Here is a 111,184-nt window from a genome sequence, read left to right as displayed (position 1 = left end):
AAAAAACTAAGCAGTTATCGATGCTCAAACGACGGAAAAGTCATATTTTTCAGCGAGTACAAAGCGGTTAAAACCGTCTCATCTCTTTTCACCCGCATCTGTCCACTTTCGGTTGACGACGTACAGTCGGTAATAGTGAGCCGGGCCAGAATGGTTTCGGGGGCATCGGTCAGCAGCCCTTCGTGTTCCAACTGGTGTAGAAACCCAAGAATGCGCTCCCTAGCTTCATCGGCGGTATCAATTTCTTTGATCAGCGACGTAACCGCATGACCGGCCGCCAGAATGCAGGTAGCGATACTGCTGCCCATCAAGCCGAGTCCTACGGTGCCGATGCGTAGTTGAGATGTCATAGATTATCGGGTTAATCCTTTTTGGGCGTGATACGGGCAATGGCGTCAATCTCGATCTTGATCCCATCCGACAATACCGACTGAACCGTGGTTCGGGCCGGGCGAATGCCGGTGAAGAATGACCCATAGGCGGCATCGTAGCGGTCGAATTCATTGATGGCTTCCAGATGGACGGTACATTTCACAATGTCGTCGATGCTGCCACCTGCCGCTTCCACAATCTTTTGAATGTGCGAGAGAGTTAATAAGGTTTCTTCTTCGATGGTCCCGTGTTGAACTTCGCCCGTGGCCAGATCCAGCGGACCTTGTCCGCTAATAAACAGCAGATCACCCGCCAGCACCCCCGCCGAATAGGCACCTGTGTTGACGGCTTTGTCGGGGTGTTTAATTTCCAGTTTACTCATGGTTTTGTTGCTAGTTATCGTTTTAGCTTCTCTCCTGTTTTCAGGGTTGGGGTGGAGTTAGATTCTCCGATAACGGCCAGGTCTTGAACGACTCCAGAAAGCTAATCAAGGCGCTTAGCGTCTGGTCAACTAAATGCTTTCCTTTTGCGGATGTGCCTAACTGGGGCTCACCGCTGCTGCCGTTGCTCGAAATAAATTCGGTTTGTTTGAATACCGTTACGCCCCGATATGGCTCGTCATCTTCCCAGGCAATATAGCCGTTTCGGTCAGGGCGCTGTGCCCGTTCCACACGATCCATCCAGACTTTTTCGGGAAAAAGGTGGAGCATCAAACTCGTTTCATATTCGCAGGCATGGCTCAGCGCGGGGCATTCCATGGGTGCCTCTCCAGCAAACACGCTACCAGCTAATTCCCAATAGGTGGCCAGCGCAATGGTAGACTGATGACTTGCATCAAAGCGTTTGCTCAACACGGCCAGCGCCTGTTTCACTGGGGTAATATTGCCGCCATGTCCGTTGAGCAACACAATACGCTGGTGTCCGCTGAGCACCAGCGACTGAACCAGGTCGATAATCACCTGTGTGTATAGCTCCGGGGCCAGACTCATCGTACCGCCAAAGGACAGATGATGATGGCTCGACCCGTATGGCAGGGTCGGGCAGAGCAACACCGTATCGGGCAGGGATTTTTCGGCCTGTAGCGCAAGCTGAGTAACAATATCCGTATCGGTCGATACCGCAAGATGAGGTCCATGCTGCTCGATAGCTCCTAACGGGAGCAATACCACACGATCCTTACCTGTCTGCCTGATGTCGCTATAAGTCGATGCGTAAAACAGCATAGTCAGTTGTTGAATGATTTAGGTTCTGTAGATTCTATTGTTCTTGATAGCCAACAAGTTAATATTAATCGGCTCAATAGAATCCACAGAATCTAACTCTGGTTTAATAACCCGGATTTTGTTTGAGCACCGGTGCGCCACCCGTTACACTTAAATCAATCTGGGCCTGCGGAATCGGGTAGAGTTCGTTTTTGCCTTTCGTGAAGGTTGCGCCTTTCATATACGTAAAGTCATACCCTGGAATCGACGTTTCATGCTTCACGTAGTTGTTCAGGGTTGTGGCCATATAACCGGTACCATTATCCCAGCGACGCAGATCGAAGAAACGGTGACCTTCCATGGCGAACTCCAGTTTTCGCTCGAAACGAACTGCTTCACGGGCAAAATCTTTCCCATTCGCCGTGAATTCATTCGTGTATAAACCGACCTTATAGTTCGCTGCCGGTTCAGCGGTAAAGCCTTTCAGCGGGGCACTGTTGTCGACGTATTTCTTCACCCATCCATTCGGATTTGCGGCTCGTGCCCGAACCTGATTGACATAGGTTTGCGCCTGTGCCAATGAGCCAATTTCAACTTCGACCTCAGCCGCCCACAACAGCACATCGGCAAAACGGATCATGGTGTAATTGTTTGACGTCCAGCGCGAGAACAAAGAGGTGGTTGCCTGAGCAGCCTGGTAATAAATCGTTTTGATCGGGCTGTAGGGACCGGCTACTGCCTGCACGCGAATCCAGGCTTTACCAGGGTGAACACCCCAGTCCAGGTACGGAATCCCCCGGCGACCCACCGTGTAATCCAGACGGGCATCGAGCGTGCCTGTATAGGGCGTAAAGGGCGCGCTGCTTTCAAGGCCCTGGTCATTGGTGATGTCGGAATCGTTGAATGTTGTCAGCAACGGCAGACCGGTATTGGGATCGGTTTTGTAGGAATTGACCAGACTAAACGAGGGTTGATACGCACCACAGCAGGTCGCTGGTCCGCCCATTGGGAAGTTCAGTGCATCGCCATAGTTGCCATTCTGGTAGGTTTGGTCGATGGACATCTGCACGGCAAAGACCGACTCCGCACTGTTCTTTTTCGAGGGGTTAAAATTATCGGAGAAATTGACCAGCGCGTATTTTAAGCCAGAAGCCGTTACCCCATTCGCAATCACATCGGCCAAAACGGGCTTTGCTTCGGCGTATTTATCCTGGAACATGTACACCTTGGCCAGAAATGCTTTCGCTGCCCAGCTATTGGCCCGGCCCGGATCTGACTTGGTAGCGCTCAAGTTATCGGCAGCAAATTTGAAATCCGCTTCCAGTTTAGACCAGACCGAGGCTGTATTGCCTATATTGTAATTCGCGTTGGCATAACTTACCGTTTCGTCGAGATAGGGTACGTTCTCCCATAATTTAGCTGCTTCGAAATGATAAACCGCCCGTAGGAACGTAGCTTCGGCCTTGATCTGCTTGATTTCTTCGGCCGTCATCGAATTGTCGGTTACTTTCGACAGCAGCCGTAGCACATCATTTGCCCGTTGTACACCGGCATATAACACAATCCACTTGTTATTGAACGGGGCCATGGTCGCGTCATATTTGTAACTCTCGACCGATTCCATTGGCGGCAGGGCCGATGCCTGGGTGCCGGTGTGGGCGTCGTCGGAGGTTACGCCCCCGTAAATCCAGTTGCTGACCCCAATGAAATAATAGGTCGTATTGGGTACACCCCAGCCATCGAGCAGGGAGTATGCGCCAACCAGCAGGCCATTCACACCGGCTTTGTTGGCTAAGGTTGTTTCGCTGGTGGCGCCGATGGCACCAACTTCGAGGTATTCTTTTGTGCAGGAATTGGTTGCGGTTAAAAATACCAGGCAACACGATAAGCCGACAACAAACTTGGTATAGTTCATGATTGATAACGGTTTATGGTATTTTAGAAAGAGACGTTAAGGCCGAAGATGAAATTTTTCTGATTGCTGGGGTAGTTGCCGTAATCGACACCAAAGGCCGAGCTAAGTCCGCTTACTTCGGGGTCCAGGCCACTGTATTTCGTAATCGTGAAGAGGTTAGCGCCCTGGGCATATACCCGTAACTTATTCAGGCCGTACTTCCGTAACAGCAGCGGGCTTACCGTATACCCAATCACCAGCGAGCGCATTTTCAGAAACGAGCCGTTTTCGACATAGAAGGAGTTAGGCACACCCGATGAACTAAATGATCCTGTCGATTCAATTTTCGGGATGTTCGAATTCGGATTTTCGGGTGTTCAGGCGTTTAACAGATCGTTGCTTTTGGCCCCCACATACGTACTGAAGAAGTGCGTGAACGATTTCACGGTATTGAAAATCTCGTTACCCTGCGAGCCATAAAGCGTTGTTGAGAAGTCGAATCGCTTGTAGGTCAGGCCCAGGTTCAGACCATACGTAAAGTCGGGGTTTGGGCTGCCGAGGAACGTACGGTCGCTGGCGTCAATTTTGCCGTCGCCGTTCACATCCTGGTATTTAAAGCGGCCTGGAGCGGCTCCGCTTTGCGTAGGTGAAGCGCTTACCTCAGCATCACTTCTGAACAAACCAATGACGTTGTAGCCGAAGAACGAACTAACTTCCTGACCAACCTGGTTCCGAACTACGTTGCCCAGATTCTGGGTATTGGCGGTTTCGAAATAGGTGGGTGAGGGGATATTGATCACCTTGTTGTTGTAGGTAGTAATGTTAGCACCAACGCTGAATTGAAGATCGTTGCTAACGGTTCCTCTATACGTTATGCCAATATCAACCCCTTTGTTTTGAATATCCCCGACGTTTACCGTAGGGGCTGTAGCGCCACCAACCGTTGCTGGTAAGGTTTGAGCAAACAGAAGCCCTTTGATTGACTTCTTATAGTATTCGACCGGCAGGTCCAGCTTGTTGAACAGTGTAGCGTCGAGGCCAACGTTGGTCACTACGTTTTCTTCCCAGCCGGTATTGGGGTTTCCAATGTTCGTCTGTGCAAAACCCTGCGCCAGTTTCCCGCCACCACTAATGTCGTAATAGGCATCGAAGAACGAGCCGCCGAACAAGGTGAAGGCATTCTGAGGACTAACGTTATTCTGGGAACCCAGAACACCATAGCTACCACGCAGTTTCAGATCGTTGAGCCAGGTCACGTTTTTCATAAATTCCTCACCCGTTATGCGCCAGCCCGCCGATACCGATGGGAAGGTTCCATAGCGACGTTCTGACCCGAATCGCGACGATCCATCACGACGAACCGTTACGCCTAACAGGTACTTTTCATTGAAGGAGTAATCCAGTCGGCCAAAGAGCGAGAATAAGGTATTTTCGTAGGCACTGCTGGTATTGGTTACATTAGAGGTACCGTTGTTGAGTGTCAGGTAATCGTAGTTAGTGGAAAAGAAACCACTGCTGGAGGCCGTTACCGCCCGACCATAATTCCGAATGGCTTCCGAACCGGCAATCACTTTCACGTTATGCTTCCCGAATGCATTGGTATACGTCAGGGTATTCGTCCACATGGTATTGGTGTTGAACAACGCAGACTCAGCGAATGAATTGGGGTTTGTATTTCCTTCAGAGTTGTTATAAGGGGTAAAGGTGAAGTTTGTAGCGTATTGATTATCAATGCTTCCACCAAAGCTGGTACGGGCTGTAAAGTGCTTCAGGAAATCGACTTCGGCAAATACGTTACCAACCACATCCTAGGTATTCATCTTGTTATTGGACGTATTCATCTGAACGGCAACCGGGTTCGATGAGCTACCCAATTCAGGCCCCGCAAACGTTCCGCCGTAGTTTCCTTTGATGTCGTAGACCGGAATGATGGGCATGGCCCGGTAGGTCCAGGCAATCGGGTTACCGCTACTCAGGTTATCGAAACCAGGGTTTTGCTTGTAGAAGAAATACGCATTCTCGCCAATTCGGATGTTGTTTTTTACTTTAAACTGCGTATTCACGCGCCCTGAATACCGTTTAAGGTATGTTTTCAGCATGGTGCCCTGTTGATTGAAGTAATTGAGCGAAACCATGTAGTTTGACTTATCGGTACCGCCACTGGCCGTCAGGTTATGGCTGGTCATTGGCGCATTTTTAAACAGTTCGTGAAACCAGTCGGTACCCGTTTTGTTGACCGCTTGAATCAGGTAATTCCTGGCCGGATTGGTAGCATCGAAGTTATATTTGGTGGGATCAACAGCCGCATCTCCTGTATTGCCAATGCCTGTTGCGCCCGGTCCCCGGAAGGTATAATCGGGTAAGCCATTCTGAAACAGCCCCGTAGTTGGATAGGCCACTTTGGTCAGGCGGGCGAAGTCCGAGGAGTTCATTAGGTTAAAGACATTACCTTGTAAGGGTTGTTGTGAGCCATAATAGGCATCATAGGCAATGGTTGGCTGGCCCGACCGCCCTTTTTTGGTGGTTACGATGATTACCCCATTCGAGCCCCTAACGCCATAAATAGCAGCAGCGCCCGCATCTTTCAGTACCTGAACCGACTCAATATCGGTGGCGCTTACGTCGTTTAGTTCCGCCTGAATACCGTCGATCAGCACCAGCGGTTGGGTATTGCCAAACGAGCTGATCCCCCGAATGAAGATATTACTCGGACTTCCCGGCGCACCTGAATTAAGAATGGTTACCCCTGGTACCTGCCCTTGTAATGCCTGTACAGCCGATCCGGAAGGGATTGACTTTAAGGCTTTTATGTCGACAATGGATACAGAGCCGGTTATGTCTTTCTTCTTTTCGGATGAGTAACCCGTTACCACCACTTCACTCAGTGACGTAATGGATGGGGCTAACACAATCGAGAAGTTTGTTTGTGAACCAACGGTAACCTCCTGAGCCTGATAGCCGATATAGGAAACAATCAGGCTGGTATTTGTTGGAACGGAGAGCGTAAAGCCCCCATCGGCACCGGTGAACGTGCCACTCGTTGTCGATCCTTTTACTAATACATTGGCTCCCGCGATAGGTTGCTGATCCTCAGCACTGGTAACTTTTCCTGAAATTAGTGTTTGCGCGTTTGCCCAAACCGTTGCCAGCATGCAGAAGAGCAGCATGCACACAGTTTCTTTTCTAAGACGTAGTGAGTCATTCATAATCTGTAAAAAAAAGAGTTATGCGTTTGAAGAGTGTTGCCATTAGGTACTCCATCGTAGTCACTTACGATCCCTTCGAAAAGAGCCGTTTACCATTTCGTCGAGCTAATCAATCAAAAGAAAATTTATAAATGGGGTGCCGTACAACCACCATTAACGAACCTGTATTTATCTGAATCGGCAGGGCCCTGCCTGTTTAGATACTACCTGTAACCCGTCGGCTTGATCAGGGCGCAACTGTTTTTACTTACTCTATTCTGTGAAGTGCTACACAGGGTTGCCTTCTGTATTTGATTACAAATAAAGCATAATTTTGTAAACAAAAAAAATTCAGAATAATTTTTAAGTTAGTTGGCGAAGTCCAGCCAGGAAATAGGGGATATAAGGCTAATTAGTATAGAAATGATCGTTTCAGGCCAGAAAAGGCGAATAGAAACTACTGGCAACCGTTTGGTACGCCTGAACATGCGGGCCAATGTAAGATTGAGAAAGGGGGGTAGCTACCTGTGCCTACAGGCGGTTTTTCAAAACCTAACCTGCCAAGTTCTGAAGCTAACGTCACTGAAAGGTAAGAAATGGGCCGATTAGAGCCTGCGGAGGAATAAAGACAGGCGGGTATTGGTGTCTATTCGATCTCTATTGGTGTCTATTCGATCTCTAAGGAAGCGTTTTCGCCCCGGAGTAGATGCTTGGTGAGAGCTTCCTGAGCGAGGGGTAAGTCTTTTTCTTTTAGGCCTTTTAGGATCTGTCGGTGCTCCTGATCGGTAAGTTCATAGTCGTCCATATGGATCTGCGTCTTCCCGATTTTTTGGTGAAATAGGGGAATATTGCTGATTTGATATATATCCATTAGTTTGGAATTGCCAGCGCAGTCGATCAAGGTTTCGTGAAATTTGACATCGGCTTCCAGCGCACCACTCAAATAACCTCGCTCTACCATGGATGAAAAGTCGTTGCAAATTCCCTCCAGCTTAGCAAGTTGTTGATCATCAATTTTTTGGATAGCTAGCCGGAGGGCTCCTAATTCCAGTAATTCACGGATTTCGCGAATTTCCCGGATGTCGCTGGCGGTCATGGATTTCACAAAATAGCCTCCTTTTTCGCCAAAGACAATCAATTGCTCACCTTGAAGCCGAGTAAGTGCTTCGCGAACCGCCATTCGATTTACGTCTATCTTTTTAGCCCATAAATCTTCTTTTAAGCGAGTGCCCGCCACCAACTGATTGGATAAAATTTTCCGCCTGATTTCAATATAGGCTTTATTGGCAAGCGAATCGACTTTCATATTTTGTAAACAAAAATATAGCTTTTTATAGAACAAATATAGGTTATTTTGAATCACTGCAACCTACTTTAATCAAATATGAACCTTTCAAAACAAAGTGACTAGCTAAAGAATAACACGTTCTTTATCATTTTTGAAAACAGAGACAAAAAGTAAAAGCTCCTCTGGGTTTACCAACTTAAGCTCGTGTATACTCTAAATGGTAGACCTTGAAACCATAGAAAATGCTCATAAATGGGACGAGGGGACATACAAATATCTGTATCCTAAACGGGGGGCATTTTATGAGAACCTTTACATGATGGCAAGTTTTGTTCTGCTGTCGTTAGCCATGCACAATTTGCCGCTGGGTACTGCCTATACTATATGGACAGGTATTGGTCGTGTTGGTGCGTTTCTTGTTGGTCTTTTCGTTCTGGGTGAACAGGTTTCCATGGCACGAATAATTGCCGCTATTTTAATCGTAGCTGGTTTGATCCTCATAAAGCTCGACTCGAGCCGCTAATCTCGTTTAGACGTCAAAAATGTTCCCAAGATAACGCTCTGCAAAGTGAAACAAAGGAATATTCATGTATTTGCGACAGTAAATGGGCGGGTCCGTTTCGTAAGAAATTTCATAATACTCAAAGTGCCATAAACGGAGAACTTAAGTGTGGGCTGTTTTCGGCACCGTCAATTTCTACGCGGTCGGGCTAGGTAGGGTTCAATAATTTTAACGCCTGCTGCCTGTATAAATTACCGATTGGTATCGAGTGAGTGCCAATTGTGATCTGATCGATGGTAAACGAATCAATCTTGTCCAGTGAGACGAGGAAAGACCGGTGTACCCTCAGAAACGAGGGGCCGGGTAGCATAGCTTCTAAGGCCGTGATGGCGTATTTAGTGATAATAGAGCCTTTTGTTGTGTGAAGCTGGACATAATCTTTGAGGCTCTCTACGTAAAGAATATCACGCAGAAAAACCTTAACCATTTTCCTGTCCGCCCGGAAGTAGAGAAAGGCATCAGTAGCCGTTTCGGTTTGGTGGGCCATGAGTGATTGGCTGATCGGTGGAAGCTTGTGGTCGGGCAAGGCTTTACTAACCGACTTTAAAAACCGTTCGAAACGTATAGGCTTAAGGAGATAATCGGTGACGTCCAGTTCAAAGGCTTGTAGGGCATATTGCTCAAAGGCCGTTGTCAGTACAATTTTGGGCCGTTGGGTTAATGTTCTGATCAACTCGATACCCGTTATTGGCGGCATTTGAATATCAAGAAACAGCAGATCGATCGGCTGCTGTTTTAATGCTGTAAGTGCCTGAATCGCGTTGGTACATTCGCCAGCTAGGGTAAGTATGGGCACCTGATTAATATACCGACGCAGTACTTCCCGGGCGGGGGGCTCATCGTCGACGATCAGGCAGGTATAGTTATTGCGCGACTCCATTATAAACTGATTTGAGAGACTCAGGATAGGCTTGTGTTAAGGCAAGCGTCAAGTTAACAATATACATCTCTTCCTCATTATGGATCGCTAGTTCGTGTTGGTTAGGGTAAATTAATTCCAGCCGCTTACGAACGTTTGCGATGCCTATACCGGGTAAGGGATGCTCCTGGCCAGCTGGCTTGCCATTAATTAGTTTCATCACCAGTTTATCGTCATGTAGGCTTACCGTTAAACTGATCCAGGGGCTTTCTGTCATACGACTGGCTCCATGCTTGAATGCATTTTCGACAAAGGGTAAAAGCATGAGTGGGGCAATGAGATGAGTAGTTGTTTTGGGCAAGTGCACCGTCATATCAAGCCCTTGATCGTACCTCGCCTTTTCTAAATGTAAATAATCGCTGATCATGGTTAATTCCTTTTCGAGGGGGACCAAGGGATGATTACAATCATACAAGATATAACGAAGCAAGTGCGAAAGCCCCAGGATCATCCCGGATGCGTTCTCTGATACGTCTTGTGTAAATGAATAAATCGTATTGAGCGTATTGAATAAGAAGTGCGGGTGCAACTGTGCTTTCAACATCTGAAGCTCGGCATTTGCCTTCTCTTTTTCCAGTAGAAGAGCAACCTGTTGCTTTTCATGAAAGCATTTCAACAGTTTTATGGCCGCAGCTACCCCGCCTACGGTAATGCTTCCTCGTAACCCGGCCAGCATGGCTACGCCGAACTGGACATAGAAAGCGGGGTGCGGCTCCTGGGCAACAACAGGTGACAGCTGATCGGCAAGTTGGTGGCGGAGATGATCAATAATAGTCATCGACAAGATAGCCGATAAAGCCGCGGTTAATAAGGCCAATACCACGGCACTAAGCGTAGCCAGGGCGTACTTACCGGGAATGACTTGCCTGGGTATAACCAGATACATGAGCGAATAAGCCAGAAATAAGCTGGGTATCAGGTAAATCAGCGTTTCCGGTAAGGTAATAAACAATCGATGCAGAAAGGGCTGCCGTTGCAAGGCTGGTGAAGGCGAAAAGGCATACAGGAGCAGTTGGAACAAAAACCAAAGCAGCCAGAACGTCAGATGCCGCCCTAAACGCCAGGCTGTAGTTTTTGAATAAATAAAAGGGAGCTGCTCCATGCTGGGTAGGGGTCTGCGCCTAAGATACGGATCGGTAATTAGATAACCCGAAGATCAAGTACTTATTCGATCAAGGTCAATAAGCTGTCTAATAAGATCAGTTGGTCGTCGACTAAATGAGCTTATTGCCAAAAAAACACTGTATGTTTTCAGGGCCGAATGGTTAGGCTATTTTCTGGCTAAAAAAGTAAGGCCTTGCCTACTTTTGAGAAAAACAAACCCTATGAAAATTGGTGTCATCCTGCTTATAGTAAGCCTAGCAATCACCCGTGTGTTCGCACAGGTAGATACGATCAGCTATCCGAAAGAACGACAAGCGATTAGCGAATTACTACGCCACCAACAACCCACTACCCTAATCGATTGCCCTGATTTTATTGCGGTTGGTCCCAAAGGCGATATTTCTTTTTCACACCAACAATGGGTCGAGGTGCAGAAAAAAGAAAAGCTGGTCTTTAAATCGGTGCAACCCGTGGCCGGCCATCAATTCATCCGAATTTATGACGGCTCTATGGCCGTGGTTAATTCACTGATTGATGTAAAGCTGGTGGTTGACGGGCAAGATCAGCACATTAAAGTACGTCGCTTGGAAGTGTACCATAAAACAGCCACTGGCTGGTGCCGCGTAGCTGGTCAGGGAACGCAGGTGGATGAAACACTATTTCCCGTTGTTGGCAAATAACCTACTTATCCTTATTAGGAGATTGCTTTATCGCCTAATCAGCACAAGTATGTGCCAAGTTGAAACGTAATGGACTAGGTTAAGCCAATACCAAACGCTGGCTTAAGGTGAGGTGGCTTGTTGTCGTTAGCTCTAGGGTTCGGACTGGCGTCGGTCTATCGCGAACGAACACGATCTGGCTACAATTCAGCCGGGTTGCTGTTCTCGTATGTAAGCTCAAGCTCTATGCACAAGCACGCTTATGAAAAAACTACTTATTTTTTGTCTGCTAGTGGCTACCCGTGGTTGCCCACTGAAGGCTCAAACCGCCAATAAAAATCTATTAACGGGGGTAGGCAACGATAACACCCATGGCCAATACAACACCGGTTTAGGCTTGTATCTTTCAACTTAATAAGCAACCTTTATCCCTGTAATCGCTTTAGCTATGTCTGCCTCTCTTCGTAACACAATTGCTTGGATTCTACAAGTAGTACTAGGGTTATTCTTCATCTTTGCCGGCTTCAACAAACTACGCGACATATCGTCCACGGTCGCTATGTTTGGTAACCTGGGACTACCTGGTGTATTGGCTTATGTGGTGGGGGGAGCTGAATTGCTGGGCGGCATTGGCCTGTTAGTGCCGCGCTTAACCCGATATGCCGCTATGGGTTTGCTGATCATCATGATTGGAGCGGTATTTATGCATGCCACCAAGATTCCGAGTGGTCTGGCTGGTGGCCTACCGGCCCTAGTCTCCTTAATCCTGTTAGGCTTACTGGTCTGGCTGCGGCAACCCATAACACCGACTACAACCTAAACAAAAGGGAGTAAAAATAAGCGTCTCCGTAAAGGCTACTTAAGTGGAACAGATTGATAGACAATCACCGACTTATCATTCGGCTGTTTTCTCAAGCGGGATCGTTTGACCAGTCGGTAAACAAGCCATAAGATGCCTAATCCTGCCAGTATACTAAAGATCGTCGTTTCGGAAGGATGAAGCTTTTCATAGACCTGTTGGAGTCCGTTGGTCAAATTGCTCCCTAAAAGAGCCACACTAACGGCCCAGACCAAAGACCCTAGCGTATTATAGATCGTAAACCGAGTGGAGGAAAAGCCCGCCAAGCCGAAAGCGGCCGGTATAGCTCCCCGTAAGCCATACACCGCCCGAAAACCAATCACCAGCCCTGTGCCATAGCGATCCATTAATCCTTTTATTCGCTGGTAACGCAGTTGCCAACGCGGTCGTGAGCGAATAAAGGCCGGGCCAAAGCGATTACCTAGCCTAAAACAAAGCTGGGTGATACAAAACGAAGAAAACGCAGCCACACCAATCACGGCCGGTAGAGAAAAATACCCTTGTTGAGCTAAATAAACCCCGATTAATAAAAACGCTTCACTTTCCAGCAGAACGCCGAGAAACAGCATTGGATAGCCATATGTGAGCATGAGTTCCTGAAAGTCCATGATCCATGTGATAACGTTGAGTTTAGGTAAAACTCATTTAAGGTCAAATGGTTGCTGGCGCTTACATCAATTCCTGCAGGAGTTTATCCATTTTGATTGAAGATAGAATAATCGTATGCGACTGATTAGATTGGACAGCTGGTAAAATCAGCGTCTTCCAAAACCCTCCCGCGTGAGACGATGCAGATTTACCTGTCCGTAAAACGGGCATTTTAAGAAACGCTTAATGAGGACGATGCTGATTGCTCATTGGTGAAGAGTGGTTCCAATACATCACGATGGACCTCACCCCATTGCGCGGTCAGTTCAATCACAGGTATCAAGGTTTCACCCAAGGTAGTGAGTTGATATTCTACCTTCAGAGGCTTTTGATCAAAACTAGTTTTGGATAAGATACCATGCGCTACTAGCTGATTTAATTGGCTATCTAATAAGCGACGGGACGCACGGGAAAGTTTACGATGCAATTCGCCGGGCCGTCGAATGCCACAATGAATGCTCCAGATGAGGTTTAGCTTCCACTTTCCATTCATCACTTCCATAAACAGGTGCAGACCACAGTTTAGCTCGAGGGGTAATTTTCGCTCATACATCCCACAAAGATAAACCCTCAGTGACGGAATTAGATACGGCTGAATTCAGCCCTACTTGACTCGACTTGTCTTAGGGCTGTCCTTTGTCGGATGAACTACAAATTATTTGGAACCCAAACGGGATTACCAGCTAGTGAGCTAATTCTGGGAGGCTCCCAGTTGGGTGACCGCCGAGGATACGGCACGGCTGTCCAAGATGCCCTTGGAATCCTCACGGCTTATGCTGATGCCGGTGGAAATTTTATCGACGTGTCGGATCAATATCAGTTTGGCGAAGCGGAAGAAACGGTTGGTCGATTTACGGAGCATATTAGACACGATTTCATTATCTGTACTAAGTATACCCGAAGCAGCCAAGCGAATCCCTCTCTGGTCAATGCGGGTAATCACCGTAAGGCGATGCATCAAGCCGTAGAGGGCAGCTTGAGACGCCTGAAGACGGAGTATATCGACCTGTACATGCCCCATTTTGATGATGGGGTTACCCCCTTAGAGGAAACGGTTCGAGGGCTGGACGATCTAGTAAGGGCGGGCAAAATTTTGTACGTGGGTTTGGCCAATTTCCCGGCCTGGAAAGCAGCGATCATGGCGGCTTCTATACCCCTGACGGCTATCCAGTACGAATACAACCTGTTGCAACGCACACCGGAACGGGAGTTGACGCCAATGGCGGAGTACTTCGGTTTGGCAATGATGTGTTATTCTCCTTTGGCGGGAGGCTTACTGACGGGGAAATACCGACAGGGCTCCTCTGGAAGACTAACTCTTTCCAAAGCCGACAGTTATCAGGAAGACGAGCGAACAAAGTCCATACTCGATCAACTGGAGTTGATGGCCAACGAACTCGACGCCACTCTGGGGCAGATTGCGCTAGCTTGGGCGTTGAGTAAGGGCGTTTTCCCGATCATTGGCGCGCGAACACTCGCCCATCTTGAGACAAGTTTAAGGGCGGTTGCTATTGATTTACAGGCTGATCAGGTAAAGCTTCTCGATGAAATCAGCGCCATTGCATTGGGTTATCCGCACGAACTGTTGGCAACCGTTCAGAAAAAATAGTTAGCCATCAGACAGGCTTATCTAATTTGATGGATTAGAGGGGAAACGTGTATTTCACCCTCTGATTTTTTAAAATTATAGTCTCACGAGACGATCCTCTTTGAGACGAAGCGGTTTCTTATCCTATTTAATGGGAATTTGATGAAACTAGCCGTGGCCCTTGCCCCAACATGAAAACCATCTAAGAAGGAGTGCGATTTTGGCGTAGCGAACCGCACTCCTTCTTAGGTGGTTGATTTCCCTCATCTCCTGTCAATTACCAGCATAAATGGAGTAAGATAGCCTATGGAGGCACGGATTAGTTCGTGCCATAAGCTTGGTGTAGAAATTGTTGCACGCTCGTCGGTTTTCGGCCCAACATCTTCGAAAGGGTTGGGTCATACACATCCAGGGTAGCTTGTGACAAGGCCATAGCCCACATGGTAAACATACCGATGTACTGATCGGGTACACCTCCGCTTTTCAACCTTGCTTCAAATTCGTTAACCGGTGGCGATTGGTAGGTGACCTCTTTCCCCAGCACTCGGGCTAATTCTCGGGCAATCTCGTAAAAGGAAATCGAAGTCGTGTTGGTCAGTTGGTAGACCTGGTTGAGGTGACCATCGGTCGTCAGTACATGAGCAGCCGCTTCGGCTAATTCCTCCCGTAGGACGTAGCTGGCCTGACCATCCCCGGCCGGAAAGAAAATGAGGCCCGTCTGACCAACCTGTTGGCCAGCAAAAACAGGGATCATTTCCTGATACATCCCGTTTTGCAGAATAGTATAGGCAACCCCGCTGTTTTTGAGAAAGGTTTCCGATTCAACATGCGATTGTTGAAAGGCCGCGATAGTCGAATGCGCAAAGTCTGCTTTTCTGATGAACGAGGTGTACGTAATGTGCTTCACCTGGGCTGCTTGAGCCGCTTTAATGGCATTAATATGTTGAGTGGTTCGGTTCTCAATTGGCCCTCGATCGCTACTGGAGACAAGTAACAGCTTGTCCACTCCCTGAAAGGCGTGAGCTAATGAGTCCACGTCTGTGTAGTCGCCTACTCGTACTTGAATCCCTTTGTCAAGTAGGCTTTTTGCCTTTTCCCTGTCACGAACCATGGCTATAATCTGGGTAGGGTTGACCTCTTTACGGATTAGATGCTCAATGGCTTTGCTACCAAATTGCCCCGTTGCGCCTGTAACTAAAATCATATTCTATTTATTTAATGATGGGCAAAAGTACAGGAGCAGTTATACTAATTATACTTTGTTCTTAAAAAGTAGTGGTATACTTTTGTATAGTCGCACAGCTAATCTACTATTTATGAGCAAGTTCAATGAATTTATTGGGTCGCAGGCAGGGCCGCAATGTCCACGCAGCTACATTCTGGCTTTAACCGACACGCTTAATGTGATTCATGGGAAATGGAAGTTACCCATCATTGCCTCGTTGTTGCGGGGCGTGAATCGATTTAAGGGTTTGTTGGAGAGTACCGAAAAGATCACACCCCGAATGCTATCCAAAGAGCTTAAAGAGCTTGAACTGAACGGCATTGTGCAACGGCATGTGTATAATCAGACCCCGGTTTTGATCGAGTATGAGCTAACCGAATCGGGTCGAGGGATAGCGACGGTGATCGATTCGATGATTGATTGGGGGATGCTCCACCGATCCCAAGAGATTACACCTGGAGCGCAATAGAAGCAAGGGGTTTGTTGAACATACTAGTTACTAAGCATAAAGTTACCCAAAGACGCATTGTCAGTTTTCTGCCTTTAAGGTAAAGAGGAATTTACTGTCCGTAAATAAGGTATTTGAAGCGACACAACTCGATGGAACAGCTCGTTCTTCTCCCGTGTTAGGCGGGCTTAAGCAAATACGAACAAACGTGGTAGAAACAAAGGGATTACTTAATCAAATCAAACACCATGATCGCTTGCCGATCACGGTCAATCAAAATTGTGCCATCCCGCTGCCCGATACGGTATGGCCTAAACTGCTGCAACCCCACAGGCTCGCCTACTATTATCTGGTCTTTGTCGATCAAGGCCGAGAGACCTTTCAACTAGACGGGCAACATATTGCCATTGCTGATAGCCAAGCGGTCTTCGGTAGACCCAACCAAATATTTGCCCATCCTGCCCCCAATAAAGAGACACAACAATATAAAATCGGATTTGATGAACATACCCTGGCGCTGCTTCCCCAAGCATTCCCCTTTCTAGTCAATCCCTTAAACACGACGACCATTCGCTTCGAGCCCGATGCCAAGTTACGGGTGAAGGCCGTGCTATCAATGTTGTTTAATCTGCTCCACTCGCCGGGCAAGCTAAGCAAAGTTGACATCATTCTGGCCCATATGAACGCCTTGTTAACCGAGTTGAACAGCGCTTACTTCGTGACGCATCAGCAGCCGACCCCTGCCAACCCCAAGTTATCAAAATATGTAGCCTTCACGCTGGCAGTGGAAGCCCAGCTCACCCAGCAGCCTGATGTGGCTACGATTGCTCAGCAACTGGCCATGACGCCCAATAGCCTCTATGGGGTGGTCAAAGCGTTTTCCGGTGTTTCTCCCAAAGACTGGATCACTAACCGCCTTATTGAAGAAGCCCAACGCAAGCTCTACTACTCGGCTTCGTCAGTGAAGGAACTAGCCTATGAACTCGGCTTTACTGACCCGGCTTATTTCTCCCGCTTGTTTAAAAAAAGGACAGGTAAGAATATCAGCGAGTATCTAGCCGAGCAACATGGTTTGTCCACGAATTGAGGTGATTTGTCCAAGTGAGTTGGTTGAGCGAGAGCGAACTTTGCCCTGTACTAAAAACAACTAATTAAGATGAGATCAGCCTTAGTAACGGGAGCTAACAAGGGCATTGGTTTGGAGGTTGTCAGGCAACTGGCCCAAAACGGTTTTTTTGTTTATTTGGGTAGCCGTAACCTGGCCAACGGCTTGTCCGCAGTGGAAAAGCTTCGTACGGACGGTCTGGCCAACGTTGAAGCCATTCAATTGGATGTTAAGGATGACAAATCGGTCCAGGCCGCCCGAGTACTTATTGGCGACAAGACGCCGGTACTCGACGTTCTGGTTAATAATGCCGGTATTTCAGGCGTAGTGCCGCAATCAGCCTTGGGCACATCCATTGATCACTTCAAAGAGGTTTATGAGACGAACCTGTTCGGGGTGGTACGCGTCACCCAAGCGTTTACTGACCTGCTCAAAGGGTCGCTTGAGCCACGCATTGTCAATGTGTCGACAGCCATGGCTTCGTTAAGCTTAGCCGCTGACTCGACGGGCATCAGTTATCATACTAAGCTAGCCGTTTATCAATCCAGCAAAGCTGCTCTCAACATGTACACCATCAATTTGGCGTACGAGCTACGGGACACTGCCTTCAAAGTCAATGCGGTTTGCCCCGGCTGGACGCAGACCGATTTTACGGGGTATCAAGGCACCAGCACCGCTCAGCAGGCTGGCCAGCTGATCACCAAGTATGCGCTGCTTGACCAAGCTGGCCCTAGCGGCCAATTTTTTAGTGAAGAGTACTTCCCCTCTCCAACCACTTGCCCCTGGTAAGACAAACAAATCAGGCGTGTATGGATCGGAGAGTTCCTACCTATTTTCTTCAAGCACCCTGATTTGCCGACTCGGCAATGCTACATAGATGGGGATGTTAATGACCCCATCAAAATGTCCGATTTATCCAATTTGTAAGAATGTCCAAAGATCAACTTTGTCGCATCATTTACGGATAAATCACATGAAACTCAATCATATCAACATCGTCGTCACGGACATTCCAGCGGCAATCAGCTTGTTCGAAAAGCACCTAGGGTTTAACTGCATTCAGAATCGAAAAGATGCCATTGCGGTCTTAACCAACACCGATGAATTTGCCCTGGTGCTTTGGTCTTCAAAACTTAACAAGGAGGCTAGCGTGCACTATCCTGAAAATTTCCACATTGGCTTTTATCAGCCCGATAATGAAGCGGTTATTGCTATTTATGAACGGCTAAAGACCGAAAATGTCGTTTTTGAGAGCGAGCCCAAAAACATACGAAAGACGTTTGGTTTTTATTTCCACTTCGACAGTTTACTCATCGAAATTAGTGTCATTCCTGCCTCATTTGAGTAGTTAGCCAACTTACTCCTCGGTGTACTGGCCTAATTGAACAAATCGAACAGCACGCTGCTGATAGAGTTGTTTAGGCGTACTGCCGGTATGCTTTTTACTCTGCCGTATAAAATGAGATTGATCGTAGTAATACGCTTGAGGGTAAAAATCCCCCTGACTAATCTGCGGTAAGGATGAGAAAAAAAGCAGTTGTTCCAAATACTCCTTAAGCGGTAAGCCAAACGTTGCGTTAAAATACCGATTGATTTGTCGAGCGGCCCAACCAGTTTCCAGGGCTAAGGTATGGACTGAAATAGCTCCCTTCGAGCTATATACGTCGTTTAGAAGTTTTCGTTTTCTTGGGTCAACAGTCATCGAATTGATCTGTTGATGTAGATGTGTGCTAATTGAATCGATAAAACTAGCCAGTGGGGTTTCAACTTGTAGTTCAACGCCTTTAAACGTCGTTGGTAGTTCTCGAAAAGAATTGGTTGGCAGTGTGGTCTGCAGGAGGTACTCAACGGCTAAAAGTTTGAATCGAATGCCGAATAAAACGGCCCCGGCAGGTATTGATATATCTAAACTATGAGTGGAAAGACCAAACAGATCGGTTCGGATTGGTTTATCCGGCAGGATGGAAATAATCAGTTCGATACCTGCATCGGGCACAACCGTGTAGTGGCACTTGGTACCGGTATTATTCTGTGTCTTCCAAAAATTAAAGATGAAGTCTCTAAGCGTATCGCTGGGTTGTTGCTCGTAATAGTTGATAGTCATCGATAGTTCGGTCGCTACGTTTCCACCTCCGCTGCTCTTTTATTATAAAAACATATTGAGGAGTAATAAACAACGGAAGTACCAGATCTGCAACAGGTGTTCCCAACGTATAGACTTGTCGTAATCTCATCTCAAATAAGGCTCATTTGCGAGCCGAAGCGGCTTCTATCCCTCGTATAATGTTATTTTTGTCTTATACAAAAACAGTTTCTGCCTATCTAACTACAACATTTACGGATCTGACTACTTTTTGCCAAGACCGGATTGGGACCTTTGCATCAAACAAAATCAAGGGTATGCCAAATCAAGTTTCGAATAAAGTAATTGCCATTACGGGTGCAGGTAGCGGCATTGGCAAGGCCATCGCTGTAGAATTGGCCAGGTACGGAGCCAAAGTGGTGTTAGGCTCCCGCACGGAAGCGGCATTGATCGACGTGGCCCAACAAATAAAAGAAGCGGGTGGTGAAGCAGTGTATGTGGTGACCGATGTAAAGAAGAAAGAAGACTTGCTCCAATTGGTTACTACCGCTGTAGACACCTATGGCAGACTGGATGTTATGGTCAATAACGCGGGTGTCGCACACATAAGCCGTTTCGATGAGCTGGATGTGAACGAATGGGACGATATGATTGATAGTAACTTGAAAGGCGTATTGTATGGCATGGCAGCAGTCATTCCTGTTTTCAACAAACAGCAGTCCGGTCACATCATCAATATCATTTCAACCTCGGGCCTAAAGATTGTGCCAACGCAGGGGGTATATGCTGCGACTAAAAACGCCGTGCGAACCCTAACAGAAGCATTCCGGCAGGAGTCGGATGGAACCATTCGCATCACCGGTATATCGCCGGGTTATGTAAAAACAAACCTGGTCAATACGGTGAAAGATGAAAAGAAACGGCAACAGGTGCTACAGGCAATGGAGCGATTGGGGTTACCTCCGGTCGCGGTGGCGAATGCCGTTATCTATGCGATCAGCCAACCCGAGAATGTAGAAGTAGGTGACATTGTCATCCGGCCTGCGGCACAGGACTAAGTTTAGACCGATTGTGTTATCACTCACATGAAAGAACGTGGGATTACATACCATTTTAACAGTATCTCTCAATTGATGAAACATGCGGGGCATCCTCCGCCATTGCATCCATTGATAGCGCTGATTGATTATAACAAAACTCATTTTGACGTCTTGAATAAGGGCGAAAAGGTCACCCTTGATTTTTACAAAATCTCCTTCAAGAAGTGCTTTACAGGAAGGGTAAGATATGGGCAACGTTATTACGATTTTGATGAGGGAGGACTCGCTTTTTTAAAGCCGAATCAGGTTGTTTTTGCTCCCGACGATAGTCGCCATTACGAAGGATATGCGTTATATTTTCATCCTGATTTCATTAGGAATTACCCCTTGAGCAATGCCATTAACCGCTATGGTTTTTTCTCCTATGCCGTTGATGAAGCCCTTTTCCTATCTGCCAAGGAAAAAGATATCATCAGCCACCTGTTCGATGCCATACAGAGCGAACTAGAAACCAATATAGATGCATTCAGTCAGGATGTATTGGTGTCGCAGATAAAAGTGTTGCTCAACTACAGCCACCGTTTTTATAATCGCCAGTTTCTAACCCGTAAAGCGGTAAACCACGATATCCTCTCGTCAATGGATAACGTCTTGAATCAGTACTTTGAGGATAACAAAAGTCATCAATCCGGTCTGCCTTCTGTGCAGTACATTAGCTTACAGCTCAATGTATCCGCTCGTTATCTGAGCGACATGCTCCGTTCGCTCACGGGTCAGACTACGCAGCAGTATATACAACAGGCAGTTATTGAACGGTCGAAAGATTTATTGAGTGCTACTTCTCTTTCAATTGCCGAAATCGCTTACCAGCTTGGCTTTGAGCATCCGCAGTCGTTCAGTAAATTATTTAAAAGCAAGACCAGCCTATCCCCCTTAGCATTCAGAGCAACTTTCAATTAATGCACCTTTACATTGCCTTATCTGACGGTAGCTATTCTTTGTGGGACGTAGGTCATGTATCTGGTTCTTAAAGGGAGCCATTTTAGGGACGCATTTTTTTAATACCTGTCCAATGTGATCCGTAGTATGCGGCTTGAAAATGAGTCTTAAAGTCGACGAGATTTGCCGGACCGCCGGGCGGTCGTACGTGGGTAAGAAGAAACAACCTCGCTGGCGGTGACGGTCGGCCGCTGCCGTGGGTTGAGGATGCCGTGACAGGCGAAATCATTGCCTTTGTTTTTGGACCGGTCCGCCGGTGCGGCCGTACCAACCAAACATTTCGTCCCTTACTGCATCTATTGGAGGAGGCCAAGATTTAGGTAATCAGGTGGATAACGGACTCCTGGTGCCGGGCCGCCGTCGCGGGCTTACTTTGATTGCTTAGATCAAGGCTTACGCTTAGTTCGTAAGCGGCATTACAAGGGCTTGAACGTAAGCACCTAACCCTTCGAACGCGTTTAAAGCGACCGCTCCGGCGGCCCGGTGACCCGCCGAACTATTTGCTTCTCAAACCGGGCCGTCGGGGCGGTCAGTGGCGGTCCACGATACCACAATCGGCCTATTTATTAATTAGTTCTTCTTCGCCGATAAACGCATTTATGCCACTACCCGATAAAATTCATCAATTATTATTTGTGGGAAAATTAATGATAGGTCATTCAGGTTACTTAATTCTGCGATTATGCCCAAAATCTTCTTATCAGAGCGCGGACACTAGGCCATCTTGAAACAAGTTTAAGGGCATTTGCTATTCATTTACAGGCTGGTCAGGTAAAGCTACTTGATGAAATTAGGGCCATTTCAATAGGTTATCTTCATGAACTACTGGCAACCGTGCAGAAAATGAGCCATCAAGCAGACTCGCCTAAATTAATTGCGTGAAGGACGAGATATACGTTTCACCAAACGTATACTTTACAAAACCCTCAAAATCGAGACGAAGAATATAGGAAAAGGAGTGCTGTAATAATGGCCTGAATTGCTCGGAAACAGATTAGTCAGGAAGCAGTAAGTTGACTCCTTAAGGCTACATAGTCTTACAGATTTTGCTCATTCGTTTAATCATATACGCCCAATATATAAACCTCTTTGTTTACTTAACCTCCATTAGTATTAAGTGTATATCATTATATTTTAACTATTAAAAAGGTATTTTTACGGTATTTTATATAAATTAACTTATATAGGTTTGTGTAGTAACCTAGCAGTTCCAGGTTTTAAATGGAGCTGAATTCTATTTAAGGAAAATGGGGCGGAACCCGAAAAGCCTAAAGAGTAGGGTAACACAAATCAACTTTTTTCTATCATGGAAGACTATAGTTTCAGTGAAGAAGCAGTCACAGATGCGATTAAATCTGCACAAGCGACGCACAGCGATGCTACAGCAAGTACCAAAGGAATTGCCTTTGATATGTCTAAAGGTGGAAGTATGCAAGATGGACCATTGAGCATTGCGGCTCAATGCATAAGTGTTACAACGGCCAATCACAAGATTTGTATTAATCTACCACTTGGGATTGGTAAGCGTTGTTTTACTTTACCCGTCAACGTTCCTAATGGCACCGTAGGTAAAGCTTGCTTATCTATTTGTACCACATTTGGCATTCCAACCGGAGTCAGAGTAACGGTGGTAATAGGAGGAGTGACTGTAATTAGTCAATCATTCGGGAAATGCTAATCCCCAAAATACATTAGATACGAATCCGTCACTTAACTGATGTAGCGAGACAGGCCAGCATGGTCGTTTGAGGTCCGAAAAGTAACGCCATTTAGGTGACGGATTGCGTACAAGATGGCAAAGCGACCCGCATTCAATATACCGTATGAAGCTATTCGTGCTTTAAATAATCGATTTGCAGTTGCTGCATAATTTGGTTGTACACCTATCTCGCTAGAGAACAACGCCCGGCCATTTTATTACAAAGACCGGGCGTTGTTCATTAGCGAGATGGTTGTATAACCAGACTTATCATACGTTTAAACTGATTTGAGGTAGTCTGCTCTGCATAAACTTCACTGACGTTAAGGAATAATTCTCATCCCTTAATCCTATACTAAAATGGCAAAGCAAGCATCATTAAAAAAGGCAACCACGAAGGAGACAGCAGCTACTGCAGCAGAAGTGTCGATCTCCGTATGGGAGCAAGATCCTGGATCTGGTAGTCAACCTGACGGTGGAATTCTTATTCGGCGCCCAGAGCCTAAGTTAAATAAAGCACCATTTCGAACTGTCATTCAGAATCCATCGCCTGCCCCGATCGCCAAAGTTTATTCACCTGGAACAGCCGAATTCAGGTACTGGACTGCTGCTGATGCTCTGCGCCGGGGATCAGATTTTTGGGGGAAGTTGTTACCAGGCATGGCCTGGCAAGTAGGTAATCAACTGCCCATTGATTTAGATCATGGCGTTGACTTAAACGCTTTTTACGACCGAATTGGCTTACGGTTTTTTCATGCAACCGTCAGTAATCGAACGGTGTTTTCCTGTGAGAGCCCGGATGTCGTATGCCATGAGCTTGGGCATGCCATACTCGACTCGTTCAAACCTCAGCTATGGGATGCTGCCAGCATAGAAGTAGGTGCTTTCCACGAATCGTTTGGAGATATCAGCGCAATTCTATGCGCCTTGCAACTACAGACTCTCCGGCAGACCCTATTAGCAGAAACAGGCGGAGTATTGTTTCGTTCGTCTCGCCTTTCTCGTCTGGCAGAACAATTGGGCTGGGCTATTCGCCAACGTAATTCAATGGTCGTTGAGCAAGATTGTCTTCGAAATGCGGTAAATTCTTTTTTCTATCGCAATCCGGATACGATTCCATCGATTGGTCCCGCTACAACGTTGTCATCAGAACCACACTCATTTTCACGCGTATTCACCAGCGCTTTTTTTGAGGGGCTTGCCGGCATGTTTAAGTTACGTACGACTCAAGACGAGCTGAATCTATTACAAGTCAGCCAAGATATTGGCCAGATTCTAGTTAGAGGTGTCCGAACTGCTGCTGTCGTACCCACCTTTTTTAGTCAGGTAGCGGCCAACATGATCAATATTGCTAACGCTAATTTTACCAATATACCTTATGGACAGGCTTTAAGAAGTGCATTTGTGAAACATGGTATCATTTCACCCGCTACTTCCATTGCTTTTTCTCAACCAACAGGCGCAATGGAAATTATGGAAGCACAAATTGAAGAAGAACCAATTGAATTGCCCAAACTACGCGTGTCATGTGCAGAATACAACTTAGGATCAGATGCCATTGTCGTACACTCGGCTTCTGAACCCAAACGCTATGATGTAGCTGGAGCAGCACTAGCCATTGGCTCTGTAGTTCCGCCGGCGCAAGATGAAGCGGCTAAAGCCTTTATTGAAGACTTATTGCGGAGAGGCCATTTAAACAATGAGTCAATTAATGCTGACAAAAATAGAGGTATAGCGATGACAACTCGCTCAAACGAGCCAACAACACATAAGACATACACACATGAGCTACGGCGTGAAGGTAACGATGTCGTGCTTCGACGGGTACGAATTGATTGTGGTTTCCATGCTGAAGACTAAACTCATTTCTTGATATAGCATGCTGATGAAAAATCAATTATAATCGATTATTGTATTATATTTCAGTAGACTATATCAAGCTATGAATCCTAAAACAGCGATAAACGAAATCTTGCTTCGTCAGGAATTAGCGAAGCAAGATTTTGAGCTTATAAAAGCATTACCCCAACAGCCCAATCATAAGCTCGAAGTACAGGCTAATAAATATGAGCCTGTATCTGTCGATAACATCGCCCCGATCTACATGCCCTTGCCAGTAACCTTGCAAGTGACATTGGATGCTGATAACAAGATTGATAAAATTGACGGAGGGCAGCCTTCTGGCGAAGCAGTTGCCGATGCTAAACAGTTTTTGCAAATGTTGATGGCAAACAACCAACTAGATGGTTTATCTGAAAAGCCTCAACCAAACGCAACTCATCAAATTGCACTGAATGAAAAAGGTCAACGAGTAATAAAGCGCCGGCGATTCTCTGCCTATTAATTAGTTCGCTTGTAACGTGGCTGGCTTTCCGAGTATTTACTGGCAGCAAAGGTGCTGGTACACAGTAGGAGTCCAAAAGATTTGACTATCAATAGCCTGGAATCGTCGCTTGAATCGTTGGTGAGTGGACATGAGTCGCTCTGGGGCTCATGGAGTGGAAGAAGGTTATGTTAGTTGATTAAAATAACAACTCTGCTGATGCACAGGAATGGAAGGTTACTCGACTACTTTAACCGGTTATATCGTCGCTTGCTTAAGCGTTATTGCTAAATTATTGTACTGCAAAAGACCCTGCCACTTTCCTTTCAAGGGGTAACGTTGACCTGTCGTTGTGTTTTCTAAAAGGCATTCAAAAGAACAATTAAGTTGATAGGCATCAATCTGACGGCTAACGTCAATTTTTGATTTCGGAGGAACGACGATGGTTGTTTTGGACTCCTGATTAGAAGTGTATGGCTTTTGTTGTTGAATAGAACTTATCGGATAGGTGTCAATTGATAGGACAAGAGAGCTATTGCCATACCACTGCTGAGGTACATGTACCTCAAACTTGCTCAAATCAATCTCTTTCGGTAACTGAATTGTTGGATCTATAATGAACCGAGACGTTTTAACTAGTTCACTAAGGTCTTCTGTTATGTGTTGAGTTGACGAGGTACTACTAGGATTTTGTACACTCGTCCCCTTTAGTTGCCATGTTGTGGTGTCAATTCTGTCACCAGTGCTGAAAAAATACCGAATGTCCTTAAGTTGGTAGTTAGCTGGGCGAACAGCGTCCAGCTCAACAGGCTCAGGCTTGGAGCAAGAACTGATTATGAGCGTAACAACCAGTAAAAGGAGCGTCGAGGCAAGAAATGAATGCTTTCTAACTAGTTGAGTGTGCATGTTTGTTCATCGAGTTGAGTGAATTTATGTTTGTTGTTTTAGTGGTACTAAGCTAGCCTAATAGAATGAAGACAGGATGTATTCGATTCATACAGTGCTTTATTGATGTAATCGACGACGTTGCCAAATAGATAATAAGACGAAAAAGTCAGCTGGGAGAGAGAATACATAAGTACCCGTCACAGCAATTAGAACGACACATATGAAGCTAAGGGCAAGAAGACCAAGAGGATTAATTCTCATGATTGAAAGCGATTTAGACGTTATATAATCATAAATAGGTTAACCCAGGCGAAAACTCAACGACAATAAACAGTTGTAATAAAGTTAATAAAGCGATTCCAGGGGATTTTATCCCCTACAAAAGAAGGCATTTCTTTACGGTATGAATTTGGCTGTGCACTGTTTCAATTCCTCTTTAGCTTTTCTCTGGTAGGCAAACCTGAACATAGTTGTCAGCGGAGCCATTGCTAGCTACAGCTTCAACACTTATCCCTTGGCCACTCTAAATCAATGAGCCGCCAGAATGTCCTTCCATACAGCGAGAACGGCAATTCAATCATCGATCAGGACGGCGGAATGTTTGGCCCGGCCGGTGATATTCATATTGATTTGGCCGATATGATACGTTATTGGCAGACGCAAATCGAGGAGAAAGATGTTGCTTTTGGCAATGATGCAATAACATACCATACCTTTTGGGTACAGTGTGAAAGAAAAGCTACTCTGTCAGTCTAGATAGACTGACACCTGCCTGAGTGTTCAAGTCATTTATTGCCGGACTTCTCCGGAACGTACGAGAAGCCGTCTCTTTAATTGCCCTATTTAAGAAGTAGATCCCAGAAAGCCACTCGTATCGCAAATGAGGTTTCGTGGCCATAAGATAGGCCAGATTCAGGTGCGTTCGACCTGTACAACTTTGCCTACGTGGGCTGCAAAGCTTCCTGCCAGGGCGAGTGTCCTGTTGCAGGAAACAACTCCAGGCGGAGCCGATAACAACCGGTGAGTGCCGCTAGCCGCTCAGCGGTGCGGCACTCACCGGTTTACGGCTTGTCGATGGTGTGAATAGTTGAACGCTGTCTGCCGACACACATACTACTGCCGATTTAACGGCCTATCCTGACGATTGAACGTTTAGTTTCACTTTGCCAAACTGATGTTGAGGGCAATGTATTTCTTTACTTTTGGTGCGATAAAGTGGCCAATAACTCGTCCAGGTTTTTTAGTGTCATAGCCGTTCCTTCCTTGAAGCCCATTTCAAGCATCTTCTCTAAGCGGACAAGCGATTCATTATAAATGCGGATATGTACGGTTGTCTTCCTGTTTTGCTCGCTGAACGTCAAATCCCACTCAGAACCGGGCAATTCTGGGTTTTCATCTTTGTCGGAAAAAGCATTCCACAATTTGAAATTGGTTTTCGGACTAATGGACGTGTATTTTTGAATGGACCAATGTTCTTCTCCTTCCGGGCTTACCATCGCATAAAACCGTCGGCCACCCACTGCAAAATCCATAAATTTTGTTTTTGAGGTCCAGGGTTTGGGTGCCCACCATTGATCAAGAATTTCCTGCTTGGTGTAAGCATCCCATACCAACGAAAGGTCGGCATCAAATTCTCGAGAGAATGTTACCGTTTTTGTTGTTTTGTCAACTGCGAAATCATTCATTTTTATTGTTTTTTGAGGGTTGATAATACGTCGTCGAGTTGATTAAAACGCGTTTCCCAAATTTTCCTGAATTGATCTACCCACTGATCGACTTCTTTTATTTTTTCAACTTCCAGGGAGTAGTAGATTTCCCTGCCTTGCTGTTGCTGTTTCACTAGTTCGCATTCTGTAAGAATGCGCAGGTGTTTGGAAACAGCTTGTCGGGTCGTGTTGAACTGGTCCGCAATGGCGTTGGGTGTCATTGCCTGCAAAGCAATCAGAGCGATGATTGCCCGCCTTGTGGGATCGGCTATTGCCTGAAAAATATCTCGTCTCATCTTGGTAAGATTTTAATTTGCGAAACCGAATGGTTGCAAATATATGAGCAACCATTCGGTTTCGCAAATTTTTTGTTTGAAATATAATCAGTTGGACTTGTCGGCTTGGTGGGGCATCCTAAAATGGCTACTGACTCGCCGATTGCCTCACTAAACGGTACCAGCGTCAGACGCATAATCTGCCTCACTGAGCCGGTTATGGAAATAAATAACCTCCTGGCGTATAGTCTAAGAATACACCAGGAGGCTGCCGTTTATCGAAGAAATGACTTTATAAAATCTGCGCTTGTTGTCCAGGTGAGCTTTTCATACCGTCCGTTGGTCAGGTTAGTATGATGAGTAGTAAACATCGAGTACATATACTGCCCCTGCTGCCACTTGGCATAAAGTTCGTTTTCTCCAGCGGGGTAAGCGGCTCTTTGCTGTTTTATAAACTGAGCAAAATCGGCCAGGCTTGCTAGCTGATGAAGCCTGAAATCCTGACCCGTTGCCGCTTTCACCTCCTGCCACAGCATTCTGGGGCTAACCTGAAAACTGGCAATCTGCAAATTTCTGGGAGACTCTTCATCTAAAGCCACTTCGGCCGTGAAGGCCGCCGTATCGTCCATCGTGGTGAAATCCAGCGGCCAGTCTGCCTTGTCGCCCCAGTAACCGATGCTCTTTTCTTTCAGATTTAAAACCGGTGTATTGTACTGAAGAATATCGGCAAAAGCACCGTTGAAAATAGACGAGGCTTGTATGGCCGTCGTGTCGAGATAGTCCCGAAAGGCTCTTCGCAAATCAAAATTCCTATTTTCGCCCGGCACCAAATCCGTGTAATCGGTGCAGAAGTCAGAGGGAATAAAGCGGGGCACACCGGCCTGGATGGCCCCGTCCAGCACGCGTTTCTGTAAATCAACGATCACATCGGCCAAACCTGCCAAGGCAGACACCACGCAGCCAGCATCCCTACTCGCTTTGGCCAGCGCATCGACGCTGTCAAGATCTGCCTCCTCAACAATGGCCCCCATTTGTTCCAGCGTGGTTATTTTTTCGGGATCGGTGGTCGGTCGCACGACAGCCCGTACAGTCGCCCCTCTTTTTAACAGTTCGCGGACAATCCTGTTTCCTAAATTGCCGGTAGCTCCAAACACTACAATTATTTTTTTCATATCGACTTCGTTCAATTGGTTTATGTATTAATCCGCTAGAAAAGGCAAAACTGCCTCAAGCACCTGGGCAGGCTGCTCTTCAAACAGATAGTGGCCACTCTCTAAAATGCCCACCATTTGTAAGTTTTTGGCTACGTAGGGCAAACCCATCTTCATGTAATTGTAACTGATGTAGCTTCCGATTCCCAACACCGGTATTGTCAGAGGCTGATAGGTCCTGGCATCGTCTATGTCCTGCAGAAACGTTTGATACCAGGCATTAGCCGCCCGAATGCTCTCGGTGTCATTATACGAACCCGCATACACGGCTCTTTCCAGGGCAGACATCTTGCTATCGTCAATCATGACATAGTGAAAAAGCCAGTCCAGTAGATACTGGAAGCGCCCGGCCAGTATCTTTTCCGGCAATTCCTTTACCTGATTGAATCCCATCCACCAAGCGTAGGGTCTGTCGGCATCCATTTTCTCGGTAAACGTACCCGGAGAAGGAAGCAGACTCATCTGCATCATGCCCTCGTTGGGGTGCGAGCCATCCAGGACAATCAGCTTTTGGGTGAGTTGGGGGTAGTTAAACGCAAAGCTCATGGCTACCATCCCGCCGATGTCGTGGCCCATAATATGAACTTTCGTCAAGCCCAGCTGTTGCACCAGGGCGGCAATATCGGCAGCCATTGTTTTCTTATTGTAGCCGGATGGGGGTTTGTCCGAACTCCCCATTCCTCGTATGTCAACGATAAGGACACGGTATGTTTTGGCCAGTTCCAGCGCAACAGGCTGGTAAGAATACCAGGTTTGCGGCCAGCCCGGCAAACATATCAAAGGTGTGCCTGTTCCACCTTCGACATAATGCAGCCGCACCCCGTTCACGGTTGCGTACTGATTTGTAAAGCCAGGAAGGTGTTTAATTAAATCGTCGTCAGCATACAAATTCTGCGGCACCACTGGGTTCTCGTTGTCTTGAGTCATCGCTTCTTGTTTTGGTGACTCAAAACTACCAGAGGTATCGCCTGACGAAACTACCAAATGGTAGCGAATGACGATCAGCGGATTTTTTTTCGGATTCGGCTTAAGGCATTGGGGGTAATACCCAACACAGCGGCTACCTGTTTGACAGACGCTTTTTGGATCAGTTCAGAATTCTCCAGGAAGCTCAGATACCGCTCCTCGGCCGATAATGTCTGAAAGTTCATGATCTGATCGATCATTCTGATGGTCGTGGACTCCCATATTTTTCGGCCAAACTCTTCCCAGGCTGGCACCTGGCCGTATAAAAAATCCATATCCTTTTTATCGATCACGATCAACTTGGTTTCTTCAATGGCTTCAATGTTGAACCGCGATGGCTTCTGGGGATGGAGACTTGAGATTTCCGTAAAAAACTCATTGTCAAACATCACCCAGGTGGTATATTCCTGGTCATGGGCTTCGTAGAAAAAACGGACGCCCCCTGATACAATGAAAAAGTATTGACTGGCAATTTGCCCCTTTCTCAAAATCAGTCTGTTTTTGCCAATCTGTCTTTCACGGCATCGGGCCAGCACCAGTTGTAAATCCAACTCATCGATCCAGATAATTCCCTTTATAAAGTTGACAAATTCTTCCATAGCCGTGATTATCGATGACTTGACGTCAAAAGTAAAGGTTTATGCCCGGAAGCATCCGGCTAATTGACTTTACGATCAACGGTGATCAATGAATAGGAGCCACGCTTATTCAAGCGGAACTTCAATCAATTCGACCATTCTACACATACGGCTTTAAATACAACCCGGTGCGGCTGGCAGGGTGTTGCGCCACCTCCAGCGGAGGCCCCTGCACCACTACCTGACCGCCTTCATCTCCAGCACCCGGGCCCATGTCGATGACCCAATCGCTGGCCATAACGACCCGCATGTTATGCTCGACTACAATGACCGTGTTGCCGCCAGCCACTAGATTGCGAAGCTGACTCAGCAGCTTGTCCACGTCAGCCGGATGCAGACCGGTGGTGGGTTCATCAAGGATGTAAAGCGTGGCGCCGTTGTTAGTGCGTTGCAATTCGGTAGCCAGCTTGATCCTTTGGGCTTCTCCGCCGGATAACTCGGTGGCGGGCTGTCCCAAGCGCAGATACCCCAGTCCCACTTCGCCCAGCGCCGTTAGGGAACGCAGAACCGTCGGTTCTTCCTTAAAAAAGGAGCGTGCTTCGTCGACCGTGAGGGCCAGAACGTCGGCGATCGTTTTGTTCCGGTATCGGACCGCCAGGGTCTGGTCGTTGTAGCGGGCACCGTGGCAAACCGGGCAGGGTTTATAAACGCTGGGCAGAAAGAGAAGCTCGACCATCACAAAGCCTTCCCCCTGACAGTGCGGACATCGGCCTTTGGCCACGTTGAACGAGAACTGGCCGGCATCGTAGCCCCGCTCGTGGGCCATTGGCGTGGCGGCAAACAGTTTCCGGACGGCGTCAAAAAGGCCCGTGTAGGTCGCCATGTTGGAGCGGGGAGTACGGCCAATGGGCTTTTGATCGACCCGGACCAGGCGCTTGATTCGCTCCAGGCCGCTGGTGATGGTACCGCCCGTAGTAACCGGTCTTTCCTCCATCGAATCGCCTTCGTCCTCATCGATTAATGATTGCCCCAGATGAGCCGCCACGAGTTCGACCAGCACCTGACTAATCAGGCTGGACTTGCCCGAACCCGACACGCCGGTCACCGCCGTCAGCACACCCAGGGGGATGGCTACATCCAGCGCCTGTACGTTATTTCGGCTTACGTTGACCAGTTGAAGCCAGTTCGAAGGGGAAAGGGTTGGGGCCAGGGAGCTTTTTTGCGCGGCAAACAAATAGGGTCGGGTCTGCGATGCGTTGATGGTAGCCAAACCTGCCGGTGGCCCGCTGTACAGAATTTGCCCCCCTTGCTCACCAGCCCCCGGCCCGACATCGACCAGCCAATCGGCCTGCCGGATTACGTCCAGATTATGCTCGACAACGAACAGGGAATTACCGGCCTGTTTTAAGCCCGCGAGGGCTGAAAGCAACGCTTCGGTGTCTGACGGGTGCAAGCCTGCTGAGGGTTCATCCAGCACATACACCACTCCAAATAGATTCGAGTAAAGCTGCGTGGCCAGTCGCAGCCGTTGCAGTTCACCCGGCGAGAGCGTCGGCGTGCTCCGTTCCAGGGACAAATAGCCCAAACCCAGTTGAAGTAACACCTGAAGGCGAGCTACCAGATCGGCGGTGATCCGGCGAATCACTTCCGCCCGCTCCGGCTGTGCCTCTTTCGGGTTATCGATATAGGGTTGGAGAAGCGTCGTCAGGCGCTTGAGAGGTAGTTCGGACAGGTCCGTGATAGCCAGCCCCGCAAAGGTGACGCTCAGCGATTCTGGCCGTAACCGTTTCCCGTGGCAGGTTGGGCAGTGGGTTTGGAGCATAAAGGCCGATACCCGTTTTTTCATCAACTGACTTTGGGTATTGGCGAAAGTATGCAGCACGTGCCGACGGGCGCTGCTGAAGGTGCCCATGTAATCGGGAGGCTCCTTTCGTTCAACAGCCCGGCGGGTTTGCTCAGGGGTATACCCGGGATACACCGGAACAATGGGCTGCTCCTCGGTGAATAGAATCCAATCGCGTTGCTGGCGGGGAAGCGCCTGCCAGGGCTTGTCGACGTCGTAGCCCAGCGACACCAGAATGTCGCGCAGGTTCTGACCGCCCCAGGCCTGTGGCCAGGCCGCTATCGCCCGCTGCCGAATGGTTAAGGAGGGGTCAGGGACCATCGATGCCTCGGTAACCTCGTAGACGCTGCCCAGTCCATGACAGGTCGGGCAGGCTCCCTCGGCTGTATTCGCTGAAAACGATTCCGCGTACAGAATGCCCTGACCTGGAGGATAGTCGCCGGCCCGGGAATACAGCATCCGAACCAGGTTACTAAGCGTAGTGACGCTGCCTACCGACGAGCGGGTGGTTGGCGTACCGCGCTGCTGTTGCAGGGCTACGGCCGGAGGTAAGCCTTCGATGGCGTCGACTTCGGGGACTGCCATCTGGTTGAAGAGTCGCCGGGTGTAGGGGGAGACAGACTCTAAATACCGGCGTTGCGCTTCGGCATACAGGGTACCGAAGGCCAGGGATGATTTGCCGGAACCGGAGATGCCCGTAAACACCACCAGTGCGTCCCGGGGAATGACCACATCTATATTCTTGAGATTATGCTGCCGGGCCCCGCGTACGCGGATGAAGCCCTGATGGTCCTGTTCAGACGGAGAATTCACGTTGTTGGTGGGTAGGTTTTCCTTTGGGTAACCGCAGATAGTTCGTTTTGTTAAATGGAGAGTAAAGTTTTGATTCAGCAGATCACCCTACTGATAACAGAATGAAATTACTGCTCTGCATCGGTTGCTGTTGGTTCATTACATTTTGTCCAGCTCAAACGGCTCCTGACTCCACCATCAAACCGCATAGCAAATCGGTTCCGAAGGTCAGTGATCATACGAACAACAAAGTAAGATCGCTATTTGCTTATTCAGACACTGTTCTGCGTTCGTAGAATCCCCCTTTACTTAAAAAAATAGGCTGTACGTCAAACCTGAAGTCGGTGGGCACAGGTGCCCCTTGCTGCCGTGTCAGCTCTCAACCCGTGTTTTGCTGAATTGGGTTAGGATTACGCCCGTTAGGACGATCACCAACGCAATGAGCTGAAGGCCACAAACTTGCTCTCCAGCAACCAGCCAGCCAATCAGCACCGCAATGAGCGGATTTACATACGTATGGGTACTGACAAGGGCTGGCGGCTGAATGGTGACTAGCCAGGCAAAGGCTAGGTAAGCGATTAGAGAACCGAATAGGGTCAGAAAGGCAAGGCCACCCCAGGCCTGCTTCCCCACCGCTTGCCACTCGAACCCGTTCCACTCGCCGTTGACCGAGGCAATAAACGCGGAAAAAAGCCCGGCCGCTAACAACTGAATCGTGGTATGCCAAAGGCTATAGCTACCTGGGTTTATTCTCCGCGATGCAAATAAGGTGCCACTTACCCACAAGACAGCTCCTGCCAAAACGAGTACGGTTCCTAGAAGTTGATCCGCCGATTGGCCTTCATGAGGAACTGGCGAAAACTGAGCAAACAGGGCGATGCCAAAAAAGCCAATCAGCAGGCCGGCAATAATCTTTTTATCCCTAAAATAGAGCTTCCAACGAGGATAGTCCAGCAGAACAAACCAAAGCGGCTCGGTCGCTACGATTACAGCGGCTGAGCTTGAGGAGATATACTGCTCGGCGACGACAACCAGGCCAGAACCGCCCACCAGCATCAGTATACCACTGATGGACAAATCCCGTATTTGCTTTCTCTGTGGAAAAAGCTGGTTTTTGCTAAAGGCAAGCACGGCCAGTAATAGGCTCGCCATTGAATAGCGAAGGGCGGATATGATAAAGGGCGGAATGGCTTTAAGGGCAAATAGGTTGGCCAGATAGGTCGTTCCCCAAACGAAATAAATGGCTATAAAAGCTAATACCAACCAAAAACGAGGGGCGATTGCTTTGTTCATACTATAACCTTTAAAATGAACTTTGACGGTATGAATTCTGGAATAGAAACTATTACCGTCTAAAGTTGTTTTAACGGTTATATAATTTGTTCGCGTTCCGCCCATGGGAAAGGTTAGTACGATTGCCGAAATGGACTTGGCAGGTGGGGTGGCCTGTCTTGATTTTGTGAACACGGCTCTCAACGATGTGCTGCCGGTGGAGCGGATCCATAGCTATACCGATTTGCTAACACTCATCCACCGCTTATCCCTGCTGGATACAAATACACTAGCCGCGTTGAAGGGATTAGGCGAGCAGAATCCGGAGCGGGCTGACTGTGTTTTACAAAAAGCCCGCGAGGTCAGGCAGGCTATGTTGATCGTATTTGCCGCCCTGACACGGGGTCAGTTAAAGCAGGTTACTGCCCAAGTAGTAGCCTCCTTCAACGAATCTATCCAGGAAGCACTCGGAGAGCGAGAGTTTTCTATCCAAGGAAGCAAACTGGAATTAAGGTGGAAACGGCCTGAAAAAGAGCTTATGCAAGCCATTTGGGTTTTTAGTTTGTCGGCTCATGAGGTACTGACGACCAAAGACCAACACCTGATTAAACAATGTGGAGCCTGTGCGTGGTTTTTTCTGGATGAAACCAAGAACCATCGTCGGAAATGGTGCGATATGCAAACTTGCGGCACCAGCCAGAAAACCCGGCGCTACTACCAGCGAAAGAAACAGGGTACTGTCTCAACAACTAAAACCGACTCGTAATAAAGTGATCCGCTCTGTTTTCGAAAGGGAGGAATTCGATCAATGGTAAATGGCTAAGTCATCCTCTCGAATGGAGAGGAACAATCCAGCTTGATAGCTAGTAAAGTGGTAAATTCGCTTCCAGGAGCGACAGCCTTTATGCACCTGCTTTGCTCCCCACTGTTTTAGGTTACTTATGAGTTGCCTGCCGAATCAAGTAAGCCTTTCGGCAACGCTGCTTACCGAAAGGAGGCTCGAAAGTCCAATGGGGTTTGGGCGGTTTTGGCTTTGAAGAGCTTACTAAACGAGGGCAGATGTTCAAAGCCTAACTCATAGGCAATCTCACTGATGCTTAGCTCGGTAGTCGACAGTTTTTCTTTCGCCCGCTCAATCAGCTTGTCGTGAATGTGCTGCTGGGCCGTTTGACCTGTGAGCACTTTTAACAAACTGCTTAAGTATTTAGGGGATACATGTAAGGCATCGGCCAGATAGCCCACCGTGGGCAAGCCTTTGGCCCGTAGATCCCGCTGACTAAACGAATCGCTTAACACGCGTTCCATTCGTTCCAGAAGCTGATGATTGGCCTTCTCCCGGGTGATAAACTGCCGATGGTAAAATCGATCAGCATAGTTCAACAGCGTTTCCAGGTGCGAGAGGAGAATGCGCTTACTGAAGGTATCCAGGTTGGCACGACACTCGTGCTGAATCGTTTGCAGGATCGCAGCCAGTACGGCCTCTTCCGTTTCGGAGAGAAATAAGGCTTCGTGCACCGAGTAGCCCCAGAAATCGTAGTGGCTGATGGTGTTGGCCAAGGAGGTGTTCCACAGAAAATCGGGGTGGATCAGTAACATCCAGCCCGCTTGTTTGAGTTGCACCACGTCCGGATCAATGGAAAGACTCATCACCTGGCCAGGCGCTATGAAGGATAAGATGCCCTCATCATAATCATAGGTTTGCTGACCGTATTTAAGTTTGATTTGCTGGGCATTAGCGACGTGTTTAAGGCCTATGCAATAGAAATCGTAGCACCAGGACACCGGTTCAGTCAGCATTAAGCGCTCAACCGACTCCAGCCTGAAGACGCTGATCAACGGGTGATCAGGTTTGGGCAGCTCCCGAAATTGAAGAAACTCACTAATAGTCTTAAAGCGTTTCATAGACTTAGTCTTCGTTTGTTATTTCCCGCACGCGTTCACCCCGCACGGTTTTGGTTTGGCTTTGGCGGTGGGCCTGACCCACCGCCTGCAAAGGATATACCTGATTGACGACGGCTTTGAAGTAACCCTCATGAATGAGTTGGGTAAGCCCGTCCAGGGAGGAAGCATATGTCTCATCCATTCATCAGCGTTATACCACTGGCACAGCCCCACCATCAATCAAATAGTTGGCGCCGGTCAGGTAGGACGCTGCTGGTGAAACCAGAAAATGAACCAGCGAAGCGACTTCCTCAGGTTCAGCCATTCGACCCATTGGTATGCCGCCAGCTTGAGTTGCCATTCGTTGAAAGGCTTCCTCAGCACTTAGGTCTGAAGAGGTCGCCACGTTCTGAATGAGTCGCTGCATCAGGGGCGTGTTGGTCGCCCCCGGGGAGACGGTCAGCACGCGTACGCCTTTGGGAGCAAGTTCATTCGATAGGGCTTTGCCATAGGCATTTAGGGCCGCTTTTGAAACGGCATAAGCTAAATTGTGATACCATACGGGCTTTAAACCAGCCATCGACGAAATGTGTATAATTACCCCGCTTTTTTTCTCAATCATTTTGGGTAACAGGGCTCGGTCCAGCCGAATGGTAGCCAACAAGTTAAATTGCAACTCATTCTCCCAATGTTGGTCCGTTAAGCTACTAAATCCCCCGCCTGGCGCCGTCACTCCGCCCATGTTATCGACCAGAATATCAAGGCCGCCAAACGTTTCGTTGATGGCCTGGGCCAGCTTGTCTACCTGTTGAGGCTGGGTTATATCGGCTTCAATGAAATGATGTGCCAGATTGATCTCACCAGGGTGATGTCGGGCTGTAATGATAACCTGGGCTCCTGCTTGACTTAACTTGTCGGCAATAGCTTTGCCAATGCCTTTGGTACCGCCCGTTACTAAAGCCGTTTTACCAGCGAGATCCTGGTACTGATTTTGGGTGCTTTCCATCTGATTCATTTTTCTGAATGCATTGCTTCAACATTTGTCCTCAATGCTGTTCCTGATTGAGTGTTTGTTTGTGCAAAGGTGGGCCTTGTTGTCGAAACGGATTTAGCCGAATTACGGTTTAGTTTAGTCAAAACTCACCCAGGCATCTTGAGGTGTCGATGGTAGGCATAGGCCGTATCTTGGGAGCTCACTTAAAACTCGATTTTGACGCTACTATTAAAATTAGCCAACGAATCTAATTATGTTAGTACTATTTATTTTTTAGGGCTGCTCTCACCCTAAACGCTCGTCAACGATCATGAAATCGAATCCTATAAAACTTGCTGAATTTATTGTATTTTCTGGTCTGGCAGCTTGCCAAGCCCTGTCTTCAGTTAAGGAGTACCCGTGGCAACGTTGAAAAAAGTAAATGGAAAATTATATTGTATAAATATTTTCCGTTTACTTTACTATGGAAAATAATAGAGTATTTATATTTTCCATAGCCAGCTCTTATGAAGGACGAAATAGTACAAGCGTCATTGAACCTGTGCTTGCAGTGTGGCATTCGGCAAATGTCCATCCAGAAGCTCGTTGAGTCGCTAAACATCTCTACGAAAACGGTTTATAAGTATTTTAAAAATAAAGAAGAGCTCCTGAAAGCCGTCCTGTATCGCTACCACAGCGAGCAGTACCAACTGATGGAAAACCTCCCCGCCGGAGAAAACGCGGCCTGTCTTTTTTTTACGATCTGGCAAACGGCCATTGACAAAGAGTACCAGATCAATAAAGTCTTCTACGAAGATCTGCACTATTACTACCCCGAGCTGGAACAGAGTGTGAATGCTGTGATTGGGCCAAAATTTGAGCAGTACTTTCTGTCCGTTATTCACCAGGCTATGAACGAGGGAGCCTTTCGAGCTGACATTCTTCCCCCTGTTGCTTTGCAAAGTGTGCTGGTGCTTCACCAGGCAGCCGTTCGGGGCGGGTCGTTTAACCGGTTTGGTTTATCGGCCCAGGCATTAATGATCCAAACGATTGGTCAGTATATCCGAAGTCTTTGCACGCCCAGCGGGCTTCGAGCCGTCGACGAGCATATACAGGCGTCGTTGGCAACGCCAGTCGCCGGAATGGCAACCTAGTAAAGGCGTTACCCTAGTGAGCAACCGGTCTCTAGCCTTTTCCTACCCGCCACATAGTCCCTTTAACCCAATGGTAAACCGATGAAATCAGTTTCTATGCAGTCGTTCCGTCATCTTTTCGTCTTGCTAGGGGCGATGACTGCTTATGTGTCCCTTAGCCAGGCGCAAAACAACCTGCCCCAGCAAAGTGCGGCACTCGCTAAACAATACACCACCAAAGACACGCTGTTTAGCCAGCCCTACGTGGACGTGGATGAGTGGCGGGATAAACCGGTGCGCCACCGGTACGTACACGGTGGTTTTAAAGGCACGGAAGCCCGTTTCTCGTTTTACTTTCCACCTAAAGAAACCTACCAGGGCCACTTTTTCCAGTATATCACGCCCTTTCCTGACAATGAAAATTTGTCGCAGGGAGCCATTGGCGAGGAAGACAAGATTGGTTTTTCGGTCTCGCATGGGGCCTATTTTATTGAAACCAACGAAGGCGGCAAGATCGACTTTGCCAAGCCACAAGCCCGGGATGCGAGTATTGGTGCCTACCGGGCCAATGCGGCATCGGCTCAGTATTCACGGGTGATCGCGGCCCACCTCTACGAGGGTAAGCGTCCGTTCGGTTATGCCTTTGGGGGTAGTGGAGGGGCTTATCGGACAGTAGGCGGTATTGAGAATACGGAGGGTGTTTGGGATGGTGTCGTGCCCTATGTGCTGGGTTCGCCCATGGCCATTCCCAATGTCTTTACGGTTCGGATGCATGCCATGCGGGTATTACACGATAAATTTCCTCAAATCATTGATGCCCTCGAACCTGGTGGCAGTGGCGATATGTATGCGGGGCTGAATCAAGAAGAAAAAGAAGCGTTACAAGAGGTAACCAAAATGGGCTTTCCGCCCCAGTCCTGGTTTGGCTACAAGACGATGGGTATCCATGGGTTTCTGGTCCTGTATAAAAGTATTGTCGGCATTGATCGGGCCTATTTCGACAGGGATTTCTGGAACACCCCCGGCTATTTGGGGGCCACTGCACCGGCCTCCCTCCTGAAAGTGCGTATCCAGCAGGTCAGTACCATAAAGGCCGGTGTCAGCAGTGACCAGGCTGTAGCGTTAGGCTTAACGAAGGCAATGTCAGCGCAGGACCGGGGCACGGCCGATGCCGCCTGGAAAAGTCTGGGTGGGGTAGAGGGAGCCATGCCCGTTGGGTTTCAGTTGCAAAAGGAATTACCGGATGTTGATTTTTTAGGGGGCGATCTGCTCATTAAAAGCGGGGCCGCAGCCGGTAAAAGCCTGCAGCTTACTAAAATTTCGGGGAACAAGGTCATTCCTGGTCCTGTTGATCCGGCGCTACTGGCGCTGGTAAAACCGGGCGACAGCGTTCAGGTAGACAATTCGAACTTCCTGGCGGTGCAAACTTATCACCGGCACCAACTACCCGGCAATGAATATGCGGTATACGACCAATTTCGGGATGCTGCCGGGAAACCGATCTACCCCCAGCGCCCCATGCTCTTAGGGCCCCTCTTTACCCGGGGAGCGGCTGGTGTATTGCCGACAGGTAAGTTCAAGGGGAAGATGATTTTACTCGAATCACGCTGGGATCGGGAAGCATTTGCGTGGCAGGCGGATTGGTACCGTGCTCGGGTACAGGAGAATTTGGGCGATAAAACCGATCAGAATTTTCGGCTCTGGTACACCGACCGCGCTCTGCACGGGGATGTGGCCATTGAGGATGACCCCACCCGGACGGTGAGTTATCTGGGCGTCTTACAGCAGGCGCTATTGGACCTGAGTGCCTGGGTGGAGAAAGGTATTGAACCGGCCGCCACGACCCGCTATACGATTGCCGACGGACAGGTTGTCATTCCGGCTACGGCAGACGAGCGCGGAGGTATTCAGCCGGTGGTCAACGTGTTGGCCAATGGTGGCAAACGAGCGGTGGCAAAAGTGGGGCAAGCGGTTCGCTTCACCGCCGAGGTAGCCGTGCCGAAAAACAAGGGTAAAGTCGTGAAGGCGGTCTGGAATTTTGAGGGATTACCAAGTGACTTTGCCATCAGTGATCTTCATGGCTGGAACTTTGATACCTCGGAGATTTTCCCTTTACCGGCCCAACTCAAGCCGTCCGATAAAACCGGTTCCCATATACGGGTAACATCTACCTACACCTTTACCAAACCAGGTACCTACTTCCCAACCCTTCGCGTTGCGGCTCAACGAGATGGCGATTCGAAAACACAGTTTACCCGCATTCAGAATCTGGACCGGGTCCGGGTCATTGTCGAATAGATACCAACCTCTTCACGTAAGAAAACTACCTGTATTACACTTTAACTTTTAAATTGAAATGAAAAACGTACGTATCCTTCTACTGTTCTTGTTGGTTGGGATGGCCCATGCCGGTTTTTCGCAAACGGCGACCCCGACTGATTTCTTTGCAGGTAAATGGGAAATTAGTGTCGTAGGCAGCCCCGTTGGCGATGTGAAATTTACAACGAATTTGGTTCGCAAGGCGGGTAAACTGACGGGTGAATTGACGAATACGACTGATCCTAGCCAGGCCAAACGCCCACTCATCCGGGTCGAGGAGAAGGGCGATAAGCTGATGATGTATTTTGAGTCGTCTCAGGTTGGGGAAGTGCCTATTGACCTCACCAAAGTTGATGATGATAATCTGAAAGGCACCTTGTCGACGTTCGATGCGGCCGCCAAACGCGTGAAACCCTAACGAAAGGTTGCCCTGAAGGGGGGGGCCACCCCTTCAGGGAGGAGCCAAACAGTCCCTGCTTTCTTAGGCAAATGCCTGGTCAAGCCATCGGTAAACCCGTAAAAACAGGCTATTTTCCCCCAACGACTTCCTTCGCACTCCTTCGTACCAGTGCCTTAGCTCTTTCTCTGACCCTTCTAAGTAAGGTAGATGCCATCGCTAAACCGATGAAAAAAATTGGGGTTTCAACTTTGTTTCCCCAGAATCGCCAGACCGCCGATGGCTACAAGGAATTGGGGACTATTCAACCAGGCGGGCGAGGTGTGTAAAAAGGCGGGCATTCAGTTTGGCTATCACAACCACGACCGCTCCTGTGGCCCGGTTTGAATTTCGGGGCCTGGACGGGCAGCTACCCTACGATTTACCCCTAAAAGAAACCGATGCCAAGCTGATGAAGATGGCGTTGGGTTTGTACGGGGTTCTCATCCTTAATTGAACGATACCGAAGTAGGTTTGCTAATTAATACCAATCAAATGGCTACCTAAATGGGCAAATAAATGCTAAACGTGGATCCCTGACCCGGTTGACTTTGGGCCATAATGGCCCCTCCATGATTGATCACTACTTTCTCACAGATGGCTAGGCCTATCCCCGTACCGCTGTACTTGTTCTTGCCATGGAGCCGCTGGAATACCTCAAAGATTTGACGGGCATACTGTTGCTCGAAGCCAATCCCCTGATCGATCACCGAAATGCGATAATAGCCATCGGCCAGCCGACTGGGCTTGACCCCGGGCGGAAGTTGGGCTAACAGTACTGTGTCGGCTTTAATCTGGATAAGGGGGACCTGACCCGCCTGCGTGAACTTAAGAGCATTGGTCAGCAGATTTTGAAATAATTGACCCAACTGAGAGGAATCGCCGACTACGCAGGGTAGGGGCGATACGGTTACCTGCGCACCCGTTTCCTTAATCCGTATCTCCAGATCGGACAGCACCGTGCCCAGGACGGCCGTCAACTCAATCGGTTGCCAAACCTCCTGCCGGGAAGCAATCCGCGAAAAACTGAGCAGATCTTTAATCAGCGTCGACATGCGACTGGCGGCCGATTGCATCCGGTCCACATAAATTAATTCTTCCCCCGTAGTATGGGTGAAGTACGTTTTCAGCAGATCACCAAACTGCTGAATCTTGCGCAACGGTTCCTGCAGATCGTGGCTGGCAACGTAGGCAAACTGGGCCAGATTCTGATTCGAACGCTGGAGATCCTGAATGGAAACTTGTAATTGCTCCGTTCGCTCTTGGACTTGCTGATCCAAGTGAGTGGATAAGTGGCGATAGCGCGCTTCGCTGACTTCCCGCTCCTGGTGAGCAATCACCTGATCGGTAACATCGATGGCAATCTGCAACACACCGGTGCGGACACCGCCTTCCAGGTAAGGTGTGTAGGAAACGTTAAAGTAACCCATCACCAATTGATCACCCCGCCGGACGGGAACCGCCAGAGCCCAGCCCTGATAGGGTATGCCCGTGTGCAAGACCTGCCGACAGGCTTCGACGGCCGGTTGGCCAACCAGTTCAGGCATCACCGCTAATAAGGATTTGCCGATGACATCCCCCTGCCAGTCGATGAGCCCCAGCATGGCCTGATTAATGAGCTCAATCACCAGCGACTCGCCTTTGAGCAGCATCATGGCCGCGGGGGCTTGTTCGATCAGGTTCCGTAGCCGCCACTGGGCTTGTTGCCGCGCCTGGGACAGGCTAATTTGCGCGCGGACTTTACTTAGTAACTCCAGGCCCGAAAACGGTTTTACCAAATAGTCATCAGCTCCTGCTTCCAGGCATTCGATGCGGGCTTCCTGCCCCGCCCGGGCCGACAGAAAAATAAGTGGTATGTGAGCGGTGGTCGGGTTGTGGCGCACCCGACTTAGCAGTTCGATGCCATCCATGACCGGCATCATCAGATCACTAAGAATCAAGTGTGGTCGATGCTCAGTTAGTTGCTGGAGGGCATCCAAACCGTTTTGGACAGTATATACTCTAAAATAGGGGGTCAGTAACCGGGTCAAATAGGCCCGCATATCGGCATTGTCATCGACAACCAATACACTGATCTCCCCATCCGGGTCTGCGACGTGACTTTTGGCCAGGGGAGCGGATTCCACCGATAGCATGGTAGTGGCTTCCTGCAAAAAAGCCTCCGTGAGGCTACGCGTACCTGCCAGGGACAACTGTTCGATGAGTTGGCTTTCCGGTAAATGGGCCTTGCCCAGTGGCAGGCGGACGATAAATGTACTGCCCTGTCCTTCCTGACTACTGACCGAAATCGTTCCCTGATGCAGCTTCACTAGTTCACTGACCAGGGAGAGACCAATACCCGTTCCCTCGTAGGTACGTCCCCCCGCATTGGCAACCCGGTGAAACCGCTCGAACATATGGGGTAACTCAGCTTCGGGAATACCCACCCCTGTATCCGATACACGTAGGACGGCCTGGTTTGCCTCCTCACTCACCTGGACGCTGATTTGGCCCGTTAACGTATATTTAAACGCATTGGAAAGCAGGTTGAGTACGATTTGCTCCCACATACCCGGATCGGCGTAGACCTGGCTCTTTAACGGTTGACCATTCACGGCTAACCGCAACCCCGCCTTCTCAATCAGCGACCGGAAACTACTGGCCAGATCCAGGGTTAGACCAACCAGATCGATCGGTTGGTAACGGGCCTGCACCCGGCCCGCTTCCAGTCGACTAAAGTCCAGTAGGTTATTGACCAGTTTAAGCAGGCGTTGGGCATTGCGGTGAGCAGCCTCAATGGACTCCTGGTAGCCCGAGTCCGCCAACCGGGCATCCCGCAACAGCTCTTCCAGCGGCCCCAGCATCAGCGTCAGGGGTGTGCGGAATTCATGACTGATGTTGCTGAAAAAAGCCGTTTTAGCCCGATCGATTGCCGCCAGCGCTTCGGCCCGCTGTTGTTCCTGCTGATAGGCGTATACGTTGGCAAAAGCTGTCGTAATCGTATTACCCAGTAAACCATAAAAGTTCAGGTAGTCCTCGTCCAGGGCCCTTCGGGGACTGACCCCGGCCAGCAGAAAGCCAATCGGCTGGGCCTTGGTTGACAGCTGAATGGGCAGCAACAGAGCGGTATGTGGCCATTCCTCATAAGGGCCACCCGAAAGGCGGCCTACGGTTTGGGCCAACTCAGGAATCACTTGTTGCCGGGTCAGATCGGCCAGCCAGGGTGTATGCATCACGGCCAGTGATGACAGCTCAGGCCCGGGCGGAGTGGTTAAGCCGGATGCCTGGGTCAGCCGGGCCTGCTGGCCATCGGGGTCCAGCTCATACACCAGCAGGAACGGTACATCCAACGCAAACTCGGCCTGAGCAGACGCCAGGCCTGCATAAATGGCCGCATTGGTTTGGGCCCCGCCCGTGCGGGCGGCTACCTCCCGCAAGACATGGGTCCGGCGGGCACTCAGCATTTTATCGGTGGTCTCAGTGATGGGGTGGAAGATGCCGCCTACCTGACCTGACTCATCCCGGATGGGAGCAAAGGAGAAGGTCATAAAAGCTTCTTCCAGGTAGCCATTCCGATCCAGAAACATCCGCTGATCTTTGATGTAGGTACCCTCTCCCTGCTGGCCCCGGGTAAACGCATCTCCTACCACAGGCAAAGCCGTTTCCCAGCAAATGCGAAAATTCTGGCCCATCGATTCCGGATGTTTTGCCCCGCAAATGGGTCGGTAACTATCGTTGTATAACTGAATCGTTTCGGGGCCCCAGGCAATTAGAATGGGAAAGGTAGACGACAAGCACAAACTAACGGACGTACGTAAGCTTTGGGGCCAACTCTCAACTGGTCCTAAGGGCGAGTTGGACCAATCCATAGCACGGATTAAGGTACCCATTTCACCCCCTCCCGATAAGAATTGGGTCGATGGGTCAGTTTGAGGGACTTTGGTCATGAGCAAATGTAGCAGGAGAATCTACAAAGCTACTCCATTACCTGATTGCATAGACGGCTAAGTTCCCCCTTTTCTAAGAATTGTCCTGCTAGCGTTACCTTACCTTTCCCCTGTATGGTAGGCAGGTAATCCTTACGGGTTGATGAGCTTGTTTAGCCAGCTATGAAGGCAACAAGTAGCGTATTCGTGTTGGCAATACTCTCCTGGTCACTGACGTACAAAAGCAGATTTTGTGGGCAAGTAACAATTTTATAACCCTAACCGGTTATCCGCTTCAGGAGGTAGTAGGTCAATCGGCGCGACTGTTGCAAGGCCCGGCTACCGATCAGACTACGGTCCAGTATGTGCGGGAGCAACTAAGCGCCATGCAACCCCTGGAAGTTGAGTTGGTAAAGTACACCAAGAGCGGGGATACTTACTTGTGTCACATGCGGATTGAGCCCCTATATAGCCATCAGGGTTTGTTGGCGCATTTTTTAGCCATCGAACGGGCAATTGCCCCCCGGGTCTAGAAGTATATAAGCTTGGTTGCGGGGAAACGCTGAGTAGCCGTTTAAAAAACGAGTTCTTTTTAGCTTATAGATAACCTCCATTAGACAACGCGTTCTACAATCTCGTTCGTATATAATGAGTATATGTACCTATTAATAAATAAGTAGATTTTGTATGATCATTTTTGTATATTTGGTTTTCCGCTAAATCGAAAAGCATGACTATACGTTCTACCTACCCGGCACCCGGGGTATATCAGTACACCTATCCCACGTTTGTCGACACACCTCAATTGATTTGTGTCCATTTTTTGACGCCAGATCGGCAACAGGCGTTTGTGAGCTATTCCAAACAGAAAGCGGCTAAGCTGATTCCCTTAAGTTGGTTTGATTCTGTGCAGATGGTAAAACGGGAAGGCCAGCCCCAACTGATGCCGTTTCTGGAAGAAACGCTTACTGGTTGGTTGAAGAAAAGTTTCTTACAGGTTGAACCCAATGATTTGTCCGTCCCAGAAGTTGCGGCTTATAGAGCTTCCGGGCAAATGGCGGCCTGAGCATCAGCCAAACCACTCATAATTAGCTTCTACTGCTGTTCTTAAGCGAGAAAAGACGCTGAGAAGGGGGGAATCAAATGCCATGACCCTGGTTCGTGTTTAACCACTCGAACCAGGGTCGAATAATAATGAGCCGTCTCGATTTGGTTCGTGCAAAAGGTGGTAAAGGGATTGTTGACCAATGCCGAGAACGACAGCTTATCGGTGATGATGTTTTTCGGCACGCCGACCGATGAGCCAACCAGCCCATTGGCTTTCTCCTGCAGCGACCGTATACTGGCGCTAGCCAGATCCAAACTGGCAGTCAGTCGGCAGCCCTTCTCAAAACGGTAGCCGGTCGAAGCAGTCATAAAGTACTGAAATGCCTGGGTGCTGACTTGCGATGGGCCGCTGACCACGGCTGACCGGAAATAAAGGGCATTGCCCCGACCCGTATTCCGAAGCTATGGCTTACCGCTTTTGTTTACGAACGATAGGGGAGTAGGTCAGGAATCCGATGGACAGAAAGATGGCTTCGACGCCCTCGGATAAGGGGAATTCATTCAAGCGATATGGGATGAACCTCTTGTTTAAGCGGGTAGGTAGAACTTAAACGTAGCGCCCTGCCCCGGCTGACTTCGCGCTGTAATGGCTCCCCCGTGATTAGCGACTACCTTGGCACAAATCGCTAACCCAATCCCTGTTCCACCGTATGCATGCTGGCCGTGCAGCCGTTGAAACACCTGGAAGATGCGATCGACATATTTCTCATCGAAACCGATGCCATTGTCGATGACTTCGATCTGGTAGTAGGCCTCCACGGGCCGGGTGGGCTTGACTCCCGCCGGTAGCTCATGCGCCCAGACTCGTTTCGACTTCACGTGAATCACGGGAGACGTATCCATCCGGCGAAACTTAAGGGCATTGCCCAGAAGATTCTGAAATAATTGGCCTAACTGCCGGGCCTCCCCCTCGACCACCGGCAAGGGAGCTACCTCAATTCGGGCCTGGGTCTCCATCCGAAGCAGATCTATGTCGCTTAAAACGTCCTTCATCACTTGCTCCAACGAGACGGGTATCCGCTTATCCTGCTGGTTAGTAATCCGGGAAAAGTTCAGCAGGTCTTTGATCAATATGGACATGCGAGCGGCCGCCGATTGCATCCGGTCCAGATAAACCAGCGCTTCACCACTAGCCGGGGCATACTGGGTCTTTAACAGATCGCCAAACTGCTGGATCTTGCGCAGCGGCTCCTGCAGGTCGTGGCTCGCGATGTAGGCAAACTGTTGTAGATCCTCGTTGGAGCGCTGCAAGTCGAGGACGGACTCTTGTAATTGCTGCGTCCGTTGCTGGACCTGTTGTTCCAACTCGGCTGACAGCTGACGGTAGCCCGCTTCGCTGTGAAGCAGCGCTTCTTCGGCCCGTTTACGGTCATCAATATCGACTGATGCGCCAAACCAGCGGGTAATGGCCCCCGTCTGCGGATCCCGGTAGGGCTCCGCCCGCACCAGGAACCAGCGATAGGTCCCGGCGGCCGACCGGATGCGGTGTTCCACCTGGTAGGCAAGGCCCTTTTGACTGGCTTGCGCAAAAGCGGCCAGGGTGAGCGGTCGGTCCTCGGAATGGACAAAGCGTTGGGTCACTTCGTCGACGGTCATGGGCTGGTTGTCGGCCCCTGTGTAGTGATACCACGGTTTGTTAAAGAACTCATTGCGTCCATCGGCATCAACCCACCAGATAATCTGGGGTACCGTATCGGCCATGAGTCTAAACTGCGCTTCTGACTCGCGCAGGGCTTCTTCGGCTACTTTGCGGTCGTGGATGTCCAGGTTCAGGCCGATCCATTTCCCTACTGTGCCGTCGGCTTGATACACGGGGATAGCCCGTACGTTGGTCCATTGCCAGGAGCCATCGGGGCTGGCAATCCGAAATTCGGCGTTGACCGGCGTTTGCTGGCGGACGGCTTGCTGCCATTGACCGAGGGCAAAGGCCCGGTCATCGGGGTGAACCACGCGCCCCCAGCCTTCTCCCAGCCAATCCGCCAGGGTCTGCCCCGTATAAGCCCGCCAGGTGGGAGAGTCGACTATAACCTGGCCGCTGGCATCGGTTTCCCAGACCGCCTGGGCAAGGGGTTCAATCAAGCCCCACAGCTCATGAGCCGTCAAAAAGCTATGTTCCATTGAGCTGGTGTCGGCTGGATAGGTTAGTGGGGTTTGGGTTGGTTGGCTCTTGGTATGTCTACCTATTTTTCGCATGGGTTCATCGACCAGTGGGCTGGATAAAACTGGCTTTGCTTGGCCACCACCGGGTTGTAGCGGTCCACGGTTTTGTCAACGCTTGTTGGTAGTGATTACTTAAGTAGAAACGGTTATCGGTCTAATTAGTTTACTCGATGGTATATGCTACGGATAGCACTTGACAGGGTTGACAACATCCCATCCCTTAAAAGGCCCCTTTTAACGTGCAGATAGATGACGATCCTGTCGTCTCACGCGGGAGCGTTTTAGACTTCTTCTAAAATTGACATTAGGATCGCCACTTAATCACCCGAATAAAATGAGCGGAACCCGTACCATCGTTTCTAGCCTGTTGAATTAAGTAATGGCGTAAAGCGGGAGATCAAGATCGACTTGGTACAAGTCCGGCTCGTTCACTACCTGAAGGACATGACCTGGGTACAATAGATCTAACCGTTTCCCGACGTTGGCTAGCCCCAACCCGCCAATGCTGGCTTTTTATTGTAACCGGTTTGCTGTTACTGATGGTTAACTGCAGGCCAGCGTTATCGACCATTACCGCTAGCTTAATCCAGGATTTACGCGCACTACGCTGAACGCCGTGCTTGAAAGCGTTTTCTACGAAAGGAATCAGAAGAAAAGGAACAATGTGAACGCTGTCGTTGACAGTTTCCGGAAGTGATACCTGAAGATCAACGCGTTTGCCCGTCCGGGTCTTTTCGAGGGCGATCTAATACGCTATTGAGCACGTTAAACAAAAAACTTGGGTTAATCTGGCTTTTCAGGTAGTTGAGCTCGAGCCCTTTAGCCTAACAGACGGCTGCTCATCAGAATCCACTTTAGCACGTTAAAAAAAATGCGTCGAGGCCAGTTACCTTTTTGGATCTACTCCTATACAGTCTAAAATTAATCGAGGCAACTTCTAACTTCTATTCTGATCATGTCCGTTTTAAACCGATTAATCGTATGCTGTCTAGTGCTGGCTTTAAGTAGTTGCACCGACCACCGTCTACCTAATCCACTACCCCTTGCCCGGCTTCGACTTAAACAAGTCGTGGGCACGGTCCCCGATGGCTCGCCCATCAACACCACCTATAGCTATGATTCGCTGAATCGGTTAAGTAGCATCCAACGAAGCGATGGTAGCCTGAGCCTTATTTCGTATAATAACCCCGACAAGTTGCTCCTTTTCTATGTCGACTATCCTAACCCCGCTGATCGAACGTCCGGAAGTGTTACGTTATATCCGTATGACCTGGGCCAAAGCAGTCGATCGGTCGTTGTGGGTAATGCCTACTTTTTTTCTGCTGGTGCCCAAGGGTTTGATCTTAGTTCGACCTTGGCAAGCCTAAACTTAAAAACACATTACAAAGATGTTACGTATGCGCTCGACGCAACCAAACACCTACTTCGCTACAGCCAATCGGTGCCCCCTGGAGGAGCTGAACTCGAGCGTTCCGAGTATGGGTATACTCAGGAAAACATCACTTCCGTGGTCCAATCGTCCTTTGATGTTTCATCGGGTAAGTTGCGTTCTCAAACGAGTTTTGTGCTGGCGTATGACGATAAGCACAATCCTTATTTTGGGTTATTGGACACCGCTCTCGACCCACGGCTACGGTTTAGTGCCAACAATGTGCTTACAAACACGTTGACCTCAAGTGCTGCTCCCTCCTTTAATGACGTCTATCGGTACGAATATAACCAGCAAGGCCTGCCCATTAAAAGTAGCCTGGAACGGTCAGGTACTACCTATACCACCACTTACACGTATGAATCGTACTGACTCAGCGGATAGCAAACATCCATGAATGCCGATGCCTGGCTGTAACAAGCAAAGTCTATCCAGCTAGGGGTTGAACTGGCTGCCTAGTGCATGTAAACTAATAGAGTAAGCCAGGTCGTATGCGACAGATCGTGGTTGACAGCTATAGGTTGTCTAATTAAAAGCCCTATTTAAGAATCAGATTCTTAAACGCTCCTCAGTTTTTAGGAGCATTTAAGACGAAAAAATTAACGTTGCTTAATGGGGAGCTACTTAATTAAACGAACGTCTGAAGGCCAATGGGGATAGGTGCGTTTTTGTTTTAAAGAGCTTACTGAACGATTGGGAGTGCTCAAAACCCAACAAATACGCTACTTCCCCCACCGATAAGTTGGTGGTCGATAAGACCTCTTTCGCTTTATCGATGAGCTTACTATGAACATACTGCTGCGCATTTTGTCCGATCAGGGACCGTAACATGTCACTTAAATAATGCGGAGAAAGATTGACCTGTTCGGCCAAATAATGAACGGTTGGTAAGCCTTGGCTTACCGATCGTCCATCGGAAAAATAAGCCTCGACCACTTCTTCCAGCTTTTGCAATAGATCACTGTTGACCCCTTTTCGGGTAATGAACTGCCGTTTGTAATACCGATTGGCGTAGTTGAGCAACAACTCGATTTGGGCTATAATCACATTCTGGCTGGAGTCATCGATTCGGCTGGATAGTTCATGGTCGATCATGGTAAAGATCTCGAAAATGGTTCTTTTTTCCTCTTCCGACAAATGCAACGTTTCGTGGGTGGAATACGAGAAAAAGCCATACTGCTTAACGGTTCTGGCCAGGGGATAGCCTAAAAAGAAATCTGGATGAATCAGCAAGGTATACGCCGAACATACGCTGGCATCGTTGTCACGATTGCCAATGAGTTGACCCGGTGAAGCAAATAACAAGCCTCCTTCGTCAAAATCATAATAGTGCTGACCGTATTTTAATTTTCCGCTCAGCTTTGGTTTGTACGATATTTTATAAAAGCCCAGTACATGGTAGGGAGGAAGCCTGAGGCCGTCAACCTGCGAATGGGGGCCATTTATCAGGCTAACCAAGGGATGCCGAGGAGCAGGTAAACCAAAGGCTCGATGCGCGTCGGTGAGCGATTCGATCTTATACGGACTGTTTTCTTCTTTTTTCATCACACAGTAGAAAAAAGGATAACCGATACATAAACGATTATCGGTTATCCTGGCTGCTTTAGTAAGGTATTTCCCTGTTTGAGGGTTCCTGAACTAGATTACCCTTGTGCCGAATTGGAAACATCTTCCCACGCTTCCCAAGTCGCTAGACGCTCCGCATAGGCCGTGCGTACCGAGGGTAGATTATGGCTACCCAAGAAGAAGCGTAAAGGAGGATTTTCGGCATCAACCAGTTGGAAAAGGGCTCCTGGGGTCGCGGCTGGATCCCCTCGTTCCAGGGCTCTTAAATTAGTGAAAAAATGCGACTTAAAATCAGCGTAGATGTCGAGCCCTTGCGCGAACTTCAATGATTCCTGGCTGCCAAATTCGGTAGCATAGGCACCCGGTTCAATGATGGTTACGTTGATCCCAAAGGGTTTGATCTCGGCAGCCAGACTTTCGTGAATCGCTTCGAATGCCCATTTTGTTGAACAGTAATAGCCGATTACCGGAAGCGTCACATGGCCCAGGTTGCTCGAAGTGCCCAGGATGTGGCCGCTGCCCTGCTTTCGTAGCAGTGGCAGGGCGGCCTGAATAACGGAAACCGGGCCGAAAACATTAGTTTCGTAAAGGGTACGAATATCGTTTGCGCTGGCTTCTTCAATGGTGCCAACCAGGGAATAACCGGCATTGTTGAGCACGATATCAAGCCTGCCGAAATGAGCATGTGCCTGTTCGACAACTTTCTTTACCTGATCGGGATTCGTCACATCCAGTTCCAGGGTTAGTACATTTTGGCCGAATTGATCATTCAGTTCGTTAATGCTGGCCAGTTTGCGGGCTGTAGCCACTACCTTGTCGCCCCGCTCCAGAGCGGCCTGGGCCCAAAGGCGTCCAAAACCCCGTGACGCACCCGTAATAAACCAGACTTTAGCACCAGTTGCAAGAGTCTGAACTGAACTGGCACCTGATGTTTCATTTTGCTGTATCATGATGTATGTATTGGTTAATGATGCAGCAAAGGTCATTAGATGCCAGACGTCGTTTGTAGGCAAACTGAGGGCTTTTGTAGTCGAAATGCGGAACTGTCCATTACCTCTAAAGAGAAGCCTATGGCCAGCGTAAAGGTCCTTAGGGTTCCAGGGAAGCAACCAGCTAACCAGTCGGTGAATCAATCGTGATCTACTTGCCCAATCAAAGTTAATCCGATGAATTCTCTGGCTATCAGAAACAAATTTAGTTTATTTCACCCAGTGGTAATTATTCGCCTGCCAACCATGTTCATGCCGTAACAGCGTTGCTGCGTGCGTGCTAACCGGCAGTCAAATGTCGTCATTGATGATCGACTACCCGGACACGGCTTGCGCTAAACCACAGCTCAATGAGCACCTGGTGACGATGGCCTGCCTATTTGTCGCCCACGTATTTAACCCCTTTACCCTTTTAGCTGCCAAAGCCAGGCGTATTGGCTCAAGCTTAACCGATCGGTCAGCGATCTGCTTGGCCATTCAGCACTCGCTGATACACAGCACCACCTTCATCTCCCAGGATAAAGAACTGCATAACCGATTAAAAGCCAATACTTAGGAACGCACGCAAGCAAGCCTAGGCCGCAATAACGGAGCCATTATTGAGGATATACAGCGAGATGGCGCAAAGGCAAATGCTCCCGATGTTGACCTTTAAGAGTATTACAGGCATACAACCAGATAATCGATGGGCCTAGACGGTCGTTTAGCCTCCAAATTCAACCATTATGAGAAAAAGACAGATATTAGTTTTAGGAAATGTGACGTATGATCCTGACAAAATAGCTCATTTTGATTTTGGCAAGAATCAGTTTGGCCAGCGCCGGTGTAGGTGTGCCTTCAACGATCCGGCCAACGAAGGGGAGGGCACCATTCGGTCGAAAGAAGAATACGGCCTGCTACTCGAGTTTGCCGAGACAAATGCCTTAATCCGGGAACGCGATCTGAAATTTCGCGAGTAACGTTGTTTTTGGAATCGTTTACCCGTCAACGACGGATCGTCGTTGACGGGTAGAGGTTATCAACTCGTACTCATCGTGTGGCTACACAAGCCCAATGGTTGATTGGCGCAAGCGCTCATTGACGTATTGTTTATAAGTACGACCCACGCGTAGCCGTTTTTTATCAATGAGTAGCTCTTCGCCCTGGCGTCCCACAATTCGCTGGATGTTTATAATGTGCGAACGACTGATGCGTAAAAACTGATCGATGGGCAGTTTTTCCTCTGCCTGCTTGAGGCCGATTGCTCAGTGACGTACATGAAGGGCAACCAGTACGCATTTCTCAATCTCTTCAGGCGCGCTCTGATTAACGCCATAACCCACGAAGGGCATTTCTACTCCGTTGTTTAATTTTAATATTTTCATGGTCTGTTGTTGGTGGGTATTAACGATCAATGGGTCGGCCTGCTGATTTGGTAAGACTTTGAGGCCTACTGCTACCTATTCAGTCATTCAACCGGGGGTTATGACTTGCTTATTTGCCTTGCAGGCCTGCCAGAATTGCGGGATAACGTTCTCCCTGAAGGCTGATGTTGTCCAAGGCTGTGTTGATGTTGACCAAATCATCAACGCTTAAGGTAACGTCTGCGCCACCGATATTTTCTTGCAGGCGGTGCATCTTTGTGGTTCCCGGAATGGGCGCAATCCACGGCTTTTGGGCCAGCAGCCATGCCAGTGCAATCTGCGCCGGCGTTGCGTTATGTTCTACCGAAATCTTCGTTAAAAGGTCAACGATGGTTTGATTTGCTTCGCGGTTTTCTTTGCTAAAACGAGGCATCACATTCCTCCAATCCGTCTTGTCAAATTCGGTGTCCGCATTCATCTTACCCGTTAAAAATCCTTTACCCAGCGGACTGAACGGAACGAAGCCAATGCCCAATTCTTCAAGCAATGGAATGATTTCTATCTCAGGTTCGCGCCAGAACATAGAGTACTCACTTTGCAGGGCTGCCACGGGTTGTACGGCATGCGCTCTGCGTATACTTTGCACGCCGGCTTCACTCATACCGAAGTAGTTTACTTTGCCTTCGGCAATCAGATCTTTTACGGTTCCGGCAACGTCTTCAATGGGTACATTTGGGTCCACACGGTGTTGATAGAACAGATCGATATAATCGGTTTTCAAATACCGGAGCGAGTTTTCCGCCACCTGCCTGATGCGCTCGGGCCGACTGTCCAAACCATCTGTATTCCTACCGTTCGTAAAGCCAAATTTGGTAGCGATGATTACTTTATCCCGTACATCGTGCAACGCTTTTCCCACCAATTGTTCATTGGCGCCTTGCCCGTACACTTCGGCGGTATCAAAGAAGGTAATACCTGATTCATAGGCTTTTTGAATGAGGGCGATGGCATCTTTTTCGTTTGTGGCCGGGCCATAACCGTGGCTTAATCCCATGCAGCCGAAACCAAGTTCGGACACGGCTAATCCTGAAGTTCCTACTTGTCGTGTTTTCATGTTGTACGTTTTTTTCTGTTTTCGGCAGCAAAATTGAAGGGAAAGGGCGAGCCGTTTTGTATACAGATTACGGGTTTGCTTACCAATTTTACTGATTGGGAAGGCCGGCCTCAACGGAGCTTGTCGAAACCTGTAAGTTTGTAGCGATAAACCGATAAGGTATGGACGAGATTGTAAAAATTAACAGCATCGCGCAATACAATACCATACGGGGCGTAACGACCAAACATCCCCTGGTGGCGGTAATTGACCTCTCGAAAGCGCAGCCGATGCCCGCCAAAACATTCAATTTTGGTTTGTATGCGGTTGGTCTGAAAGAACTGAACCATGGCCAGTTGCGCTATGGACGAAGGCACTATGACTACCAGGAAGGAAGTCTGATCTTTGTCGCGCCCGGACAGGTGGTAGGGGTGCAACCCGGCGTTGACCTATTTGCCCCTAAAGGCTGGGTGTTGCTCTTTCATCCCGACCTGATGGTCGGCACTCCGTTGGGCAAGCACATTCAGGATTATTCGTTTTTTTCGTATGATGTCCATGAAGCGCTTCACCTGTCGGATAAGGAGAGAGGCATTGTGATCGATTGCTTTGCAAAAATTGAGTATGAAATTGATCAAACTATCGACAAGCACAGCAAAGGACTGATTGCGGCCAACATCGAGCTGCTGCTCAGGTACTGCATCCGTTTTTACGACCGCCAGTTCATTACGCGCGACCAGGCCAACAAAGGCATCCTGGAACGGTTCGAGTCCTTATTGATCGGCTATTTTTCATCCGATAAACCGCAGACCGAAGGCTTGCCATCGGTAGCTTACTGCGCCGAAGCCCTGCATTTGTCACCCAACTATTTCGGTGACCTGGTAAAGAAAGAGACCGGCACATCGGCTCAGGACTATATTCAGTCAAAAGTGATCGATGTGGCCAAAGAGCGACTGTTTGACAGGCATAAATCGGCGAGTGAAATTGCCTACGACTTGGGCTTCAAGTACCCCCAGCATTTCACCCGTTTATTCAAACAAAAAGCAGGCGTTACGCCGAATGATTACCGATCACTAAACTGAAACCCCAACTAGCTAACAGTAGAATCAGCTTCTTTACTGGTTAGGGAAATAACGGATCAATTGCCCATAGCTCCTAAAGTCGGCCAAATTAAGCCGTTCATGGTGATGCTCAATAGACTGTGTGAATAGCTGAAAAAAAGAAAGTCGCAACTTGCGAAAGCAGGATTTTGGTTCACCTGCCTGATTCACCATCCCTTTAAACGCCCCATTAAAGATCAAATTACCTTCGTCTCAATTTGGAGCGTATTTGCGAGTAATTCACGTTTACTAGCTGTCAACCTTAGTGAGTAGCATACGGTTTGTGAAAACGGAAAACACTAGCCGAGCGGAGGCTTTACAGGCTCTTTATTCATAGTCGACTCAAGTAGTGCTTATCGGGTAAAATAATAAGTACGAGTAGGTGTCTAAATCAAGTAATCAATTGGTTCTGCGCGTTGGAATCTTAGCCAGTTCAAACCAGTAGAGCCGTATCTGTTCGGCCAGATGGGCCAGTTCCTGGTGGTTGTGCGGTTTGGTTATGAACGTATTCGCGCCCAGATTGTAGGCTTTATTGATGTCTTCTTCGTAAGAAGAGGTCGTTAAAATTACGACAGGTACATGGCGATAAAAAACCGATTGCTTTAAATGATAAAGCACTTCAAAGCCATTGATAACGGGCATGTTCAGATCAAGCAGAATTAAGTCCGGTAAAAATTCGGGACTCTCAATACCTTCCAGAACGTCTGTTCCATCGGCGGCAAATTGAACGATATAGCGACCAGAATCCTTTTCAAAGGCCATTTTAACTAAAAACTGGTCGTCTTTATCATCATCAACGACCAAAACATTGTAAGTTGTTTTCATAGAAAAGGCAGTTACGGTAGGCATGTAAACTAGGTAAGGATTGTAATATACGATGGATGGGCTGACTTCCAGAGGGTATGTACGTAACTAACAAAAACACACCAACAGAACACCGTATTCCTTTGCCATGGCACAAGGAGTACGGTGTTCTGTTGGCGTGATCGTTTGGGTCAATATCCTTCAGAAAAACCTGATGGGAGCGTTGAGAGATAAGCGTAGTAGGTATAGACGGGGCAATTAGTTTGGCGCTCCTTGCAGAACCGATTCGGCTTCCGCCGTTAAGGCTGCCAAATAGGTCAGCTCTTCCAGAACTTACTTCACAAAAGATATCTTCTCGGGCGCGGTTATTTCTAGCCCTGCTACCTATTTATTTTTTTCGCTACGATTTTTAGAAAGAGTTTAACCTCGTCCAAAATTACATCACCAGACTGATAGAAGTGCTTTTCTGATCCATAATCGATACCCCAATCGGTTCGATCAATGATCAGTGTGCCATTTAACTCGACAGTGCCGTCCATGCCGTCCTTAAAATGCATTTTGGCGGGAAAAGTAACGGCTTTCGTGACACCTTCGAGGGTCAGCTTCCCTGTAACTTTCATCGTGCCATCAGTTGGAACTCTTATACTTCCATCCATTGGCACTTGTGTAATTCCATCATTTCCTGTTTCAACCTTTGTGATGGCGAAAGTTGAAACAGGAAATTTTTTGACATCAAAAAAGGCGGGTAATTTATTGCGTGAAGGGTGATCCTCAAATTGGTCAATGGTAGTCATGTCGACTTCAACGGCACCGCCCACCAGATGACGGCTGTCAATCAACAGTTCTCCTTTTACTAGATCGACGTCCCCAGTAGTGGAACCATCACCCAGAAACGTAGTCCCTTCCCAGCCACCAAGAAGCCTGGAACCTTTCCAGATGACAACACTTTGCCTGGTATCGATGATATATTTTTTCTGACCCTCTTTATTATAAAAGTCCGTGACGGTCTTTCCATCATACCGATACACGCCGGTCGCATCGCCAAACCAAATACTGCCATCGTTCGCTTCCTGAAGCCCCAGAAAATTCTTTCCTGACCTAATTTCGGTTACCGAGGGCTTAGTACTATATAAGGACTTTGCCTCATAACGGGAAACGGCCTGGACCGTCCAATTCGCAGGATTTACCGGGCCCGTAGTCCAGATGTTTCCTTGTTTATCCTGGATTATAGCATAAGCCCCTCGCTCCGATACCTTCGTAAAGCTACTGCCGTCGTAGCGATAGAGGCCGCCGGGTCGACGGTCTCCTTTAAAGCCATTGTAACCACTGAGCCAAATAGTCCCTTTTCTATCTTCCAGTATGGCCCAAACGTCGAGAAAGGGTTCGCCTTTATGGGTTAACGTGGTAAATTTTTTTCCGTCATACACAAAGGCGTCGCCCCTGGTGCCAACCCACATTTTCCCGGTTTTATCTTCAAGGATTGTATGAATATCATTATTCCAATGCCCTTCTTTATAAAAAAGCGGGGCGTTGGGAGAGGTAAAATTCCGAAACGATTTCCCGACTGCCCGTCTGGGATCGTAGCGACTTACTCCCTCTCCCGTGCCGAACCAAATAATGCCGGCTTTATCTTCATACACAGACGTAACTCGATTACTGGCAAGTCCCTCCCTGGTCGTGAACTGTTGAATGGATTTCCCATTGTCATAATAAACGCCTGAATCAGTAGACGTGAACCACCTATTTCCTTGTCGATCTTCCAGGACATCCCAGAATTGGTGCTGACCTAGTTTACTGGTAAGATTAGTAAACGATTTTTCCCCGGCCCTGGAAGGGTCGTATCGAAACACATCACCAAATGATGCGTTATTGGGGCCAGCCATCAAAATGGTCCCATTTCTGCCTTTTTTTATGTTACGCACCATTATGTTAGGCCCTGTGTCATTGATTTCAGACCTGATGCTATCTTTTGGTGCGTTTGTTTGGTTTTGCTCACAGGACGTGCAAAAAACAAGCATCAAGAACAGAGCATATACGCGGGAGTAGTTCATCCTTTTTCTTTTTTATACCAACAAATGTCAACCACTGCAGTGGTCCGCAAACCTACCCGTCTTTGTGCTGGGATAGGTTGGAAGGCTGGTAAAAGAATGTTAACGAAACGTAAAAGTTGCCGCTTCGGCGCAGGGGGGCCTGTGCCGTCCGATTTTACAGACTGCGGTAGATTTTTGCCCCTAAGCAGGCGGATCTATTGAATAACTATATCACCTATACAACGGTCTCGCGAAAACGCTCCCGCTTGAGACGAATGCAGGTTCCAATATTTGCTGCCTGAATCGGGCGTCTTGTAAGACTTAGGAATTTATATTATGAGTTTGATATTCTTATTTGCGTTGACACAACTGTTTAGCTTCTGTGGAATTGCTACTTACTGAGTGAAATACACTTTCTTGATCTTCCCGTTTTCAATTTTGTAGATGGCAATGGCCTCCCTCGGAGCCTTGTCAGCCACCACGGTAACCCGCTCGTGGTCTACGACGGTATTACCGACTACCATGCGGTTGACTAATTCGCAGTGTAGTGCGGGTGCGTTGGTGAAAAATTTTCCGTAATCCTGCCGCATGGCGTCTTTACCCTTGCTGATGAGCTTGTTAGGTAAGTCATATAGTTCTATGTCGTCGGCGTAGGGTTCCAGAAAGGCCTCGATGTCGTGCGCATTATAGGCGTTCAGCTGCCGCTGAACCAAGTCTTCGGGCTTGTCGGTCAGAAGCTGTGCCGGAGTCGCTAAGAACCCCCGGTTCACGACCGTCTCAATGCGGGTCAGGGCGTTTAGGTCGGCCAGTGGATTCTGTGAAAGCACCAGTATGTTAGCCCATTTGCCTTCGGTCAACGAGCCAATCTGACCTTCTTTACCCAGAATTTTAGCCGCATTGATCGTTGAGGCCTTTAACAGATCTGCGTTGGTCAGGTCCGCCGTTTTCATCTTGCGCAGTTCATCTATATAGGACGTACCGTGAAACGTACCGGGATTGCCCGCATCCGTGCCGGTCACTACGTTGACCCCCGCCCGCCACACCCGGATCAAATTAGCCCACAGGAAGGAATTTCGGTCAGTCTGTATGCGCTGATAAGCCTGACTAGTCAGGAAATCACCAAACTGTTTTTGCAGAGCTGACTCGGGTAGGTGCTTCATGTCGAACAGCGTGCCCAGCACGTAGGGATTGGCCCGTGTAAATTCGTAAGGAGTGAACTTGCGCTTATCCGTAAAAAAACCGATATAGCCGTCGGCCACGACCATTGTCGGACAATAGCTAACGTTTCGTTGCTTCATCAGCGCAATCAGTTCGTCATCGATCAGGCCATCTTCGGGGCTATGAACCAGGTAATCGGCACCGTATTTTACGCCTAGTTTGGCGGCCAGTAACTCCTGCGTATGAATGGCCACTTTTAGTCCATGTTTATGACTTTCATCAATGGCAGCCTGAACCATTGCCTGCGCCTGCTCACCCGCACCGACGCCCCGTACAATGAACCAGATTTTGATAAAATCCGGCTTATAGGGTAACTGACGGCGTACCTGCTCACGCGCTTCGTCGGGCGTATTGGCTTTAATAATAGGCGAATCGTCAATCTTAAACGCTTCGGGCTGATAGGTTGAAATCAGCGGCCCCGTCATCAGAACCTGCGGACTGGTGTATCGCTGATTATACCGATCGCGGTACGCAAATTGATAAAGCGGTCCACCGATGTCAATCACGGTCGTGATGCCGCAGGCCAGATATCGACGTAGTAGATCCCCCATGTTGTCGCGCAGCCATTGACGCTCGGTTTCGTAGGGTCGGTATTTGGTCAGATCAATGCCATCAGGCCGGGTGTATAATCCACCCGACTGAAACAGATGGATGTGGCTGTCGATCAGGCCCGGCATCAGCCATTTGCCTGTTGCGTCGACAACCGTTGTGCCCGCTGCTGTCGACAGGTTTTTGCCGATTTTGCGGATGATACCGTTTTCGATGAATAGGCTCATATTCGTGCGAACCCGACCCGTTTCCACATCCACCAGGTTGCCGTTGGTAATCAGTACTGGTCCCGGGGCAGCAATCGTTGCCGAATCGTTTGTTAGCGACTGATTTTGGGCTAAGGACGTAGTCGCGAAAAATAAACCAAACAAAAGGAGCTGTATGCATCGAAGCATGGTCATAAAGGAGAATTTTAGTAAAAGATAAGAATCTGTTTAAGAATTTTTGAGTATTTGGTTTCTTCCCAGCCCTTAAACCTAAAGGCCGGAGCGGACTACTACAGGATCGATTCGCTCACTTTAAGTTGTACTTATCCATTCAATCAGTTAGGGCCTATCTGTGCAAACAACTGGCGACTGTACTCGTTTGACAACCTGAAGAGTCTAAACCAACTTAACGCGATGAAAAAGATAATCCTAGGTAGCGCTTTACTGTTGAGCCTGATCAGCTTTCGTTTGCAAGCCCAATCAACGGCATCAGGCAGCAGCAATACGGGTAACGGTACATCGGGATCAACGCCCGCCCAGAATGGCTCCACGGGCCCGACTGTGTCCAGCAGTTCTGCTGGTAAATCTACCAGCGGTGTTAATCGTAAAAGCTCAGGTTCAACAACGCCAAGTAATTCAAAGCGCACAACCGGGAGTAGCCGTGAGATGAAAAAGAGTAAGACAAGTCGCACTGCTCCAACTTCCTCGACTAGTAACTAGAGCCCGTGATTAACTCTCATTGCTTAACGACTAATCTTCGATTAAAGCAACAACGCAAACTAGTGGCTCGTTAACAGGCATTCATGCATAGCCATACCAAAGTGGGTACCTGCGGCTTTACGGGCGCAAAAAACGAGTATGCTCAGCACTTCTCCTGCGTCGAGGTACAGCAGACTTTCTATCAACCCCCACGGGTTGCTACCCTGGAGCGATGGCGGTCCCAGGTGCCGACTCACTTTGAGTTTACGCTCAAAGCCTGGCAGCTGATTACGCACCAGGCCAAAAGCCCAACCTATAAGCGCTTGACAATACATCTTTCTGAGCAGCAGCGATCAGAGGCTGGCTTTTTCAAACCCACGACTATTGTTAACCAAGCCTGGCAACTTACTCTGGAGAGCGCTAAAGCATTAAGGGCGACCACCGTTCTGTTTCAGTGTCCCGCCAGCTTTACCCAGACAGCCGAACACATTCGCCATCTGGTTGACTTCTTCAGCCAGATTGAACGAGCCGGTTTGCGCTTATGTTGGGAGCCTCGTGGACCATGGGACCAGGCGGTAGTCAAAGACCTCTGCCATGATCTTGACTTATGGCATGTAGTTGATCCTTTTGCCCAGGCGACCATGACCCCTGAGAAGTGCTACTTTCGACTGCATGGGCGGCAGGGCTGGCGGTATCAGTATGAACCACAGGAATTAGCTGAATTCGTAGAGTTGTTGCCGCCGGATCAACCGGCTTACGTTTTCTTCAACAATGTCCATATGCGCCAGGATGCCCTTGTGTTACAAGGTTTACTGAACTCGACGCCTGCCTGAAATGCTTTAAACGGCACTCACCTGTCGACTTAAAGCATCCAATCGACTTTTTATCGGGGCCCGGCTTAAATCAAAAAAGTAACAAGTAGCCTATGTCCAGGTTATACGTAGGGATGCAACTACTTGTTGATCTAAATCATCGCTTGCCAAGCCAACGTCGGCTTATCCACTCCTTCGATGTTTACGCGTATGAGTACTCTATTAGCCCGCTTCTACAACCGGTTATTTGCCAACTCCATCCAACCACCATTGCCTATGGCCAAACCAATCGACGACCAGGCCGACAAAAGCTTCCTGGCTAGCGGAAAGACTATAATAAGCGACTCATTCAATGGCTTTATGGATGATCGGGGTCTGAAGTTAAGTGCTGCACTGGCTTATTACACCATCTTTTCGCTGGCCCCTCTACTGGTGCTGATCATCTCCTTGGTGAGTGTGTTTCTGGGCCAGGAAGCGGCTCAAGGTCAGATTTTTGGCCAGATTAATGGGTTAGTCGGTAACGAAGCGGCCAAACAAATTCAGGATATGATCAAGAATGTTAGCCTGTCGGGTAAAACCAATTCGGCCCTGGCTATTGGCATTGTCACCTTATTGATTGGTGCTACCGGTCTCTTTGGCGAAATTCAGGATTCGGTCAATCTGATCTGGCGCGTCAAAGCCAAACCCGAAAAGGGATGGCTCAAGCTGATCAAGGATCGGCTGTTATCCTCTTCGCTTATTGTTAGCCTGGGCTTTTTATTAATGGTCTCCCTGGTAGTCAATGGACTGGTGCTCGCATTGAGCGATCAGTTAACGCGTTTCCTGCCTGGCCTAAGTGTCTATTTGATCAGCGGGCTTAATTTCATGATTAGTACGGCCGTTATTACGGTTTTGTTCGCCGTCATTTTCAAAGTGCTGCCTGACGCCAAAATTGCCTGGAAAGACGTCCGCTGGGGTGCCCTGTTTACCGCTTGCCTGTTCATGATTGGTCGGTACGCCATTGGCCTCTACATCGACACGACCGCCACCAGTTCGGCCTACGGTGCTGCTGGTTCGCTGATCGTTATCTTGACCTGGATCTATTATACAGCGGCTATTCTTTATTTCGGGGCTGAGTTTACGCTGGCTTATGCCAATCATTTCGGAGTCAAGATTGAGCCTGCCGAACATGCCGTCTATGTTGAGCAAACCGAACGGGAGCGGGAAGTAAAGGCCATTCCAACAGCACAGAAAGTAGACAAGAATCGGCAGTGATCAGCCGCCATTCGTATGCTACGGATAAAAGTTAACAGGTATCAAAACAGGCCGGCCAATTAAACACCCGTTTCTACGAGATAAGCGCTCAAACTCTCTGCCGTCTTTGACACTTGATGGAAAGAGTCCGGTTCGCTGGTTCGATCAAATTACGATCTCGTAAATCAACGTTTCATTTTGATGGCTATCGATGAGTTTTCGATACAACTGAATCAATAGTCATTCAAGTAGCTACTGCATTGTTGGCAATTAAGAATAACGAACAATGACCTAAAGGGAATCTGCAATTCCAAAAAACCAAATATACCTAACAAGAGTAGTGGTTTACTCTCTTTAGAGTACAAATCAATTTATACTTAAGTCCGTCTAAAAAACGCGTCGATAAGTGAATGCTGCCTTTTAATAACTGTCAAATGCAGTCAGTTGTATCGTCTTGGGCTATAAAAAGGCCCTCTTGACAAACGCAACAAGCTTCTCGATGATAAACCCTACAATGAGCCCGGCAACTCCGCAGGCCAGGGCTTTGGCAAACCAGGCTACGACTGGCATGGAAGACAAGCCCTCTTCTAAATCATGGAGTAAATGAGCGGTAAACGCAATGCCATGCGCTATGATTTCGGCACCTACCCAAAGCATGGCGGCTGTACCTACATAACCCAGCCAACTCAAGAAATGAGGCATAAATTTTACTATACTGCGGCCTACTTTCTGAATAGCGGGAGGGTATTTGCCGCCAGCCAGGTGCAGCCCCATATCATCGGCTTTAACAATCAAGCCAACAAATCCATAAACGGCCACCGTGATAAAAAAGGCTACCGCCACCATCACCACCATCTGGTTCACAATCGGTTGGGCAGTTACCTGGCTATACGCAATGGCCATAATTTCGGCCGACAAAATAATATCTGTGCGAACGGCGCTACCCACTCGTTGCTTCTCCAGTTCCTCGGGTGTAATCTCTTTTAAGGGCTCCCGTTCAAACTGCTCATCGGAGGGATGGCTAAACAGGGAATGAACCTTTTCGTAGCCTTCAAAACATAAATAAGCACCCCCGACCATTAAAATAGGGGTGATAGCCCAAGGAGCAAAGTAGCCCAGCAATAGAGCCGCTGGACCTAAAATGAGGAGTTTATTGATCAGCGATTTTTTGGCAATCTGATAAATAATAGCCAGTTCCCGGGATGGATCGAGCCCTACCACATACTTGGGTGTAACCGCTGTATCATCAATGACAATACCTGACACTTTTCCGGTTGTTTTTGCTACTTGAGCAGGCACATCATCTAAACTGGCAGCGCTTGCTTTTATCAAGGCCGAAACATCATCTAATAAAGCAAAAAATCCTGAAGGCATCGTCTACAAGTTGGTTATTACTACATTCTGGACTTGCTATATTTTACTGGATATGGCCTTAAAATCATTTATCATATTGCCCAGTGAAAGGCAGTAAGTTGTTTCCTGGCAATTACCATTCTAATGGTAGCGTTTTTGATCCTTAACTCAGCAGTATTTATTGCTTTAGTGCAATATATGGCTCAACTCTATTCGTTCAACTAAAACCTTCTTGAGCAGGTCGCAAATTCAATAACTAGTCGAAAGCTCCTTCTGGCCTACCGGACACGCGATGCCTACTGGAACCGCCTAAAAATTACTACAGTAACACCTGTAGCTAACCGTTTTTTACGACGCTTCCTGGCTTATCCACTTGTAAAGTAGATTCGTTCTGGTATCAATCGGCTTACTAATTGGGTAAGTCACGTCAATTACCAGATGCTTCTTTCCAGGCTGATGACATACATTGATTAAACTAAGTACTAGCGAATTCTACAACCAAACACATCGGAAAGTTAGCACGAGATCACTTGAACGACTGTACGGTTTGACCTCACGCGGTACGCAATGTAACCCATTATAGTATTTAAGATGAAATGATTGGCCGATAAAAGTGAAATGCAAGCCGCCAGGCAAACCAGAAACAAAAAAGCACTTACCGTTACGTGTAAGTGCTTGATTTATAATTAACTAGGTGACCATGGGGAGATTCGAACTCCCAAGCCTTGCAGCACCACCCCCTCAAGATGGCGTGTCTACCAATTTCACCACATGGCCATTTCTTTAATGTGGGTGCAAATGTAGTAATCCCATTATAGTATGCCAAATGTAAGCCGAAAACTTTTGCTTTTTTCGTAGAAGATGGCCCAAAAACGGGCAAAAATTCGTACTTTTATCCTTCTAAATCACGTTTAAAAGTCCAAGTAGTATGGCACTGGAATTAGTCGGAAAACTCATAAAAGTTCTGCCCGAAGTATCGGGACAGAGCCAAAAAGGTCCCTGGAGCAAGCAGGAGTTCGTCCTTGAGACACTGGATGCATCATACCCTAAAAAAGTATGTTTAACCGCCTGGGGCGATAAAGTAGCGGATCTGAAACAGTTTGCTACTGGCGATACGCTCAAAGCGACGTTCAGTGCCGAGTCTCGCGAATACAACGAACGGTGGTACACTGAACTGCGTGCTTTCCGCATCGAACTCACCGAGGGCGATGGTAGTGCAGCACCCGCCCCCCGGTCGGCACCCGCCCAGCAGGCACGTCCGGCTCAGCAAAGTCAGCCAGCAGCGATGTCGTTTAATTCGGCCTTCGAAGAAGAAAGCAACGATCTGCCATTCTGATATGGTCAACATGAAAAAAGCCGCTAGAAGCGGCTTTTTTTACGTGATCCGGCTGGGATTCGAACCCAGGACCCATACATTAAAAGTGTATTGCTCTACCAGCTGAGCTACCAAATCGGATAAACAATATCCCTATAAGTGGGGCGTTGTTTTTTATTGTGGTGCAAAATTATGGCCTTATTTCATTCATTCCAAGCCATTCCTCTTAAAATAAGCCTATTTTTTTGTTTTTTGTCAGGACTCGCTGAGGCACAGATAGTTTCGTCAGACTCACTCCGGCGGGCTGATTCGCTCTTTTCGGCAGGTGATCAGGTGAACGCGGCCCGGATATACGAAATGGCCCTGGCCGAAGGCCATACCGCTACCGATCCGATGCTGTTGAAGCTGGCTAGTGCTTACGAAAGACAAAATGATGTGCCCCGGCTTCTCTATTATTTGGATGTTTATTTTGAACGCCACCCCGACGACGTCGTGCTGCGCCGGATGAATGACATTGCCAGGGCCAATAATCTGAGTGGCTACGAAACGGACGACCTGAATTACTTTTATCTTTTCTACCGAAAATATGGCCTGTATGTGCTGCTGTTTCTCTTGATTCCGGCAGGCTACGTATTTACGGTACTGGTGCTCAAATCGTTCCGGAAACAAACAATTCTAACGCGGCAAAAATGGGTCATTTTCGCTTACCTACTATTACTGCTCGTCTTTACGAATTTGCCGGAAGGTATACAATCAGGCATTATCAGTCATGACCGGGTTCTCCTTCGAACCGACCCGTCTGCTGCGGCTCCCGTTGTTGAAGTAATTGGCCGTGGTAATAAGGTAAGTATTCTGGGTACCAAAGATATTTACCTGCGGATTCTCTGGCGCAATAATCTCTACTTTATCCGGCGGGATAACGTCTGGATTATTTAGCGAGTGAATGAGCGGGCAAACTCGCCAACTATTTTTTCACTCATTCACTCCGGTCCGACGGTTCGGCGGTCCGACGCTTCGGCGGCCGTCCGCGGCTGTGGTCCGATCTTACTTTTTTAGAGGGGAATCCTTTTCTTTCGCCAGGGTGTTGTAGACCAGTTTGTCCATCAGGCTGGGTAACCATTTGTTCAGGAATACGGTAACCTTGCCCTGTGTGGTTAGCACCAATTCGCGTTTGCGATTTTTTACCGCCCGTAGAATATGGTCGGCGCACTCCTCGGCAGTCATCATGTTGCCCTCATCACGCATGGTCTCGCCTTTGGCCTGCCCATGCGCGTCCAGCGCTGAAAACCGAATATTCGAGGCTGTGAAACCCGGACAGGCCGTTAGTACGTGCACCCCCGTATGCAGCAACTCGGTCCGAACGGCTTCCAGAAAGCCGTTCATGGCAAACTTTGAGGCCGAATACCCACTTCGTACCGGCAGCCCCCGATAGCCTGCTATCGACGAAATGCCGACAATCGACCCCTTGGCTTGCTGAATATAAGGGAGCGCATAGCGGGTGGCATATACGGTGCCCATGAAATTGATGTCCATTAAGGTGCGAATAACAGCGGGTTCGGTGTCGATCAGCATGGAGCGATGTGACATGCCTGCATTATTGATCAGGATGTCAAGCTGGCCAAAATGGGCTACTGTCTGTTCTATGAGGTTTTTGACATCGGTTTCAACGCTGACATCAGCGGTCAGGGCGAAGACATTGATGCCCGCCTGCCGTAATTCGTCGCTGACTACTTGAAGCGCATCAGCTTTACGGGCACAGATAACAACACGGGCACCTTCACGCCCAAAAGCAAAGGCCATGGCCCGACCGATGCCCGACGAAGCACCGGTAATGAGTACTACTTTATCTTTCATAATTGCAGCCGCGAAGATAGAGAATTAGACAATACCGGGCTGATGATTGAGGAGCCAGTTCACGGAACAATGAGCGGTGTCGTACAAAACGGCATCGCCCATTGTTCCGTGACTTGTCTCTAACGAGTTCGGATAACACAAATGGAGCGTTTGGCGCAATAAAAGGACGCGTGGGAAGACGATCATGTTGAGGAGCTAACCTAATCAGATCATGGGGGAACGATCAACCCTTCTTGCCCATTGGCCTTACGGATTTTCCTCTCGAACAATCTCGAGTATTTCTTCAGCCAGCGTTTGAATTCGTTGCTGAACCACTGGCAATGGCTGCCCCGTTTCTTTCGCGATCCGCTCCGCTTCAAGCTGTTCAAGTACCCGTAAATGGGCCTGGTTTACCAGTAGCAACTCCTTTAATTGAAGTATATCCAGATGCATGCATTGGCTGATTTAGTTCACAGGCCGCAAGTTAAAAGAGTGAGCGAAAATATAGCACTCACCTTACGCTTCGGTTTTTGCCTCAACCAGGAGCGTTTGTTGACAATAAGTAACGCACGATGACAAGTCCATTTTAACAATGAATAGCGCTCAGGCGAAAGCCAGGCAGGGTGAGCCCGAAGGGATTTCTTTTAACATACTTTAACCCATCCTGAGTAGTACCCATAAGGCACGATGCCTAAGTTTGGGGCTATAGCCAAACCCCAGCGTATGCGCCATTTGTTCATCTTATTCCTGCTCTCCTCATCAGCACTCGCTCAGCCCTTAACCCACACCCAGACCATAGTGACCATTGGGAAGGTATGGGGATTTCTCAAATATTATCATCCCCAGGTAGCTACCCGAAAAGTCGATTGGGATGGCCAGCTCATCCAACTCCTGGATGAATCAGCGACCATCCACTCTAAACCTGAATTGTCTGCCCGACTGTTGAGCTGGATCGACCAGTTAGGCCCGATTAAGCCCTGTTCGCGTTGCTCAGCGCCCGATTCAGGGAGCTTTACCCGAAACCTGGATTTAAGCTGGCTGGCCGATTCGTCACTTTTCAGCCCGGCCCTCTGCCAGCAACTGACGTTTATTGCCGCCAATCGAAACCAACGGCCCAATAAGTATGTACACTGGGACTCGTTTCGGAATCGATTAGCGTTTTCCGAATCGGACTATGCCGGGATGGCCTTGCCTGGCTTGTCGTACCGGCTGTTGGGCCTGATTCGCTACTGGACTATTATCGACTACTTCCATCCCACTAAATATGCCATGGCTCAACCCTGGGATGAGGTGTTGACCCAATTTGTTCCCCGTTTCCAACAGGCTGCCGATACGCTAAGTTATCAACACGTTTTGCTGCAGCTAATTAGTGCGACCCATGACGGCCATGCCCAGCTAATCGTTCCTCCAGCGTATCGACTTCCCTGGACCAAACCGTTTTTATTTCCACCCTTTGAGTATCGGTTACTGAATGACTCGCTGCTGGTGACTGGCTATCTCAATGACTCGCTATGCCAACGCGATGACATTCGCCGGGGGGACCGCCTGATTCGACTAGGTGATCGTTCGATTACTGAACTCATCGATCAGCGTACGCCAGACTTTTCGGGTTCGAATCGTTCAGCGCTGATTCGACAGATTTTACCGGTCATGCTCACCGGCTCACAGCCAATGTTCGACGTTGAGTTCATCCGCGATGGTCAACGAATTCGTAAAACGATGCATCGGTATGCGTTCGAGCGTTTTGGCTATCGCCCGCAGTTGTCCACCCAATCAAAAACCGTTCCCCCCACGATTGGATATGTCGACCTGGGCAAGCTCGTGGTAAGCGAGGTTAAGCAGGTCATGAAGCAATACCGAAACCGTCAGGGGATCATTTTCGATGTGCGGTCCTATCCAAAAGGGTCCTTTCAGAGAATTTGTGCGTATCTAAATCCGGAACCCAGAGGATTTGCGCGCTATACCAAACCGGATCTGTCTTTCCCTGGCTTGTTCAGGCTGAGTGCCGTGCAGCATGTTGGGCGAAAAAACGCGGATTACTACCGGGGCAAAGTCGCCATCCTCTGTAACGGATATACGCAGAGCGCAGCAGAATCGACCTGTATGGCGTTGCGAACGGCTCCCCGCGCCAGGATTATTGGTACCCAATCGGCCGGTGCCAACGGTGATGTAAGCTATGTCTCTTTTCCGGGTGGGTATCAAACCCGCTTCAGTGGCCGGGGTGTTTATACGCTGGATGGGCAGTTAATTCTTGGTCCAGGCGTCCCCATTGATATAGACGCAACACCCAGTGCTGCTGATTACCTGACCGGCACGGATCGGGCCTTACAAGCGGCCATCGATTGGATCAGTCAATAGTTGCCCCTAATGAAATTGGATAGTATCGATTTTGTGTTGCCTTATTTGGTGTATGAAAACCCTTGTTTTTGTTATACATTATGTGGTCCTTGGCATAGAGATGACAAGGCAACACTAATGAGTAAGAGCCCCTTATCGGATGATCGTTACCGTTCCCTTTAAGGTTCGCTTCGACGTCGTGAGCAAATAATAGTAGGTGCCGGATGGCGCGTCTGTACCGTACCAGCGGAATTTTGGATCCGCAGACTTGAAGACCGTTTGCCCCCAGCGATTCGCTACCTCGATGGATGTAAACTGCTCGTCGCAGGAATTTTCGGGGAGGTTGCTAACGGCGAAAAAGTCATTTATGCCGTCGCCGTTTGGCGTGAAGACATTCGGGATCTTTATGTCAGCGTTGAACGATGGATTTTTAACGGTAAACGTAACTGTGGTAACAGCCAGGTGATTGGGCTGGCAGGAGCGGTCATCGGCCATGAAATCCACAACAAAGGTTGCTTCGGCTTTCCCCGACATCAACGCGCAGGTAGGTTTCCAGGCAAAGGGCGATTGAAGGGTCGGCAGGCCAAACTTGTCGGTAAAGGTCATACCCGTAGCTTTGACATCGAATCCACGTCCAACTGCGGTTAATCGTAGCGTGTCGCGGTCCGGGTCATTGCCCAACACGTCGAACGCCGTACGGCCTGCTGAATCGCTGGGGCTGACGACTAACTCGATGGTTTGCTGAGCAAGCGTCGTTCGCACACTTGGCGGTTGACTGGGCAGGCCGATGGCGGCCAGATTCACCGTCACCGTATCGCGCAGGTTTCGATTACAGCGGGTGTCGGTCACGATAAAGTCGACCAGATAGGCTGCCTGAGTGGCCTGCGTACAGGTGGGTCTCCAGACGAACGGTTGCGAAACTTTACCCACGCCTGACGCCGAACCGAAACTCATGCCTGCCTGGGCCAGCGTAAAGCCCCGGCCAACGGCCTGAATGGTCACGTTATCATTATCGATGTCGGTGCCAAAGGCGTTGAAGGTTAACGATGTTCCGACACTGACATTAGCTTTGTTGTTCGGCAAATCGGTTGCTGCCAGCGGTTTGTTGTTGGCCGAAGGAATAATGTTCAGGCGAACACTGAGCGTATCGCTTAAGCCTTGTGGACACCCGTCGTCCGTGGCCCGAAGGAGCAATGTAACCGGTGTACCATTGCCGCCCACGCATCGACCAAAGCAAAACTTGACCTGCAGCGTATCGTGATTAGTTCGGGTAGCCAGTTCGCCGGGGGCGAGGGTCAGGCCGGGCAGCGAGCCACTCATGTTCGATACCGTGATGCGCTGGCTTGGGTCAATATCGGTGACAAATAAGGTCAGGCAATTGGTGTCTTTTTCGGCAATGGTCATCACCGTTCCCTGTTTATAAAACTCTTTCTGACCGTCGGGACGGAAAAGAAGTTTGGGCGCATTATTCTTGGGGCAGTCAAGTACCAGGACCTGATAATCACGTCGGACGCGACCAATGGCTTTTCTGGCCCGATATTCAACTACTTCGACGGAGAAAACAAACAGCCCCGCCTGGCTGGGGGTTACACTGAGCAAACCCGACTGCGGATTAATGCGCAGAGGGGCCGTTCCGGGAATTTCATTGGCCACAGAGATGCCATTGCTCCAGCGTACGGTTGGATAAGGACCCGGTGTAAAATAGGGGTTTCCAAAGGATGAGCCCGCGCCGGGATTAGGAACACCCGTCGTGCTGAAGCCATTGTACGGAGTTACCAATGAATAAGCCAAACTGTCATTGTCGGCATCTTTCGCGCTAAAATCGAGTGTAAATGGCTGACCGATGCAGGCATAGTCGCCTTTGGGAATCGTAAAGGTCGGGGATGAATTGACAACGCGGGTCTGGCCCGAAACGATGGCCGGGAACTCCAGATAAAAGGTTGATCCGGCTGCTCCTGGATTCTCGATGTTGGTAATCGTACCATTGCGGCAGCACCGTTCCCAGGTCATATAATAGCCACCGGCATCGTTGAAGACGTTCGGGTCGAGGGTGATGTCCAAACTGTGCCTGATCAGGCGGGTGCTCAATACACTGGCATTCGTGCAGGCGGGTTTAGTGTAGGCAACAAACTCACTGCTGATTCGGTTGAGAGGGACATAGCCAATGAGTTGATTGGTCCGTTTGGCGAAAACGCCCACCGAGACGAGTCCATCATCGGCTCCCGGATTTCCATTTACATTATCAAAGTACAAATTGAGAATAATGCGGTGGGTATAGGCGCCCTGCGTGCCGAGGTAGCGAAGTTCAAGTTCGCCACCAACAATATGCGTTGCCTGGGCCAACTGGCTCATAACCAATAGCGAACAGGTCAACAAAAGAGGCAATAAAAAAGAACGGTACAAATTCGGCATAAGCAGAAATAGGTCAATATAGGGTCTGTCCGAAAACGACTGCTTAAATTAGCGGTTTTTTAGGACTTATGCGTAGGAAGATTCATAAAACACCCGAACGGTTGGCAGGCGTTCGAATTGATACCGTAGCCGCCGAAGGGAAGTGCATCGTGCGTACTGATGAAGGCGTCATTTTCGTTGAAAATCCAACCGGAGGACCCGGTGTTGCGCCCGGCGACGTAGTCGACCTTCGTATAACCAATTCCAAAAAACAATACCGGGAAGCGGTTGCCGAGCGCATTCATGAATGGTCGTCATTGCGGGCAGAACCCTTCTGCGAGCATTTTGGCACCTGTGGCGGCTGCAAATGGCAACACATTCAATACCCCGAACAACTGAGCTTTAAACACCAGCAGGTGGTCGATCACCTGACGCGTATTGGCAAAGTGGCTTTGCCCACGATACGGCCCATTATGGCCGCTCACCCAACCCGGTACTACCGGAATAAACTCGAATTTACGTGTGCGGAAGGCCGTTGGATGACCTCGACCGAAGTACGAACCGACGAACCCATCGACCAGCGCGCGGTTGGTTTTCACGTGCCCGGCCGGTTCGACAAGGTGCTGCCAATTCATCACTGCTACCTTCAGCCCGACCCGTCCAATGCCATCCGGCTGGCCGTGACGGATTATGTGTATCAGAATGGAATGACGTTGTATAATCTGAAAGTACATACCGGTTATCTGCGGACGCTCATTATCCGTACTGCCGATACTACCCAGCAGGTCATGGTAACGTTGCAGGTGGCGCAGGACAATCCGGAACTACTCAGCGGATTGATGAATCATCTGTTGGTACTGTTTCCGCAGATCACGTCGCTGAATTACATCCTGAATACAAAGAAAAACGATAGTTATCAGGATCAGGAGGTCATCAATTGGGCCGGAAAACCGTATATCGAAGAGCAGATGGACGCCGGTGACGACCGACCACTTACGTTCCGGGTTGGGCCTAAATCGTTCTATCAAACCAATGCCCAGCAGGCCTATAATCTGTATAAAGTTGCTCGTGAATTCGCCGGTTTGACGGGGCAGGAGCGGGTCTATGATCTATACACAGGCACGGGCACGATAGCGCTTTTTGTGGCTCGTCTGGCAAAGCATGTGGTGGGTGTCGAGTATGTCGAAGCATCGGTGGCTGATGCCCGCGTCAACGCCGAGGTGAACGGGATTACCAACACGACTTTCGTGGCGGGAGATATGAAGGACATTCTGACGGATGACTTTTTTGCGCAGCACGGCCGCCCCGATGTTGTGATCACCGATCCACCCCGAGCCGGTATGGATGAAGCCGTAACGCGTCAGCTCCTGAAGGCGGCTCCCGAACGAATTGTGTATGTGAGCTGTAACACGGCCACCCAGGCTCGCGATCTGGGTATTTTAGACGAAGGCTATATCGTTACGGGTGTGCAACCAGTCGATATGTTTCCGCATACGCACCATGTCGAAAATGTTGTGGTGTTGACGAGACGATAAGTCAGCTAGTTATAATAATTGCCTTTCTGTCATGGCAACGCAGAAACAATCTTCGGGTACTGTAAATATCATCCGAACATTGCTTCTGCGTCGCCATGACAAAACTGCCAACATGCAAACGTGCGGACAGCTTCAACGGAGTTTGTTCTATTTCGAATTAGCAGTCGACGGGTGGCTTTGCTTCCATTGCGCAACGTAGTTCATCGCTTCGTCGAAAGTCGTTACCCAATAGGTCTTTTTATGATTCGCCAGGTATTCGGCCAGTTTTTTATGTTCCGCAGCCGATACGGCAATCCATTGACTGCCAACGCCATGAAAGAGATAAACGCCTAGTCCACCCTGTTGGGCCGCTTTTTCCGCATAGGTAATTAAGTCAGCAGCGGTATGTTCCGGTTGCACAGCCAGCGAAGGCACCTGCAGGAGATCGAGGGTCTCAAAATTAGTGACGACGGCATTGGCGTCGCCAACCATACGTCCATAACTGACCAAACCTGACCGACGCAATGTGTCCAGGTACGAAACGCCCCCCGCCGTCGTATCACCACAGGGAAAGGCGAACGTACGTTTGGTTTTCTTCCCATCCAGCAAATACAACTGCGTGTTCATAGATTGAACTTCCTTTAGCACTCGGTCGAAGGTGTAATTATCCAGCGCCCAGACTGGTTTCCAGCCCTTTGCTGCCAGACAAGGGTGAAACAGTGTGTGGTTGGCCAGTTCATGACCTTGTTGGGCCGCTTGTCTCCATTTTTCGGTGGCGTTGTCGTCGGCTAGTGAGTTTAGAAAAAAAGTGCCCTTTAATCGTACCGAGTTCAGGACTGGGATTGCCTGTTCGAGTTGGCTGCTCATGGCATCGTCATAGGTCAGGCAAATGGCGGCTTTGGCTCCATTGGGCCATGTCAGGCGCTGTGCCCAGCTTTGGCCTGACAAACAAAGCAACAGATTGATAAGTAGAACGGGTGTATAACGTATGGAATGTGTCATGGATTTTGGTCAGTAAGGGCTTGAATCCATTAAGCAGTTGCTGATCTGATTTTACCATTGATGACCTAAAAACATATTAGAATTCAAGATACGGGGCTAACTTTTCAATCGTTTTCGCATCCAGAATGCGGATGGGTTTCAGCGACTCTATCGATGTATAGGCGCCATGTTGTTCGCGGTAGTTCACGATGATCTGCGCCTGCCGACGGGATAAAAAAGGATGCCGGTCCAGCTCTTCCGCCGAAGCGGTATTCACGGGAATCTTGCGCACCGATGAGCGAATCTTGCCGAATGTTTGTAATTCATTCAGCGCCAGTGAGTCGAGGCCATAGATGTCGCGAAACTGTTCCGTAGAGATAAAGCCGCCGAGTGCATCCCGGAATTTTACGATACGACCAGCCAACGTAGCGCCAATCCCTTTCAGCGCAATCAATTGAGCCGTGTCAGCCGTGTTGATATCAAACGGTTGAAGAGCGGGCTTCGCAGGTCGTTCGGGGTAGGTGGGGCGGTCGTTGGTTTTGTAAGGCTGATTCGGGAAGGGTTTGTTCGCCGTAAATCGGTCGTTTTTAAATTGGGTTGATCGGGGCGTTTCCTTCAGGGTGATGTAGGGTTCGAGTTGATCATACAGATCAGGCGGGAAATCGTAAATTTTGAGAAGATCTTCTTTTCGCCGAAACTGGCCGCCCTTGCTGCGGTATTTGTCAATACGCTCGGCCATCCAGCGCGGCACACCCAACTGCTGCCAACCGGCCACGCTGATCGTATTCGGGTCGAAATTGACGAGTTTAGGTTCGCTGAATCGTTCGGCCGTGGTTTTCTCTTTCTCGCCCCGATCCGCAAATTGCGGTTGTTTAGCCTCTTCGGATTGCATCAGCGCAACCAGACTGTCCAGTTTACGCTGATCGGCTGCCGAGGTGTCAACAGGCGTTCCATCGGACACGAGCCGGTAAACAAACGGAATAAGCAGGCACAAGATCGTCAGGAAAAGCAGGACAAGAAATCCTCTTGTTTCCTTATGAGAGAAACCAAAATAATCGCGGATAAGGGCTTGAAAGCGGCTGAACATGCCCCTTAGACGGAAGATAGTAGCGGATGTAACTCACGAACTGGGCCGTTAAGCAGGATGTCGTATCATGATTTAGAACAGGGAAGTGTGCACTTGCGCATAAAAACGTATTTTTGCGCCCACGTATGAATACTCCAGAAACGCCAGCACCCGGCGCACCCGCCACATCGCTGCAAGACATTATCGCCCACGCCAAAGAATATGGCTTCGTTTTTCCATCATCCGAAATCTACGATGGGCTGCAAGCCGTGTATGACTACGGTCAGAATGGCGTTGAATTAAAGAATAACCTTAAAACGCTGTGGTGGAAAGCCATGACGCAACTGCACGACAACGTTGTCGGGATTGATGCGTCGATCTTTATGCACCCGCTGACGTGGAAAGCATCGGGTCACGTGGATTCGTTCAACGACCCCATGATCGACAACCGCGACTCCAAAAAACGCTACCGTGCCGACCAACTGCTGGAACTCAAAGCCGAGGCCTACGCCAACGCCGGTGATGAAGCCAAAAGCACGGCCCTCCTGCAGGAAATGGGTCGCTTACTGGGCGACAATGATCTGGAAGGTGTTCGCAATCTGATTATCGCCGAAGGCATTAAAGATCCCGTGTCGGGTACCGATAACTGGACCGAAGTTCGGCAGTTTAACCTGATGTTCTCGACGCAGGTCGGTTCGCTGGCCGAGGACGCCAGTCTGATTTACCTTCGTCCGGAAACAGCACAGGGGATCTTTGTCAACTTCCTGAACGTGCAGAAAACGGGCCGGATGAAAGTTCCGTTTGGCATTGCACAGATCGGTAAGGCGTTTCGGAACGAGATCGTAGCCCGGCAATTCACCTTCCGGATGCGGGAGTTCGAACAAATGGAAATGCAGTTTTTCGTGCGGCCCGGAACCGAAATGCAGTGGTACGAAACCTGGCGTGATGCCCGGATGAAGTTCCACCAGGCGGTTGGCCTGCCCGCCGATAAACTCAAGTTTCACATCCACGAAAAACTGGCGCACTACGCCAATGCGGCCGTCGATATTGAATACAAGTTTCCGTTCGGATTCCGCGAAATGGAAGGGATTCACTCACGCACCGATTTCGACCTGAAAGCACACCAGGAACTGAGCCGCAAAAAGCAGCAGTATTTCGACAATGAGGTTGATCCTGCTACTGGTAAACCGTACGGTAACTACATTCCGTATGTGGTTGAAACGTCGGTTGGGGCTGACCGCCTGTTTCTGGCCGTTTTCTGTAATGCGTTTACGAAAGAGACCGTTGGTGAAGGTGACCAGCAAAAAGAGCGGACTTATTTGAAATTGCATCCGGCTTTGGCACCAATCAAGGCGGCCGTGTTCCCGCTCGTTCGGAAAGATGGATTGCCCGAAAAAGCGGAAGAAATCGTCAAAAGTCTGCGTTCGGAGTTTCGGGTGGTTTATGAAGAGCGCGATGCCATTGGTAAGCGCTATACCCGGCAGGATCTGATCGGTACGCCATTCTGTATTGCGGTCGATTACCAGACCCTGGAAGACAATACCGTAACGGTGCGTTACCGCGATACAACCGAACAAATCCGGATTCCGATCAGCGAACTGAAAGCCATGATCGGGCAGGAAGTGTCGATGGAGCGGGTTTTGGAAAAGATGTAATGTCAATAAACACATAGGTACAAAAAAGCCCCGCAGTAATCTGTGGGGCTTTTTTGTGCGTCAGATAAAAAGGTTAAACAGTACCTTTCAGAAAAGCCCGAAGGGCATCTGCATTCGCAGCCGCATCGAAAATGGCTTTGACTGGAATCGTAAAACCGGCTAACTGTTGACTGCTAACCATTTGCCCAATTCGAAATAAATCGACCAATGCATATGCCTCCGTGTCGGCATCCAATGTAAAGAGTTCAACGGTCTGGCGGGTAGGATCAACAAGCCAGTACTCGGCTATTCCGTGGGCCGCATAGTCCTCAAACTTAACCTCCCGGTCGTTCTTTTGCGTGCTCTTTGACAAAACCTCCACGACCAGATCAGGCGCTGGATAGTATAGTTGATCAGGCTGTATAGCAGCCGATTTCGCTAACCCGAAGTAGCAAACGTCTGGCTCATAGCTATTGCGTGTCAGTTCCACTAATGCTTTTTCAACCAGCACGATTCCCAGTTTTCGTTCATTGACAAAGGCGCTGAGCAGCGTACCCAGAAACATGACCGCTGCGTTGTGCCTATGCAGCGCTGGTGAATGAACAACAATCTCGCCGTTGATGAACTCCGCTTTCATATCGTCGTCCATCCACTCATAAAATGCCTGCCGACGGTTCTTTTCGTCGTTCAGGATAGCCTGAACCTGCTGAATGATCTGCGGGGCTTTGGGCGATTCAAGAAGTTGGGCGGCTAACTCAGTCATGAACTTATCGGGTCTTTACTCAAATATACAAAAAAGTAAGCCTTCTTACGCTTCGCCCACCAACATCAACGCACCGACGGTTACGTTCGAGGTTTCGTCGATCAGAATGGCGCCACCCGACGCCCGGTTTGTGCTATAGGGATCGAAACTAATTGGTTGAGCCGTACGCAAAACGACTTTAGCCAAGTCATTCAAGCGCAGTTGTTCAACGCCCTCAATCTGTTCGTACGTGTTGACGTTCAATTGATACGCAATCTCTCGCACTGAACAGCGGGTGCGGAATGTGCCAACCTGCAACACATACTTATTGCCCACTTTGAACTCCTTGGAATCCATCCAGCAGAGCATGGCTTCAACGGTTTGGCTGCTCAATGGCTGGTTGTCCGAGCGAACGATCAGATCGCCCCGGCTAATGTCGACGTCGGTCGCCAGATGCAGCACAACCGACATCGGCGTAATGGCTTCGTCCAGATGGGTCTCGGCAATCTCAATTGCGTCGATGGTCGAAGTTTCGCCCGACGGAAAGACCGTTATGGAATCGCCCTTGCGAAATTGACCACTCGTGATTTTACCCGCATAGCCCCGGTAGTCGTGCAATTCCGGCGTTTGGGGCCGGATGACGTACTGAACCGGAAAACGGCCCTGTTCCAGATTGGCATCATCGTCAATTTCTACCGTTTCCAGATGTTCCAGCAGTGTCTGCCCGTCATACCACGGCATTGATTCTGACCGGTCAACCACGTTATCGCCGTTGAGCGCACTCATCGGAATGTAGGTAACGTGTTTCACATTCAGCTTCTGAGCCAATTCGGCATAGTGAATGCAAATGTCCGAAAAGACATCCTGTGAATACCCGACAAGGTCCATTTTGTTGACCGCCACCACAATGTGCGGAATACCCAGAAGCGACGCTATCAACGAGTGCCGACGGGTTTGCTCTGCCACGCCATGCCGCGCATCGACCAGCACAATGGCGAGCTGGCAGTTGGATGCGCCGGTCACCATGTTGCGGGTATACTGGGTATGGCCGGGGGCGTCAACGATGATGAACTTGCGGGCGGGTGTCTGAAAGTAGCGATAGGCCACATCGATGGTGATGCCCTGTTCGCGTTCTGAGCGGAGCCCGTCGGTCAAGAGAGCCAGATCGATCTCGCCATCATCGCGGCTTTTGCTGGCGCGTTCAATGGCTTCCAACTGGTCAGCCAGAATGGATTTGGAATCGTAAAGAAGACGCCCGATAAGCGTGCTTTTGCCGTCGTCAACCGAACCGGCCGTTATAAATCGTAAAAGATCCATTCTTTGAATGATGAATTAATAATGATAAATTATGAATAAGCCATCAAAGAGATGTTGCAGCCTTCATAACTGATCATTTTTCAAAAATACCCGCCCTTCTTGCGGTCTTCCATAGCGGCTTCGGAAAGCTGGTCATCCATGCGGGTTTCGCCCCGTTCGGAAATGCGGGTAGCCTGAATCTCGTCAATGACCGCATCCAGCGTTTCGGCGGTCGATTCGGAGGCCGCCGTGCAGGAAATATCGCCAACAGTGCGGAAACGCACCCGGCGTGTCACCAACTGATCATCGGCTTCGGCTTTGATGACCCCACCGGCAGTAGCCATGAGCTTGCCGTCGCGGATCAGTAATTCGCGGTCGTGAGCAAAATAGATGCTTGGTAACTGGATTTTTTCGCGACGGATATAATTCCAGACATCCAGTTCGGTCCAGTTCGAGATCGGGAAAACGCGCACGTTCTCACCTTTGTGAATCCGGCCGTTGTAGAGGTTCCACAATTCGGGCCGCTGTCGTTTGGGATCCCAGGAGCCAAACTCGTCGCGCACCGAAAAAACGCGCTCTTTAGCGCGTGCTTTTTCTTCATCCCGACGGGCACCACCAATGCAGGCATCGAACTCGAACTCTTCAATGGCGTCCAGCAACGTAAAGGTCTGAAGGCCATTTCGTGTCGCATTGCGTCCCGTCGGTTCTTTCAGTTTCTTTTCGCGGATGGTGTCTTCCACGTAGCGAACGATCAGTTTTTCGCCAATTCGTTCGGCCATCGCATCGCGGTAGTCAAGCGCTTCCTGAAAATTGTGGCCTGTGTCGATATGTACCAGCGGGAACGGAAATTTGCCCGGCCGAAACGCTTTCAGGGCCAGATGTACCAGCGTAATGGAATCCTTGCCACCCGAAAAAAGCAGCGCAGGTCGTTCAAACTGACCGGCTACCTCCCGCATGATGTGGATGGCTTCCGATTCGAGCTGATCTAGATAATCTAACTTCATTTTATTGGTCTTAATGTCAGCGTATTAACAAGTCATTCATTCGGTGAGCGCATGTAAACCTGAATGGTTTGTAAACTAAGGCTTAAATACCTCTTCGTGAACGTGTAATCCGCACTCCTTTTTTGAATTATCTTCCCACCACCAGCGGCCGGCCCGGAAATCTTCGCCCGGTTGAATGGCGCGGGTACAAGGCTGGCAGCCAATGCTGACAAACCCCCGGTCGTGCAGGGGGTTGTAGGGAACGTTATTGTCTTTTACGTACTGCTTCACTTCGTCGAAGGTCCAGTCCATCAGCGGGTGGAACTTGAAAAGGTTATGCGCTCCGTCCCACTCGAGTTGTGGCATGCTCTGACGGTTGGCCGACTGCTCGGCACGGATACCGGTAATCCAGATTTTCTGTCCTTTCAACGCCCTATTCAGGGGCTCCACTTTGCGAATGCCGCAGCACTCTTTCCGGTTCTCAACCGAGTCGTAAAAGCTGTAAGGACCTTTGGTACTCATTAGAGCCTCTTCGGCGGCCCGGTCCGGGAAAAATGCTTCAATTTTGGTGGCGTACCGATCGTTGGTTTTTTTCCAGACCGAATACGTCTCCGCAAACATCCGCCCCGTATCGAGCGTAAAAATCTTGATGGGGATGTCGTTCGCCAGAATCAGGTCGGTGATTACCTGATCTTCGTAGCCCAGACTGGTCGAAAAAACGACTTCGCCGGGAAATAACTCCGCCAGTTTCCGCAGCGCGTCAACGTTGCTCAGACCGTGAATCTGTTCGGTCAGGCTTTCGAGTGTGTGAGTTGGTTCTGCAATCATACAAGTAGGGGCCAATGGGTGGAACCGTAAGCCCGTTTTTATAAAAACTAACGGATGGTATTCCGTTGAGAAAGAGTGATCGCCTTACCGGTTTTGGCCGATTGTCGGGCGGCATCTAAAATTTCCATGACGATCATATTATTCTCCAATGACGTTAATTCATCGGGTTTAGTTTCGCCATGAAGGAGCCGGGCAAAATAGGCAAAAGGGTCAGCAGCAGGGGCATCGGCCTGCGTGGCTTCGGCCGAATGTTCATTTTTATCGTCTTTCAGCCGGATACGCATTTTAGTCCCATCGACGGTGAAAACATAGCCCGTCTGGCCGTAAACTTCCATGTCTTTTCGACCGAAAGGCCAGTTCCACGAACCCTGAATGATCGTCTGCGTTTTGGGATAGGTCAGAATAATGGTTCCCTCATCCTCTACCTTCGGATAAATATCCGGTTTGATCTGCTGCGTTACCGCCAGCACCGACAGCGGGCGTTGATTATGCATGAGCCAGGTCGACAGATTAGCCCCGTAACAGCCAAAATCAAACAGCGCACCAGCACCGTTGGTAACGGGGTCGGTCAGCCAGTCCAGAAACTCTTTGCTCACCCCAATTTCTTTGGGTCCCTGGTGACCGTCGTGGACAACAATTTTCCGGACATCACCAATCGCTTTATCGGTATTGGTAAGGGTGTAGGCTTTGTGATTACTGCCGTACCAGGTCGTTTCGTAGTTCGTCAGGAGCTGAATAGTATGCTTTTTTGCCAGCGCTTCCATCTGTTTGGCATCGGCAAAAGTCGTTGCCAGTGGTTTTTCCACCATCACATGAATACCACGAGGGGCACAAATGGCAACCGTTTTTTTATGATCGACAATCGGCCCAAAATCAGTTACGGCTTCGGGCTTCGTTTTATCGAGCATCTCGGCTACCGTAGGGTACACCAGACTCATACTGAACCCATGCCGTTTGGCCAGTTTTTCGGCCAGTTCCCGGTTTGGTTCAGCAATCCCGACAATTTCGATGTCGGTCTGACCTGATTTTCCAAAGGCTTTGTTCAGAATGCCATGCACATGGTCATGCGCCATGCCCGCTATACCCACTCGAAGAGGTTTTTTAGGTGTTTGGGCATGAACCAATTGGGTCATCAGAAATAGGACAAAAAGGACAGAGATGCGTAGCATGAACGATACGTTTAGGCTTGGTTATACCTTCTCCTTAATCACTTCTGCTGACTTTTCTACTGCTTGGGTGAAGTCTTCAATCAAATCGTCAACGTCTTCCAGACCAACCGAAATCCGGATCAGGCCTGGTGTAATACCCAATGCTGCTTTTTCGTCGGGTTTCAGTTTGGCATGCGTGGTTGTATTTGGGTTGGTGACAATCGTGCGGGAGTCACCCAGGTTTGAAGAAAGCGTCGGAATGGTTAGTGCATCGAAGAACGCTTTTACGCGGTCGAAACCACCTTCCAATTCAATCGTGACAATGGCACCACCTGCGCTCATTTGCCGCTTGGCCAGATCGTATTGGGGATGGGAGGGGAGAAACGGATACAACACCCGCTCCACATCGGTATGGGTATCCAGCGCTTCGGCCAGTTGCAGCGCGTTGCGGCAATGCCGCTCCATCCGCAGATCCAGTGTCTCCAGGCTTTTGGATAAAATCCAGGCATTAAATGGCGACAGGGCAGGCCCCGTATGCCGCGCAAAGAACCGAATGGGCTGAATCAGGTCAGCACGGCCAACCACAATGCCGCCTAATACGCGCCCCTGTCCATCCATGTATTTGGTAGCGGAATGCACCGACAAATCGGCTCCGAAGTCGATCGGTGTTTGCAGAATTGGGGTGGCAAAACAGTTATCGACGTTTAAAATAAAGCCGTATTTCTGCTTCAGCCGTCCCAGCATCTCCAGGTCGACAAGTTCCAGGCCAGGGTTCGAAGGGGTTTCCAGATACACCATGCGTGTGTTAGGCTGCATGGCCGCTTCCCAGTCCGCTTCCGAAGCGCTGGCATCTACGTAGGTGTACGTGATGCCCCATTTACTCAGAATCTGGGTGATGATCTGGTGAGCTGAGCCGAACAAAGCCCGACAGGCGACCAAATGATCGCCGGACTTCAACAAACCGGCCATACTCGCAAACACTGCAGCCATACCCGTTGCCGTGGCTATGCCATCTTCGGCATTTTCCAGCATGCATACCTTATCGACAAACTCCGTTACGTTGGGGTTCGAGAAACGGGAGTAGATATTCCCTTCTTCCGTTTCGTCGAATAGCGCTTTTCCCTGTTCGGCACTTTCGAAGGCAAAGCTGGAGGTTAAATACAGCGGTACGGAGTGTTCGCGATTCTGCGATTTTTCCGCCTGAATGCGAATGGCTTTGGTTTGTTTTCTCATGTTGTCTGGGCCAGGCTCCTGCTTGGCCAGTTAATTTACTTAGGCCAAGCAGGAGCCTGGCCCAACACTAAAAGAACTTAATAATCTTACGCAAACTTACGAGGATTACCACAATTCCGACCAGAATCATCATGGTTTTGACCGGTAGTTTCTGCGCCAGCCGGGCCGCAATAGGGGCAGCTATCATACCACCCAGAATAAGGCCCAGAATAACCATGCCGTAATTATCCAACCCGGCATATAAGGCAAATACAACCGACGACGCGAAGGAGACAAAGAACTCGGCCAGGTTGACCGAGCCGATTGTGTAGCGTGGGTGTCGCCCCGAAGCAATCAGGGTTGAGTTGACGATTGGTCCCCAGCCACCACCACCAATGGCATCGACAAACCCACCGAACCAGGCCAGCAACCCAATTTGCCGAACGGGCTTTTTCTTGGTTTGCTTTGCCAGAGCCTTTTTTAAGATCAGGATGCCCAGAATGGCTGTGTAGACGGATATGGCAGGGCTAAGGTAGGTTGCTACAACTTCCATATCGGCCAGTTTGGTAATTAAAAAGGCACCCAACGCAGCACCAATAACGCCTGGTATCAGGACAATCTTGAACAATCGGCTGTTGACGTTACCAAATTTAAGGTGCATGTAGCCCGATACCCCGCTCGTAAAAATCTCGGAACTGTGAACGCTGGCTGTCGCGAACAACGGACTGATGCCTACACTCGTCAGGAAGGTTGTGGCGGTTACGCCATAGGCCATCCCAAGGGCGCCGTCGATCATCTGGGCCACAAAGCCGGCCATGATGAAGTAAAAGATACGGGGCGTCAGGTCGATTGAACTCGCCAGCAGCGTTAACCGATCCAGCGTAAAGTAACTGAAAAGCAGATGCCCAACGATCATTAAGGCCAATGCCGAAAAAACATAGATCGCAATTTCAGTGCGGTTTCGTCGGCGAAGCAACGGCCGGGCCGCGCTGGTTTGAACTGTTGCCGTTGGAAAAGCGGCCCGTACAACGTCGGCCTGGGCGGGTGCGTTCTCTCCCTGGAGCGTGATAGTCAGTCCATTAAGGTTCAATGCCGACTGTGCCGCCAGGAGCGAGTCGTTCGCCAGGTCGGTCCCGGAGACTATCGGAGGTTGCATAAGGTATAAATTCTATCGAGTTTATAGATTATTCTACTTATGAAAAACGGCACAATGAAGTGCCGCTCGCTAAGCTGGTGATCAATCCGCTTTATTCGTTGGATACGGGCTGATCGCGAGACAAAGGTACGGAAATCAAGCGGATAGATGCAAACGGGAGATTAAAGAGCTTACGTTCCCCGCAGGATCTCTGCCACCAGAATACCCAAATAGGTGCCCATTGCATTGCCAAGCGTGCCGACCAGCACGGCAGGCAGTTGCAAATCCGGTCGGTTAAGACTCTTGGCGAGTGCCAGGGCAGAGGTGGCTCCGCCAACATTAGCCTGTGATGCGATGCTCAGTAGGTCCCAATCCTGTTTGGCAAATGCGCCAATGCCAAAAACAATCAGGGCATGAATCGACACCAGGGTCAGAATCATGCCGAAGAGAATAATGGCCAGTTGACCGTCGTGGAGCAGGGTCGCGACGTCGCAGTAAGCGCCGATCACCGCCAGAAAGACATAGATGCCGAACAGCCCCAGTAATCGGCTCCCGCGTAGCGTATTGATAACCCTGAATTGAGCCAGGGCCAGAGCAATGGTCGTCAGAATGAGTACAAAGGGAATAACAGGCACCAGCACAGCCAGTTGCTTCGAGAGGAAAATAGAGCCAAACCCCAGGGTGAGCAGTAAGGCCAGATCCTGTGGGGTCACGGTTTCGGCGTCCGCAAACGGCTCTGTATCAACCGTATCCGGTTTAGCCGTGAATACTACCGTTGGCGATGTGTTGATGTGTGGTCGTGGGAAATACCGTTGAAGAAGTCGGGGCAGCGCCAGTGTGGCCACCATCCAGAGGGCGGTCATAATGTTGTCTGCAGCCGTGGCGGCAACGAACAGATTGCCCGCTTTCGATACGCCATAATGGAGCGCAACGGCGTGAAAGTTAAGACCACCCCCAATATACGTTCCCGTAAACATCCCCGCGAGGGCATAATATAAATTGCCCACCGTTTTAGGCGCCGAAAAAAGCCAGACACTTGTGAAGACGCCAATTATCGTTCCAACCGATCCCACCAGAAACATGGTCAGCATCGGCAAACCTGCTTTGCGTAAGTCTTTTAAATTGACGCTCAGCAATAGAAAAAATAAGGAGAAAGGGGCGAGATAGCTAAAAATGGTTTCGTAGACGGGCGTTTCGGTTGTCGGGATGAGGTAAAGGTTGGCTTCGATAGCGGTCAGAATAATGACCAGAAGTGCCGTACCAATATGACGAAAGCCAGGCTTCGTGCTTAACCATTCGCAAATAATGACATTGAAACAGAGGACGAAGAGAATAAAAACAGAGTCGGACACCAGTGGAACATAGGTTAGATGAAGTATCCGTAAAAATGATCAGAATTGTCATGAAACCCAATATTCATTGGGTGTATTCGTGAAATAATATAAGGCTTGTTCTGCAATATGTAAAATAATGATGCAGTGTAATGAGAATAATAAAAATTATGTATTGGTTATTCGCCTACTGTAAAATGACGAACCTGTGGATGATAAAATGGCACAGATGATTATGGGATTGCACTATTTACCCAAACGAGTACCGGACATTCCGGTACTCGTTTGGGTATCCGTCAGCTTGAGCGAATGACGATTACTCACCAGCTATCGGGTCGGGCGTTGCATCTTTGTCCCCTGCCACGGTTCCATGCGTAGGAAAATGGCTACCTCGAATAAACAATAACCCGGCCACGTGGGGAGCAGCCATCGACGTGCCGCTCAGCGTAGCATACGTGCCATCTTTATAGGTTGAGGTGATTCGGACACCGTAAGCGCAGACATCTACACTACTACCAAAATTCGAAAAGGATGCAAAACTGTTTTGGCTGTTCATGGCCGACACCGTAAACACATTGGCGTGGTTCACACGCGCTGGTGAATAGTTATCGCTGTTTTTACCGTCATTTCCGGCCGCAATGGCAAACAGAATGCCCGCGTTGGCGGCTTGGGTTATGGCCCGGTCGAGAGTGGCAGAGGTACCTTCGCCACCCAGACTTAAATTGACCACATCACCCGCCTTACCATGCTGTGCTGCGTAGTTGACTGCCTGAATAATCCCAGACAAGCGTCCTTCCCCCTCATTATCCAGTACCCTGAGCGCGACCAGGGTAGCTCCGGATGCAATACCCGTTATGCCGATGCTGTTGTTCTTTGCCCCAATAATACCGGCTACGTGGGTTCCGTGGCCATTCTGGTCATCGGCGGACGTTTGTCCACTGACAAATGACCGGCTACGACTAACGTCAACATTCAGGTCGGGATGAGCCAGGTCAATGCCCGTGTCAATGATCCAGGCCGTTTTGCCAGTTTGTAAATCGCCCCGCCCATAACCCGTTTGTTTGACATTCCAGGTGAGTGTTGTGGTCGTGGCGACATCGACGCAGTTGCACATAGCCATGATCCGGTCCGGCTCGATCAGCATGACAGAGGGGTCCTGCCGTAGTTTTTGAGATTCACTTTCGGTCAAATGGGCCAGAAAGCATGTTTGTTCACCGGTAGCCAAAACGTTTGCCTGGACATTGGCAACATGATTGGCGGTGAGTAGTTGCTCGGCCAGGGCTTCTGTGGCAGCCATCCGCGCACCGGGGGCAGACGGGAGTGTTTGGGTCGGTTGATAGGTAACGATATAGTCTCCTGCAATGGCCACCCCATTGGAAGAGGATGCTTTGACCAGACAGTCGGCAGCTATTAGTTCGACACGGCTATCGGTTTTGCAGCCGAGCAGGCCAATACCAATCAGGGCGACGTTGGTAAGGGTCGCAAACGATAAAAAACGTCGCATGAATACGTACGAAATAGATAGTTGGGAAAGTATCACTCGTAAAAAGTTATACCATGCTTTGTTTTTTGGTTGTTTCTAGGGTGTATACGCGGGAAGTAAAGCGTCCGTTGCGGGTATAGAATAAGAACGATTTTTCTACCGTTTCAGTGCGATGAATACGACCCGGCCGGCCGCCGGAAATGTGGTTTCGGCAATCGGAAAGCCATAATGCTGATAGAACTGGTCTCGTTGTCGGGGAGACAATAAGTCGACGTACAGGTTGATTCCCGCAAAGTTGTTTTGTCGTAAAAATGAATCCAGAAACTGCCAGTCCTGATCGGTAAAGTCTCGGCCTGGAGCGAGCAGGCGGGGCCAGCCATCGCGCAGGAAAGGCTTGATCTGATCGGGATGCAGGCGACCAAAATACTGTCCCACACCACTTTTGTCGTAAAAGCGTCGAAACGAAAATACCGCGTTCTGAGCGCTGTAATAGGGGCAGAGCCCTTCTTTTTCGCCGACGCCATTGGCACCAATCGTGCAGAAAGGCCAGTCGAGTATGGCTTCGCCGGGTTGTTGCTTTATAACGGCGCAATAACGCAGCACGCTCTCCGATGCCACGTTGACGGGTATGGTTAACCGCTTGGAGTAACCCGTATACCATTCCATACCCATCAGGCCAACCAGCAGCGCGCAACTTACCTGGCCTGGCAGTCGATGCGGCCACCGAACGGGCAGCGCCAGCAGGGTCAACAAGACCGGGTAAACGAGGCTCGCCCGTCCCCCATGTCGATTAAAGCTAAACCAGGGAAATAGTTTCAACGTGGGTACCAGCACCGGGTGATACAACAGGCATAGAACCAGCATCAGTACAATGGGCAGCCAAAGAGCTACGTTGCGCCGGTTTTGCCACCAGCCTATACCCGCCAGGATCGTTAGATAAAGGCCGGGGCTACCCTGTCCGTAACTTTCAAACGTATCGTGAAACCACCGTTGATACGGAATGGAAATACTGTCGATGCCGGGCAGGTGCGGAAGGAACAGACGTGCCGGATGCGACCAGGCGCGTAATTCGGGGACAACGCCAAAATCGAATTGCCAGGCCGTAAACGCGATCTGGAGCGTTAGCGGAAGATACAGCCACAGGCTGAACAGGATCAGCGCTAGTAACGCCATAATTTGACCCCGTTGCTGATCGAACGCATGTCCCAGATACCAGCCAATTTGTAACGGCCATTGACCAATAACGGGAAACTGGCGGTACAGTAGCACCAGGATTACAGGAAAAACGAGCGTGGTAAACGTGAGGGCAAACCCCGCCACGTAGGCTAGTTCCTGCCCCAGCACCAGCACATGAAGGGCTACCCAGAACAACACATAAGTGAGTGAGACAGGACGCCGGTCATGTATAGTCATTAAGAGCCGGTACGTGGCTACCATGCACAAAACGGTCCAGTGCGCCACACAGACGTTCATGTGTATGGGGTATTTCCAGAGTGCGTAAAAGTTGAACAGGGAGACGACCAATCCAGCTATGAATGACTTTGGAATGCCAAATCGGGAAGCGAACAGGAGGAAAGTCCCAACGGAGGTGGCAACCAGGCTGTATACATAATAATACTGAAGATATGGCCCCGGCCCCTTGAACAGCCGATAGCAGAAGGCGTACCAATAGTCACGCTCGAATCCCCAATCCAGAAAAACCTGGTTCGTTCCGTAGGGATAAAACGTTTGCGTATTGACCAGCGAGAGGTGCGGAAAGGGCCAGAGAGAAACGTTCTTATTAAAGAAATACCCGACGTATTCATATTGATCGGTATCGTTGCCGTCGGATAGGGGATGGGTGAAATCACCAACCACCCAACTGGTCAGACAAGCCGTAAGAAGGCCCAAAAGAAGTGCCCACACCCAAGTCGAACTGACAAGTGAGCCGCCGGTATGGGTTGGGAAATGGGTAGAAATAGGCTGGCGGACTTGATTCATTCGGGGGTTTGTGCAGTCAACGGTGGGATCGTTAGGCAAAAGTCTCAGTAAACGGCTATTTTTGCAAAGAAATGCATACTGCGGTTGACATGCCGCACTTTATTTGAGAGAATCAGGCGACTTTTCAGTCGCGCTACTATTATGGCTGACTATAACCACCGCGAAACCGAACAGAAATGGCAACGGTTTTGGGACGAGCATCACACCTACAAACCCGCCGAAACGACTGACCGCCCTAAGTACTACGTCCTCGATATGTTTCCCTACCCGTCAGGGGCGGGGCTGCACGTCGGTCATCCGCTGGGCTACATCGCTTCGGACATCGTGTCGCGCTACAAACGGCTGAAAGGCTATAATGTGCTGCACCCGATGGGCTTCGACTCGTTTGGGCTGCCCGCCGAGCAGTATGCGATTCAAACGGGTCAGCACCCGGCCGTAACGACCGAAGCCAACCTGACACGCTACATCGAGCAGTTGAAAAATATTGGTTTCAGCTACGACTGGAGCCGCGAAGTCCGCACGTCCGACCCATCGTATTACAAGTGGACGCAGTGGATCTTCATGGAGTTGTTTCGCTCCTGGTACAACAAAGAAACCGACAAAGCCGAGCCGATTGAGACGCTATTTGCCAAATTCTCGGCCAATGGCACCCAGGGCGTTCAGGCGGTTTGCGATGACAATGTGTCGTCCTTTACGGCCGAGGAGTGGAATGCCCTGTCGGAAACGGAACAATACGCGATCTCGCTCAAGTATCGCCTGACGTACCTCGCCGATGCCGTCGTGAACTGGTGCCCGGCCCTGGGCACGGTGCTGGCCAACGACGAGGTGAAGGACGGTGTCTCGGAACGGGGCGGCTATCCCGTCGAGCAAAAACTGATGCGGCAGTGGATGATGCGCATCACCGCCTATGCCGACCGCCTGCTGACGGGCCTGGACACCATCGACTGGACGGAATCGCTGAAAGAACAACAGCGGAACTGGATCGGAAAAAGCGTCGGCGCCAGTGTCCGGTTTCCGGTTGATCGTTTGTTGTCGGATGACTCACAAACGACAAACGACAAACCACAAACTGCGAACTACATCGAAGTCTTCACCACCCGCGTCGACACGATCTACGGGGTTACGTTTATGGTTCTGGCCCCTGAGCACGAGCTTGTTGCGACGCTAACAACGCCCGAGCAAAAGGGAGCCGTAGACGCCTATATCAACGCAGCTAAACTTCGTTCGGAGCGCGACCGGATGGCCGATACGAAAGCCGTTTCGGGTGTGTTTACGGGTAGCTTCTGCATCAATCCATTCAACGAAGAGAAGGTGCCGATCTTCCTGGCCGACTATGTGCTGGCGGGTTATGGCACCGGGGCCGTTATGGCCGTGCCGTCGGGCGATCAGCGTGACTGGAACTTTGCGACTCATTTCGGCTTGCCGATCGTGCCCATTCTGGATGGCCAGAAGGACATTGATAAGCAGGCGGACAACACCAAGGAAGGCCATTACATCAACTCGGGTATGGTCAATGGTATGACCTACAAAGAAGCGACCGCCACGCTCATTGCCTGGCTGGAAGAACGCGGACTGGGCCGGGGTAAAGTCAACTTCCGGATGCGTGATGCCGTATTTAGCCGTCAGCGGTACTGGGGCGAACCCGTTCCGGTTTATTTTAAAGAGGAGGGTACATCGGGCCGTTTGCCGTACTTAATTGATGAAAGCGACCTACCGCTGGAGTTGCCAGCCGTCGATAAATACCTTCCAACCGAAACCGGCGAACCACCGCTGGGCCGGGCTGAAAACTGGAAATACAAAGGGCAATACGAGTATGAGTTAAGCACCATGCCCGGTTGGGCGGGCTCGTCCTGGTACTGGTATCGGTACATGGATCCGCAGAATGCCAACGAGTTTGCGTCCAGAGAAGCCATCGACTATTGGCAGAACGTGGACCTATACATTGGCGGTACCGAACACGCAACAGGGCACCTGTTGTACAGCCGTTTCTGGAATAAATTCCTGAAAGACCGGGGTTATGTGCCGCAGGAAGAGCCCTTTAAAAAGCTCATCAATCAGGGCATGATTCAGGGACGAAGCAATTTCGTATATCGCATGACTGGGACGGGAAGAGAAGGTAAACCCGCTACATTTTTGTCGCTGAACCAGATAAATGGTCATGAAGTGACACCTCTTCACGTCGATGTTAATATCGTTGAAAACGATGTGCTGGACATTGATGCATTCAAAAAGGCCCGTCCGGATTTGGCGGAAAACGCCGAGTTTATCACTGAGCCAGATGGGCGTTATATCGTTGGAGCCGAAGTTGAAAAGATGTCGAAGTCGAAGTTCAACGTCGTTAATCCCGACATGATCGTGGAAAAATACGGGGCTGATGTACTTCGTCTGTACGAAATGTTTCTTGGGCCGCTCGAACAGGCCAAGCCCTGGAACACGAACGGCATTGATGGCGTGTATCGGTTCATTCGCAAATTCTGGCGGTTGTTTTATAAAGATAGTGCCGAAGGGTCGAGCCAGTGGATCGTAACCAATGAGCAGCCAACGCCCGCCGAATTGAAAGTCTTACACAAGACGATCAAAAAGACGGAGGATGACATTGAACTATATTCGTTCAACACCTCGGTGAGTTCATTTATGATCTGCGTCAATGAACTGGCTACACTGAACTGCCACAAGCGGGCCATTTTGCAGGACTTGGTCTTGTTGCTGTCGCCGTACGCGCCCCACATTACCGAAGAACTCTGGGCTGCCTTGGGCAATGAAGCTGGTTCGCTATCACAGGCTGAATTTCCTAAGTTCAATCCGAATTACCTGATCGAGGACGCCTTCGACTACCCCATTCAGATCAACGGGAAAGTCCGCACCACGATCAGTTTTGCCATCGACCGCGCCCCCAACGAAATTGAGCGGGAAGTGCTTGCCGACGAAATTGTGCAGAAATGGATGGAAGGTAAAACACCAAAGAAAGTGGTGGTGGTGCCCAAGCGGATTGTGAACGTGGTGCTTTAAACGTTGTTTTGCGCCATTTTACCCCGCCCCAACCCCTACCCTTGAATAAAGGGTAGGGGCTTAGCCTAGTCACTTTTAGCCCGGCTCCGGCCGACCGTCTCTCCTGTTTTCAGGGGAGACGGTCGGGGTGGGGTAAAATGCCGAAGTATTTATGACCACCTACATAGAACCTCGCTAGTCGGATTCTTAAATCTGACTTCACGCTACATGGTAAAAGCAGGATGGGGACACTTTTCTCGAAAAGTGTCCCCATCCTGCTTTTATGTAACAACTATAGAAACTTAAACCAGCGTTGGTTCCGATTGCTGAACCGCCAAGGCTTCGCGCACCTGCGCAGTGAGCGTAAGTGAATGCTTGCGCGCTTCATGGTCGAAAATAGGAGCCGAAATAATCAACTCATCGGCTTTGGTCTGAGAAATGATACTGGCCAAGCCGCGCTGGATCGTTTTGGGAGACCCCACAGCTGAGCAACGGAAAACGGAGTCGATACCTGCCAGTTCATAATCGGGCCACGTGTCTTCCAGATTGTCGACGGGTGGCTGCATCTGGCGGGCTTTCCCTCGCCGAATGTACAGGAACTGCTGCTGTACAGAGGTGAACAAGCGCTGGGCTTCCTGATCGGTGTCGGCCGCAATTACGTTGGCTGCTACCATCGCATAAGGGGCCTTCAGGTGCTCGGAAGGTTTAAAATGCGTCCGGTATACCTGCAAGGCTCTTAATAATTCGGCCGGGGCAAAGTGCGAAGCAAACGCGTAGGGCAGACCCAGCATGGCGGCCAGTTGCGCGCCAAACAGGCTGGAACCCAATATCCAGATCGGTACATCTAACCCGTTACCCGGTATAGCCTGAACAAACTGATTGGTGTCGTTGGGCTGAAAATAGTGCTGTAACTCGACTACATCCTGCGGAAACGTATCTGGTCCGTTCATGTCCCGACGCAAAGCCCGCGACGTTGCCTGATCTGAGCCGGGTGCCCGACCCAGGCCCAGGTCGATCCGGCCGGGGTAAAGCGATTCCAGCGTGCCAAACTGTTCGGCAATGAGCAACGGGGAGTGGTTGGGTAACATAATACCACCTGACCCAACCCGAATCGTACGGGTGCCACCGGCTACATAGCCAATAACGACCGACGTGGCTGCGCTGGCAATGCCCGGCATGTTGTGGTGTTCGGCCAGCCAGTAGCGATTATAGCCCAGTTGTTCGGCATGCTGGGCAAGATTCAATGTATTTCGAAGCGCCTGAGTAGCGGTATTGCCCTCGACGATAGGCGATAAATCCAAAACTGAAAAGGGAATCATACGATGATGTATAAATAGTTGCCTTATTTTTGCGGCATAGAAGCAAAAATAGAGCAACCGGGTCCACGTTTTTTTTCTTAACAAACCGGTTTGTCGGAACGGTTCCAGCAGATCGCTCAGATAGCCCGTCATTAATTCATCAACCACCAGAATGACCATCAAATCGCTTATTGTACTTGGCCTGAGCGTTGGCCTGATTACCTGTTCGCCTAGAACATACACGAAAATACCAGCCGGAAAGGGGTATGATTTCTTTAAGTATACGCCCAATCAGTCGGCAAAAATATCCGCTCACCGGGGCGGGGGCGATTTGAAAGGCTATCCCGAAAATTGCATCGAATCGTTTGCGTATCTGGCTAAGAATCTGCCGGTTATTGTTGAATGTGACATCGACCTGACCAAAGATAGCGTGATGGTCATGATGCACGACGCCACCCTCGACCGGACAACGACCGGCACCGGAAAGCTAATCGACCGGAAATATGCGGAGCTTGGGCAGTACCGGCTGGAGGATAACATGGGTAATATAACGCCCTACAAAATTCCGACGCTGGAAGAAGTTTTACGCTGGGGTAAAAATAAGGTTACGTTCACGCTCGATGTGAAACGGAATGTGTCATTCGCTAAAGTGGTCGACATGATTCACAAAACGGGGGCAGGCGATTATGTCGCCGTTATTACGTACAACGCTCAGGATGCGGCTAAACTCAACAAGCTCGACCCGAACTTGATGATATCGGTCACCATTCGGAATCGGGCCGAATACGATCGTCTTCGCGAGTTGGGTGTTCCCGATAACCGGATGGTCGCCTTTGTTGGGGTCAAAGAACCCGATGCCGATCTGTACAAATTTTTGCACGACAAGGGCATCGCCTGTATTCTGGGCACGTTGGGTAATCTGGACAAACAGGCCGCTGCGAAAGGGGATCAGGTGTACAAAACGTTTGCCCAAAACGGGGCTGATATCATGTCTACGGATCGCCCGTTCGAGATAGCGAAGGTGTTGTACAAATAAGGTCCATTATTGAATAAGAAATGCAAGCCATTAAGCGTAACCGAGTCCTATATACTCTTTTGGTGCTCGTAACGATACTGCTTGGGCTGGCGTCAAGGCGTTTTTTTGATGAGTTTCTTTTTGTCCGTGCGTATGTTGGAGACGGACTCTGGGCGTTGATGGTGTTTTTGGGTTTCGCCCTCGTTTTCAATCGCTGGTCCGTTCGCTCTGTCGCGTTGGCTGCCTTGCTGTTCTCCTTTGGCATTGAACTGAGTCAGTTATATCATGCGCCCTGGATAGACAATCTGCGGTCTACCCGCCTTGGTGGTCTGGTGCTTGGCTTCAGTTTTGTGTGGAGTGATCTAATATGTTATAGTGTTGGCATTGCCGTTGGCGTCCTGCTGGACACGCGACTACACCACACTAAGTCATAAAATTTATTAACCACAGAGGCACAAAGAACACCGAGGGCTCGCGTTACGGAAACTAAACGGCGAAGAAACCTCTGTGTTTTTTGTGCCTCTGTGGTTAAAATTTAATCTTGAATGGCCTATTCGAATCTGTTCAGCTCATTTTGAGAAGCTGAACAGCTCCTTAATAACCCAACGTAAACCGCTTTTGAATAAACTGTGGTTTCTCGATCTCATCCAATACGGCCACGGCTAGATCGGTAACCGAAATGGTCGATTCTCCCTTTTCGTCGAAAACGGGTTGCTCGGTACCTAGCCGGAACTTTCCCGTACGCTCGCCGGGAGCCAGGTTAATGGCGGGGCTCAAGAATGTCCAGTCGAGGGTTGTGTTTTTGCGTAGCACGTTGAGGTAATCACGGGCGGCTGTTGCTCCCGCTTTCCAATCGGCCGGAAACTGGGGTGTGTCGACTAATTGAACACCCGGAGCGGCTTCCAGACTACCGGCTCCACCAATGACTAATAAGCGTTTAACGCCCGCAGCTTCGGTGCCTTTCTCAATTGTCTCTGAGCCGTTCAGGAAATCATCATATAGGTTTGGGTTTGCCCAGCCAGCATTGAAGGCGCTTAGCACGGCATCATGACCCGCCACCAGTTGGGCAACCGTACCGGCATCCTGAATATCTCCTTGCTTAACCGTGAGGTTAGGGTGCGTTACCGTAATTTTTTCAGGATGGCGAACGATAGCCGTAACGACATGGCCACGATTGAGGGATTCTTCGACAAGGGCTGAACCGACAAAACCAGAGGCACCAATGATTGCAAGTTTCATACTGTGTGATTTGTTTACGTGAAAAATATAGTGTAATGAAAAATGTTACAGTTTTGGGTAAAAAAAATTAGTCAAATCGACTGGTAAATTCGTCGAGTGTTGTATCGCCTAATTTCTGGATAAGGACCTGTTCTGCTTCCAGATACAAGTCATCCAGGTGGCGATTAATCTGTTTGCCAACGGGGCAGGCAGGATTAGGGCTGTTTCGGGCCGTCCCCAGAAAAGGTCCTTGATGTGTTGACCTAAAAACGTCAGACAGGCGAATCGACTGCGGTGATTTAGCCAGCATACTTCCGCCATTCTTACCCTCACGGCTGGTTACCAGCCCATTCTTGCGAAGGTTGCTTATTTCCTTGCGAACGAGCACCGGATTGATGTTGATACTGCCCGCAATGTATTCCGACGTGAGCCATTCGCCGTTGGCCTTAGCTAACAGCGTTAAAATGTGCATCGATATGGCAAACCGTCCGTTCATTAGTGTAATATTTAATGTTACAGTTTATGGTTAAAAAAGATTCCCGGTTAACCGGGAATCTTTTTTAACTGGCCATCAATTAGCTACCACAACAATAGGGGCCACCTGTTCGGGGTCGTTATCGGGCGATGCTTTTTTCTGCTTCAGCGCCTTCTTCGCAGCTTTTTTCAACACTACGTCGTATAAATCCGTCCGCCGATCTTTTAACACCTGAACAGAACCGTGTTCGTGTAATTCCTTCAGCAAGCTCAAATCAACGTCGGCAATAAGTACCATTTCGGTGTTGGTCGTTGCTTCCGCCTTCACCGCATTCGTTGGGAACTGGAAGTCGGATGGTGTAAATACGGCCGATTGTGCGTAGTTGATATCCATGTTCTGCACACGAGGCAGGTTGCCCACGCAACCCGAAATGGCAACATAACATTCGTTTTCGATGGCTCGTGCCTGCGCACAATGGCGTACACGCGAGTAGCCGTTCTGCGTATCGGTCAGGAATGGTACAAACAGAATCTGCATACCCTGTTGAGCCAGAATCCGGCCCAGTTCAGGAAACTCCACATCGTAACAGATCAGCATGCCAATCTTGCCGCAGTCGGTGTCGAATGCCCGGATTTCGTAGCCACCCACCATGCCATAATGCCGCACCTCATTGGGCGTAATATGGATTTTTCGGTACTCTTCATAAGAGCCATCGCGTCGGCAGAGGTAGGCTACGTTGTAGAGCTTTCCATCTTCATCGACGAGTGGCATGCTGCCACCCACAATGTTGACGTTGTAGGAAATGGCGAACTGACAAAGCTTCTCCCGAACGGCTTCCGTAAAGTCGGCCAACTTTCGAATCGCGACCGGCTCCGGCAGGTCATTGAAGTCGGCCATCAGGGGCGTATTGAAAAATTCGGGCAACACCATAAAGTCAGCCCGGTAATCGCTGACGGCATTGGCGAAAAACTCGACCTGCTCCAGAAAGGCATTGAGGTTTTTAAACAACCGCATCTGCCACTGAATCACGCCCAGCCGGATAATGGAGTCGGTATGGGGGCGTTTATCTTTTTCGGCAACGTAATAAATATTGATCCATTCCAGCAGCGTAGCATATTCTTTTGATTCAGTATCGCCGGGCAGATAACCGCGCAAGACTTTCCGAACGTGGAAATCGTTGGAAAGCTGAAAGGTCAGCGTCGGGTCATAAATCTCCTTCTGCTTCACCTTGGCGATGTATTCGCGGGGCGACAGGTCGTGAGCGAATTTATTGTAGTTAGGAATGCGCCCCCCCGCCAGAATGCCTTTCAGGTTAAGCGTTTCGCACACTTCCTTGCGGGCGTCGTAGAGCCGCCGACCCAACCGCAGATCGCGGAAATCGGGATGCACGAACACCTCGATGCCATACATGTAATCACCTTCGTCGTTGTGGGTTTTAAACGTATAACCTCCCGTAATTTCCGCGTAGGTATGGTTGTCGCCAAACTGGTCGTATTTCACCCGAATCGACAGTGCACAGGCGACTACCTTGCCATCGACTTCGACGCAAAACTGGCCCTCGGGGAAAATAGTGAGTAGTTTATTGATCTTACTTTTCTCCCAGTAGTCACCACCAATTCCACTATATACTTCAATCATGGCCTCTTTGAGATCATGATAGTCTTCTTTTTGCAAAGGTCTGGTTTGTATATGCATATGTGATTTTCTGAGCCGGAATTTTTATGATTTCGCTACTGGACGTTGCTGAAAAGCGTAGGGGTAAATCAGGAAAAATCGCGGCTCAATATTAATTCCATCTCGGATACCATCTCATCCGTAAAATCTAAATGCGTAACAAACCGCACTAAATGTTTTCCAAAAGTGATGCTGCGAATTCCTTTTGTTTCTAAAGAAGCAACATAGTCGGTGGCTAATATGGTTTCGGGAAGTCGGAAAATGACAATATTCGTGTCGATGGGCAGGATTTCGTCAACTTCGGGCAAGCGTTCGAGCATCGCCCCAATTTTTCGGGCCCGGGAGTGGTCCTGCTTCAGACGGTCGATGTGATGGTCGAGGGCATAAATGCCGGCAGCTGCCAGAAATCCGGCCTGTCGCCAGCCGCCACCCATCAGCTTCCGGAAGCGCCGGGCCTGCCGGATAAAATCGGCCTTGCCGAGCAGGAGCGAACCCACCGGACAGCCCAGACCTTTCGACAAACAGATACTGATGGAGTCGAAAAGTTGACCATAGGCCCCCGTTGGTTCACCTGTCTCGATTAACGCATTGAAAAGTCTTGCCCCATCCAGGTGCAGAATCAAGCCGTTTTCATCGCAAACTTTGCGAATGGCTGCAATTTCGGGAACGGTATAGTAGCAACCGCCACCTTTATTTACGGTGTTTTCGAGGACCACTAACCGGGAAATAGGTTTGTGAGCGTCGGCTGGATTATAGATATACTCGCGAATCAGTTCAGGAGTAATCTTGCCGCGCTGGCCATGAATCAGGCTAACCGATGCCAGCGCATTGACTGAAATACCACCCCCTTCGTACTGGTAAACGTGCGACAGGTAATCGCAGATGACATCATCGCCGGGGCGGGTGTGCGTACGAATAGCGAGTTGGTTGGTCATCGTTCCCGACGCACAGAAAAGGGCCGCTTCCATACCGAACAAAGCAGCCACTTTAACTTCGAGCGCATTCACGGTTGGGTCGTCGCCGAGCACATCGTCTCCGAGAGGAGCGGAAAACATAGCCTCGCGCATGGCGGGCGTGGGTTGTGTAACGGTATCGCTACGAAGGTCGATAAGCATTTGTTTCGTAATCAGGTTGTATGAAAGAGCAAGTTAAGAACAGGCAAAGTTACAGCAGAAACATTTTTGCCGTCTTGATACTAGTTAAACAACTAGTTGGTTAAGAATCAGGAGTAAGAAAATTTGCCTGGTTTGCTTTTGAGTCACATACCACTATTTTTGAGCAACCTTTTTCACTTAAGGCCGTCTCAACGCAATATGCCAACTCTGGTGTGTATACTAACTTCTGGCCTTGCCTATGTTAACGAATAAAACTCCCTGGGTCATCCTGCTGGTGTTATGGATGATTGGTTCCACTTGGTGGCACGTTTGTAAAATAAAGCAGCTTTGCGGAAATGATCCTGCGCCCGTAGAAACAGCGGCTGATTCTGAACTGTATATGACACCAGCCGGTGCTGATGGATTTACCATTGCTGATGGCAATCTCTTCCGACTCAATTTGCCGGGTAATTTTAGCTTCGCAAAGTCGGGAGCCAATGCCAACATGAATTCATTGGGCGGATCGCTGGAGACGATGGTTGCGTATCTGAAAGCGAATCCCGGCCGTACGCTTCAGATCATTGGTTATTATACATCCGGCGAAACCAATACGACCACGTTCCCGAACCTGGGACTGGCTCGTGCGGAAGGATTCAAACAATACCTGGTGCAACAGGGCATTCCGGCATCATCGCTGACGACAAAAGGAGTTGAGCGGAATCTGCCTTTGACGGCTAAAGGGGACTCGGTGCTGGGCGGCCTCGACTTTGCGTTCTTGGGGGCGAATCCTGCACCTGCCGATACGACTGACACGACCACGCCCGTGGTGATAAATGAACCAATTACCGAAAAAGAGTTGGCCGAGTCGCAAAAGTTTACGTCCGTGTTGAAGCCAATAGACTTGTACTTTCCGTTGGGGGAGGCTAACTACATCAAAACGGGCGAAACCAAAAAGTTTTTTGAGGAAGCGACAAAATACCTGACAGAGCATAAAGACAAAAAACTTCTCTTGACAGGTCATACCGACAACTCCGGCCCCGATGATGTGAACTTACGTCTCTCACGTGACCGCGCTAATCAGGTAAAGGCAAAATTGCTAAGATCAGGTATCAACTCCGATCAGGTCGCTGTTGAGGCTAAAGGTGAAGCACAGCCCAAAGCCGATAACAGGACTATTTCGGGCCGAAAAGCCAATCGACGGGTTACCGTTGTGATTGAGTAAAATTTTTCAAACCGTTTTTGTTTGCGCGCAGGTCTTTGCCGACCTGGTAAACTTTAAGCGATAAACGCATACCTATATGTTTGATATGAATCCCCTCAACTTACCCGATGCTCAACTACAGCAAATGATTATGCTGATAGTGGCTGGCGTGTTGGGTTTTATTATTGGCTATGTCTCCCGGCAGCAGACAATCCATCAACTGGAAGCTGACCTGGCCAGTACAGAACGAGCGGTGGAGGACTGTTATCAAAAGCCAGCCGTCCTCGTTAGTGATACAGACGATGAAGAAACCATCGTGCTGAACCGTATTCGGGCAAGGGCTAATGAAATTGATCTTACCCGAATTGGGTTTGTGGCACCCGCCCATGCCGATGATCTGAAGGTCATTGTTGGCATCGGTCCATTTCTCGAGAAAAAACTGCATGCCCTTGGTATTTATACTTTCCGGCAGATTGCGAATTTTAATGCGGAAGACATTGATCAGATAAATGATCTCATTGAGTTCTTCCCCGGCCGAATCGAACGCGACAACTGGGTCGGCCAGGCCGCTGAATTGGCTAAAAATAACTAACCTACCGGGTCATTCTGCTGGTTTCTCTTGATTCCCTGACTGGGTATGATGAAATGAGCAAAAGACCTTAAACCAAAATTCTATTATGTTTGGATTAGATCCTTTAAATCAAACGGTGGCGTTCACCGAGATCGTACTCTTACTGGCACTTGCTGCGTTCGTTGGCTGGTTACTCGGCCGTTTGGTGCGCTCCGGTCGGGTTAGCTCCCTGCGGAAGTCAATTCTGGATAAAGAAGCCGAATTAGCTGATTGCCGCCAATCAAAAACAGGGGGGCGTTCTACCCAGGTCGTTGCGCCCCACGCTTCCAGCGTGGCCGTTCCACCGCCCTTTGTTCATGCTGATCCTCTGCTGCCTGCCTTCTCAAACGACGATACACCAGAATTGATCGATGAAGAGGTAGGATCAGGCTATACTACCTCCGTAACATCCCCTATCATACCCATACTGCCAGTCGGTGCTGGCGTTCCTGATAATTCAGAAGCCGCCGTGCTTAGCCGAATAGCGGCTCGCGCTGGTGAAGTGAATTTCGACCGGATTGGTCGGGCTGTAGCTACCGAAGCCGACGACTTGAAAGACATTGTGGGCGTAGGTCCATTTCTGGAGCGAAAGCTGCATAGTCTGGGCATTTATACGTTCCGGCAGATCGCGAATTTTACTAATGAAGATATTGACAAAGTAAACGAGTTGATCGAGTTTTTTCCCGGCCGTATTGAACGGGACAACTGGGTCGAGCAGGCAAAAAAGTTTTACGAACTAAAGGCGCGGTAGTTTCTTTATCGTAAAGGAAAACAAGGCCCCGTCAATTCACGTTGACGGGGCCTTGTTTTATCTGAACAGATTAATTAGACATCAGTAGGTTTCTTTTTCCGGACGGGTGTGCTGCTGAGTGTAGCTGATCTGCCCGACTGATAAAAGTCGCACATTGGCTGTAAAACGCACGCATGGCATTTGGGGTCGTACCAGGTGCACACGCGCTGTCCATGCCAGTAAAAATGCTTGTGAAAGTTGAACAACGTCAAGGCATCCTGGGGCAGATAACCCAGTAGGATCGTATGGGCTTTTTCGGCGCTTACCTTAGGGCCGATAAGGCCGAGTCGTTGGGTGACGCGATGAACGTGCGTGTCTACCGGCAGTAGTGGTTTATGGAACATAAACAGTAGAACGATAGTCGCCGTTTTCAGTCCGATACCCGGCAGGCCTGTCAGCCAGGTCATGGCTTCTTCAGTCGATAGGTCACCCAGAAAATCAATATTGGCAACTCCTCTTTCCCGAAAGAGATGGCTAAGCAAATTCTGAATATATGGGGCTTTTACTTCGGGATAATTCGCCGTTTTTATAGCGTCGATCAGGTCAGGAAGGGGTGCATCACGCACTTGCTCCCAGGTCGGGAACCGTTCCCGCATGGTGCGATACGCCATTACTTCATTTGCATGAGTTGTGCGGTGCGATAAAATAGTGCCGATTAATTCATGCATGGGATCGGCATACCCTTTGATGGCCTGTATGCCGTATTCCTGATTCAAACGCTCATGGGCGTCGAGGGTTTTGAAGGCTAATGAAGAACTGACTTGCATACAGAAACAAACCGGGCTTAGGGTCATGCGTATGCTAGGTCAACCCTATATGAACGAGAATGTTTTTTGGCTCTTAATGTCAGCCTCATCCAGCCACAGCAAACAAAAGCCACTTTCGGGAAGCCATCTACTTGCGTAAATGACTTCCCGAAAGTGGCTCTAACAGCTATTTATCCTCAAGTAAATCTGCCGATCAATCAACAGATGAAGACGAATCGGATAACTATCCGTCTAATTCAGGTTTGGGCGGTTGTTAGCCAACTGCCGTCTGACTAAACTCCAGCGACGGCGTGAAACGGGCAGAACTTCACCTGTTGTCAGATGAACCAGACCACCTGTGTCTGTTCGTTCAAGCCGTTCCACAAAGCGCCGGTTAACAACACAGTTACGGTGGAGACGTATAAATAATTCGGTGGGTAGTTGCGGAGAGTAGTATTTTAGGGTGCGCGGCATGAGCATCCTCCGGCCATCGGCCCAGTTCAGCCAGCTATAATTCGCAACAGCCTGGAGGTAGACCAGGTCAGCTACAGAGAAAGACTGACGCCCTGTTTCACGTAAGTAAAGCTTTAATGGAGGCCACTCTACAGGGGTAGACCGGTTAGAAAAGGAAAAGGTTGACATGGACATAAGCGAGAGTAATGCTTTCAGACACTATGGATTAGAAGTAACTGATGCAATACTAAAACTCCTGAATGCCTAACCCTTGCTCATTCGTAACACTGACTATGAAATTTGTAACATCACAAATGAAAGCTTTCTTTTATAATTTTATGAGCTACCAAAAGGCCCCATTTCTATAGTTTAAGGAATCTAACGGCTGAAAATAATAACAAAATCTAATTTAAAGATACGTAACGGTTGTCCTCTCCGCTTACCGCACAATTTCCTGCCGATGTTGTTCGACGTATTCTGATGGGGTCATCAGGTAGTGATCTTTAAACACTTTTGAGAAGTAAGCCGGGGTGTCAAACCCTACACGATCGGCAACTTCAGAAATAGAAACGCCTGTCAGCAGGAGCTCGGCGGCACGCTTCAACCGGACTACCCGAATGAGTTCGTTCGGGGTTAAACCAGTCATGGCTTTTACCTTCCGGTTCAGATGCATGCGGCTCATACCAATGGCCATAGCCAACGGCTCTACGCCAAACGTTGAATCGTCCAGATGACTTTCCAATAAGGTGTATACCCGGTTCATAAAATCATCTTCGGGGGCCTCACTCGCCGTGGGCAGATAGCCCTCGCGCAACAACTGGGTTCGATAGTAGTGGCGAACCTGCTGCTGGTGGGCCATGCGGTTGCGAACCCGCCCGAGTAACTCATTCACCTGGAAAGGCTTGGGTAAATAATCATCGGCTCCAGCCATCAGGCCTTCGATCCGGCTCTCGGCAGAAACTTTGGCTGTCAACAGCAGAATGGGAATATGGCTGGTGACGGGATTGTTTTTTAATTCGCGACACAGCTCATAACCATTGAGTTCGGGCATGAGTACATCACTGATAATGAGGTCCGGTCCATTCGCAATAGCCGCTTCAACACCGGCCCTTCCGTTATTGACTCGTTTCACCGACCACTCCATCTGCAAAGTCGTGACGATGAATTCCGCAATATCATCATCATCCTCGACTAAAAGTATTTGGGGTGATTTTTCAACTTTAAGGCTTTGATTACCAGTTAATTGTTCATAGCCAGTGATTGGCTTTTCGTTGTTTAAGGGCGTCGTAACGAGTTCTGCCCGCGCCTGTCGGCAGGGTAACTCGACGGTGAATGTAGTGCCCAGACTGGGCGTACTTTCTACCGAAACGGTGCCATGCATCATTTCAACGAGTTCTTTCACCAGCGCCAGGCCAATCCCCGAGCCGCCTACCGAGCGTTCGGTCATGGGGTCGGCCTGGTAAAAGCGATTGAAGATATGAGGCAGTTGGTGTTCCGGAATGCCCGCGCCTGTATTATAAACAACCAGCCGAATGAGATCGGTATTCGCCGAAGTCGCCAGAGTTGGATCGATCGGCATCACGTGCGTTGAGACGTTGATGACCCCGTGGTCGTCCGTAAATTTCAGCGCGTTTGACAACAGGTTGGTAATGATCTTTTCAATTTTGTCCGGATCGAACCAGTAATACGGCTGATTAAAGTGATGCGTTTGTTGCAATTGGATGTGTTTACGCTGTGCTTCGTCGGTAAAGACGGCCACGGTGCGTGTGACGAAATCCGGCAAATCGGCGGGCGTGGGCGTTAGGGTCAGGTTTCCGGCATCTAGTTTAGCCAGGTCAAGTAACTCATTGATTAATCGAAGAAGCCGATTGGCATTTCGATAAATCAGGGACAAACGGTCGTGGTAAGGCGAATCGCTGGAATCATTCAACACCTGTTCCAGCGGGGTAAGAATCAGGGTTAAAGGCGTCCGAAACTCGTGCGTAATGTTGGAGAAAAAGCGAGATTTTATTTCGTCCAGGTGTTTTAACTGAACCGACTCCTGTTCGCGTAATTCCATGCGGCTATTCAGGCGGATACGGTTGATCCGAATGCGCAGGAAGAGAACAATAGCACCGATCAGGAGTAGTACATAAGCCAGATAAGCCCACCAGGTTGCCCAAAGAGGTGGGTCAATAACGATGCGTAACGAGTGCGTATACGGGCTCCAGACACTTGACGTATTGGACGCGTTGACAACAAATGTATAGGTGCTGGGCGGGAGGTTGGTATAAGTAGCCGTTGACTGATTGCCGCTGTAAACCCAGTCTTTATCCAGGCCGATTAGCTTATACCGGTACTGGTTCTTATGGGTTTGGTTAAATTCAAGGGCTGCAAAATCAATAGACAGGAAGTTTTGCTCGTTGGTTAACGTAATTTCTGTCGTTTCATTAATATCCCGGTTTAAGGGAGAACCCGCTGTGGTAGCCGTCACCAACTGATTGTTGATGCGTAAAGCCGTGAGAGCGACTCGCGGCTTTACGGGATCTTCGCTTACTTTTCGGGGATCGAAGGCCGTATAACCGCCTGTCCCGCCAAAGATGAGTCGGCCAGTAGGGAGGGCAACATCGTGAAACTGCTTGAACTCTTCGCCGGGTAACCCATCATCGGCCATGTAGTTTCGGGCTTCGAACGTACGTGTATCAAATCGGCATAGTCCCCGGTTGGTACTGAGCCATAAATGACCGTCGCTCCCCGTTCGAATGGCGTAGATCACATTGTTCGACAGAGCCTGTCCTACGGTAAACCGCTGGATTTTTCCCGTAAGTTTATCCAGTCGACAGAGTCCTTCGCCAAACGTTCCGATCCAGAGATAGTTGTAGTGAAGCGGGTCCTGCGCCAGGCATAGAAGGGCGTCGCCGGGTAGTGTGCCGGCATCGGTGCCACCACTATGCCAGTGAATAAGCCGCTTGAGGGACAGGTCGGCGCGCAACAACCCATGATTCTTCGTGGCCAGATAAACACGCCCACCATCCACCACCATCGCCATAATCTCGTAGGGGTGGCCAGGGGGCAGGGGTAACGGAAAAGCGGTAAAGGTTTCCTGATCTGGATTATGCCGCACAACGGCTTGATTGTGTGGGCCCAATAAACCCCAGAGTTCACCCTGGGCTCCGGTCGATAAGGCACTTAACCGAAACTCGCCATTCGGAAGCCAGCGCGGCTCAATACCCGTTGGCAACACGGGCGCAAACAGCTTTCGGAAGGCGTTGTAGCGATAAGGAGCTATTTGTGGTGCTGTAATCCACAGGTTTTTACGACGGTCGAATTGATACCGCATGCTGGCCGACGATTGCTGCCTGATAACCGGAGGTATGGCCTCCAGTGGCACGCTGAACTGCTGCGTAAGCCAGTCAGTCTGGAAGTTCTGACTGTACGGCCAGGTTTGAAAGGGCCGCTTGTTGAGATCATACTTAATAACGCCGTCCCCGTTTAGGCCAATCCAAAGCACGTTGGTGCGGTCGACTAATAAGGAAACGGCCGAAAATTTTCCCAGCTTGGACACCTGATTGCCGGCCGATCCATCGAGCCCGTTATCGGGGGACGTTAGTAACGGAACCAGGCCATATTTGTCAGTATAGCGACTTTGGTTGATGTAATCGATCCCGCGGTAATCTTTGGTAAAGAGGGGTATAGCCGACGGTGATCCGGGTAGAGAAACAGTTTGCCTCACTTGCCCATTGGCCGGTTCAAATAACGCAAACTGACCGGGGAAGCCCAGCATCAATTCGCCGTTTGCCCGTTCGTGGAGGCTATATACTTCGTTCTGGGGTAATCCCTGCGCGATTCGAAAACCCACAAACTGCCCCGATGCGGGATCAAACCGAAACAGCCCATCTTTAGCGGCAAGCCAAAGTTGATTATATCGGTCGATCAATAGGGCATGAAGCGTCCGCTGAATGGTATCGCCCTGCATGCCCCAGTGGCGGTGCGAAATGGTGCCGTTGGCATTTAACCGGAAAAAGCCGTTTGTCAGCGTGGCTACCCAGACATTGCCTGCATTATCGGGCTGAATGCCAATTAATTGGTCCCGGCCCAGGGCTTTCAAAAAGGCCTGTGAGTTTGAAATACGGTGGCTTTGTTCCGTAACGGGGTCGAACCGATCAATATGATTATTTTCGGTACGCAGCCAGAGTTTGTTCTGTTTATCGTCTTTTATTTCGTATATACTGCTGAAAGATAGCGATTTAGATTGTTGGGGGTTGTGCGTGTAGATGCGGAAGTGAACGCCATCGTACCGGCACAGACCGTCGCGGGTGGCGAGCCAGACGAAGCCATATTGATCCTGAATAAGTGATTTGACAAACCCCTGGGGCAGTCCATTTCGAACCGTAAGGTATTCAGGTTCAGGAGCCGCTTTGGCCAGTACCGACAAACCAAGTAGCCCAACTAAAAAACAGCGAACTACCCATTGCTTACCCATATTCCAACGTAAAAAATGCCCAGCTGGGCTTGTAAAAAAATCAACCAGGCATAAACTATAAAGTCTGGCTGCTGGTCTACTTATTGTTAATATACTCTTTTCTGGTGAAAAGAACCTATTTTCGTCTGCACTTCGCTTCTCCGTTCGTTCGCCTACCATGCATATTGTCCTTAAAACTCAGGTTGAGCAATCACTTCCCGCTGTCTGGGCAGGCTTTGACCGTACCCTTTTCGAGAAACTCAGCCCGCCTTTTCCACCGGTAGACGTTGTTCGGTTTGATGGTTGTCTAAAAGGGGACACGGTTCATTTAAGACTAAATTTTCTGTTCTTTCGCCAGGACTGGATCAGCCATATCATTGATCAGCAAACGAGCCATAACGAAATTTTTTTTGTTGATCAGGGCTTTCAGCTCCCTTTCTTTCTATCCTACTGGCAACACCACCATCGACTTCAACGTTCGGTTGACGATCAAACCATCATTGTTGATGACATTACGTTTAAAACGCCGTTTCGATTAACAGATTATTTATTTTACCCGCTTCTTTGGATACAATTTGCTTATCGTAAACCAATTTATCGGCGGATATTCCGTAGGGCATAAAATTAGACGATAGATTCGATTAGTCCACTGATTTAGTCGCATAATAGCTGATCGAAGCCGAATTTGCAAAAAAGCATGAGGGCTTCGGTTAAGTTTTTGCTTAAATGCCCGCGTTCTGATCAAGGCCAACCGGCCTCCGTTGTACAAACGTACTTTCTCAACTGCCCGGATTCATTTACATTTGTCTAGAACGGTCCTTTACTTACACTGCATGAAACTACCTAATTTAACGACTCGCATTTTTCTGGGCATGGTGCTTGGTATTGCCATCGGTTATTTTTTCCCGGCCACAACGTCTGGTTTTTCGGGTACTGATCTCAATATCCTATCCAAAATATTCCTCCGGCTCATAAAGATGATTATTGGCCCGCTGGTTTTTGCCACACTGGTCGTTGGTATTGCCAAGCTGGGTGATTTTGGAACCGTTGGGCGAATTGGCCTTAAGACATTAGCTTATTTTTATTTTGCCACCATTCTGTCACTGGTGGTTGGTCTTCTGGTGGTTAACATCATGAAGCCAGGCGAAGTGATGAGTATAACCAGACTGCCCGCCAAAGGGACTGACGTCGGGGTAACGGTACAAAAATTTACGCTGGAGACGTTTTTTACACACATTGTGCCAACCAGTTTTATTGAAGCTTTAGCCACAAATGAAATTCTTCAGATTGTCGTCTTCAGCATATTTTTTGGGATTGCCGTGGGGGCCATTGGTGCACAGGGGAAAATCATCATTAAGGCGCTCGATGCCCTGTCTCATGTGATGTTCAAGGTCACTAGCTACGTGATGTCTTTTGCGCCATTTGGGGTTCTGGGGGCCATTGCGGCCATTGTTGCCCAGCAGGGATTGGGTATTCTGGGTGGCTACGCTTATTTGATTCTTTGTTTTTTCGGGGGGCTACTCTTCTTTATTTTCGTGGTGCTGTCGCTCATTTGCCTGGTCGTCGGTATTCCCTATTTTGCCCTGTTAAAAGAAGTTCGTTCAGCTGTCATTCTGTCCTTCAGTACGGCTAGTTCTGAAGCGTCATTTCCTCAGACCATAGAAGCCCTGCGCCGTTTTGGCTGTTCCGAGCGGATTATTTCTTTCGTTCTGCCGCTTGGGTATTCTTTCAACCTCGATGGCTCCATGCTGTACATGACCTTTGCTACGGCGTTTATTGCCCAGGCCTATCACGTACCACTCAGCATCGAACAGCAGATTACGATGATGCTCACGCTGATGATTACCTCCAAAGGAATTGCCGGGGTGCCACGGGCCTCCCTAGTGGTTATTGCCGGAACCATGTCGCTGTTTAACCTGCCCATTGAAGGGCTGGCGCTGCTGCTGGGTATTGATCAGGTGCTGGATATGGGCCGCTCGGCGACGAGTGTGGCCGGTAATGCCGTAGCGACCTGTGTGATTTCAAAATGGGAGGGCGAATTCAGAACTCAACCCATTGAGACGGACGAAGTTGCCGCTTAATAAAACGAAATTGGTCCGTATAGACTGGCCGTTCGCGGGAAGGTGTATATTTAGGCTCTTGTAACCACCATCTTTTCTTATTCTGCATCGTCCTATGGCCCAACCTGCTCTGCTGGAGACCGAATTGGCTCCCTTTTTTACAACGAAAGCTCCCTTTCAATTCCCGTATAATTTTCGGGAGGGATTTGTTAAATACTGGCCTATAGTATCGCTCGTATTTTTGTTACTGGCCTTGCCTGGAATTTTGGCTTTTCTGGGAATCGGAGCTGCCTTTATGCCACTCTCCTATATGGGTGGCGCAGGACTTGGACTCGGCTATACCATAGCGATGGTTATTGCACTGGTTCAGATAGTCCTGGGCTTTATGGCGCTTCCCGGCTTGTTTAACCGGAAGCGGACAGGCTGGGTGCTGAGCTATTACGCCCAGTTATTAAGCATTGTCAGCAGCATTTTTTCTTTCAGTCTGATTGGTATCTTGCTGGGATTGTTATTTCTGATGTTGCTTTTTCAGGTTCGGGACTATTATAACTAATGGATCGATTTACGTATTAATTGGTTTATCGGGCCATGATGGAAACATTGTGGCCTTTTTTATTGCCGCCTGTATAGCCGGTTGACAGTTCATCCGTAAATTGGTTGACGTTATGTGCCAAAAGCTGGTAGTTTGAGCCAATGGAACACGATCACCCATTTCCCTAAACTAGATGAACATACTTGAAACCCACCACATTGTTAAGCAGTACGCTGAACACCGAGCCCTCGATGATGTCAGTTTATCCGTGCCACAAGGGTGTATTTTCGGATTACTTGGTCCCAATGGTGC

General features: G+C 49.3%; 101 protein-coding genes, 2 tRNA genes and 2 pseudogenes (1 of these 105 only partly in view). 43 read left to right on the top strand and 62 right to left on the bottom strand.

Going from position 1 to position 111,184, the window contains the following annotated elements:
* Positions 1-14 precede the first annotated feature (14 nt).
* The 8 genes from ACYVAM_RS26930 to ACYVAM_RS26895 form a co-directional block, all read right to left on the bottom strand.
* Positions 15-350, bottom strand: a complete 336-nt coding sequence (locus ACYVAM_RS26930; RefSeq protein WP_461072915.1) for a 3-hydroxyacyl-CoA dehydrogenase NAD-binding domain-containing protein — start codon at positions 348-350, stop codon at positions 15-17.
* A gap of 11 nt (positions 351-361) precedes the next feature.
* A complete protein-coding gene (locus ACYVAM_RS26925; RefSeq protein ID WP_461072913.1) occupies positions 362-754 on the bottom strand; it encodes a RidA family protein in 393 nt (130 codons plus the stop codon).
* 40 nt (positions 755-794) lie between these two features.
* Positions 795-1,595 carry a creatininase family protein gene (locus ACYVAM_RS26920; protein ID WP_461072911.1) on the bottom strand — a complete coding sequence of 267 codons (801 nt, stop codon included), beginning with the start codon at positions 1,593-1,595 and terminating at the stop codon, positions 795-797.
* Positions 1,596-1,698: 103 nt separating this feature from the next.
* Positions 1,699-3,489, bottom strand: coding sequence for a RagB/SusD family nutrient uptake outer membrane protein (locus ACYVAM_RS26915; RefSeq protein ID WP_461072909.1), 1,791 nt, complete (start codon positions 3,487-3,489; stop codon positions 1,699-1,701).
* A 23-nt stretch (positions 3,490-3,512) separates the two neighbouring features.
* A complete protein-coding gene (locus ACYVAM_RS26910) occupies positions 3,513-3,779 on the bottom strand; it encodes a hypothetical protein (protein WP_461072907.1) in 267 nt (88 codons plus the stop codon).
* 66 nt (positions 3,780-3,845) lie between these two features.
* Positions 3,846-5,273, bottom strand: a complete 1,428-nt coding sequence (locus ACYVAM_RS26905; RefSeq protein ID WP_461072905.1) for a TonB-dependent receptor domain-containing protein — start codon at positions 5,271-5,273, stop codon at positions 3,846-3,848.
* 3 nt (positions 5,274-5,276) lie between these two features.
* Positions 5,277-6,674, bottom strand: a complete 1,398-nt coding sequence (locus ACYVAM_RS26900; RefSeq protein ID WP_461072903.1) for a SusC/RagA family TonB-linked outer membrane protein — start codon at positions 6,672-6,674, stop codon at positions 5,277-5,279.
* A gap of 646 nt (positions 6,675-7,320) precedes the next feature.
* The gene (locus ACYVAM_RS26895; RefSeq protein ID WP_461072901.1) at positions 7,321-7,959 is read right to left on the bottom strand and encodes a GntR family transcriptional regulator; all 639 of its coding nucleotides are present in this window, start codon (positions 7,957-7,959) and stop codon (positions 7,321-7,323) included.
* A gap of 199 nt (positions 7,960-8,158) precedes the next feature.
* Here ACYVAM_RS26895 and ACYVAM_RS26890 point away from each other — a divergent pair, with 199 nt between their 5' ends.
* Complete coding sequence (locus tag ACYVAM_RS26890) at positions 8,159-8,464, top strand: DMT family transporter (protein WP_461072899.1); 306 nt, start codon at positions 8,159-8,161, stop codon at positions 8,462-8,464.
* 187 nt (positions 8,465-8,651) lie between these two features.
* Here ACYVAM_RS26890 and ACYVAM_RS26885 read toward each other — a convergent pair whose 3' ends face one another.
* Positions 8,652-9,383, bottom strand: a complete 732-nt coding sequence (locus ACYVAM_RS26885; RefSeq protein WP_461072897.1) for a LytR/AlgR family response regulator transcription factor — start codon at positions 9,381-9,383, stop codon at positions 8,652-8,654.
* The gene (locus ACYVAM_RS26880; protein WP_461072895.1) at positions 9,367-10,524 is read right to left on the bottom strand and encodes a sensor histidine kinase; all 1,158 of its coding nucleotides are present in this window, start codon (positions 10,522-10,524) and stop codon (positions 9,367-9,369) included. Before ACYVAM_RS26880 ends, ACYVAM_RS26885 begins: the two co-directional genes overlap by 17 nt.
* Positions 10,525-10,747: 223 nt before the next feature.
* Here ACYVAM_RS26880 and ACYVAM_RS26875 point away from each other — a divergent pair, with 223 nt between their 5' ends.
* Together ACYVAM_RS26875 and ACYVAM_RS26870 are read left to right on the top strand one after the other, a co-directional pair.
* A complete protein-coding gene (locus tag ACYVAM_RS26875) occupies positions 10,748-11,206 on the top strand; it encodes a nuclear transport factor 2 family protein (RefSeq protein ID WP_461072893.1) in 459 nt (152 codons plus the stop codon).
* 427 nt (positions 11,207-11,633) lie between these two features.
* Positions 11,634-12,005 carry a DoxX family protein gene (locus ACYVAM_RS26870; protein ID WP_461072891.1) on the top strand — a complete coding sequence of 124 codons (372 nt, stop codon included), beginning with the start codon at positions 11,634-11,636 and terminating at the stop codon, positions 12,003-12,005.
* 35 nt (positions 12,006-12,040) lie between these two features.
* On the opposite strand, the gene ACYVAM_RS26865 is transcribed toward ACYVAM_RS26870, so the two are convergent.
* Both ACYVAM_RS26865 and ACYVAM_RS26860 read right to left on the bottom strand, forming a co-directional pair.
* A complete protein-coding gene (locus ACYVAM_RS26865; RefSeq protein WP_461072889.1) occupies positions 12,041-12,652 on the bottom strand; it encodes a DedA family protein in 612 nt (203 codons plus the stop codon).
* Between the two features lie 212 nt (positions 12,653-12,864).
* Positions 12,865-13,185 (bottom strand): winged helix-turn-helix transcriptional regulator, encoded by a 321-nt coding sequence (locus ACYVAM_RS26860; RefSeq protein WP_461072939.1) that lies wholly within the window; start codon positions 13,183-13,185, stop codon positions 12,865-12,867.
* 150 nt (positions 13,186-13,335) lie between these two features.
* Between ACYVAM_RS26860 and ACYVAM_RS26855 the strand changes: the two genes are divergently transcribed.
* The gene (locus ACYVAM_RS26855; RefSeq protein ID WP_461072887.1) at positions 13,336-14,301 is read left to right on the top strand and encodes an aldo/keto reductase; all 966 of its coding nucleotides are present in this window, start codon (positions 13,336-13,338) and stop codon (positions 14,299-14,301) included.
* Positions 14,302-14,599: 298 nt separating this feature from the next.
* On the opposite strand, the gene ACYVAM_RS26850 is transcribed toward ACYVAM_RS26855, so the two are convergent.
* Positions 14,600-15,484 (bottom strand): SDR family oxidoreductase, encoded by an 885-nt coding sequence (locus ACYVAM_RS26850; protein ID WP_461072885.1) that lies wholly within the window; start codon positions 15,482-15,484, stop codon positions 14,600-14,602.
* Between the two features lie 112 nt (positions 15,485-15,596).
* On the opposite strand from ACYVAM_RS26850, the gene ACYVAM_RS26845 reads away from it, so the two are divergent.
* The 4 genes from ACYVAM_RS26845 to ACYVAM_RS26830 all read left to right on the top strand — a co-directional run bounded on the left by ACYVAM_RS26845 (position 15,597) and on the right by ACYVAM_RS26830 (position 18,406).
* Positions 15,597-15,974, top strand: coding sequence for a winged helix-turn-helix transcriptional regulator (locus ACYVAM_RS26845; protein ID WP_461072883.1), 378 nt, complete (start codon positions 15,597-15,599; stop codon positions 15,972-15,974).
* A 187-nt stretch (positions 15,975-16,161) separates the two neighbouring features.
* Positions 16,162-17,040 carry a helix-turn-helix domain-containing protein gene (locus ACYVAM_RS26840; protein WP_461072881.1) on the top strand — a complete coding sequence of 293 codons (879 nt, stop codon included), beginning with the start codon at positions 16,162-16,164 and terminating at the stop codon, positions 17,038-17,040.
* Positions 17,041-17,109: 69 nt separating this feature from the next.
* Positions 17,110-17,847, top strand: coding sequence for an SDR family oxidoreductase (locus ACYVAM_RS26835; RefSeq protein WP_461072879.1), 738 nt, complete (start codon positions 17,110-17,112; stop codon positions 17,845-17,847).
* 184 nt (positions 17,848-18,031) lie between these two features.
* Positions 18,032-18,406: a VOC family protein gene (locus tag ACYVAM_RS26830; protein ID WP_461072877.1), complete on the top strand. Its 375-nt coding sequence runs from the start codon at positions 18,032-18,034 to the stop codon at positions 18,404-18,406.
* A 9-nt stretch (positions 18,407-18,415) separates the two neighbouring features.
* Here the strand turns inward: ACYVAM_RS26830 and ACYVAM_RS26825 are convergent, their stop codons facing one another.
* Entirely contained in the window at positions 18,416-19,162 is a 747-nt protein-coding gene (locus ACYVAM_RS26825; RefSeq protein ID WP_461072875.1) for a DUF6597 domain-containing transcriptional factor, read from the bottom strand.
* A gap of 296 nt (positions 19,163-19,458) precedes the next feature.
* Here ACYVAM_RS26825 and ACYVAM_RS26820 point away from each other — a divergent pair, with 296 nt between their 5' ends.
* From ACYVAM_RS26820 to ACYVAM_RS26800, 5 genes are all read left to right on the top strand, one after another.
* Positions 19,459-20,199 (top strand): SDR family oxidoreductase, encoded by a 741-nt coding sequence (locus tag ACYVAM_RS26820; protein WP_461072873.1) that lies wholly within the window; start codon positions 19,459-19,461, stop codon positions 20,197-20,199.
* Positions 20,200-20,274: 75 nt separating this feature from the next.
* Positions 20,275-21,141 carry a helix-turn-helix domain-containing protein gene (locus tag ACYVAM_RS26815; RefSeq protein ID WP_461072871.1) on the top strand — a complete coding sequence of 289 codons (867 nt, stop codon included), beginning with the start codon at positions 20,275-20,277 and terminating at the stop codon, positions 21,139-21,141.
* Between the two features lie 1,345 nt (positions 21,142-22,486).
* Complete coding sequence (locus tag ACYVAM_RS26810; protein WP_461072869.1) at positions 22,487-22,858, top strand: hypothetical protein; 372 nt, start codon at positions 22,487-22,489, stop codon at positions 22,856-22,858.
* Positions 22,859-23,239: 381 nt separating this feature from the next.
* Entirely contained in the window at positions 23,240-24,739 is a 1,500-nt protein-coding gene (locus tag ACYVAM_RS26805) for a hypothetical protein (protein WP_461072867.1), read from the top strand.
* 82 nt (positions 24,740-24,821) lie between these two features.
* Positions 24,822-25,223, top strand: coding sequence for a hypothetical protein (locus ACYVAM_RS26800; protein WP_461072865.1), 402 nt, complete (start codon positions 24,822-24,824; stop codon positions 25,221-25,223).
* A gap of 237 nt (positions 25,224-25,460) precedes the next feature.
* On the opposite strand, the gene ACYVAM_RS26795 is transcribed toward ACYVAM_RS26800, so the two are convergent.
* A complete protein-coding gene (locus ACYVAM_RS26795) occupies positions 25,461-26,108 on the bottom strand; it encodes a hypothetical protein (RefSeq protein WP_461072863.1) in 648 nt (215 codons plus the stop codon).
* A 513-nt stretch (positions 26,109-26,621) separates the two neighbouring features.
* On the opposite strand from ACYVAM_RS26795, the gene ACYVAM_RS26790 reads away from it, so the two are divergent.
* Complete coding sequence (locus ACYVAM_RS26790; RefSeq protein WP_461072861.1) at positions 26,622-26,846, top strand: hypothetical protein; 225 nt, start codon at positions 26,622-26,624, stop codon at positions 26,844-26,846.
* A 440-nt stretch (positions 26,847-27,286) separates the two neighbouring features.
* Here the strand turns inward: ACYVAM_RS26790 and ACYVAM_RS26785 are convergent, their stop codons facing one another.
* The 7 genes from ACYVAM_RS26785 to ACYVAM_RS26755 form a co-directional block, all read right to left on the bottom strand.
* Positions 27,287-27,775, bottom strand: a complete 489-nt coding sequence (locus ACYVAM_RS26785; RefSeq protein WP_461072859.1) for an SRPBCC family protein — start codon at positions 27,773-27,775, stop codon at positions 27,287-27,289.
* Positions 27,776-27,777: 2 nt separating this feature from the next.
* A complete protein-coding gene (locus tag ACYVAM_RS26780; protein ID WP_461072857.1) occupies positions 27,778-28,092 on the bottom strand; it encodes an ArsR/SmtB family transcription factor in 315 nt (104 codons plus the stop codon).
* A gap of 254 nt (positions 28,093-28,346) precedes the next feature.
* Positions 28,347-29,243: an NmrA family NAD(P)-binding protein gene (locus ACYVAM_RS26775; protein ID WP_461072855.1), complete on the bottom strand. Its 897-nt coding sequence runs from the start codon at positions 29,241-29,243 to the stop codon at positions 28,347-28,349.
* Positions 29,244-29,270: 27 nt separating this feature from the next.
* Complete coding sequence (locus ACYVAM_RS26770) at positions 29,271-30,209, bottom strand: alpha/beta fold hydrolase (protein WP_461072853.1); 939 nt, start codon at positions 30,207-30,209, stop codon at positions 29,271-29,273.
* A gap of 74 nt (positions 30,210-30,283) precedes the next feature.
* Entirely contained in the window at positions 30,284-30,847 is a 564-nt protein-coding gene (locus ACYVAM_RS26765; RefSeq protein WP_461072851.1) for a Crp/Fnr family transcriptional regulator, read from the bottom strand.
* 139 nt (positions 30,848-30,986) lie between these two features.
* Entirely contained in the window at positions 30,987-33,482 is a 2,496-nt protein-coding gene (gene uvrA / locus ACYVAM_RS26760) for an excinuclease ABC subunit UvrA (RefSeq protein WP_461072849.1), read from the bottom strand.
* 351 nt (positions 33,483-33,833) lie between these two features.
* Complete coding sequence (locus ACYVAM_RS26755) at positions 33,834-34,754, bottom strand: EamA family transporter (protein WP_461072847.1); 921 nt, start codon at positions 34,752-34,754, stop codon at positions 33,834-33,836.
* Between the two features lie 103 nt (positions 34,755-34,857).
* On the opposite strand from ACYVAM_RS26755, the gene ACYVAM_RS26750 reads away from it, so the two are divergent.
* Complete coding sequence (locus ACYVAM_RS26750) at positions 34,858-35,499, top strand: CGNR zinc finger domain-containing protein (protein WP_461072845.1); 642 nt, start codon at positions 34,858-34,860, stop codon at positions 35,497-35,499.
* 218 nt (positions 35,500-35,717) lie between these two features.
* On the opposite strand, the gene ACYVAM_RS26745 is transcribed toward ACYVAM_RS26750, so the two are convergent.
* Genes ACYVAM_RS26745 through ACYVAM_RS26735 form a run of 3 tightly spaced genes read right to left on the bottom strand, consistent with a single transcriptional unit; the run spans position 35,718 to position 37,620 of the window.
* Positions 35,718-36,635 (bottom strand): helix-turn-helix domain-containing protein, encoded by a 918-nt coding sequence (locus ACYVAM_RS26745; protein ID WP_461072843.1) that lies wholly within the window; start codon positions 36,633-36,635, stop codon positions 35,718-35,720.
* Between the two features lie 4 nt (positions 36,636-36,639).
* Positions 36,640-36,816 (bottom strand): zinc-binding dehydrogenase, encoded by a 177-nt coding sequence (locus tag ACYVAM_RS26740; RefSeq protein ID WP_461072841.1) that lies wholly within the window; start codon positions 36,814-36,816, stop codon positions 36,640-36,642.
* Between the two features lie 9 nt (positions 36,817-36,825).
* Positions 36,826-37,620 carry an SDR family oxidoreductase gene (locus tag ACYVAM_RS26735; protein ID WP_461072839.1) on the bottom strand — a complete coding sequence of 265 codons (795 nt, stop codon included), beginning with the start codon at positions 37,618-37,620 and terminating at the stop codon, positions 36,826-36,828.
* Between the two features lie 494 nt (positions 37,621-38,114).
* Here ACYVAM_RS26735 and ACYVAM_RS26730 point away from each other — a divergent pair, with 494 nt between their 5' ends.
* The 5 genes from ACYVAM_RS26730 to ACYVAM_RS26710 all read left to right on the top strand — a co-directional run bounded on the left by ACYVAM_RS26730 (position 38,115) and on the right by ACYVAM_RS26710 (position 41,932).
* Positions 38,115-38,741 carry a TetR/AcrR family transcriptional regulator gene (locus tag ACYVAM_RS26730; RefSeq protein WP_461072837.1) on the top strand — a complete coding sequence of 209 codons (627 nt, stop codon included), beginning with the start codon at positions 38,115-38,117 and terminating at the stop codon, positions 38,739-38,741.
* An 81-nt stretch (positions 38,742-38,822) separates the two neighbouring features.
* Positions 38,823-41,018, top strand: a complete 2,196-nt coding sequence (locus tag ACYVAM_RS26725; protein ID WP_461072835.1) for a hypothetical protein — start codon at positions 38,823-38,825, stop codon at positions 41,016-41,018.
* A gap of 58 nt (positions 41,019-41,076) precedes the next feature.
* On the top strand, positions 41,077-41,457 hold the full coding sequence (locus tag ACYVAM_RS26720; protein ID WP_461072833.1) for a hypothetical protein: 381 nt from the start codon (positions 41,077-41,079) through the stop codon (positions 41,455-41,457).
* Between the two features lie 71 nt (positions 41,458-41,528).
* Entirely contained in the window at positions 41,529-41,765 is a 237-nt protein-coding gene (locus ACYVAM_RS26715) for a hypothetical protein (protein WP_461072831.1), read from the top strand.
* A gap of 17 nt (positions 41,766-41,782) precedes the next feature.
* Positions 41,783-41,932: a hypothetical protein gene (locus ACYVAM_RS26710; protein WP_461072829.1), complete on the top strand. Its 150-nt coding sequence runs from the start codon at positions 41,783-41,785 to the stop codon at positions 41,930-41,932.
* A 46-nt stretch (positions 41,933-41,978) separates the two neighbouring features.
* Here ACYVAM_RS26710 and ACYVAM_RS26705 read toward each other — a convergent pair whose 3' ends face one another.
* The gene (locus ACYVAM_RS26705) at positions 41,979-45,401 is read right to left on the bottom strand and encodes an ATP-binding protein (RefSeq protein WP_461072827.1); all 3,423 of its coding nucleotides are present in this window, start codon (positions 45,399-45,401) and stop codon (positions 41,979-41,981) included.
* Between the two features lie 182 nt (positions 45,402-45,583).
* Here ACYVAM_RS26705 and ACYVAM_RS26700 point away from each other — a divergent pair, with 182 nt between their 5' ends.
* Both ACYVAM_RS26700 and ACYVAM_RS26695 read left to right on the top strand, forming a co-directional pair.
* On the top strand, positions 45,584-45,913 hold the full coding sequence (locus tag ACYVAM_RS26700; protein ID WP_461072937.1) for a PAS domain-containing protein: 330 nt from the start codon (positions 45,584-45,586) through the stop codon (positions 45,911-45,913).
* Positions 45,914-46,110: 197 nt separating this feature from the next.
* Positions 46,111-46,446, top strand: coding sequence for a hypothetical protein (locus ACYVAM_RS26695; RefSeq protein ID WP_461072825.1), 336 nt, complete (start codon positions 46,111-46,113; stop codon positions 46,444-46,446).
* 41 nt (positions 46,447-46,487) lie between these two features.
* On the opposite strand, the pseudogene ACYVAM_RS26690 reads toward ACYVAM_RS26695, so the two are convergent.
* The 3 genes and pseudogenes from ACYVAM_RS26690 to ACYVAM_RS26680 form a co-directional block, all read right to left on the bottom strand.
* A pseudogene (locus tag ACYVAM_RS26690) lies at positions 46,488-46,865 on the bottom strand (outer membrane beta-barrel protein); the annotation flags it as partial.
* 150 nt (positions 46,866-47,015) lie between these two features.
* Positions 47,016-48,680 carry a sensor histidine kinase gene (locus tag ACYVAM_RS26685; RefSeq protein ID WP_461072823.1) on the bottom strand — a complete coding sequence of 555 codons (1,665 nt, stop codon included), beginning with the start codon at positions 48,678-48,680 and terminating at the stop codon, positions 47,016-47,018.
* 674 nt (positions 48,681-49,354) lie between these two features.
* Positions 49,355-49,453, bottom strand: a pseudogene (locus ACYVAM_RS26680) (histidine kinase); the annotation flags it as partial.
* Positions 49,454-49,602: 149 nt separating this feature from the next.
* Between ACYVAM_RS26680 and ACYVAM_RS26675 the strand changes: the two are divergent.
* Positions 49,603-50,448 carry a hypothetical protein gene (locus ACYVAM_RS26675; protein WP_461072821.1) on the top strand — a complete coding sequence of 282 codons (846 nt, stop codon included), beginning with the start codon at positions 49,603-49,605 and terminating at the stop codon, positions 50,446-50,448.
* A 252-nt stretch (positions 50,449-50,700) separates the two neighbouring features.
* On the opposite strand, the gene ACYVAM_RS26670 is transcribed toward ACYVAM_RS26675, so the two are convergent.
* Positions 50,701-51,621: a helix-turn-helix domain-containing protein gene (locus ACYVAM_RS26670; protein WP_461072819.1), complete on the bottom strand. Its 921-nt coding sequence runs from the start codon at positions 51,619-51,621 to the stop codon at positions 50,701-50,703.
* A 98-nt stretch (positions 51,622-51,719) separates the two neighbouring features.
* The gene (locus ACYVAM_RS26665) at positions 51,720-52,592 is read right to left on the bottom strand and encodes an SDR family NAD(P)-dependent oxidoreductase (protein WP_461072817.1); all 873 of its coding nucleotides are present in this window, start codon (positions 52,590-52,592) and stop codon (positions 51,720-51,722) included.
* A 334-nt stretch (positions 52,593-52,926) separates the two neighbouring features.
* Between ACYVAM_RS26665 and ACYVAM_RS26660 the strand changes: the two genes are divergently transcribed.
* Both ACYVAM_RS26660 and ACYVAM_RS26655 read left to right on the top strand, forming a co-directional pair.
* A complete protein-coding gene (locus ACYVAM_RS26660; protein WP_461072815.1) occupies positions 52,927-53,187 on the top strand; it encodes a hypothetical protein in 261 nt (86 codons plus the stop codon).
* A gap of 169 nt (positions 53,188-53,356) precedes the next feature.
* Entirely contained in the window at positions 53,357-53,590 is a 234-nt protein-coding gene (locus ACYVAM_RS26655) for a hypothetical protein (protein WP_461072813.1), read from the top strand.
* Positions 53,591-53,671: 81 nt separating this feature from the next.
* On the opposite strand, the gene ACYVAM_RS26650 is transcribed toward ACYVAM_RS26655, so the two are convergent.
* Both ACYVAM_RS26650 and ACYVAM_RS26645 read right to left on the bottom strand, forming a co-directional pair.
* The gene (locus ACYVAM_RS26650; protein WP_461072935.1) at positions 53,672-53,872 is read right to left on the bottom strand and encodes a LytTR family transcriptional regulator DNA-binding domain-containing protein; all 201 of its coding nucleotides are present in this window, start codon (positions 53,870-53,872) and stop codon (positions 53,672-53,674) included.
* A gap of 232 nt (positions 53,873-54,104) precedes the next feature.
* Positions 54,105-55,088, bottom strand: a complete 984-nt coding sequence (locus tag ACYVAM_RS26645; protein WP_461072811.1) for an aldo/keto reductase — start codon at positions 55,086-55,088, stop codon at positions 54,105-54,107.
* A 161-nt stretch (positions 55,089-55,249) separates the two neighbouring features.
* Between ACYVAM_RS26645 and ACYVAM_RS26640 the strand changes: the two genes are divergently transcribed.
* Entirely contained in the window at positions 55,250-56,146 is an 897-nt protein-coding gene (locus ACYVAM_RS26640) for a helix-turn-helix domain-containing protein (protein WP_461072809.1), read from the top strand.
* Positions 56,147-56,563: 417 nt separating this feature from the next.
* Here the strand turns inward: ACYVAM_RS26640 and ACYVAM_RS26635 are convergent, their stop codons facing one another.
* The 3 genes from ACYVAM_RS26635 to ACYVAM_RS26625 all read right to left on the bottom strand — a co-directional run bounded on the left by ACYVAM_RS26635 (position 56,564) and on the right by ACYVAM_RS26625 (position 61,160).
* Positions 56,564-56,989: a response regulator gene (locus tag ACYVAM_RS26635; RefSeq protein WP_461072807.1), complete on the bottom strand. Its 426-nt coding sequence runs from the start codon at positions 56,987-56,989 to the stop codon at positions 56,564-56,566.
* Positions 56,990-57,348: 359 nt separating this feature from the next.
* On the bottom strand, positions 57,349-58,851 hold the full coding sequence (locus ACYVAM_RS26630; RefSeq protein WP_461072933.1) for a YceI family protein: 1,503 nt from the start codon (positions 58,849-58,851) through the stop codon (positions 57,349-57,351).
* Positions 58,852-59,393: 542 nt separating this feature from the next.
* Positions 59,394-61,160: an amidohydrolase family protein gene (locus ACYVAM_RS26625; protein ID WP_461072805.1), complete on the bottom strand. Its 1,767-nt coding sequence runs from the start codon at positions 61,158-61,160 to the stop codon at positions 59,394-59,396.
* 614 nt (positions 61,161-61,774) lie between these two features.
* Between ACYVAM_RS26625 and ACYVAM_RS26620 the strand changes: the two genes are divergently transcribed.
* The gene (locus tag ACYVAM_RS26620; protein WP_461072803.1) at positions 61,775-62,503 is read left to right on the top strand and encodes a DUF72 domain-containing protein; all 729 of its coding nucleotides are present in this window, start codon (positions 61,775-61,777) and stop codon (positions 62,501-62,503) included.
* Between the two features lie 339 nt (positions 62,504-62,842).
* Entirely contained in the window at positions 62,843-63,736 is an 894-nt protein-coding gene (locus tag ACYVAM_RS26615; protein WP_461072931.1) for a YihY/virulence factor BrkB family protein, read from the top strand.
* A 438-nt stretch (positions 63,737-64,174) separates the two neighbouring features.
* On the opposite strand, the gene ACYVAM_RS26610 is transcribed toward ACYVAM_RS26615, so the two are convergent.
* Together ACYVAM_RS26610 and ACYVAM_RS26605 are read right to left on the bottom strand one after the other, a co-directional pair.
* A complete protein-coding gene (locus ACYVAM_RS26610) occupies positions 64,175-65,089 on the bottom strand; it encodes a DUF808 domain-containing protein (protein ID WP_461072801.1) in 915 nt (304 codons plus the stop codon).
* 674 nt (positions 65,090-65,763) lie between these two features.
* Positions 65,764-65,845: transfer RNA gene (locus ACYVAM_RS26605), tRNA-Leu, on the bottom strand.
* A gap of 151 nt (positions 65,846-65,996) precedes the next feature.
* Here ACYVAM_RS26605 and ACYVAM_RS26600 point away from each other — a divergent pair.
* Positions 65,997-66,404, top strand: a complete 408-nt coding sequence (locus ACYVAM_RS26600) for a DUF3127 domain-containing protein (RefSeq protein ID WP_461072799.1) — start codon at positions 65,997-65,999, stop codon at positions 66,402-66,404.
* A 44-nt stretch (positions 66,405-66,448) separates the two neighbouring features.
* Here the strand turns inward: ACYVAM_RS26600 and ACYVAM_RS26595 are convergent.
* Positions 66,449-66,521: transfer RNA gene (locus ACYVAM_RS26595), tRNA-Lys, on the bottom strand.
* A gap of 54 nt (positions 66,522-66,575) precedes the next feature.
* On the opposite strand from ACYVAM_RS26595, the gene ACYVAM_RS26590 reads away from it, so the two are divergent.
* Positions 66,576-67,319, top strand: coding sequence for a hypothetical protein (locus ACYVAM_RS26590; RefSeq protein ID WP_461072797.1), 744 nt, complete (start codon positions 66,576-66,578; stop codon positions 67,317-67,319).
* A gap of 108 nt (positions 67,320-67,427) precedes the next feature.
* Here ACYVAM_RS26590 and ACYVAM_RS26585 read toward each other — a convergent pair whose 3' ends face one another.
* Together ACYVAM_RS26585 and ACYVAM_RS26580 are read right to left on the bottom strand one after the other, a co-directional pair.
* A complete protein-coding gene (locus tag ACYVAM_RS26585; RefSeq protein WP_461072795.1) occupies positions 67,428-68,237 on the bottom strand; it encodes an SDR family oxidoreductase in 810 nt (269 codons plus the stop codon).
* 246 nt (positions 68,238-68,483) lie between these two features.
* A complete protein-coding gene (locus ACYVAM_RS26580) occupies positions 68,484-68,669 on the bottom strand; it encodes a hypothetical protein (protein ID WP_461072793.1) in 186 nt (61 codons plus the stop codon).
* Between the two features lie 270 nt (positions 68,670-68,939).
* Between ACYVAM_RS26580 and ACYVAM_RS26575 the strand changes: the two genes are divergently transcribed.
* Positions 68,940-70,574, top strand: a complete 1,635-nt coding sequence (locus tag ACYVAM_RS26575) for a S41 family peptidase (protein WP_461072791.1) — start codon at positions 68,940-68,942, stop codon at positions 70,572-70,574.
* 132 nt (positions 70,575-70,706) lie between these two features.
* Here the strand turns inward: ACYVAM_RS26575 and ACYVAM_RS26570 are convergent, their stop codons facing one another.
* Entirely contained in the window at positions 70,707-72,965 is a 2,259-nt protein-coding gene (locus ACYVAM_RS26570) for a gliding motility-associated C-terminal domain-containing protein (protein WP_461072789.1), read from the bottom strand.
* A 68-nt stretch (positions 72,966-73,033) separates the two neighbouring features.
* On the opposite strand from ACYVAM_RS26570, the gene rlmD reads away from it, so the two are divergent.
* Entirely contained in the window at positions 73,034-74,479 is a 1,446-nt protein-coding gene (rlmD, locus tag ACYVAM_RS26565) for a 23S rRNA (uracil(1939)-C(5))-methyltransferase RlmD (RefSeq protein WP_461072787.1), read from the top strand.
* Positions 74,480-74,626: 147 nt separating this feature from the next.
* Here rlmD and ACYVAM_RS26560 read toward each other — a convergent pair whose 3' ends face one another.
* Positions 74,627-75,460 carry a polysaccharide deacetylase family protein gene (locus ACYVAM_RS26560; RefSeq protein ID WP_461072785.1) on the bottom strand — a complete coding sequence of 278 codons (834 nt, stop codon included), beginning with the start codon at positions 75,458-75,460 and terminating at the stop codon, positions 74,627-74,629.
* 76 nt (positions 75,461-75,536) lie between these two features.
* The gene (locus tag ACYVAM_RS26555) at positions 75,537-76,526 is read right to left on the bottom strand and encodes a helix-hairpin-helix domain-containing protein (RefSeq protein WP_461072783.1); all 990 of its coding nucleotides are present in this window, start codon (positions 76,524-76,526) and stop codon (positions 75,537-75,539) included.
* Between the two features lie 125 nt (positions 76,527-76,651).
* On the opposite strand from ACYVAM_RS26555, the gene ACYVAM_RS26550 reads away from it, so the two are divergent.
* The gene (locus ACYVAM_RS26550; protein ID WP_461072781.1) at positions 76,652-78,160 is read left to right on the top strand and encodes a glycine--tRNA ligase; all 1,509 of its coding nucleotides are present in this window, start codon (positions 76,652-76,654) and stop codon (positions 78,158-78,160) included.
* Between the two features lie 73 nt (positions 78,161-78,233).
* On the opposite strand, the gene ACYVAM_RS26545 is transcribed toward ACYVAM_RS26550, so the two are convergent.
* The 10 genes from ACYVAM_RS26545 to ACYVAM_RS26500 form a co-directional block, all read right to left on the bottom strand.
* Complete coding sequence (locus ACYVAM_RS26545; protein WP_461072779.1) at positions 78,234-78,902, bottom strand: Uma2 family endonuclease; 669 nt, start codon at positions 78,900-78,902, stop codon at positions 78,234-78,236.
* A gap of 45 nt (positions 78,903-78,947) precedes the next feature.
* Complete coding sequence (locus ACYVAM_RS26540; RefSeq protein ID WP_461072777.1) at positions 78,948-80,198, bottom strand: sulfate adenylyltransferase subunit 1; 1,251 nt, start codon at positions 80,196-80,198, stop codon at positions 78,948-78,950.
* An 80-nt stretch (positions 80,199-80,278) separates the two neighbouring features.
* Positions 80,279-81,181 (bottom strand): sulfate adenylyltransferase subunit CysD, encoded by a 903-nt coding sequence (gene cysD / locus ACYVAM_RS26535; protein ID WP_461072775.1) that lies wholly within the window; start codon positions 81,179-81,181, stop codon positions 80,279-80,281.
* Between the two features lie 75 nt (positions 81,182-81,256).
* Positions 81,257-81,988: a phosphoadenylyl-sulfate reductase gene (locus ACYVAM_RS26530; RefSeq protein ID WP_461072773.1), complete on the bottom strand. Its 732-nt coding sequence runs from the start codon at positions 81,986-81,988 to the stop codon at positions 81,257-81,259.
* A 47-nt stretch (positions 81,989-82,035) separates the two neighbouring features.
* Positions 82,036-83,157 carry a Gfo/Idh/MocA family protein gene (locus ACYVAM_RS26525; RefSeq protein WP_461072771.1) on the bottom strand — a complete coding sequence of 374 codons (1,122 nt, stop codon included), beginning with the start codon at positions 83,155-83,157 and terminating at the stop codon, positions 82,036-82,038.
* A gap of 21 nt (positions 83,158-83,178) precedes the next feature.
* Entirely contained in the window at positions 83,179-84,369 is a 1,191-nt protein-coding gene (locus ACYVAM_RS26520; RefSeq protein WP_461072769.1) for a trans-sulfuration enzyme family protein, read from the bottom strand.
* A 67-nt stretch (positions 84,370-84,436) separates the two neighbouring features.
* The gene (locus ACYVAM_RS26515; RefSeq protein ID WP_461072767.1) at positions 84,437-85,504 is read right to left on the bottom strand and encodes a sulfite exporter TauE/SafE family protein; all 1,068 of its coding nucleotides are present in this window, start codon (positions 85,502-85,504) and stop codon (positions 84,437-84,439) included.
* Positions 85,505-85,674: 170 nt separating this feature from the next.
* On the bottom strand, positions 85,675-86,835 hold the full coding sequence (locus ACYVAM_RS26510) for a DUF819 family protein (RefSeq protein ID WP_461072765.1): 1,161 nt from the start codon (positions 86,833-86,835) through the stop codon (positions 85,675-85,677).
* Between the two features lie 295 nt (positions 86,836-87,130).
* Complete coding sequence (locus ACYVAM_RS26505; RefSeq protein WP_461072763.1) at positions 87,131-88,318, bottom strand: S8 family peptidase; 1,188 nt, start codon at positions 88,316-88,318, stop codon at positions 87,131-87,133.
* A 135-nt stretch (positions 88,319-88,453) separates the two neighbouring features.
* The gene (locus tag ACYVAM_RS26500) at positions 88,454-90,277 is read right to left on the bottom strand and encodes a hypothetical protein (protein ID WP_461072761.1); all 1,824 of its coding nucleotides are present in this window, start codon (positions 90,275-90,277) and stop codon (positions 88,454-88,456) included.
* A 141-nt stretch (positions 90,278-90,418) separates the two neighbouring features.
* On the opposite strand from ACYVAM_RS26500, the gene leuS reads away from it, so the two are divergent.
* Positions 90,419-93,286, top strand: coding sequence for a leucine--tRNA ligase (gene leuS, locus ACYVAM_RS26495; RefSeq protein WP_461072759.1), 2,868 nt, complete (start codon positions 90,419-90,421; stop codon positions 93,284-93,286).
* A 281-nt stretch (positions 93,287-93,567) separates the two neighbouring features.
* Here the strand turns inward: leuS and ACYVAM_RS26490 are convergent, their stop codons facing one another.
* Complete coding sequence (locus ACYVAM_RS26490) at positions 93,568-94,584, bottom strand: LLM class flavin-dependent oxidoreductase (protein ID WP_461072757.1); 1,017 nt, start codon at positions 94,582-94,584, stop codon at positions 93,568-93,570.
* 151 nt (positions 94,585-94,735) lie between these two features.
* Here ACYVAM_RS26490 and ACYVAM_RS26485 point away from each other — a divergent pair, with 151 nt between their 5' ends.
* Together ACYVAM_RS26485 and ACYVAM_RS26480 are read left to right on the top strand one after the other, a co-directional pair.
* Positions 94,736-95,599, top strand: coding sequence for a glycerophosphodiester phosphodiesterase family protein (locus tag ACYVAM_RS26485; RefSeq protein ID WP_461072755.1), 864 nt, complete (start codon positions 94,736-94,738; stop codon positions 95,597-95,599).
* A gap of 20 nt (positions 95,600-95,619) precedes the next feature.
* Positions 95,620-96,012 (top strand): ribosomal maturation YjgA family protein, encoded by a 393-nt coding sequence (locus ACYVAM_RS26480; RefSeq protein WP_461072753.1) that lies wholly within the window; start codon positions 95,620-95,622, stop codon positions 96,010-96,012.
* Positions 96,013-96,172: 160 nt separating this feature from the next.
* Here ACYVAM_RS26480 and ACYVAM_RS26475 read toward each other — a convergent pair whose 3' ends face one another.
* The 4 genes from ACYVAM_RS26475 to ACYVAM_RS26460 all read right to left on the bottom strand — a co-directional run bounded on the left by ACYVAM_RS26475 (position 96,173) and on the right by ACYVAM_RS26460 (position 100,060).
* Positions 96,173-96,817 (bottom strand): NAD(P)-dependent oxidoreductase, encoded by a 645-nt coding sequence (locus ACYVAM_RS26475; RefSeq protein ID WP_461072751.1) that lies wholly within the window; start codon positions 96,815-96,817, stop codon positions 96,173-96,175.
* A gap of 67 nt (positions 96,818-96,884) precedes the next feature.
* Positions 96,885-97,292: an RrF2 family transcriptional regulator gene (locus ACYVAM_RS26470; RefSeq protein ID WP_461072749.1), complete on the bottom strand. Its 408-nt coding sequence runs from the start codon at positions 97,290-97,292 to the stop codon at positions 96,885-96,887.
* A gap of 75 nt (positions 97,293-97,367) precedes the next feature.
* The gene (locus ACYVAM_RS26465; RefSeq protein WP_461072747.1) at positions 97,368-98,966 is read right to left on the bottom strand and encodes a GNAT family N-acetyltransferase; all 1,599 of its coding nucleotides are present in this window, start codon (positions 98,964-98,966) and stop codon (positions 97,368-97,370) included.
* 68 nt (positions 98,967-99,034) lie between these two features.
* Positions 99,035-100,060, bottom strand: coding sequence for a threonine aldolase family protein (locus ACYVAM_RS26460; protein ID WP_461072745.1), 1,026 nt, complete (start codon positions 100,058-100,060; stop codon positions 99,035-99,037).
* Positions 100,061-100,298: 238 nt separating this feature from the next.
* Here ACYVAM_RS26460 and ACYVAM_RS26455 point away from each other — a divergent pair, with 238 nt between their 5' ends.
* From ACYVAM_RS26455 to ACYVAM_RS26445, 3 genes are all read left to right on the top strand, one after another.
* A complete protein-coding gene (locus ACYVAM_RS26455) occupies positions 100,299-101,261 on the top strand; it encodes an OmpA family protein (RefSeq protein ID WP_461072743.1) in 963 nt (320 codons plus the stop codon).
* 76 nt (positions 101,262-101,337) lie between these two features.
* On the top strand, positions 101,338-101,832 hold the full coding sequence (locus ACYVAM_RS26450; RefSeq protein WP_461072740.1) for a hypothetical protein: 495 nt from the start codon (positions 101,338-101,340) through the stop codon (positions 101,830-101,832).
* Between the two features lie 85 nt (positions 101,833-101,917).
* On the top strand, positions 101,918-102,601 hold the full coding sequence (locus tag ACYVAM_RS26445; protein ID WP_461072738.1) for a hypothetical protein: 684 nt from the start codon (positions 101,918-101,920) through the stop codon (positions 102,599-102,601).
* A 74-nt stretch (positions 102,602-102,675) separates the two neighbouring features.
* Here the strand turns inward: ACYVAM_RS26445 and ACYVAM_RS26440 are convergent, their stop codons facing one another.
* From ACYVAM_RS26440 to ACYVAM_RS26430, 3 genes are all read right to left on the bottom strand, one after another.
* Positions 102,676-103,407: an endonuclease III domain-containing protein gene (locus tag ACYVAM_RS26440; RefSeq protein WP_461072736.1), complete on the bottom strand. Its 732-nt coding sequence runs from the start codon at positions 103,405-103,407 to the stop codon at positions 102,676-102,678.
* A gap of 231 nt (positions 103,408-103,638) precedes the next feature.
* Positions 103,639-104,028 carry a LytR/AlgR family response regulator transcription factor gene (locus ACYVAM_RS26435; RefSeq protein ID WP_461072734.1) on the bottom strand — a complete coding sequence of 130 codons (390 nt, stop codon included), beginning with the start codon at positions 104,026-104,028 and terminating at the stop codon, positions 103,639-103,641.
* 250 nt (positions 104,029-104,278) lie between these two features.
* The gene (locus ACYVAM_RS26430) at positions 104,279-108,301 is read right to left on the bottom strand and encodes a hybrid sensor histidine kinase/response regulator (protein ID WP_461072732.1); all 4,023 of its coding nucleotides are present in this window, start codon (positions 108,299-108,301) and stop codon (positions 104,279-104,281) included.
* 157 nt (positions 108,302-108,458) lie between these two features.
* Here ACYVAM_RS26430 and ACYVAM_RS26425 point away from each other — a divergent pair, with 157 nt between their 5' ends.
* The 4 genes from ACYVAM_RS26425 to ACYVAM_RS26410 form a co-directional block, all read left to right on the top strand.
* Positions 108,459-108,902 (top strand): SRPBCC family protein, encoded by a 444-nt coding sequence (locus ACYVAM_RS26425; protein ID WP_461072730.1) that lies wholly within the window; start codon positions 108,459-108,461, stop codon positions 108,900-108,902.
* Positions 108,903-109,113: 211 nt separating this feature from the next.
* Positions 109,114-110,361, top strand: a complete 1,248-nt coding sequence (locus ACYVAM_RS26420) for a dicarboxylate/amino acid:cation symporter (protein ID WP_460935091.1) — start codon at positions 109,114-109,116, stop codon at positions 110,359-110,361.
* A gap of 94 nt (positions 110,362-110,455) precedes the next feature.
* Positions 110,456-110,893, top strand: a complete 438-nt coding sequence (locus ACYVAM_RS26415; protein ID WP_461072728.1) for a chromate transporter — start codon at positions 110,456-110,458, stop codon at positions 110,891-110,893.
* Between the two features lie 172 nt (positions 110,894-111,065).
* A protein-coding gene (locus ACYVAM_RS26410; protein WP_461072726.1) for an ABC transporter ATP-binding protein crosses the window boundary here: on the top strand, positions 111,066-111,184 show its beginning. Its footprint extends 796 nt past the window's final position; 119 of the gene's 915 nt are visible here — the first part of the coding sequence; its start codon is at positions 111,066-111,068; its stop codon lies beyond the right edge, outside the window.

The organism is Spirosoma horti, assembly GCF_054776595.1.
The sequence above is the reverse complement of the archived record's forward strand: the minus strand, read 5'-3'. Positions and strand labels throughout refer to the sequence as shown.

Excerpts from the sequence above, each read along its gene's own strand:
- ACYVAM_RS26930 (WP_461072915.1), bottom strand. The coding sequence starts at position 350 with ATGACATCTCAACTACGCATCGGCACCGTAGGACTCGGCTTGATGGGC.
- ACYVAM_RS26925 (WP_461072913.1), bottom strand. The coding sequence starts at position 754 with ATGAGTAAACTGGAAATTAAACACCCCGACAAAGCCGTCAACACAGGT.
- ACYVAM_RS26920 (WP_461072911.1), bottom strand. The coding sequence starts at position 1,595 with ATGCTGTTTTACGCATCGACTTATAGCGACATCAGGCAGACAGGTAAG.
- ACYVAM_RS26915 (WP_461072909.1), bottom strand. The coding sequence starts at position 3,489 with ATGAACTATACCAAGTTTGTTGTCGGCTTATCGTGTTGCCTGGTATTT.
- ACYVAM_RS26900 (WP_461072903.1), bottom strand. The coding sequence starts at position 6,674 with ATGAATGACTCACTACGTCTTAGAAAAGAAACTGTGTGCATGCTGCTC.
- ACYVAM_RS26895 (WP_461072901.1), bottom strand. The coding sequence starts at position 7,959 with ATGAAAGTCGATTCGCTTGCCAATAAAGCCTATATTGAAATCAGGCGG.
- ACYVAM_RS26890 (WP_461072899.1), top strand. The coding sequence starts at position 8,159 with ATGGTAGACCTTGAAACCATAGAAAATGCTCATAAATGGGACGAGGGG.
- ACYVAM_RS26885 (WP_461072897.1), bottom strand. The coding sequence starts at position 9,383 with ATGGAGTCGCGCAATAACTATACCTGCCTGATCGTCGACGATGAGCCC.
- ACYVAM_RS26880 (WP_461072895.1), bottom strand. The coding sequence starts at position 10,524 with ATGGAGCAGCTCCCTTTTATTTATTCAAAAACTACAGCCTGGCGTTTA.
- ACYVAM_RS26875 (WP_461072893.1), top strand. The coding sequence starts at position 10,748 with ATGAAAATTGGTGTCATCCTGCTTATAGTAAGCCTAGCAATCACCCGT.
- ACYVAM_RS26870 (WP_461072891.1), top strand. The coding sequence starts at position 11,634 with ATGTCTGCCTCTCTTCGTAACACAATTGCTTGGATTCTACAAGTAGTA.
- ACYVAM_RS26865 (WP_461072889.1), bottom strand. The coding sequence starts at position 12,652 with ATGGACTTTCAGGAACTCATGCTCACATATGGCTATCCAATGCTGTTT.
- ACYVAM_RS26860 (WP_461072939.1), bottom strand. The coding sequence starts at position 13,185 with ATGAATGGAAAGTGGAAGCTAAACCTCATCTGGAGCATTCATTGTGGC.
- ACYVAM_RS26855 (WP_461072887.1), top strand. The coding sequence starts at position 13,336 with ATGAACTACAAATTATTTGGAACCCAAACGGGATTACCAGCTAGTGAG.
- ACYVAM_RS26850 (WP_461072885.1), bottom strand. The coding sequence starts at position 15,484 with ATGATTTTAGTTACAGGCGCAACGGGGCAATTTGGTAGCAAAGCCATT.
- ACYVAM_RS26845 (WP_461072883.1), top strand. The coding sequence starts at position 15,597 with ATGAGCAAGTTCAATGAATTTATTGGGTCGCAGGCAGGGCCGCAATGT.
- ACYVAM_RS26835 (WP_461072879.1), top strand. The coding sequence starts at position 17,110 with ATGAGATCAGCCTTAGTAACGGGAGCTAACAAGGGCATTGGTTTGGAG.
- ACYVAM_RS26830 (WP_461072877.1), top strand. The coding sequence starts at position 18,032 with ATGAAACTCAATCATATCAACATCGTCGTCACGGACATTCCAGCGGCA.
- ACYVAM_RS26825 (WP_461072875.1), bottom strand. The coding sequence starts at position 19,162 with ATGACTATCAACTATTACGAGCAACAACCCAGCGATACGCTTAGAGAC.
- ACYVAM_RS26820 (WP_461072873.1), top strand. The coding sequence starts at position 19,459 with ATGCCAAATCAAGTTTCGAATAAAGTAATTGCCATTACGGGTGCAGGT.
- ACYVAM_RS26815 (WP_461072871.1), top strand. The coding sequence starts at position 20,275 with ATGAAACATGCGGGGCATCCTCCGCCATTGCATCCATTGATAGCGCTG.
- ACYVAM_RS26810 (WP_461072869.1), top strand. The coding sequence starts at position 22,487 with ATGGAAGACTATAGTTTCAGTGAAGAAGCAGTCACAGATGCGATTAAA.
- ACYVAM_RS26805 (WP_461072867.1), top strand. The coding sequence starts at position 23,240 with ATGGCAAAGCAAGCATCATTAAAAAAGGCAACCACGAAGGAGACAGCA.
- ACYVAM_RS26800 (WP_461072865.1), top strand. The coding sequence starts at position 24,822 with ATGAATCCTAAAACAGCGATAAACGAAATCTTGCTTCGTCAGGAATTA.
- ACYVAM_RS26795 (WP_461072863.1), bottom strand. The coding sequence starts at position 26,108 with ATGCACACTCAACTAGTTAGAAAGCATTCATTTCTTGCCTCGACGCTC.
- ACYVAM_RS26790 (WP_461072861.1), top strand. The coding sequence starts at position 26,622 with ATGAGCCGCCAGAATGTCCTTCCATACAGCGAGAACGGCAATTCAATC.
- ACYVAM_RS26785 (WP_461072859.1), bottom strand. The coding sequence starts at position 27,775 with ATGAATGATTTCGCAGTTGACAAAACAACAAAAACGGTAACATTCTCT.
- ACYVAM_RS26780 (WP_461072857.1), bottom strand. The coding sequence starts at position 28,092 with ATGAGACGAGATATTTTTCAGGCAATAGCCGATCCCACAAGGCGGGCA.
- ACYVAM_RS26775 (WP_461072855.1), bottom strand. The coding sequence starts at position 29,243 with ATGAAAAAAATAATTGTAGTGTTTGGAGCTACCGGCAATTTAGGAAAC.
- ACYVAM_RS26770 (WP_461072853.1), bottom strand. The coding sequence starts at position 30,209 with ATGACTCAAGACAACGAGAACCCAGTGGTGCCGCAGAATTTGTATGCT.
- ACYVAM_RS26765 (WP_461072851.1), bottom strand. The coding sequence starts at position 30,847 with ATGGAAGAATTTGTCAACTTTATAAAGGGAATTATCTGGATCGATGAG.
- ACYVAM_RS26755 (WP_461072847.1), bottom strand. The coding sequence starts at position 34,754 with ATGAACAAAGCAATCGCCCCTCGTTTTTGGTTGGTATTAGCTTTTATA.
- ACYVAM_RS26750 (WP_461072845.1), top strand. The coding sequence starts at position 34,858 with ATGGGAAAGGTTAGTACGATTGCCGAAATGGACTTGGCAGGTGGGGTG.
- ACYVAM_RS26745 (WP_461072843.1), bottom strand. The coding sequence starts at position 36,635 with ATGAAACGCTTTAAGACTATTAGTGAGTTTCTTCAATTTCGGGAGCTG.
- ACYVAM_RS26740 (WP_461072841.1), bottom strand. The coding sequence starts at position 36,816 with ATGGATGAGACATATGCTTCCTCCCTGGACGGGCTTACCCAACTCATT.
- ACYVAM_RS26735 (WP_461072839.1), bottom strand. The coding sequence starts at position 37,620 with ATGGAAAGCACCCAAAATCAGTACCAGGATCTCGCTGGTAAAACGGCT.
- ACYVAM_RS26730 (WP_461072837.1), top strand. The coding sequence starts at position 38,115 with ATGAAGGACGAAATAGTACAAGCGTCATTGAACCTGTGCTTGCAGTGT.
- ACYVAM_RS26725 (WP_461072835.1), top strand. The coding sequence starts at position 38,823 with ATGAAATCAGTTTCTATGCAGTCGTTCCGTCATCTTTTCGTCTTGCTA.
- ACYVAM_RS26720 (WP_461072833.1), top strand. The coding sequence starts at position 41,077 with ATGAAAAACGTACGTATCCTTCTACTGTTCTTGTTGGTTGGGATGGCC.
- ACYVAM_RS26715 (WP_461072831.1), top strand. The coding sequence starts at position 41,529 with ATGCCTGGTCAAGCCATCGGTAAACCCGTAAAAACAGGCTATTTTCCC.
- ACYVAM_RS26705 (WP_461072827.1), bottom strand. The coding sequence starts at position 45,401 with ATGACCAAAGTCCCTCAAACTGACCCATCGACCCAATTCTTATCGGGA.
- ACYVAM_RS26695 (WP_461072825.1), top strand. The coding sequence starts at position 46,111 with ATGACTATACGTTCTACCTACCCGGCACCCGGGGTATATCAGTACACC.
- ACYVAM_RS26685 (WP_461072823.1), bottom strand. The coding sequence starts at position 48,680 with ATGCGAAAAATAGGTAGACATACCAAGAGCCAACCAACCCAAACCCCA.
- ACYVAM_RS26675 (WP_461072821.1), top strand. The coding sequence starts at position 49,603 with ATGTCCGTTTTAAACCGATTAATCGTATGCTGTCTAGTGCTGGCTTTA.
- ACYVAM_RS26670 (WP_461072819.1), bottom strand. The coding sequence starts at position 51,621 with ATGAAAAAAGAAGAAAACAGTCCGTATAAGATCGAATCGCTCACCGAC.
- ACYVAM_RS26665 (WP_461072817.1), bottom strand. The coding sequence starts at position 52,592 with ATGATACAGCAAAATGAAACATCAGGTGCCAGTTCAGTTCAGACTCTT.
- ACYVAM_RS26660 (WP_461072815.1), top strand. The coding sequence starts at position 52,927 with ATGTCGTCATTGATGATCGACTACCCGGACACGGCTTGCGCTAAACCA.
- ACYVAM_RS26655 (WP_461072813.1), top strand. The coding sequence starts at position 53,357 with ATGAGAAAAAGACAGATATTAGTTTTAGGAAATGTGACGTATGATCCT.
- ACYVAM_RS26645 (WP_461072811.1), bottom strand. The coding sequence starts at position 55,088 with ATGAAAACACGACAAGTAGGAACTTCAGGATTAGCCGTGTCCGAACTT.
- ACYVAM_RS26640 (WP_461072809.1), top strand. The coding sequence starts at position 55,250 with ATGGACGAGATTGTAAAAATTAACAGCATCGCGCAATACAATACCATA.
- ACYVAM_RS26635 (WP_461072807.1), bottom strand. The coding sequence starts at position 56,989 with ATGAAAACAACTTACAATGTTTTGGTCGTTGATGATGATAAAGACGAC.
- ACYVAM_RS26630 (WP_461072933.1), bottom strand. The coding sequence starts at position 58,851 with ATGGCTGGCCCCAATAACGCATCATTTGGTGATGTGTTTCGATACGAC.
- ACYVAM_RS26625 (WP_461072805.1), bottom strand. The coding sequence starts at position 61,160 with ATGCTTCGATGCATACAGCTCCTTTTGTTTGGTTTATTTTTCGCGACT.
- ACYVAM_RS26620 (WP_461072803.1), top strand. The coding sequence starts at position 61,775 with ATGCATAGCCATACCAAAGTGGGTACCTGCGGCTTTACGGGCGCAAAA.
- ACYVAM_RS26615 (WP_461072931.1), top strand. The coding sequence starts at position 62,843 with ATGGATGATCGGGGTCTGAAGTTAAGTGCTGCACTGGCTTATTACACC.
- ACYVAM_RS26610 (WP_461072801.1), bottom strand. The coding sequence starts at position 65,089 with ATGCCTTCAGGATTTTTTGCTTTATTAGATGATGTTTCGGCCTTGATA.
- ACYVAM_RS26600 (WP_461072799.1), top strand. The coding sequence starts at position 65,997 with ATGGCACTGGAATTAGTCGGAAAACTCATAAAAGTTCTGCCCGAAGTA.
- ACYVAM_RS26590 (WP_461072797.1), top strand. The coding sequence starts at position 66,576 with ATGGCCTTATTTCATTCATTCCAAGCCATTCCTCTTAAAATAAGCCTA.
- ACYVAM_RS26585 (WP_461072795.1), bottom strand. The coding sequence starts at position 68,237 with ATGAAAGATAAAGTAGTACTCATTACCGGTGCTTCGTCGGGCATCGGT.
- ACYVAM_RS26580 (WP_461072793.1), bottom strand. The coding sequence starts at position 68,669 with ATGCATCTGGATATACTTCAATTAAAGGAGTTGCTACTGGTAAACCAG.
- ACYVAM_RS26575 (WP_461072791.1), top strand. The coding sequence starts at position 68,940 with ATGCGCCATTTGTTCATCTTATTCCTGCTCTCCTCATCAGCACTCGCT.
- ACYVAM_RS26570 (WP_461072789.1), bottom strand. The coding sequence starts at position 72,965 with ATGCCGAATTTGTACCGTTCTTTTTTATTGCCTCTTTTGTTGACCTGT.
- rlmD (WP_461072787.1), top strand. The coding sequence starts at position 73,034 with ATGCGTAGGAAGATTCATAAAACACCCGAACGGTTGGCAGGCGTTCGA.
- ACYVAM_RS26560 (WP_461072785.1), bottom strand. The coding sequence starts at position 75,460 with ATGACACATTCCATACGTTATACACCCGTTCTACTTATCAATCTGTTG.
- ACYVAM_RS26555 (WP_461072783.1), bottom strand. The coding sequence starts at position 76,526 with ATGTTCAGCCGCTTTCAAGCCCTTATCCGCGATTATTTTGGTTTCTCT.
- ACYVAM_RS26550 (WP_461072781.1), top strand. The coding sequence starts at position 76,652 with ATGAATACTCCAGAAACGCCAGCACCCGGCGCACCCGCCACATCGCTG.
- ACYVAM_RS26545 (WP_461072779.1), bottom strand. The coding sequence starts at position 78,902 with ATGACTGAGTTAGCCGCCCAACTTCTTGAATCGCCCAAAGCCCCGCAG.
- ACYVAM_RS26540 (WP_461072777.1), bottom strand. The coding sequence starts at position 80,198 with ATGGATCTTTTACGATTTATAACGGCCGGTTCGGTTGACGACGGCAAA.
- cysD (WP_461072775.1), bottom strand. The coding sequence starts at position 81,181 with ATGAAGTTAGATTATCTAGATCAGCTCGAATCGGAAGCCATCCACATC.
- ACYVAM_RS26530 (WP_461072773.1), bottom strand. The coding sequence starts at position 81,988 with ATGATTGCAGAACCAACTCACACACTCGAAAGCCTGACCGAACAGATT.
- ACYVAM_RS26525 (WP_461072771.1), bottom strand. The coding sequence starts at position 83,157 with ATGCTACGCATCTCTGTCCTTTTTGTCCTATTTCTGATGACCCAATTG.
- ACYVAM_RS26520 (WP_461072769.1), bottom strand. The coding sequence starts at position 84,369 with ATGAGAAAACAAACCAAAGCCATTCGCATTCAGGCGGAAAAATCGCAG.
- ACYVAM_RS26515 (WP_461072767.1), bottom strand. The coding sequence starts at position 85,504 with ATGCAACCTCCGATAGTCTCCGGGACCGACCTGGCGAACGACTCGCTC.
- ACYVAM_RS26505 (WP_461072763.1), bottom strand. The coding sequence starts at position 88,318 with ATGCGACGTTTTTTATCGTTTGCGACCCTTACCAACGTCGCCCTGATT.
- ACYVAM_RS26500 (WP_461072761.1), bottom strand. The coding sequence starts at position 90,277 with ATGAATCAAGTCCGCCAGCCTATTTCTACCCATTTCCCAACCCATACC.
- leuS (WP_461072759.1), top strand. The coding sequence starts at position 90,419 with ATGGCTGACTATAACCACCGCGAAACCGAACAGAAATGGCAACGGTTT.
- ACYVAM_RS26490 (WP_461072757.1), bottom strand. The coding sequence starts at position 94,584 with ATGATTCCCTTTTCAGTTTTGGATTTATCGCCTATCGTCGAGGGCAAT.
- ACYVAM_RS26485 (WP_461072755.1), top strand. The coding sequence starts at position 94,736 with ATGACCATCAAATCGCTTATTGTACTTGGCCTGAGCGTTGGCCTGATT.
- ACYVAM_RS26480 (WP_461072753.1), top strand. The coding sequence starts at position 95,620 with ATGCAAGCCATTAAGCGTAACCGAGTCCTATATACTCTTTTGGTGCTC.
- ACYVAM_RS26475 (WP_461072751.1), bottom strand. The coding sequence starts at position 96,817 with ATGAAACTTGCAATCATTGGTGCCTCTGGTTTTGTCGGTTCAGCCCTT.
- ACYVAM_RS26470 (WP_461072749.1), bottom strand. The coding sequence starts at position 97,292 with ATGAACGGACGGTTTGCCATATCGATGCACATTTTAACGCTGTTAGCT.
- ACYVAM_RS26465 (WP_461072747.1), bottom strand. The coding sequence starts at position 98,966 with ATGCATATACAAACCAGACCTTTGCAAAAAGAAGACTATCATGATCTC.
- ACYVAM_RS26460 (WP_461072745.1), bottom strand. The coding sequence starts at position 100,060 with ATGCTTATCGACCTTCGTAGCGATACCGTTACACAACCCACGCCCGCC.
- ACYVAM_RS26455 (WP_461072743.1), top strand. The coding sequence starts at position 100,299 with ATGTTAACGAATAAAACTCCCTGGGTCATCCTGCTGGTGTTATGGATG.
- ACYVAM_RS26450 (WP_461072740.1), top strand. The coding sequence starts at position 101,338 with ATGTTTGATATGAATCCCCTCAACTTACCCGATGCTCAACTACAGCAA.
- ACYVAM_RS26445 (WP_461072738.1), top strand. The coding sequence starts at position 101,918 with ATGTTTGGATTAGATCCTTTAAATCAAACGGTGGCGTTCACCGAGATC.
- ACYVAM_RS26440 (WP_461072736.1), bottom strand. The coding sequence starts at position 103,407 with ATGCAAGTCAGTTCTTCATTAGCCTTCAAAACCCTCGACGCCCATGAG.
- ACYVAM_RS26435 (WP_461072734.1), bottom strand. The coding sequence starts at position 104,028 with ATGTCAACCTTTTCCTTTTCTAACCGGTCTACCCCTGTAGAGTGGCCT.
- ACYVAM_RS26430 (WP_461072732.1), bottom strand. The coding sequence starts at position 108,301 with ATGGGTAAGCAATGGGTAGTTCGCTGTTTTTTAGTTGGGCTACTTGGT.
- ACYVAM_RS26425 (WP_461072730.1), top strand. The coding sequence starts at position 108,459 with ATGCATATTGTCCTTAAAACTCAGGTTGAGCAATCACTTCCCGCTGTC.
- ACYVAM_RS26420 (WP_460935091.1), top strand. The coding sequence starts at position 109,114 with ATGAAACTACCTAATTTAACGACTCGCATTTTTCTGGGCATGGTGCTT.
- ACYVAM_RS26415 (WP_461072728.1), top strand. The coding sequence starts at position 110,456 with ATGGCCCAACCTGCTCTGCTGGAGACCGAATTGGCTCCCTTTTTTACA.